Origin of the sequence: Streptococcus sp. AM28-20 (genome assembly GCF_003603595.1) — a bacterium.
Lineage (GTDB): Bacteria > Bacillota > Bacilli > Lactobacillales > Streptococcaceae > Streptococcus > Streptococcus ilei.
The window spans coordinates 57,672-171,876 of sequence record NZ_QTNK01000002.1 but is presented as its reverse complement, the minus strand read 5'-3'; the positions used below and the strand labels follow the sequence as shown (position 1 = coordinate 171,876).

Sequence of the window (114,205 nt, the reverse complement as noted above, 5' to 3'; positions counted from 1 at the left end):
GTACTGATAGAAGTAGTAATACATCAAATAGAGCACAACCCCACCAGCCAAGCTACCAAGAGTCAAGGTGAGAAGTCCATAAGTAGTTCCCTGAGGTGCAAATAAGTTCATGAAGGCTGAAATCGCAGCAAAGAGACCGAAGACGAGAAGGAAGGAATCCGTAATCATGAGAAGAGGAGTATCATTTTCTTTTGGATGCTCTTTTTCATAGCGTTCCTGATTGCTAAATGCATTGGCCCAAGCAGTTGGCGCACCAAAGAGAGTTCGCGCCGTTACTCCTTTTGGTTGGTTTTCAAAGATAGCTGGAAGAATCTCTTCAATCAGGCTGGTAGCCTCTTCTTCTGTTTTGCCATTTTCAATTAATTGGTGTTTAGCGATACGAACGAATTCTTGGTTTTTCTTACTTAATTGGGTCAAATCAAATTGAGACATACATACTCCTTAGTTATATTTGTAGGTGTTAGAACCATTTTTTATGGATGAGGTAGACGACGAGGGAGCCGGTCATGGCGAAGGCGATAAAGATAATGAGCCAAAAGGCATTAGGTTCCCCGTTGAGCGGAAGATCATTGTTCTTGAAGTTCATCCCGTAGGCTGAGAAAATCATGGTTGGGATGGACATGACGATGGTCACCATGGCCAAGGTCTTCATGATGTTATTCTGGTTGTTAGAGATGATCGATGCGAAGGTATCGGTCATGGAGTGGAGGATGTTTCCATAAATATCCGCCATCTCGATGGCCTGTTGGGTCTCGATCAAGGTATCTTCCAACAGATCCTCATCTTCCAGGTATTTCTTGATGTTACTAGTAGCGCTGGTCAATTTCTTGATCACGCGCTCATTGGTTTTCAGTGAGGCCTTGAAGTAGACAATGGTCTTTTCCAGCTCCATCAACTCAATCAGCTCTTCATTACGCGTTGATTTGTGCAGTTGACTTTCAATCTGCTCGCTTTTACGATCCAAAGTACGAAGCGCAGTCAAATAAAGTTCAGCATTGCGATAAAGGATCTGGAAGATGAAGCGGGACCGCATAAAGGTATAGAAATTTCGTAAGCGACGATTGATAAAGGTGTCTAGGAGAGGCAACTCTTCCAAGCAAGTGGTGATGATGGCCTCTTCTGTTAGGATAATTCCTAAAGGAATGGTGACGTAGTAGGTCTGATTGTTCCGCTCTTCCTTGATGGGAACGTCTACGATGATCAAGGTATACTCATCTTCGATGGTCATACGAGACATTTCTTCCGCATCGAGTGGTGCCCGTAAGTCAGCAATATCGATGTTAAAAGCAGAGGCGATTTCCATCGATTCACTTTGGGAAGGGTTGACAAGGTTGATCCAGCTACCGGGTTCCAGTGTCTCTATTTCTTTAAATTCAGTCGTTGTTGATAAAAAGACCTGTTTCATGGTGCCTCCCCTTGTTTTTTTACACCTTAACATTATAACAGAAAAAGCACGCTTTTGGATAAAAGAATGCTGAAAAATTTGATATAATGAAGGATAAATAAATTGATGAAAAGTGGAAGAAATGCTCGATAAAATTGTCATTCATGGAGCGCGTGCTCATAATTTAAAAAATATTGATGTTGAAATCCCTCGAGACAAGCTGGTTGTGGTCACTGGTTTATCGGGTTCTGGGAAATCGAGCTTAGCCTTTGACACTCTCTATGCAGAAGGACAAAGACGTTACGTAGAGAGTTTATCAGCCTATGCTCGCCAGTTTTTAGGAAATATGGAAAAACCTGATGTGGACTCGATTGATGGCTTAAGCCCCGCCATTTCCATTGACCAAAAAACAACCAGCAAAAATCCGCGGTCAACGGTTGGTACGACAACGGAAATCAACGATTACTTACGTCTTTTATATGCTCGTGTGGGGACTCCCTACTGTATCAATGGCCATGGGGCGATCACCGCTTCTTCGGTCGAGCAGATTGTAGACCAAGTTTTGGAACTGCCAGATCGCCAACGCCTGCAAATCTTAGCTCCCATTGTTCGCAAGAAAAAAGGCCAGCATAAGAATATCATCGAAAAGGTTCAAAAAGATGGCTATGTCCGGGTGCGTGTGGATGGTGAGATCTTTGATGTGACAGAGATCCCAGAGTTGTCAAAAAGCCAGCAGCACACCATCGAGGTTGTCGTAGACCGGATTGTCATCAAAGACGGCATTCGTTCTCGTCTCTTTGACTCTGTAGAAGCAGCTCTCCGGATCGCAGATGGCTACGTGGTCATTGATACTATGGACGACAATGAACTGCTCTTTTCAGAGCATTATGCTTGCCCGGTATGTGGCTTTACCGTCCCTGAATTGGAACCCCGCCTCTTTTCATTTAATGCCCCCTTTGGCTCTTGTCCAGATTGTGATGGACTAGGGATCAAGCTAGAAGTGGACTTGGATTTGGTTGTTCCAGATTCTAGCAAGACTCTCCGTGAAGGAGCGCTTGCACCATGGAACCCGATTTCCTCTAATTACTATCCTCAGATGTTGGAACAGGCTATGATCCAGTTTGGGATTGATATGGACAAGCCCTTTGAAGACTTATCTCCAGAAGACCGCCACTTAATTTTTTATGGGTCTGATGGCAAGGAGTTCCATTTCCATTATGAGAATGAATTTGGTGGGGTTCGCGATATTGACATTCCTTTTGAAGGAGTCGTCACCAACATCAATCGCCGCTACCACGAAACTTCTAGTGACTTCACCCGCAATCAGATGTTGTCCTACATGAATGAATTGACTTGTGCCACCTGCCATGGTTATCGCTTGAATGACCAGGCCTTGTCTGTCCGAGTAGGAGGAGAGAAGGGGCTACATATCGGGCAAATCTCTGACTTGTCCATTGAGGACCATCTGAAGGTGATAGCTGATCTCCAATTAACCAAGAATGAAGAGACCATTGCTCGTCCGATTCTCAAAGAAGTCAAGGATCGCTTGAGCTTCTTGAACAATGTTGGCTTGAGTTATCTGACCCTTTCTCGCTCGGCCGGGACTCTATCTGGGGGGGAGAGTCAGCGGATTCGCTTGGCAACTCAGATTGGTTCCAATCTCTCAGGAGTCCTCTATATCCTAGATGAGCCGTCAATCGGTCTCCATCAAAGGGACAATGACCGCTTGATTGCTAGTCTTAAGAAGATGCGTGATTTGGGAAATACCTTGATCGTCGTCGAACACGATGAGGATACCATGAGAGAAGCTGATTATCTGATCGACGTCGGTCCAGGAGCCGGAGTCTTTGGAGGCGAGATTGTTGCGGCTGGAACGCCTAAGCAGGTAGCCCGCAATAGCAAATCCATCACTGGTCAGTATCTTTCTGGTAAACGGGCCATTCCAGTACCAACTGAACGGCGGGTAGGCAACGGACGCTTTATCGAGCTGACAGGTGCCGCTGAAAATAACTTAAAAGAGGTGACAGCACGCTTCCCGCTTGGCAAGTTCATTGCTGTAACTGGCGTTTCTGGCTCAGGGAAGTCAACCTTAGTCAACAGTATTTTGAAAAAGGTTCTGGCTCAAAAATTGAATCGCAATTCGGAGAAACCAGGGAAATACAAAACCATTTCAGGTGTCGAGCACATTGATCGACTGATCGATATCGATCAAAGTCCGATTGGGCGCACTCCACGCTCAAATCCAGCTACCTATACAGGAGTATTTGACGATATTCGCGATCTCTTTGCCCAAACCAATGAAGCCAAGATTAGAGGCTACAAAAAAGGCCGCTTTAGTTTCAATGTCAAAGGGGGCCGGTGTGAGGCTTGCTCGGGAGATGGTATTATCAAGATTGAGATGCATTTCCTACCGGATGTCTATGTCCCGTGTGAAGTCTGCCATGGGCGCCGCTACAACAGTGAAACCCTGGAAGTTCACTATAAAGAAAAGAATATCTCCCAGGTTTTGGACATGACCGTCAATGATGCAGTCGATTTCTTTAAACACATTCCAAAGATCAATCGCAAATTACAAACCATCAAGGATGTCGGCTTGGGCTATGTGACCCTGGGACAGCCGGCAACGACACTTTCCGGAGGAGAAGCCCAGCGGATGAAGTTGGCTTCCGAGCTTCATAAGCGCTCAACTGGTAAGTCCTTCTATATTTTGGATGAGCCGACAACAGGTCTTCATACAGAGGATATCTCTCGTTTGCTCAAGGTCTTGGAACGCTTTGTAGATGATGGCAATACCGTTTTGGTCATTGAGCACAACTTGGATGTGATTAAGACAGCGGACCATATCATCGACTTAGGACCAGAAGGTGGTGTCGGTGGTGGTACCATTATTGCAACAGGGACACCAGAAGAAGTAGCCAGCAACCCAGCTAGCTTTACAGGACAGTATTTGAAAGGGAAATTACAATGAACCAACGAATTACAAATCTACGAACTAAAATGAAGGCACAGGATCTAAAAGCTGTCCTCATTAACAACTTGAAAAATGTTTACTATTTGACAGGTTTCTGGGGATCAAATGGGACTGTTTTGGTAACAGAAGAGCGCGTGGTCCTCTTTACGGATTCTCGCTATACCATTCATGCCCATGCGACTTGTTTCCCCTTTGTTGAGATTGTTGAGACCCGCAATGAATTGGAAGAAGCAGCAAAAATTGTCAAAGATGCAGCTATCCATGAACTTGGCTTTGAGGATGAGATCACAGTTGCCTATCAGACCCGTCTGGCAACGGCTTTCTCAGGAGTCTCTCTAAGGGCCTTGTCTGATTTTGTGATGGAATTTCGTTTGATTAAAGATGAGACAGAAGTGGCAACCATCCGCAAGGCCTGCAGTATTTCAGATCAAGCCTTCCTAGATGTGCTTGAATTTATCAAGGTTGGTCAAACAACAGAGTTAGAAGCTGCGACCTTCCTGGATTTCAGAATGCGAGAATTGGGAGCTTCAGGTGTATCCTTTGATATCATCTCTGCTGCGGGAGAACGCTCTGCTATGCCCCATGCGACTCCTAGTGATCGCATTATCTCTGCTGGGGATGCCTTGACCTTGGACTTTGGCTGTCTTTACAACCATTACGTGAGTGATATGACCCGGACCATTTATGTAGGTCATGTCAGCGATAAGGAAAGAGAAATTTACGAAACGGTCTTGAAAGCCAACCAAGCTCTCATTGCTGAAGCGAAGGATGGACTAGGTTTCCGTGATTTTGATAAAATTCCTCGAGACATTATTGAGGCTGCAGGATACGGTCAGTACTTTACTCATGGAATTGGACATGGAATTGGTTTGGATATCCATGAAGAACCCTACTTCAACCAAGCATCAAAAGAAGTTATCAAGGCGGGGATGGTTTTGACAGATGAGCCAGGAATCTACATTGAAGGTCTATCAGGTGTCCGGATTGAAGATGATCTTTTGATTACGGAAAGCGGCTGTGAAGTCTTGACCCTTGCACCAAAAGAGTTGATTGTGATCTAAGGAAATTTGCAGAGACAGATTTGAGAAATCTGAGCATTTGTGATAGAATAAAGAGTAATATATTTTTTAAAAAGAGGTATGAAAACATGATTGAAGCAAGTAAGTTGAAAGCTGGTATGACTTTTGAAACAGCTGATGGAAAATTGATCCGCGTTTTGGAAGCTAGCCACCACAAACCAGGTAAAGGAAATACTATCATGCGTATGAAATTGCGTGATGTTCGTACTGGTTCAACTTTTGATACAAGCTACCGTCCAGAAGAAAAATTTGAGCAAGCTATTATTGAAACAGTACCAGCTCAATATTTGTATAAAATGGATGACACAGCTTACTTCATGAATACTGAAACATACGACCAATATGAAATTCCTGTTGCCAATGTTGAGAACGAGTTGCTTTACATCCTTGAAAACTCAGAAGTGAAAATCCAATTCTATGGAAACGAAGTGATTGGGGTGACTGTTCCTACAACTGTTGAATTGACAGTTGCTGAAACTCAACCATCTATTAAAGGTGCTACAGTTACAGGTTCTGGTAAACCAGCTACAATGGAAACAGGTCTTGTGGTTAACGTTCCAGACTTCATCGAAGCAGGACAAAAATTGATTATCAATACAGCTGAAGGAACTTACGTTTCTCGTGCCTAATCAGCTCTAAAATAGGTCTGATAGAAAGGAACTTCTATGGCAACTGAACAATACGGCGAAATCGTCATTGCACCTCGTGTGCTAGAAAAAATTATTGCGATTGCGACTGCAAAAGTAGATGGTGTTCATTCTCTTGAAAACAAGAGTGTATCGGATAGCCTTTCAAAACGTGCTCTTGGTCGTGGGGTTTACCTTCGTACACAAGAAGATGGTCAAATCTCTGTTGATATTTACCTCTATCTAGAGTATGGTGTGGCAGTCCCTAAAGTAGCGGTTGCAATCCAAAGAGCAGTTAAAACAGCTGTCTACAATATGGCGGATGTCACATTGGATGATGTCAACATCCATGTAGTTGGAATCGTGACTGAAAAAGCAGCGAAACCTGATTTGAAAGATTTGTTTAATGAGGATTTCCTCAATGACTGATATTTTATTTGAATCACGTCGTGATCTACGGGAGCGTGCCTTTCAAGCTCTGATGAGTTTAGAGTATGAAGGGGATGTTGTAGAAGCGTGTCGATTTGCTTTTACTCATGACAAAGAGGAAACAGACCAGGAAGTGGAAATTCCAGCTTTTCTCCTCAATTTGGTATCGGGTGTTCGTCAATCAAAGGATGAATTGGATCAACAGATTGCCCAACACTTGAAAACTGGCTGGACCGTAGAACGCTTGACTCTAGTGGAGAAAAACATTCTTCGCTTGGGTGTGTTTGAAATGACTTCCTTTGATACACCTCAATTGGTTGCGGTGAATGAAGCAATTGAATTAGCAAAAACTTTTTCAGATGAGAAATCTGCTCGGTTTGTGAATGGTGTCTTAAGCCAATTTGTGACGGAAGCAGAATAAAAAAGAAGCTACCTAAAAGGTGGCTTCTTTTTTGTGATTAATTTCTTACTCATTTACACACTTTTGCCGGGTAAAACACTAACAGGGAGAAAATAGCCTGTAGTCTTTACCTCTTTCCCTTCGATTTTCTGTAGAAGAAGATCGACCGTCAGGTGAGCAATCTCTTGTAAAGGTTGCTTGATGGTGGTTAGACGGGGGAAAAATTTTTCAATAAAGTAGGTCCCGTCGTAGCCAATGACTTTGAGGTCTTCTGGAATTGAAATGCCGAGTTCATCAGCAATTTTCATCACCAAAATCGCCGTTAGATCGTCAGATGCAAAGATAGCATCAGGTTTTTGCTGGGTCAAGATAGACTTGATTTCCATTTCTTTGCGAATGGGGGAATAATCACTAGAAACATTAATGATTTGTGCTCCTGGCAGTACCGAAGCAAACCCTGCATGGCGAAGACCTGTTGGGGAATTGGAGTTATCATTCCCCGTAATCATGATAATCTTCTTTGCGCCTGTCTTGGCAAGGGTTTCCGCAGCAAGGACGCCACCGGCGTAGTTATCTGAGGAGACGACAGGGATCTCAGGTGATAGGTTTCGGTCAAAAGCGATGATAGGAGCTGTAACTCGGTTATAATCTTCAATTCCCAGATTATGACTACCAGAAATAATACCATCTACTTGATTGGCTTCTAGCATTTCAATGTATTCACGTTCTTTTTCAGAATCATGCTCGCTATTACAAATAATGGTTTTATACCCATGTTTGAACAGTTCTTCTTCCAATTTATCGATTAATTCTGCATAGAAGACATGACTGATTTTTGGGAAGATTAAGCCGATTAATTTGGCTGATTTTCCTTGTAGGCTCCGAGCGATTGTATTAGGCTTGTAGCCCAACTCCCTCATGGCCTCTTTGACTTTTGAGATAGTTTTTTCAGATAAATAGCCCTTTTTATTGATGACTCGTGAAACTGTCGTAGGGCTGACGCCAGCTAATTTGGCGACATCAGTGAGCTTTGCGACCATAGTCTAGTTCGTAGTATGTTCCAGTAGGTGTTCCAGATTTAATCAAAATACCAGTTTGATTAGCATGCGGGAAGACGCGACCAGAGAATACTTTTTCTCCTTTGTTGATAAAAATTTCAAAAATAGAATGATCGACGAAAATAGTAGCAGTTGTAGCTTGGTTTTCGATCGGGCAAGTACGAGTAGTCCCAAACTCTTGGGCATATTGTTCACCAGCTTGGCTACGATCGACAATGACTTGACCATTTGCAATATCGAAAGTAATAGAAAGACCTTTTCCTTCTTTATCTGCTAGGAGAACAATCTCACTTTTGCTATTCGCTTCAAAGGCTAATTCTAACTCGTAACAATTGTTGGTAACCTCTTTGTTACGAAACTCGGATGAAGAGGAGCGGAGCTCTTTTATAGCTTCAACTGGATATTGATAAAGTTTACCGTCCTTAATACTTAGCTCTTTGACCAAAGAGAAAGCTCCTTGGTGGTCATAACGATCAGATGGGTAAGCGACATCTGGTAGACCTAACCAGCTAACAGTTAAGGCTCTTCCATCAGGAGCATTGAAGCCTTGAGTTGCATAGGCTTCGAAGCCATAGTCTAAGTTTTGCAATTCAGATACATCAACTAAACGAGCCTGTTCAGGATCAAAAGAAGCCCCAATCTTATACATATTTGGGTAGATATTGTCGTAATCGAGGACCGCTTTGTCCAAACCTTGAGGGCAATAAAGAAGGATAGGTTGCTCGCCGACGAAGACCAAGTTAGGACATTCCATCATATAAGCTGTACGATCATTGTTGAAATCAAGATCTCCTACTTCAACCCAGTTGGTATAATCGTTATTCACTGCTTTGTAAAGACGAACGAATCCTTTTTTCTCAAGGTCTTGACCACCGACAATGGCGTAGTATTGGCCTTTGAAATTAAAAATCTGTGGGTCACGGAAGTGATCAGTAGAATCAGCAGGTTGATCAATCAAGATTTTGTTGATTTTTTCAATCTTTCCTTCTTTGTCCATCAAAGCCCCGATTTGGTAGGGATGGCGGATCCAGTTCTCATCTCGTACATTTCCTGTATAGAATAAGAAAAGTTTGTCATCGAATTGCATAGCTGATCCAGAATAGGCTCCATGGCTATCTAAAGGTGTGTCTGGAAAGACCTTCACTCCGGTTTCGTTAAAATGGACTAAATCGTCACTTTCGAGTTGTACCCAAGACTTCAATCCATGTGCGGCTCCAAACGGAAAGTTTTGGTAAAAGAGGATCCATTTGCCGTCAAAATAAGAGAAACCATTTGGATCATTTAAGAGACCAGATGTTGGTTCAACATGGTAGTGAGTATGCCAAGGGGATTTGGCCATATTTTCTTTAATTTGTTTCTTTTCTTCTTCGGTCCAGTCTTCATACCGTTTGTACCGAAGTTCGGTTGTCCATTCCATTTGACTCCTCCAAAATTTTTCTTACTTCCATAGTACCGATTTCTAAAAAAAAAAGCAAGAATTTGGCCAAATAATTGAGAAAAAATGTCAAACGTTTATCATAAAATATCGAAGTCAAGCCTAGTTTTGATTTATGAAAATAAATGAAAGTATGAAAGTTTTTGAAAATTCAAAAACAAGATAGAGGTTTTTATATAGAGCATACGGGCTTTTTAGTGAATGAAAATAAGAAATCCATCTTTCAAACAATCAAAAATCGCAAATAAACACCAAAAACATTCTGCAAAACGGTTGACATATTCTTAATACGTGGTACAATTAAGAGCGTAGAGATGGTTTAACCGTTTTCAAAACAATAAAAAATAAGGAGATTTTTGCAAATGTCAAATACAGAAATTGCAAAAAAAGTCATCGATGCAATCGGTGGAGTTGAGAACGTTAGCAGTGTTGCTCACTGTGCGACTCGTCTTCGCGTGATGGTTAAAGATGAATCAAAAATCAACAAAGATGTTGTTGAGAACATTGAAAAAGTACAGGGAGCTTTCTTTAACTCAGGTCAATACCAAATCATCTTTGGTACTGGTACTGTAAATAAGATCTACGATGAAGTAGTAGCTCTAGGCTTGCCAACTTCTTCAAAAGATGAAATGAAAGCTGAAGCAGCGAAACAAGGAAATTGGTTCCAACGCGCAATCCGTACCTTCGGAGATGTTTTTGTCCCAATTTTGCCAGCAATCGTTGCAACTGGTTTGTTTATGGGAATTCGTGGTGCTATTGCTCAAGATCAAGTGCTGGCTTTGTTTGGTACTACAGCAGACGCATTTAAATCTACAGATTTCTATACCTATTCAACAATTTTGACAGATACTGCGTTTGCTTTCTTCCCAGCCTTGATTTCATGGTCTGCGTTCCGAGTGTTTGGAGGAAATCCTGTTCTTGGAATTGTAATTGGTTTGATGATGGTTAGTCCGACACTTCCTAATGCGTGGGTTGTAGCGGAAGATCCTTCTAAAGCAGCAACATTCTTTGGTATCTTCCATCATGTAGTTGGATTCCAGAACTCAGTTCTTCCCGCTTTCTTCGTTGGTCTAATTGGTGCAAAACTTGAAAAATGGCTCCATAAGAAAATTCCAGATGTCTTAGATTTGTTATTGGTTCCATTATTTACATTAACAATCATGTCATTCCTCGCTTTGTTTATTATTGGACCATTCTTCCACAGCATCGAGGAACATGTACTGAATGCAACTAAGTTTATTTTAAATTTACCATTCGGCCTTGCAGGTCTTCTTATCGGTGGGGTTCATCAGTTGATTGTCGTTACTGGTGTCCATCATATTTTTAACCTTCTTGAATCGCAATTAATTACTTCGGATAAAAAAGATCCATTTAATGCAATTATTACAGCTGCTATGACTGCACAAGCTGGTGCGACTTTAGCGGTGGCAGTGAAATCAAAATCTCAAAAAGTGAAAGCTTTAGCATTTCCTGCAACTATTTCTGCCTTATTAGGTATTACTGAGCCTGCAATCTTTGGTGTGAACTTGCGTTATGTGAAACCATTCGTTATTGCTTTGGGAGCAGGTGCTGTAGGTGGTTGGATTGCATCTATGTTAAACCTTGCTGGTACAGGATTTGGTATTACAATTATTCCAGGAACACTTCTCTATCTAAACGGTCAATTATTGAAATATGTATTTATGGTTGTATTTACAACTGCACTAAGTTTTGGTTTGACATATATGTTCGGTTACGAAGATGAAGCTTCATCAGTTCCTGCAGAAGACGAAGAAGCTGGTGCAATTATTGAAGAAGAAACAACTGGAACTGTTCCAGCATCTCTTCAAGATGAAACCATCATCTCTCCAATCATTGGTCAAGCGGTTGCTTTAGAAAACGTAAATGACCCTGTATTCTCAAGTGGTGCTATGGGACAAGGGATTGCCATCAAACCAACTGAAGGTGTTGTATACGCTCCGGCGGATGCTGAAGTAACCATTGCTTTTGCAACTGGACATGCTTTTGGCTTGAAGACAGCCAATGGTGCTGAAGTTTTGATCCACGTTGGGATTGATACAGTTTCAATGAACGGTGAAGGATTTGATCAGAAAGTTGCTCAAGGTGACAAGGTCAAAGCTGGCGATGTTCTTGGAACATTTGATTCTGCTAAAATTGCAGCAGCTGGTCTTGATGATACAACAATGGTCATCGTCACAAACACAGCTGATTATGCTTCAGTAACTCCAGTAGCTAATGGTGCAGTTGCTAAAGGCGATGCGATTATTGAAGTAAAAGCATAATCTAAAATAGGATTACTCAAGGACTGGTTAGGGCTTCCTCCAGTCCTTGAATTTTGTTTGGAGGTGAGGCTTGGAATAAAAAAGCCGCTCACCTAATGTTTAAACATAAATAAGAGTAGTTTTTTCTATAAGGAATAGAAGTGAACCGTTTCCCTTTGTGATATAATAGAAAAAAAGAGAATTGAAAAAGAGGTTTGATATGACTAAATTATATGGAAGTCTTGAAGCTGGTGGAACAAAGTTTGTTTGTGCTGTAGGTGACGAAAATAATAACGTCATTGAAAAGACACAGTTTCCGACAACAACCCCAATTGAAACCCTTGATAAATGTATTGAGTTTTTCTCTAAATTTGAAAGTCTTGCTGGTTTAGCCATTGGTTCATTTGGACCGATTGATATTGATAAGAATTCAAAGACCTATGGTTTTATTACAACAACTCCCAAACCACATTGGGCAAATGTAGATGTGGTGGGAGCTTTCCGTCGATCCTTGAATGTACCGATTTACTTCACCACTGATGTGAATAGCTCAGCTTATGGTGAGGTCGTGGCTCGTAATAATGCGGGTGGTCGTATTGAGAACTTAGTTTACTACACAATTGGTACAGGGATTGGTGCAGGTGTCATCCAGCGTGGTGAATTCATTGGTGGAGTGGGACATCCTGAGATGGGCCATTATTATGTTGCCAAACACCCGATGGATGTTGAAAAAGAATTTAATGGTGTGTGTCCATTCCACAGAGGCTGTTTAGAAGGTCTTGCGGCTGGCCCAAGCTTGGAAGCTCGTACCGGTATTCGTGGGGAAAATATTGAACTGAATAGCTCTGTATGGGATATCCAAGCCTACTATATTGCCCAAGCTGCTGTCAATGCAACTGTAACCTTCCGCCCAGATGTGATTGTATTTGGTGGAGGAGTGATGGCACAACAACACATGTTGGATCGCGTTCGTGAAAAATTCACCGTCTTATTGAACGGCTATTTACCAGTGCCAGATGTTCGGGACTATATCGTAACACCAGCAGTAGCAGGAAATGGTTCAGCGACCTTGGGTAACTTTGTCTTAGCAAAACAAGTCAGCAAAAAAGACTAATAAGTTAAGGTTGAAATAACATAAAGCATCAAAATGCTAGGGGGAGGGAGTTCTTCGTCGGGAAGATGGATGAATGACCTTCTCTTTTTTAGCAAGAGAGGAGAAATGATGGAAAAAGCCATTATGAAGGATCCCTTCTTTTTGAGTCAAGTGTCTGAAGAAGCGACAAAAGAGGATTTGTATTTGGCGCAAGATTTACAAGATACCCTACGAGCTCACCAGGAAGCCTGTGTTGGCATGGCTGCTAATATGATTGGTGTACGTAAGCGGGTGATCATCATCCAACTAGGTTTGATGCCCTTGGTTCTCTTTAATCCTGTTCTAGTTAAGAAAGAAGGGATTTATGAGACAGAAGAAGGCTGTCTTTCTTTGCCAGGAAGTCGAAAGACAAGTCGCTTTGAAAAGATTCAAGTTTCCTACCGTGATACCAATTGGAAACCTCAGCTCATATGCTTAGAAGGTTTTGTGGCCCAGATTTGCCAGCATGAGCTCGATCACCTGGAAGGGATTTTGATCTAGATGAGCTGTTGCTTGTTAAATGACTGATTGAAGAGAAAATCCTTATGAAAAAAGAATGTTTGTTCTATGAACGGGTTAGACCATTTTTTGTGACCCATCCCTATTATCTTTCTTTATTAAAGTGGACCAATAGGCTCGTCACCTTGTTGATGCCTCTCCTTTATTTCTATGTTCTTTGGGCAGCCTATCTAAAGACTACCAAGACTTGGATTGTGCTTGCTTATCTTTTGGTACCAGCAACTGGTTTTATTGTATTAAGTGTCATTCGAAAACGAATGGATTGGCCGCGTCCCTATGAGCTTGGGACTTTCCCTCCGTTACTGAATCGAGAGGGGAAGGGAAGTTCCATGCCAAGTCGGCACGTCTTTTCTGCGGCGATCATTTCTACAGTAGCCTGGGGAGTGCATCCTCTTCTATCGGTCCTTGGTCTGTCCTTGGCTCTTCTATTGGCGGGGGTTCGTGTTCTGGCTGGAGTCCATTTTGTTCGTGATGTTGTGGTTGGTTTTTTATCTGCTATTCTTTGGGGGTTCTTTTGGTTTTATCCCTTGGGGCTTTTTTAAGAATAAGGTCAGGAAGAAGGATGAGGTGAACTATAAAAGAGGCTGGGACCAAAGTCCTAGCCTCTCAATTGTCTTTGGATAGTCGAGCAAGACGCAGTGGTTGAGTGGGCTCTACTTCGCTGATTGCATCAGCTTTTATAGCCCTACTCAACTGTGCGGAGGTGGGACGACGAAATCGAATTCTAACGAATGACCGATTTCTGTCCCACTCTCTATTTTTGTATCGTTATTTCATCTAGATGGAATTTTTGGAAAAACCGTTCGCGTTCTTCTATAATAGCAGGACTTGGGTTTTTGAGGGAAGTTAATAAATCAACCAAGTCAGGTGTGACTTCTCGAATCAGCTCCCCCAGAGACCAAATGGCTGTTGCAATATGAATCTGGTTTTGCGAAGTTTCGATAATTTCTAGAAGTTTAGGGATGGCAGACCGGTCGTTCGCATTGGCCAAGGCAATGATGGCATTTCGCTGAAGGATATTTTTCCCCCGCCAACTACCAGCGACCATTCCGAATTTTTCTTTGAATTGACCATTGGATAGCTCGATAAAGGGGATTAATTCTGGGTGAGCTAGTTCAGGGTCAATGTCAGTAGCTAGTGGGTTATCCAGACCACGATTGTAGGGACAACAGATTTGACAGATATCACAGCCGTAGATGACCGTTTTAATCTTTTTACGGAATTCCATATCCATCATCCCCTTGTCTTGGGTCTGAAAGGACAGACAACGTCGGGCATTCATGGTGCCATCTCCAATTAAGCAAGATGTCGGGCAGGCTTCTACACAGCGGTTACAATCTCCACAACCATAGTCGACTGCTTGGTCGGGTTCAATTTCTAGGTTGGTGATAAGCTCCCCTAAAAACATATAAGAACCATATTCTTTTGAGATGACGAGGCCATTCTTGCCGATAAATCCAATGCCAGCCCGTTGAGCAACGGCAGTATCCACCAAGGCTCCGGTATCCACCATGCCCTTGTATTCGAAGTTAGCCGTCAATTCTTCAATCCCTTTAGCCAGGCGGTCCAACTTATCCTGTAGGACATAGTGGTAATCTATGCCCCAACTGTTGGGAGTAAATTTTCCGCGTTTATAGGCTGTCTTCTGAGGTTGTTGTTTTAACTTGTGAGGATATGCAACGGCAATGGAAATAATTGTTTTAGCAGAAGCTAAACTTAAGCGTGGCTGGATTCGTTCTTCGATATTTTTGTGCTCAAACCCTGAATTTCGGCCTTCCTCTACAGCTAGGCGGAGGGATTTTTCTAAATAGGAAAAATCATCTGCGGTGGTAAAACCGATTTTTGAAATACCGATGGAGTGAGCCAATTCGATAATGGATTCTTTGAGATTCATATACCTATTATAGCGAAAAGCCGGTAAAAATGCGAAAAACGTGCAAAAAATTAAAAAGGGGATGAAGGGATTGGTAGAGCTTTCAAAAACGAATGAAATTTTGTATAATAAGGTATTGAATACAAGGATATATGGAGGCAGGTATGTCACAACCGTTATTTTTACAATCCGTCATGCAGGAAAAAATTTGGGGTGGAACTAGATTACGAGATGAGTTTGGCTATGAAATCCCGAGCGATCATGTTGGTGAATACTGGGCTATTTCGGCCCATCCCCATGGTGTTTCAGTTGTTAAAAATGGGCCTTATGCTGGAATAGGCTTGGATCAACTTTATGCAGAGCATCGTGAATTATTTGGAGATCGAACAGAACCGGTCTTTCCTTTATTGACAAAGATTCTGGATGCCAATGACTGGCTCAGTGTTCAGGTTCATCCAGATGATGCCTATGGAATGGAGCATGAAGGAGAACTTGGGAAAACCGAATGCTGGTATATTATTGCTGCGGATGAAGGGGCGGAGATTATCTATGGTCACCACGCCCAGTCCAAGGAAGAATTACGTCGAATGATCGAAGCCAAAGAATGGGATGATCTTTTAGCACGGGTTCCTGTGAAAGCGGGAGATTTCTTCTATGTTCCAAGTGGAACCATGCATGCCATTGGTTCGGGTATCTTGATTTTGGAAACCCAGCAATCAAGCGACACGACGTATCGAGTTTACGACTTTGATCGCAAAGATGATCAAGGGAATTTACGTGAATTGCACATTGAACAGTCTATTGATGTACTGAACTTAGGTGCTCCGGCAAATAGCCGACCAGTTGAGGAAAAAGTTGACCACTTGTCATCGACTTTGTTAGTGGCCAATGACTTCTTTGGTGTTCACAAATGGGTCATCAATGGGGAAGTTCGATTTGAAAAGACCCATGATTATAGTTTGGTGAGCGTTCTCTCAGGGCAAGGAAGTCTTCAGGTAGATAGGGTAGATTATCCGATTGGAAAAGGAGAACATTTTATCTTAACGAGTGATATCCAGAATTGGACCTTATCAGGAGAAGAGATGGAATTAATTGTCAGTCATCCATAAACGTAGATAGAAGGTTGAGTCGTCAAGTACTTAACCTTTTGTTGTTTTAAGGATTTTTCTAATAGATGAGCAAAAGGTGAAATGGATAAGGGAAAAAAGAGGGGGAAACCATCTTCTAATCAATGGAATTTCTTGATGGATAAGCTACAGTGTGCTATAATAAAAATAACGTTTAAAATTTAAGAAATTTGAAAAGTAAGGATACTAATGGCTAATTTATTAAAAACAATTATCGAAAATGATAAAGGTGAATTAAGACGATTGGAAAAGATGGCAGACAAGGTCTTCTCCTATGAAGATCAAATGGCTGCCTTGTCAGATGATGAACTGAAGGCGAAAACAGAAGAGTTCAAACAACGCTACCAAGATGGTGAATCATTGGATGATCTCCTCTATGAAGCTTTCGCAGTAGTTCGTGAAGGTGCTAAGCGTGTCTTGGGCTTGTTCCCTTATAAAGTACAGGTCATGGGGGGGATTGTTCTTCACCATGGTGACGTTCCAGAAATGCGTACAGGGGAAGGGAAAACCTTGACTGCGACCATGCCGGTGTATTTGAATGCCCTATCTGGTAAAGGGGTTCACGTTGTTACGGTCAATGAATACCTGACAGAACGTGATGCGACAGAGATGGGTGAATTGTACTCATGGCTTGGTTTGTCAGTTGGGATCAACCTGGCTGCAAAATCACCTTCTGAAAAACAAGAAGCTTATGCTTGTGATATCACCTATTCAACCAATGCGGAAATCGGTTTCGACTACTTGCGTGATAACATGGTTGTTCGTGCCGAAAATATGGTACAACGTCCTTTGAACTATGCCTTGGTCGATGAGGTAGACTCGATCTTGATTGATGAAGCCCGTACTCCATTGATTGTTTCAGGTCAGACTTCTACAGAAACTAGCCAACTCTATCACATGGCGGATGCCTTTGTGAAATCTTTGGAAGAAGAAGACTATATCATTGATGTTCCTTCAAAAACGATTGGTTTGTCAGATTCTGGGATTGATAAGGCTGAAAGCTACTTTAAGCTTGAAAACTTGTATGACATCGAAAATGTTGCTTTAACGCATTACATTGACAATGCCCTCCGTGCCAACTATATCATGATTTTGGACATCGACTATGTGGTCAGTGAGGATCAAGAAATCTTGATCGTCGACCAATTTACAGGTCGGACCATGGAAGGACGTCGTTATTCAGACGGCTTGCACCAAGCGATTGAGGCTAAAGAAGGTGTACCAGTCCAAGAAGAAACCAAAACATCAGCTTCTATTACTTACCAAAACCTCTTCCGGATGTACAAAAAACTTTCAGGGATGACAGGTACTGGTAAGACAGAAGAAGAAGAATTCCGTGAAATTTACAACATTCGCGTCATTCCAATTCCAACAAACCGTCCGATTGCTCGTATTGACCATCCAGATCTTCTTTACCCAAGCTTGAAATCGAAGTTTAAGGCTGTAGTAGAAGATGTAAAAGCACGTTACGAAAAAGGGCAACCAGTCTTGGTGGGTACCGTTGCCGTTGAAACCAGTGACTATTTATCTCGTCTCTTGGTCGAAGCAGGAGTTCCCCACGAAGTTTTGAATGCGAAAAACCACTACAAAGAAGCTCAAATCATCATGAATGCGGGTCAACGTGGTGCCGTTACCATCGCGACCAACATGGCCGGACGTGGTACCGATATCAAGCTCGGTGAAGGGGTTCGTGAATTGGGCGGACTATGTGTCATTGGTACAGAGCGTCATGAAAGCCGTCGTATTGATAACCAGTTGCGTGGACGTTCCGGACGTCAAGGGGACCCGGGTGAATCTCAATTCTACCTTTCTCTTGAAGATGAGTTGATGCGTCGTTTCGGTTCAGAGCGCATCAAAGCCTTGCTAGACCGCTTCAAACTAAGCGAAGAAGAATCTGTCATCCGATCCAACATGTTTACACGTCAAGTTGAAGCAGCCCAAAAACGAGTGGAAGGGAACAACTATGACACTCGTAAGCAAGTCCTTCAGTATGATGACGTCATGCGGGAGCAACGCGAGATTATCTACTCTCAACGCTATGATGTGATTACAGCGGATCGTGATTTGGCTCCAGAAATCAAGGCCATGATCAAACGAACCATTAAACGGATCGTTGAAGGGGCAAGCCACTCAAGCAAGGAAGAACGTACGGAAGCTATCTTGAACTTTGCCAAATACAATTTGGTCCCTGAAGATACCATTTCAGAGAGCGATATTGAAGGCAAATCGGATAAAGATGTGATTGATTACTTGTTCCAACGAGCTGAAGAGGTTTATGAAAACCAAGTAGCGAAATTACGCGATGAAGAAGCAGTTAGAGAATTCCAAAAAGTCTTGATCCTTCGTGTTGTGGATAGTAAATGGACAGATCACATCGATGCCTTAGACCAATTGCGTAATGCTGTCGGTCTCCGTGGCTATGCGCAAAATAATCCAGTGGTTGAATACCAATCTGAAGGATTCCGTATGTTCAACGATATGATTGGTTCTATTGAGTTTGATGTGACTCGTCTCATGATGAAAGCTCAAATTCACGAACAAGAGCGCCCACGTACAGAACATAGTATTTCAACGACAGCGACTCGTAATATTGCTGCTCAAAAAACTGATTTACCAGAAGATCTTGATTTGAGCCAAATCAAACGTAACGACATTTGTCCATGTGGATCTGGTAAGAAATTTAAAAACTGCCACGGTAAAAAACTCTAATCGTATGAAAGGATCTGCCTATGTCTTTTACAGCTACTAGCCCAATCATTGATGAAACAGCAGTAACTTCTCTTTATCGCTTAGAAGGTGAACAGTTGGCTCGCAAAGAAGCGCGTGACCGTGAACTAGCCTCTATTTTAAAGGGAGAAGACAAGCGCATCTTGCTTGTGATGGGACCATGTTCATCAGATAATGAGGAAGCAGTGATGGAGTATGCTCGTCGCCTTGCAACCCTTCAAGAAGAAGTCAAAGATCGGGTCTTCATTGTGATGCGGGTCTATACTGCCAAGCCTCGGACCAATGGAGATGGCTATAAAGGCTTGATGCATCAGCCGGATACTGCTTCAGAACCAAGTTTTGTAGCTGGTTTAAAGGCAGTTCGTCGCCTGCATCATCGAGTGATTACCGAAACCGGATTGACAACAGCAGACGAACTTTTGTATCCAGAGACATACCCATTTGTTGAAGATTTACTTTCCTATGTTGCTATTGGGGCCCGTTCTGTAGAAGATCAAGGTCATCGATTTGTAGCAAGTGGAATTTCAGTCCCAACTGGATTGAAAAATCCGACATCTGGAAATTTGTCTGTCATGTTTAATGCGATTTATGCCGCACAGCATGGGCATCATTTCTTCTATAATGGTCGTTCTGTGGAGACAAGTGGAAATCCATTCGGACACGCTATTCTGCGTGGAGCTTTAGACGCGAATGGGAAAAACATTCCAAACTACCACTATGAAGATTTGCTAGAAGCTGCTCATCGTTACCAAGCCTTGGGCTTGCAACATCCATTTATCTTGGTTGATACCAATCATGATAATTCTGGGAAAAAATTTGCTGAGCAGATTCGCATTGTCAGAGAGACCCTTAGTAATCGAAGCTGGAATCCAATTATCCATGATGTGGTTCGTGGATTTATGATTGAATCTTATCTAGAGGACGGTCGTCAAGATCAACCAGAAATATTTGGTCAATCAATCACGGACCCATGCTTGGGTTGGGAAAAGACAGAAAGCTTAGTACGAGAAATATATCAGTATGTAGCTGAATAAGAGGAGAGGGCTGGAGAAAACATTCTCAGCCCTTTCCTTCTTAAATGGAGTTGCGGATAGAGAATTATCAAAGAGGAATAGATATGATTGTTGGACATGGGATAGATATCGAATCGATCCAATCCATTGAAGAAGCCTACCAGAGACATCCCAGATTTGCTTCCAAGGTATTGACAGAGACAGAACGAGAACGATTCGATCAATTATCCGGGAAACGGAAAATGGAATACCTGGCCGGACGATGGTCTGCAAAAGAAGCCTTTTCCAAGGCTTGGGGAACAGGAATTGGACCAGTAGGATTTCAGGATCTGGAAATTCTAACCAATCAAAAAGGAGCTCCCTATTTTTCTAAAGCCCCTTTTAGTGGAAAGATATGGGTTTCGATTAGTCACTCAGGCGATTTAGTTTCGACCAGTGTCATTTTGGAGGAAAGAAATGAAAGCTAGTATACATAGACCAACGCGAGCATATGTGGATGTGGAGGCTATTGCCTATAATGTTCGACAAATACAGGACCATATTCCGAAAGAGACCTTGACCTTTGCGGTTGTCAAGGCCGATGCATACGGCCATGGGGTTCAGCCAGTGGTAGAACGCTTATTGCCAATGGTAGATGCTTTTTGTGTCTCCAACCTAGACGAAGCCATAGAAGTACGCCAAGTAGCTGGTGAAAAGCCGATTTTAATTTTGGGAGTTGCTCCAATAGATTTCATAGAGATTGCCATCAAAGAAGGAATTCGTTATACAGTGGCTAGTCTCGAGTGGTTGAAATCTTTATTAGCTAAAAAGTCTGATTTGACTGGTTTGAAGCTTCATATTAAAGTGGATTCAGGAATGGGACGAATTGGTTTCCGTTCAGCAGAAGACTTGAAAGAGGCTATGATCTTATTAAGAAACCATGGGGCAGAAGTGGAAGGGATCTTTACCCATTTTGCAACAGCTGACGAGAAAGATGACCGTCATTTCCAAGGACAATTGCAACGATTTAAGACCCTGTTGGAGCTTTTGCCCTATACTCCAGAAATCGTTCACGCCAGCAATTCAGCAACGACTTTATGGCATGCTGATACCATTTTTAATGCTGTCCGACTGGGCGATGTCATGTATGGCCTCAATCCAAGTGGAAGAGAGTTAGAACTACCTTACAATATTCGTCCTGCTTTAAGTTTGGAAACAGAATTGGTGCATGTCAAGCCACTAGAGGTGGGGCAGACAGTTGGCTATGGAGCGACCTATCAGACTACTGAGGAAGAGTGGATTGGGACGATTCCGATTGGGTATGCAGATGGCTGGACTAGAGATATGCAAGGTTTTCATGTCCTTATTGATGGTCAATTCTGTCCAGTTGTCGGTCGCGTATCCATGGACCAAATCACCATTCGCCTACCCAAGGCCTATCCGATTGGGACCAAGGTGGTATTGATTGGAACAGATGGTGATCTAGCTATCACGGCAACGGATGTAGCAGTCTATAGAGGCACGATCAACTATGAGGTGGTTTGTGTCTTGAGCGATCGCGTACCAAGAGTTTATCGTCCAACAAAGGAAGTCAGTGGGAAGTAAGCTGTTTAAGTTTTCCTAGCTTCCTTTCATAAAAAGTTCGAGATGAAAGAGGTTGATGACGGAGGTCCCAGCCTCCTTTCTTATCTAGGAGGAATGAATGAACTTACACCAACCACTCTCTGTCTTACCAGGAATTGGACCAAAATCAGCAGAGAAATACAAAAAATTGGGTATCGAAACGGTTGAAGATCTCTTGCTCTACTTTCCATTTCGATATGAAGATTTTAAATCAAAAAATGTTTTGGACTTGGAAGATGGAGAAAAAGCGGTCGTTTCTGGTCTTGTTGCTACTCCAGCCAATGTTCAATATTACGGCTACAAACGCAACCGTCTTCGCTTCACCATTAAACAAGGGGAGCTGGTGTTAGCAGTTAGTTTCTTTAACCAGCCCTATCTAGCGGACAAGATTGAACTGGGGCAAACGGTGACTGTCTTTGGTAAATGGGACAAGGCCAAGGGAGCCTTGACAGGGATGAAGCTACTCGCGCAAGTCGAAGATGACCTTCAACCGGTCTATCGCTTAGCTCAAGGGGTGAGTCAGTCTGCTCTAGTGAAGGTTATCAAAACAGCTTTTGAAGCAGGCTTGGACCAACTATTAGAAGAAAATTTACCCCAAGTCCTAATGGACAAGTACCAGTTGCTTTCTCGCAGGCAGGCGGTCAGGGCTATGCATTTTCCCAAGGACCTTGAGGAATACAAGCAGGCCCTGAGACGAGTGAAATTTGAAGAACTGCTCTTTTTCCAATTGCAACTGCAGGTCTTGAAGGAAGAAAATCGTTCCGTCGGACAGGGAATCGTGCTAGACTGGGATGAGACGAAGCTAAGAGCTCTTCAAGCCAGTCTTCCCTTTGCTTTGACAGAGGCCCAGGAGAGAAGTCTGAAGGAAATTCTTACAGATATGCGTTCTCCTTACCATATGAATCGTCTCTTGCAAGGGGATGTTGGAAGTGGAAAAACCGTCGTAGCTGGACTAGCCATGTATGCTGCTGTGACGGCTGGCAAGCAAGCGGCCTTGATGGTACCAACTGAAATTTTGGCCGAGCAACATTTACAAAGTTTGACTTCTCTTTTTCCTAATCTTAGAATCCTTCTTTTGACAGGAAGTTTAAAAGCTGCGGAGAGACGAGAGCGATTGGCTTCGATTGAAGCAGGGGAAGTGGACCTTATTGTGGGAACCCATGCCTTGATTCAGGAGGGAGTTCATTTCCATGATTTAGGCTTGGTCATTATTGATGAGCAGCACCGTTTTGGTGTAGCCCAAAGACGGATCCTGCGTGAAAAGGGCCAAAATCCTGATGTCTTGATGATGACAGCAACCCCAATCCCTCGGACCTTGGCGATCACTGCTTTTGGTGATATGGATGTTTCGATTATCGACCAAATGCCAGCTGGTCGAAAAGACATCATCACCCGATGGGTCAAGCACCAACAGTTAAACTTGGTTTTGGATTGGTTGGTTAAAGAAATTCAAAAAGGTTCCCAAGCCTATGTTATTTCTCCCTTGATTGAAGAATCTGAAGCACTGGACCTCAAAAATGCTATCGCCTTAGAGGAAGAATTGATTGCCTACTTCGGAGATCGTGCCCGTATTGCCCTCCTCCATGGCAAGATGAAGGGGGAAGAAAAAGAGGCCATTATGCAGGCCTTTAAGCAGGGAGAAATAGACTTGCTAGTTTCTACAACCGTTATCGAAGTCGGGGTCAATGTTCCCAATGCAACTGTCATGATTATCATGGATGCAGACCGCTTTGGCTTGAGCCAATTGCACCAGCTGAGAGGTCGGGTAGGACGTGGTGATAAGCAGTCTTACGCAGTCTTAGTTGCCAATCCCAAAACAGAATCAGGCAAGCGTCGGATGAAAATCATGACTGAAACAACCAATGGGTTTGTCTTGGCAGAAGAAGATCTCAAGCTACGGGGCTCTGGGGAAATCTTTGGAACGCGTCAATCAGGCATACCAGAATTTCAAGTGGCCAACCTCATTGAAGATTATCCGATCTTAGAGGAAGCGCGAAAGGTAGCTGTTCAGGTGGTGACAACTCCTAATTGGCGGGAACACCCAGACTGGCACTGTCTGTCTCTACATTTGGAACAGAAAGAACACCTGGATTAAGAAGTGATAAAAGAGAGTGGGACAGAAATCGGTCATCCGTTAGAATTCGATTTCGTCGTCCCGCCTCCGCACAGTTGAGTAGGGCTATAAAAGCTGATGAAATCAACGTAGTAGAGGCCACTCAACCACTGCGTCTTGCTCGACAATCCAAAGACAATTGAGAGGCTAGGACTTTTGTCCCAGCCTCTTTATCTTATTTTAAGTTTGTGGGCCTATAATCCTAAAAAACAGAAAAGAGGTCCTAGCTATGCGAACCATGTTAAAATTCATTTTGTCCGTCATTATCTCAGTTCATCAAAGCTATTTTTAAATTCAAAGGCGGATGGATTAACCATCACGCCTTCTATCCTTATTTTACCCTTCCATATAGTCTCTTAATTCTTCATCTTTTAAGCCAGCATTGATGGCAATCAGGAGTTTTAACCGAGCTTTAGCGGCATTGAGCTCTTTCACAAAGAAGATACCGTGATCGTGAAGTTGAACTCCGCCCCCGTCGTAAGCATAGACGGGTTCTGCAATCCCGTTAAAACAACGGGAAACCAAGGCAATGGGAAGACCGGCTTCCTGAAATTCAAATAGTTTCTCAGCTACTTCCTTAGGAAGATTTCCTGCTCCAAAGGCTTCAATAATCAAACCATCCATTTGATGGACATCTAGTAGATCAAGGAGTTCTGTTTTCATGCCAGCATAGGCGGAAATAATGGGGACGACTCCCTTGATTTCTTGCAAATCAAAACGCACACGGGGTTCAGCTGTTTTGAAGAAAAGAACTTCTTTTTTCATAACCAATCCTAGAGGACCATGTGTTGGGGTCTGGAAGGTGCTGACATTGGTTGTATGTGTTTTGGTCACGTACTTGGCTGCATGGACTTCATCATTCATCACGACCAAGACACCCTTGTCTTGTGATTTGGAATCTGCCGCAACTCGGATGGCCGTCAGATAGTTATAGACACCGTCACTTCCTAATTCGTTGGAGCTTCTCATGGCTCCTGTCAGGACTACAGAAATAGTTGGCAAGTCCATGGTATCTAAGAAGTAGGCTGTTTCTTCGAGAGTATCGGTACCATGGGTGATGACAATACCATCATACTGGTAAGCCTCTTTCTGAATCTTATGATAGAGTTGCAACATGTGCTGAGGAGTTACATGAGGGCTTGGTAAATTTAAAAAATCTTCTGAAGTGAGCTCAATCCCAGCTAGTGACAAATCAATATGGTTCATGGGGTTGGCTGAATTGGTCACGACAGCTCCTGTGGCATCAGCCTGCATGGAGATGGTCCCTCCTGTATGAAGGGCCAAAATTTTCTTAATCATGTGTGTCTCCTTGAAATGTGTGTTATAATTTATTGTATCATAAAACGGAAAGAAAGCAGTCATCATGGAAATAAAAGCGGTCTTTTTTGACATTGACGGAACCTTGGTCAATGATAGTCGAATGGTTTTAAAGTCAACTGAAAAAGCCATTCGCGCCTTAAAGGAACAAGGGATTTTTGTTGGTTTGGCGACAGGGCGAGGACCGTTCTTTGTCCGTCCTTTTATCGAGCGTTATGACTTTGATTTCGCAGTCACCTATAATGGTCAGTATATTTTTACCAAGGACAAGATTTTATCTGCCTCTCCGATTGATAAGAAGAATCTTCGTCTCTTAATTGAATATGCAAAGAAACATCGCATCGAAATCGCCTTAGGAACAGAAGATGGAGTCGAAGGCTCTCGCATTATGAGTTTTGGCCTGAGTCCGATTTCTCAATGGTCTGCACGTTTTGTACCGAAAGGTTTTTCGAAGGCAGTTAGTCAGGGCTTCAATAAGGTAGTCAGCAAGGCTGTTCCTCAGGATCAAAAGCAACTGCTACAAATTGCTCAAGGACCGGTTTATCAGGTTCTCTTATTAGCTAGTCCCAAGGACACCCAAAAAGTTGAGCAAGCTTTTCCTGAATTAAAATTCACTCGTTCTAGTCCCTTTGCGGCAGATGTCATCAACCCTGATAACTCAAAAATGGAGGGGATTCGGATTGTAGGAGAAGCATTTGGCTTCTCGATGGACCAAGTTATGGCCTTTGGAGATTCTGATAATGACATAGAGATGCTTTCGGGTGTCGGTCTGTCAATTGCGATGGGGAATGGGACCAGCAAGGTCAAAGAAGTGGCTCAGCACACAACGACTAGTAATACCAAGGACGGAATTCAAAAAGCGCTGGAACATTTTGGAATTATTACGGATCAGACTCTTTTTGTCAGTCGCGACGACCACTTTAATAAGGTCAAAGCCTTCCATCAACTCATGGATGGTCAAACTCAGGAAGAACCAAAGGCCTGGGACAATCAAGAGGCTCTTTACCGAACCATGTTTAAGCAGGAAGAATTGGTTGAATTTATTCGGGCAGCTAGTAAGGATGAAGCAATCTTCGATCGTTCAATTGAAAAATTGCATCAAGCTCTAGATGAGGCAGCGAATAAGGTTCGCAGCAAGCATCCCGCCGAGATCTCCATGGTAGGGCAGGTCGATGCCTTGATTGATACGCTGTATCTGACTTATGGTAGTTTCGTTCTAATGGGGGTCGATCCTGAAGAGGTCTTTGAGATTGTTCACCGCGCCAATATGGGGAAAATTTTCCCAGATGGTCAGGCTCACTTTGATGAAGTCACGCATAAAATTTTAAAACCAGACGACTGGGAAGAAAAGTATGCACCTGAACCAGCTATTCAAAAAGAGCTGGAACGGCAAATCAAAGCTTATCAAAAACATTGCTCTGAAAAGACAGTAGAATCTGAAGAAAATAAAAGAGAGTGGGACAGAAATCGGTAATTCGTTAGAATTCGATTTCGTCGTCCCACCTCCGCACAGTTGAGTAGGGCTGTAAAAGCTGATGAAATCAGCGTAGTAGAGCCCACTCAACCACTGCGTCTTGCTCGACAATCCAAAGACAATTGAGAGGCTAGGACTTTTGTCCCAGCCTCTTTGTTTTTTATAAAGTTTATAAGGTCTTTTCGGTCTCACGAACCACTAACAAATCAACTTTGGCATGGCGGAGGATGTATTCAGAAGAAGAGCCAACTAGTAAACGTTCAAAAGCATTTAGACCAGTCGCCCCAACCATGATGAGATCAACTTCCTCTGCTTCAGGGATATCAGTCGCTAAGAGGACTTTTGGATTTCCCATTTCGACCACTGAAGCAATATTTTGGACACCGGCTTCTTTTGCACGTTTGATATAACCTTCTAATAGTTCATTAGCCTCTGTTTGGAATCCTTCATACACTTCGGCATCAAAACTAGAGACACTTGGTAAGCCACGTGTATCAACGACATGAGCAAGGGTAAGTTTTGAACCGTTTCGCAAGGCTACATTCACACCTTTCTCAAAAGCGAGTTCAGCTTCGCGAGATCCATCAACTGCAACCATAATGTTTTCGTATTTTTGAGACATGTTCCGTCCTCCTTTAGTGCTTGAAAACGTGAAAATGAAATGGATGAGCCCATTTATGTTACCTATAATTATATTTTAAACTTTTTAGCATAGAAAGTAAAGGTCAAATAAGCTATCTATAGGATTTCATCGAGAATGAAAGAGGTTGCTCAGTTGTACTCAAGATTAACTAGTGGTATAATGGAAGCAGTTTGATAAAGTGAGGAAAAAATCATGAAAGAATACAATAAGTCCGTCAAGCTAGAGCACGTTGCTTACGATATTCGTGGTCCAGTATTAGAAGAAGCGATGCGCATGCGGGCAAACGGGGAGAAAATCCTTCGCTTAAATACAGGAAATCCGGCTGAATTTGGTTTCACGGCTCCCGATGAAGTCATTCATGATTTGATTATGAATGCTCGGGATAGTGAAGGCTACTCAGATTCAAAAGGAATTTTTTCTGCTCGCAAGGCAATTATGCAGTATAGCCAATTGAAAAAGATTCCGAATGTTGAGATTGATGACATCTATATTGGGAATGGTGTTAGTGAGCTAATCGTAATGTCCATGCAAGGTTTGTTGGATAATGGCGATGAAGTTCTCGTGCCAATGCCAGATTATCCTCTATGGACAGCGGCAGTCAGCCTAGCAGGTGGTAATGCTGTGCATTATATCTGTGATGAAGAAGCAGAGTGGTACCCAGATATTGATGATATCAAATCTAAGATCACCTCAAACACCAAGGCCATCGTCGTGATCAATCCCAATAACCCGACCGGGGCTCTCTATCCAGATGAGGTGTTGTTGGAAATCGTCGAGATTGCGCGTCAACATGGTTTGATTATCTTTGCAGATGAAATCTATGATCGCTTAGTTATGGATGGAGAAAAACATACTGCGATTGCCAGCCTGGCGCCAGATTTGTTCTGTGTTAGCATGAACGGTTTGTCCAAATCACACCGCATCGCGGGCTTCCGTGTGGGCTGGATGGTCTTGTCTGGACCCAAACACCATGTGAAAGGCTATATCGAAGGTTTGAACATGCTCTCTAATATGCGCCTGTGTTCAAACGTGTTGGCTCAACAAGTGGTTCAGACTTCTTTGGGAGGCTACCAGTCAGTGGACGAACTCTTGCTTCCAGGTGGTCGAATCTACGAACAACGGAACTTTATCTATAAGGCCATCAATGATATTCCAGGACTCTCAGCTGTCAAACCAAAAGCCGGTCTCTATATCTTCCCTAAGATTGATCGAGAAATGTACCGAGTAGATGATGATGAGCAGTTTGTCTTGGAATTCTTGAAACAAGAAAAGGTTCTCTTGGTTCACGGACGTGGATTCAACTGGAAAGAACCAGATCATTTCCGAATCGTTTACCTTCCTCGAGTAGAAGAATTGGCTCAAATTCAAGAGAAGATGACCCGTTTCTTAAAACAATACAAACGATAAGCAGATAGAGAGAGTGGGACAGAAATCGTTAATTCGTTAGAATTCGATTTCTTCGTCCCACCTCCGCACAGTTGAGTAGGGCTGTAAAAGCTGATGAAATCAGTGTAATAGAGCCCACTCAACTACTGCGTCTTGCTCGACAATCCAAAGACAATTGAGAGGCTGGGATTTTTGTCCCAGCCTCTTTTTTGACTGAGTGAAGCGAATATTTTGTTACATAAGGATAATTATTCTGAATTGAATAGAATTGTAGAAAAAATAAATAATTTTCAGATAATTTGATTGAAATTCCCTCGCTTATATGATATACTTTAGCTGACTATATGCGAGGTTTATTATGGCTAAATTATTAGAAAAAACGAGAAAAATTACATCTATCTTGAAGCGTTCTGAAGAACAGTTGCAAGACGAAATGCCTTACAATGCAATTGCCCGTCAACTGGCTGATATCATTCATTGTAATGCTTGTATTATTAATAGCAAGGGGACTCTCCTTGGTTATTTCATGCGTTACAAGACTAATAATGACCGGGTTGAGGCTTTTTTTGACAATAAAAAATTACCAGAAGATTATGCTAAAGCAGCTAGTTTAGTCTATGATACAGAGGCAAATTTAGATGTGGACCACGATTTAAGTATCTTTCCAGTAGAGACCAAGTCTGAATTTCCTGATGGCTTGACGACCATTGCTCCTATTCATGTATCTGGGATTCGCTTGGGATCTTTGATTATCTGGCGCAATGATAAAGAGTTTGATGACGATGATTTGATCTTGGTTGAGATTGCTAGTACAGTAGTTGGGATTCAAATGTTGAACTTCCAACGAGAGGAAGACGAGAAAAATATTCGTCGCCGTACTGCAGTCAATATGGCTGTGAACACCTTGTCCTATTCAGAATTGCGGGCAGTTTCTGCTATCCTTGGTGAATTGAAAGGAAATGAAGGACAGTTGACGGCTTCTGTCATTGCGGATCGGATTGGTATTACGCGCTCTGTGATTGTCAATGCGTTGCGGAAGCTGGAGTCAGCAGGAATTATTGAAAGTCGTTCGCTTGGGATGAAGGGAACCTACCTCAAGGTGTTGATCCCAGATATTTTTGAAGAAATTAAGAAAAGAGACTACTAATGACTAAAGCGTTAATTTCGATTGACTACACCTTTGATTTTGTAGCGGATGAAGGTAAGCTTACTGCAGGAGCTCCTGCACAAGCCATTTCTGAGAGCATTGCCCAGGTGACCCAGTGGGCCTTTGATCAAGGTGCCTATGTCTTTTTTGCTATTGATGCTCATGAAGGGAATGATCCCTTTCATCCAGAGAGCAAGCTCTTCCCACCTCATAATATCATTGGGACCAGTGGCCGAGACTTGTACGGCCCATTAGCTGATTTTTATCAGCAACATCAAGCTGATCCACGCGTCTTTTGGATGGACAAGCGTCATTATTCTGCTTTTTCAGGAACTGACTTGGATATCCGTCTTCGAGAACGTGGCGTCGATACTGTTGTTTTGACGGGAGTCTTAACAGATATTTGTGTCCTCCATACAGCGGTTGATGCCTATAATCTGGGCTATCAGATCGAAGTGGTCGCGCCTGCAGTGGCGTCGCTCACTCCTGAAAATCACCAGTTTGCTTTAAATCATTTCAAACATGTTTTGGGAGCAAAAGTTGTGAATGAACAATTAGAAGAATTGTAAGATTAGAGTTCGAGGAGAATGGCCTAATGCCTAGCCTTCCTCGGACTCTATTTTCTTGCCAAACTACCGCATAAATACTAAAAATATGGTAAAATAGAGGGTATTGAAAAATCATCATTTCACGAAAGGAAGCAAGATGAAAATTACGCAAGAAGAGGTAACCCACGTTGCCAATCTTTCAAAATTGAAATTCTCTCCAGAAGAGACAGCTGAGTTTGCGACAACCTTGTCTAAAATTGTCGACATGGTGGAATTGTTGGAAGAAGTGGACACAACCGGTGTGGCTCCAACAACAACCATGGCGGATCGTAAGACCGTATTGCGTCCGGATGTTGCTGAAAAAGGGACGGACCGTGACCGCTTGTTTAAAAATGTACCTGAAAAAGATAACTACTACATCAAGGTACCAGCTATCCTAGAAGATGGAGGAGATGCCTAATGTCATTCAACCATAAAACCATTGAAGAGTTACACGCTCTCCTTGTCTCTAAGGAAATTTCAGCAACAGAATTGACTCAAGCGACTCTTGACGATATCAAGTCGCGTGAAGAAGCAGTCAATGCCTTTGTGACGGTTGCAGAAGAAGCTGCCCTTGCACAAGCCAAGGCCATTGACGAAAAAGGAATCGATGCAGACAACCTCCTGTCAGGGATTCCACTCGCTGTCAAAGATAACATCTCTACTGACGGCATCTTGACCACTGCGGCTTCAAAAATGCTCTACAACTACGAGCCGATCTTTGATGCTACAGCAGTTGCCAATGCCAAAGCTAAAGATATGATTGTTGTCGGGAAAACTAACATGGATGAATTTGCCATGGGTGGATCTGGTGAGACTTCTTACTATGGACCAACCAAGAATGCTTGGGACCACAGCAAGGTTCCTGGGGGTTCATCCAGTGGTTCGGCAGCAGCTGTAGCTTCGGGTCAAGTCCGTTTGTCCCTTGGTTCGGATACAGGTGGTTCTATCCGCCAGCCAGCTGCTTTTAACGGGATTGTTGGACTCAAGCCTACCTATGGAACGGTTTCCCGTTTTGGTCTGATTGCTTTTGGTAGCTCATTGGATCAAATTGGTCCTTTTGCGCCAACAGTTAAGGAAAATGCCCTCTTGCTTAATGTCATTGCTAGCGAAGATGTTAAAGATTCAACTTCTGCACCAGTACGTGTAGCAGACTATACTTCTAAGATTGGTCAAGACATCAAAGGTATGAAGATTGCCCTTCCGAAAGAATATCTTGGGGAAGGAATTGACCCAGAAGTCAAAGAAACCATCCTCAATGCGGCTAAGCACTTTGAAAAATTGGGAGCAACAGTCGAAGAAGTCAGTCTGCCTCATTCTAAGTACGGGGTTGCTGTCTACTACATCATTGCTTCTTCAGAAGCATCTTCAAACTTGCAACGTTTCGATGGCATTCGTTATGGTTTCCGTGCGGAAGATGCTAAGAACTTGGACGATATCTATGTCAACACTCGTAGCCAAGGTTTTGGTGATGAGGTCAAACGCCGGATCATGCTTGGGACCTTTAGTTTGTCATCAGGTTACTACGATGCTTACTACAAGAAGGCTGGTCAAGTCCGGACCCTTATTATCCAAGACTTTGAAAAAGTCTTTGCGGATTACGATTTGATTTTAGGTCCTACAGCTCCAAGTGTAGCCTTTGATTTAGATTCACTCAGCCATGATCCGGTTGCCATGTACTTGGCGGACTTGTTGACCATCCCAGTTAACTTGGCAGGTCTACCAGGGATTTCGATTCCTGCAGGCTTTGCCCAAGGACTGCCAGTTGGTTTGCAGTTGATTGGTCCTAAGTATTCCGAAGAAACGATCTATCAAGTCGCAGCAGCATTTGAAGCAACGACGGATTACCACAAGCAACAACCCCTTATTTTCGGAGGTGACAATTAATGAACTTTGAAACAGTCATCGGACTTGAAGTCCACGTTGAATTGAATACAAATTCAAAAATTTTCTCACCAACCTCTGCTCACTTTGGGAACGAGCAAAATGCCAATACCAATGTGATCGACTGGTCTTTCCCAGGGGTACTTCCTGTCTTGAACAAGGGTGTTGTGGATGCTGGAATCAAGGCTGCCTTGGCGCTGAACATGGATATCCACCAGCACATGCACTTTGACCGTAAGAACTATTTCTATCCTGATAATCCAAAGGCCTACCAAATTTCGCAATTTGACGAGCCAATTGGTTACAACGGTTGGATTGAAGTGCAATTAGAAGACGGCTCAACCAAGAAAATCGGGATTGAACGGGCTCACTTGGAAGAAGATGCCGGTAAGAACACGCATGGAACAGACGGTTTCTCATATGTAGACCTTAACCGTCAAGGGGTGCCATTGATCGAAATCGTATCTGAAGCCGATATGCGTTCTCCTGAAGAAGCCTATGCCTATTTGACAGCTCTCAAAGAAGTGATCCAATACACAGGCATTTCTGACGTGAAGATGGAAGAAGGATCCATGCGGGTCGATGCCAACATTTCTCTACGTCCATACGGTCAAGAGGAATTTGGTACCAAGACAGAGTTGAAGAACTTGAACTCCTTCTCAAACGTCCGTAAGGGTCTTGAATATGAAGTGGAGCGTCAAGCGAAAATCTTGCGTTCAGGTGGTGTCATTCGTCAAGAAACACGTCGTTACGATGAAGCCAACAAGAGCACTATCCTTATGCGGGTTAAAGAAGGTGCAGCGGATTACCGTTACTTCCCAGAACCAGACCTTCCCTTGTTTGAAATCTCAGACGAGTGGATCGAGGAAATGCGTGCGGAGTTGCCAGAATTTCCAAAAGACCGTCGGGCTCGCTATGTGACAGAGCTGGGCTTGTCTGATTATGATGCCAACCAATTGACAGCGACTAAAGTGACTTCTGACTTCTTTGAAGCAGCGGTTGCCCTTGGTGGAGATGCTAAACAAGTGTCTAACTGGCTCCAAGGTGAAGTGGCACAATTCTTGAACGCGGAAGGCAAAACGCTGGAAGAAATCCAATTGACACCAGAAAACTTGGTAGAAATGATTGCCATCATCGAAGATGGAACGATTTCTTCTAAGATTGCTAAGAAAGTCTTCGTTCACTTGGCGAAAAACGGTGGCGGTGCGCGTGAATACGTCGAAAAAGCTGGATTGGTACAGATTTCAGATCCTGAAGTCTTGATTCCAATCATCCACCAAGTCTTTGCAGATAATGAAGCGGCCGTAGCTGACTTTAAGTCAGGGAAACGGAATGCGGATAAGGCCTTCACAGGCTTCCTCATGAAAGCAACCAAAGGCCAAGCCAACCCACAAGTAGCTCTCAAGTTACTTGCCCAAGAATTGGCAAAGTTGAAGGATAGTGAATAAAAGGAACAGGCACCTTTAGGTGTCTGTTTTTTTAGTACTTAATAAGTGGGTTAAAAATTTTTTCTATTTTCGAATGGAAAATAGTCATTTAAGATTTCAATCCATCTTGACAAAGTTTGTGAAAAGGCTTACAATATGATTGTCGGGTTTCCTGAAAGGGAATTGCAATTCATAGAAAAATAGGAGAATCATATGGAAACAATGAAAGCTGCCCGCTGGCATGGGAAAAAGGATGTTCGTATCGAGGAAGTGGAAGTCCCAGAAGTACAACCTCATCAAGTAAAGGTTGCGGTCAAATTCACGGGAATCTGTGGAACAGACTTGCATGAATACTTGGATGGGCCAATCTTCATTCCAACAGAAGAGCATGTTTATTCTGGTCAAAAAGCACCCGTGACCCTCGGTCATGAGTTTGCTGGAGAAATTGTTGAGGTTGGAAGCAATGTGACTCGTGTCAAAGTCGGGGATCGTGTAACAATCGAACCAATTTTGGCAAAACACAACTTAATTGGTGATTATAACCTCGATCCAAACTTGAATTTTGTTGGCCTTGCTGCAGATGGAGGTTTTGCTAAATATTGTGTCCTAGATGGAGATTTGGTCCATGTGATTCCAGATAGCTTGAGCTATGAACAAGCTGCTCTTACAGAACCTGCTGCTGTTGCCGTTTATGCAGTTCGTCAGTCTGCTTTGAAAACTGGGGATACAGCTGTTATCTTTGGTTTGGGCCCAATCGGTCTTTTGATCGTGGAAGCTCTCCGTGCAGCTGGAGCATCGAAAATTTATGCGGTTGAATTGTCTCCTGAACGCCAAGCTAAGGCTGAAGAATTGGGTGCCATTGTGGTTCGCCCAGAAGAAGGTGAATCAATCGTTGAAGCCATTCATCGTTTGACTGGTGGTGGAGCGGATGTTTCTTATGAAGTGACAGGGGTTCCTGTTGTTCTTGGACAAGCTTTGGCAGCTGTGCATAAGGCTGGTGAGTGTATGGTTGTTTCTATTTGGGAACGTGAAGCCAGCATCAATCCAAATGAATTCGCCATTCAAGAAAAGACCCTCAAAGGGATTATCGCTTATCGCCACATCTTCCCTAAAGTATTGGAATTGATGGAACAAGGCTACTTCTCTGCTGAAAAATTGGTGACCAAGAAAATTAAATTGGAAAATATCGTTGAAGAAGGATTTGTTGAATTAACACAAGACAAGGCCCAAATTAAGATTTTAGTTGAGCCATAATCTACCATACTTTTAGAATATAACCAGTCCATTTGGACTGGTTTTTTTAATGAGGGAGAACAATAGAAAAAGGTAGTATAAATTACGAAAACGCTTGCATAAATAATTTTAACATGCTATACTGGTTGAACACTAATCATTTTAAGGAGACATTTATGAAACAGAAACCTTCTGTGACAGGCGATAAACAAGTCGTCTATGCGATTCGTCGATTGAAAAATGGTGTTGGTTCGGTTGCGATTGCGACAAGTTTAGCCTTATTAACGGCCTTTGCTAGTCCGGTCAGTGCGGATGAAGCCATCAACACCCCTGCACAAGCCTCAGAAGTGGTGACAAGCCCTTCTAATGAAGAGGTGAGTTCTTCATCTGATGTGAAACAAGCTACGAAGACTGAGACAAGTGAAACCCCAAAAGTGGCGGATGAAAGTGTCACAGCGCCTAAAAATGTAAGCGCAGTCACTGAAGAGGTGGTAGCTCCTAAGTCTGAGAAGGCAGAGGAACCGATTGCTGATCAGACTATTCGGATTCACGTGAAAAAGCTACCGGAAGAAAACAAGGAAACGCAAGGCCTTTGGACCTGGGATGATGTTGAAAAACCATCGGAAAACTGGCCGACAGGTGCCCAATCCTTTAAGGATGCAAAGACAGATGACTACGGCTATTATCTAGATGTTAAGCTAAAAAATGAGCAGGCTAAGAAGATTAGCTTCCTCATCAACAATGTTAAAGGGGACAATATCACTGGGGACAAGTCAATTGAATTGCTCTCCCCAAAAATGAATGAAGCTTGGTTGGACGACAAATTTAAAGTCTATTCTTATCAACCTCAAGCAGAGGGAACTGTCCGAGTAAATTACTACCGGACAGATGGCAACTATGACAAAAAATCTCTCTGGTATTGGGGAGATGTAAAGAATCCGAGCAGTGCCGCCTGGCCAGATGGGACAGATTTTACAGCGACAGGGAAATACGGTCGTTACATCGATATCCCCCTAAAGGAAGCTGCAAAAGAATTTGGTTTCTTATTATTGGACGAGAGCAAGTCTGGAGACGATGTGAAGATTCGACAAGAAGATTATAAATTTACTGATTTAAAGAACCATAGCCAGATATTCTTACGGGATGATGATCCGACCGTTTACACCAACCCATACTATGTCAACGATATCCGTATGACGGGGGCTCAACATGTCGGTAAAGAAAAAATTGAAGCCAGCTTCTCGACCTTGGCTGGAGCACAGAAAGAGGAGTTGCTCAAGCGGACCAAGATCACGGATGCTCAGGGCAATCCTGTCACCATCTCGGACCTGCTTTTAGATGAGAAAGGCAAGAAAGTAACCTATACGGGGGATTTCTCACAAGTTGATCAGTCCTATACCGTTCAATACGATAATGACCGCTTTACGACCAAAATGAACTGGCGCCTCAAGGATGAAGCCTATAGCTATGATGGGACTCTTGGAGCTCATCTTCATGAAGCTGGGAAAAAAGTGGATCTCACCCTCTGGTCACCAAGTGCGGACAAAGTATCTGTTGTCGTCTATGATAAGAAGGATTCTGAAAAACTAGTTGGCCGTGTGGCTCTGGAAAAAGGGGAGCGAGGCACTTGGAAGCAGACTCTTTCAGGTGATTCAGGACTGGGAATCCAAGATTATACCGGCTATTTCTACCAGTATGAAATTGAACGCCAAGGGAAAACCTTCACAGTCCTTGATCCTTATGCCAAATCGTTGGCAGCTTGGAACAGTGAATTGGCCAAGACAGATGATGTCCATAAGGTAGCAAAAGCAGCCTTTGTTGATCCAAGTAGATTAGGTCCGAGTGACTTAACCTATGCGTCCATTCCAAACTTTAAGAAACGGGAAGATGCTATCATCTATGAAGCCCATGTCCGAGATTTCACTTCTGATCCGGCTTTGGCATCAGAGCTTAAGAGTCAATTTGGGACCTTTGCCTCCTTTGTTGAAAAATTGGATTACCTCAAAGACCTTGGTGTAACGCACATTCAACTCTTACCAGTTCTATCTTATTACCACGTCAATGAATTAAAAAACAACGAGCGCTTGTTAGAGTATGCCTCAAGCAATAGCAACTACAACTGGGGATATGATCCACAGAACTACTTTGCCTTGACAGGTATGTACTCAACCGATCCAAGCAATCCTCAAAAACGAATTGAAGAATTCAAGAATTTGGTCAATGAAATTCATAAGCGAGGAATGGGAGTGGTCCTAGACGTTGTCTATAACCATACAGCGAATGTCGACATCTTTGAAGATATCGAGCCAAATTACTACCATTTCATGGATGCGGATGGGACGCCTCGGACGAGCTTTGGTGGTGGACGCTTGGGTACAACCCACTACATGTCCAAACGGGTCTTGGTCGATTCGATCAAGTATTTAGTGGATACTTACAAGGTAGACGGTTTCCGATTTGATATGATGGGGGACCATGATGCGGCCTCTATCGAAGAAGCCTACAAGGCAGCCCGGGCTCTAAACCCTAATCTGATCATGTTGGGAGAAGGCTGGGTGACCTATGCAGGTGATGAAAACAGTCCTGTACAACCAGCAGACCAATCCTGGATGAAGAAAACAGACACGGTTGCAGTATTCTCAGATGATGTTCGAAACAATCTAAAATCGGGCTATCCAAATGAGGGACAACCAGCCTTTATCACCAATGGAAAACGGAAGATTGCGACTATCTTTAAGAATCTCATCGCACAACCAACCAACTTTGAGGCAGATAGTCCCGGTGATGTTATCCAATACATTGCAGCCCACGATAATTTGACCCTCTTTGATATTATCGCTCAGTCTATCAAGAAAGATCCTAGCATTCCAGCTAATAATGCAGAGATCCATCGTCGCTTGCGTCTCGGAAATCTGCTTGTCTTGACAGCTCAAGGCACACCTTTCCTTCATTCTGGTCAAGAATATGGTCGGACTAAGCAGTTCAAGGATCCAGCTTACCGCACGCCAGTTTCTGATGACAAGGTTCCAAACAAATCTCATTTGTTGGTAGATGAAAATGGAAAACCATTTGACTACCCTTACTTTATCCATGATTCCTATGACTCAAGTGATGCCGTCAACCACTTTGATTGGGAAAAAGCAACCAATGAAGCCCTCTATCCAGAGAATACGCGTTCTCGCGCCTTCACCAAAGGATTGATTGCCCTTCGTAAGTCGACAGACGCCTTCCGGATGGATAACATGGAAGAAGTGAAGAGCCGCGTCAAGCTCTTGACAATTCCAGGTGAGAATGGTGTGGAAGAAGAGGATCAGGTGATTGGTTACCAAATCACTGCAAGCAATGGAGAAGTATACTTAGTATTGGTCAATGCAGATACCAAGGCGCGTGATTTTGCTCTAGGAACTGACCTAGAACGCTTTAGAAATGCGGATGTTCTAGTGGATGGGGAACGTGCAGGTGTTATCAATTTGACTGATCCAAAAGGAATTTCTTGGACAGAAAGAGGCCTTCGACTAGATGCATTAACAGCAACTATCTTGCGCTTGTCTACTAAGGAAGAAGTTGAAAATCCTGTTCTCCCGGATCGTCCTGAATACCATACGCCGGTATCTCCATCTCCAAAGAAAGTCCTTCCTTCGCAAACTGCTCAACCGACGCCACAGCTTCTTGCTCAAAAGAAAGAAAATACAGAGGTTCAAGCTTTAGCTCCTCATCATGACTCCGTGTCAGTTGAAAATGGAGAAGAAGCAAGTCCAGCCCGCGCGCTTCCTCAAACAGGAGAAGCGAGCTCCAACCTCACCAGCTTGGCCGGGCTTCTACTTTTAGGTAGTCTCGGATTAGGGATGGCTAAGAAAGGGAGAAAAGAAGACTAATCTCTTCTAGATAGGCCCTTAAAAATACTTTTTAAATCCTACAGTAAATCAGCCCATTTGGGCTGATTTTTGTGTTACAATTAGGATGTAAAAAAAATCTGTGGAGGCAGCATGTCTACAACTCTAAAAGGGACTCTGATTACTTTAATAGCGGGGATTGCTTGGGGACTATCCGGAGTCAGCGGGCAATATTTAATGGTTCACGGATTTTCGGCTATTGGCTTAACAAATCTTCGTTTACTTTTTTCTGGCATTGTCCTTATTATTCTTTCCTGCCTTGCAGATAAGGAGAAGTTTTTGGCCTTTGTCAAAGATAAATCTTCCTACCTTCCGCTCCTTAATTTTGCCTTTTTAGGATTGTTATTGACTCAGCTAACCTATTTAGAGGCGATTGCAGAATCCAATGCTGGGACAGCCACTGTGTTACAGTATCTCTGTCCAGTGGGTATTTTGGCTTATACCTGTGTCAAGGATAGAGTGGCCCCTACACTAGCAGAAGTGGTTTCGATGCTTCTAGCGATTGGTGGCACATTCTTAATAGCAACACACGGTCAAGTCAACCATCTGGCCATTAATCCCAAAGGTTTGGCTTGGGGAGTGGTGTCAGCCTTTGCCTATGCCCTCTATATCATTTTACCTCTTAAATTGATTCAAAAATGGGGAAGTATGCTGGTAATTGGAGTTGGGATGGCCATTCCAGGAATCTTGATGCTCCCTTTTAGCGGTCTTCTTTCTTCTTCTGGAAACTACAGACTGGATACCTGGATGGCTCTTTTTGGTTTGGTGGTCATTGGGACGATTTTTGCCTATACAGCCTTTCTGAAAGGGACCTCTCTGGTAGGGGCTGTTAAAGGAAGCTTGCTGGCATCCTTTGAGCCGATTTCGGCGGTTTTCTTTGCCTTTGTCATTATGAAGGAACATTTCTTTATCATTGATTTTTTGGGGATGGGCATGATTCTGTTAGCAGTCCTCCTCATCACCCTAAAAGACTTCATTATTCAAAAGGAAAAAGGGATTCTATAAATAAAAGAGGCTGGGACAAAAGTCCTAGCCTCTCAATTGTCTTTGGATTGTCGAGCAAGACGCAGTGGTTGAGTGGGCTCTACTACGCTGATTTCATCAGCTTTTACAGCCCTACTCAACTGTGCGGAGGTGGGACGACGAAATCGAATTCTTACGAATTACCGATTTCTGTCCCACTCTCTTTTTACATCATTTGCCAGAAATAGTCGATGATATAGGTAAGACCGTAGGTGTAGATGACCAAAGTAATCGGCTTGCACAAAATAATAATCGTCATGTAGCGTTTGAAGGTCATATTGGTCAAACCAGCTAACATGCAGAGGAAGTCTGCAGGGCTGATGGGCCAGATCATCATGAAGATAAAGAAGCGATCGAACCGTTTGCCTTCATTGAGCCAGTTAATATACTTGTCGTAAGTCTTCTGACTGACCATAGACTGGACAAACTTAGGCCCGTACATTCTTGCGAGCTGGAAGATAATGGCACAGCCAATGACAATTCCAATGTAGTTATAAACGGTCCCAACGATGTGGCCATAGATAAAGACACCAGCGACAGATGTTAGAGCGCCGGGGATAATAGGGACCACTGTTTGAAGGATCTGAAGAAGGATAAAGAGAGGAGGTCCAAAGATTCCTGCTTGGAGAATAAAGGCCGACAAGGTTTCCTTGGATTGGAGGATACCAGCAAAGTAGGCCCAGATACAGAAAGCAAGGGTTGCAAGGGCTCCAATGATGGAGGACCAATTGATGATTTTTTGGAGGAGAGGAGAAACCTCCCTCAATTTTTTTTCTTTTGCTATCATAACTCTTCCGTGTAGTTTTTCTACTACTATATCATGTTTTTGAAAGTTTGTAACGATTTTGTCTATTTTAGATAACAAACCAAACTATGCTTTTTCCAATAGGGGCGATGAAGCAAGTGCAAAATACGTCCAATTATGCTACAATGAAGAGAATATAAAAAATGGAGAACAACGTGTCAATCGAAAATTACAAACCAGATTTTGCGGTGGAAGCGGCCTACGATCTCACCGTTGCAGACTTGAAAAAAGAGGGCATCAAGGCGGTCCTTGTGGATTTGGATAATACCTTGATTGCTTGGAATAATCCGGATGGAACTCCTGAAATGCGCCAGTGGTTGCATGACCTTCGTGATGGCGGGATTCGGGTCATCGTGGTGTCCAATAATAGTCCTAAACGGGTCAAACGTGCGGTTGAGAAATTTGATATTGACTATGAAGCTTGGTCACTCAAGCCCTTTACCTTTGGGATTGATCGGGCTCTCAAACGTTTCCACTATGAAAAAAATGAAGTGGTTATGGTGGGGGATCAACTGATGACCGATATTCGGGCTGCTCATCGGGCGGGCATTCGTTCGATTTTGGTTAAGCCTTTGGTCAAGCATGATTCCATCAAGACCCAGATCAACCGAGCGCGTGAACGCCGTGTTATGAAGCAAATGGCCGAAAAATATGGTCCGATTGTATACAAAAAAGGAATTTAAGAATGGAAGAATTATTCTGTATTGGCTGTGGAGCGCCCATTCAGACAGAAAACAAAGAGGGACTAGGCTATACTCCCCAATCAGCTCTTGAAAAGGGATTGGAAACAGGCGAAGTTTATTGCCAACGCTGTTTCCGTCTCCGTCACTACAATGAAATTACAGATGTGCATCTGACAGATGATGATTTCCTAAAATTGCTTCACGAAGTAGGAGATAGTGATGCCCTCGTGGTCAATGTAGTGGATATTTTTGACTTTAATGGCTCCGTCATTCCTGGATTGCCTCGTTTTGTAGCAGGAAATGATGTTCTCTTGGTCGGAAATAAAAAGGATATCCTGCCCAAGTCTGTCAAGGACAACAAGGTGACGCATTGGTTGATGGAGCGAGCCCACGAAGAAGGGATGCGTCCTGTTGATGTGGTCCTCACCTCTGCCCAAAACAAGAGTGCCATTAAGGACTTGATGGAAAAGATTGAAGAGTATCGCAAAGGCCGTGATGTCTATGTAGTGGGTGTGACCAACGTTGGAAAATCGACCCTCATCAATGCGATTATCCATGAAATCACTGGGGATAAGGATATTATTACAACTTCTCGCTTCCCAGGAACGACACTGGACAAGATCGAAATCCCACTGGATGATGGATCCTACATCTACGATACACCAGGGATTATCCATCGCCACCAGATGGCTCACTACTTGACAGCTAAAAACCTCAAGTATGTCAGCCCTAAAAAGGAAATCAAGCCCAAGACTTACCAGCTCAACCCCGAGCAAACCCTCTTCTTAGGTGGTTTGGGACGCTTTGACTTTATCAAGGGAGAAAAGCAAGGTTTCACAGCTTTCTTTGATAACGAACTCAAGCTTCACCGAACCAAACTCGAAGGAGCGACGGCCTTTTACGACAAGCATGTCGGAGGCTTACTAACCCCTCCGAATAGCAAGGAAAAAGAAGACTTCCCACCATTGGTTTCTCATGAGTTTACCATCAAGGACAAGACGGATCTCGTCATCTCTGGACTTGGCTGGATCCGCGTCAATGGAGAAGCCAAAGTAGCGGTCTGGGCACCAGAAGGCGTCGCCGTCGTATCACGCAAAGCTATTATTTAAAAACTTGGAACAAATTGGAATTGAAGAGCGAACCAAGTGAGCTCATAAATAGATCGTTATTGCCGTGGTGTAGTTGCCAATCGATCGATTGGCAAGGGCAAAATTGAGACCAAGGCTCAATTTTGAGGTGAGGAAATCCATTTTTCAAAGATGATATCTTTGAAAAATTAGTTCCGGCCGTCCCCACCACTTAAAATAACGATCAAGAAAAAGGAAGTAAAAAACATGACATTAACATCCAAACAACGGGCTTTTCTCAACAGCCAAGCCCACAGCCTCAAACCCATTATCCAAATAGGGAAAAATGGGCTCAATGACCAAATCAAAACCAGTGTTCGCCAAGCACTAGACGCTCGCGAACTGATCAAGGTGACCCTTCTTCAAAATACAGATGAGAACATTCATGAAGTAGCGGAAATCTTGGAAGAAGAAATCGGTGTGGATACGGTTCAAAAAATTGGACGCATCCTGATTTTGTACAAACAATCAAGCAAAAAAGAAAACCGGAAGATTTCAGTCAAAGTAAAAGAGATCTAAGAGACACAGGAGAGCAGGTATATGGCCATTGAACTATTAACCCCCTTTACCAAGGTGGAGTTAGAGCCAGAGATTAAAGACAAGAAACGCAAACAAGTGGGAATCCTCGGAGGGAATTTTAATCCTGTCCATAATGCCCATCTCGTAGTTGCAGACCAGGTCCGCCAACAATTGGGATTGGACAAGGTTCTTCTCATGCCAGAATATGAGCCTCCGCATGTGGATAAAAAAGAAACCATTGATGAGCGTCATCGCCTAAAAATGTTAGAACTAGCCATCGAAGGGATTGAAGGACTAGAAATCGAGACGATTGAGCTCGAGCGTAAAGGAATCTCTTATACCTTCGATACGATGAAGTTGCTCAATGAGCGAGACCCGGATACAGACTATTACTTTATCATTGGAGCTGATATGGTGGACTACCTGCCAAAATGGTATCGGATTGACGAGTTAGTGGAGATAGTCCAGTTTGTCGGTGTTCAACGCCCCCGTTACAAGGCGGGAACCTCTTACCCAGTGATTTGGGTCGATGTTCCTTTGATGGATATCTCTTCTAGCATGGTGCGAGAGTTTATCGCTCAAGGTCGGACGCCCAACTTTATGTTGCCAAAACCAGTCTTGGACTACATCAAGAAAGAAGGATTGTATCAATGACCTATGAAAACTATCTCGGCTTTTCTCGTGAGGTCTTGCTTGAAAAGATGGGTCAAATCCTGCCAGAAAAGCGGCTAACCCACTGTTTGGGAGTTGAGAAGGCCGCTCGTGACTTGGCCAAACGCTATGGGGCAGATGAAGAGCAGGCTGGCCTAGCAGGTTTGTTGCATGACTATGCCAAGAAATTATCGGATCAGGAATTTTTAGACTTGATCGATCGTTATGAGCTGGATCCAGCATTAAAAAACTGGGGCAACAATGTCTGGCATGGGATGGTCGGGATTTACAAGATCCAGGAAGATTTAGGACTGACAGATCCAGCCATTCTTCGCAGTATTGAGATTCATACGGTTGGGAGTGGGAAGATGTCAACCTTAGACAAGATTGTCTATGTGGCAGATTATATTGAGCACAACCGGGCCTTTCCAGGGGTGGAGCAAGCACGTGACATCGCCCAAGTCTCCTTGGATCGTGCGGTGGCCTATGAAACAGCTCGTACAGTCGAACACCTAGCCCACCAAGGATTGCCCATTTATCCCCAAACCCTTGAAACCTACAACGCCTTTGTGAAATATTTGAAAGAGGAGCAGTGAGTGAAGACAGCTTTTATCATTATTGATGTGCAAAATATCTTAGTGGAAACAGGTTTTGAGACAAAAAAGCTCTTAGAGAAGATTACTTATTTACAAGATCAGGCTAGAAGCAAGAATATCGAAATTATCTATGTTCAACATATTGAAACGCCAGAGGCTATCACCTCGGAAGATTGGCAGTTATCTCCACTGTTGAAGAGACAGGCAAATGAAAAGGTATTTCAGAAGCGATACAATAGCATGTTTAAAGAGACAGGATTAAAAGAATACTTGGATCAACAAGGGATTGAACAACTGGTCCTGTGTGGCATGCAGACAGAATATTGTGTCGATACATCCGTCAAAGTGGGGTTTGAATACGGCTATAAGCTGGTCATCCCAGAAGGAGCTGTTACAACCTTTGATGGAGAGGATATCCCAGCAGAAACGCTCAATGAATTTTATGAAAATATTTGGGAAGAACGTTTTGCGGATGTCTTAGACTACAAAACAATTTTTTAAAGAAAGAGGACTAAATGAAAGAAAAAGAATTACTTGAACTTGTTGTTAAAGCTGCCGATGAAAAACGTGCAGAAGATATTGTAGCTTTGGATGTTCAAAGCTTGACCAGTGTGACAGACTACTTTGTTATCGCGAGCTCTATGAATAGCCGTCAGTTGGAAGCTATCGCAGAAAATATTCGTGAGAAAGTTGTTGAAGCTGGGGGAAATGCCAGCCACGTCGAAGGTGATTCAGCTGGAGGTTGGGTCCTTCTTGACTTAGGTGGCGTGGTGGTCCATGTCTTCTCAGAAGAAATGCGTGCTCACTATAACCTAGAAAAGCTCTGGCATGAAGCAAGTGCTGTCGATCTTTCAGCAGCCCTAGCATAAGCAGGTAAACTCAGTTGGTGACAACTGGGTTTTGTTGGTTAAATTGAAATTCTATGGAAAGAAAGGATGGGGCCTCGTGTTTGGTTAGGTTGGTAACGGAACACGAGCTAAAAGCTGTGAGAAACAGAGTAACTTTCTTGGTGTCTGATGATACGTCGGAAAGCTTTCTATTTTCTCTATGTCTTTAACGCTCTTTGTATCATGATTATGGCGACTTATGAAACCTTTGCGGCTGTCTATGATGCGGTCATGGATGACAGTCTGTATGATTTGTGGACGGAATTTTCCCTCCGCCATCTCCCAAAGACAAAAGATAAGAAAAAATTACTGGAATTAGCTTGTGGAACAGGTATTCAGTCTGTCCGTTTTTCCCAAGCTGGTTTTGATGTGACAGGGTTAGACCTGAGTGCTGATATGCTGAAAATCGCTGAGAAAAGAGCGGCTTCAGCCCAGCAAAAGATTGATTTTATCGAGGGCAACATGTTGGACTTGTCGCAAACAGGGAGCTACGACTTTGTGACCTGCTATTCCGATTCTATCTGCTACATGCAGGATGAAGTGGAAGTGGGAGATGTCTTCAAAGAAGTCTACAATGCTCTTAATGAAGATGGGGTCTTTATCTTTGATGTCCATTCGACCTACCAGACTGATGAGGTTTTTCCAGGCTATTCTTACCATGAAAATGCCGAAGATTTTGCCATGCTCTGGGATACCTACGAGGATGAAGCCCCTCACTCGATTGTCCATGAGCTGACCTTCTTTATTCAAGAAGAGGATGGCTCCTTTAGTCGCCACGATGAAGTCCATGAAGAACGCACCTATGAAGTCTTAACCTATGACATCTTATTGGAGCAGGCTGGCTTTAAATCCTTTAAACTCTTCGCGGACTTTGAAGATAAGGAGCCAACAAAGACCAGCAAACGATGGTTTTTCGTAGCACAGAAGTAGGACAGCATGACAGTTACAGGAATTATTGCAGAATTTAACCCTTTTCACAATGGCCATAAGTACCTGTTGGAACAAGCAGAGGGACTGAAGATTGTTGCCATGTCCGGGAATTTTGTTCAACGTGGTGAGCCTGCCATTGTAGACAAGTGGATACGGGCCCAGATGGCTTTGGAAAATGGAGCGGACCTGGTGGTCGAGCTCCCCTTTCTCGTGGCTGTTCAGTCAGCTGACCATTTTGCCAAAGGAGCGGTAGAGATCTTGTCCCGTCTGGGAATTGATCAATTGACCTTTGGGACAGAAGAAGTCTTGGATTACCAAGCGATTGCGACAGTTTACTCTGAGAAAGAAAGAGAAATGGAAGCTTTCCTGCGAAGCCTTCCAGAAGAGTTATCCTATCCACAAAAGACCCAAAAAACCTGGGAAACCTTTGCTGGAGTGGAGTTTACAGGGGCTACTCCCAACCATATCCTAGGGCTAGCCTATGCCAAGGCTTGTGCTGGGAAGGCGATTGCGCTTAAGCCCATCCAACGACAGGGAGCGGGTTACCATTCGGAAGAAAAAGAAGTGGCCTATGCTTCTGCTACAAGTCTACGCCTACACAAGGAAGATCAGGACTTTGTCGACAAATTTATGCCCAATAGCCAACTCTATCAGTCGGCTCCGCAGGTGACTTGGGAGGATTACTATCAACTGCTCAATTATCAAATTTTAACCCATCCGGATCTGACACAGATATTTCAGGTCAATGAAGAACTGGCCAATCGGATAAAGGATACCATTCGAAGCGCGAGCTCTGTGGAAGACTTGGTTAACCAGGTGGCAACCAAGCGCTATACCAAGGCGCGTGTGCGCCGAATCTTGACTTATATCTTAGTAGGTGCGAGAGAAGAAATCTTGCCGACCGCTATCCATGTCTTAGGATTTACTGAGAAAGGACAAGCCCACCTCAAGTCATTAAAAGGTCAAGTGAACGTTGTGACACGAATTGGCAGAGAACCTTGGGATTCCTTGAGCCAGCAAGCGGACCAAGTCTATCAATTGGGGCATCCCCAACTACCGGAACAAACCTGGGGCCGGGTGCCGGTGAGAGTGGAAGAATAAATAGTTTACTTGAGGGTGGGGATTTTTTGATAGCTGATATAGAATTATCAAGTTCTCTGCTGGAAGAAAATTCCAATAAAATCCACCGTTAAAAATAGAAAATTCTAGTCTAAGTTAGGCGATTTGTGATATAATGTTAAAGATTGAAAATAATATGAACCAAACACAAGGAGAATCCTCATGGGACGTAAATGGGCCAATATTGTAGCCAAGAAAACTGCCAAAGATGGTGCCAACTCAAAAGTATATGCCAAATTTGGTGTTGAGATCTATGTAGCCGCTAAAAAGGGTGAGCCAGATCCAGAATTGAATACTGCTTTGAAATTCGTTATCGACCGTGCGAAACAAGCGCAAGTGCCAAAACACGTGATTGATAAAGCGATCGATAAGGCAAAAGGGAACACGGACGAAACCTTTACAGAAGGACGTTACGAAGGGTTCGGACCAAATGGTTCTATGTTGATCGTTGATACCTTGACGTCAAATGTTAACCGTACAGCTGCCAATGTCCGTGCGGCTTTTGGTAAAAATGGCGGGAACATGGGAGCTTCTGGTTCTGTATCTTACCTCTTTGACAACAAGGGTGTCATCGTCTTTGCTGGTGACGATGCGGATGCTATCTTTGAGCTTTTGCTCGAAGCAGATGTGGATGTAGACGATGTCGAAGCAGAAGAAGGAACCATCACTGTTTACACAGCTCCAACTGACCTTCACAAGGCTATCGTTGCTTTGCGTGAATCAGGTATTGAAGAATTCCAAGTGACTGAATTGGAGATGATTCCTCAGTCTGAAGTGGAATTGTCAGGTGAAGACTTGGAGACCTTTGAAAAACTCTACAGTGTTCTTGAAGACGACGAAGATGTTCAAAAAATCTACACCAACGTGGATGGATTCTAATAGAAATAGACCTTTGAAGATGATTTCTTCAAAGGTTTTTTTCTTGTGCTTCGGCTTTTTAGGAAAGGTGGGAGAGGTCATGAAAACAATGATATAGTCCCTAGCTATAACTGAGAGAAAAAAATAGGAATTAGACGAATAGAGATCACAGTGATAGAATAGAACTATGCTAGAAAGGGGACGAGAAATGGTTTCATTTTCCTATGAAAATCTAGTGCCCATTCGGCATTATGTGCATCAGCATCCAGAATTGTCTGGACAAGAATACCAAACCACAGCTTATCTCAAAGCCTATTTGGAAAAGCTTGGTGTACGCATTTTAAACAGTGGATTAAAAACAGGCTTGATTGCTGAAATTGGGCAGGGTAAACCTATCATTGCCCTTCGCGCAGATATTGATGCCCTTCCAATTCAGGAGAACACGGGTCTCGACTATCAAAGTCAAAACCCTGGTGTCATGCATGCCTGTGGTCATGACTTCCATCAGGTGAGCCTCTTAGGGGCTGCAGAAGTCCTAAAAGGTATGGAAGCGGACTTAAAGGGAACGATTCGCTTCATCTTTCAGCCGGCTGAGGAGACTTCTGAAGGAGCATCTGCTGTATTAGCGACCGGACTCCTAGAAGATGTAGAGGCTATCCTCGGATTTCACAATATGCCGTCTTTGCCTGCGGGTCAGTTGGCCTTGCGTCCAGGAGCTATGATGGCAGGGGTTGAAAAATTTAAGGTGACTGTCACTGGGGTGAGCAGTCATGCTGCCAGGCCGGATCTCGGTTTGGACACTGTTGTAGCAATCACTAGTATGGTCCAGCAGTTGCAGACTTTGGTCTCTCGCACGGTTTCGCCATTTGAGACAGCCGTTCTATCTGTGACCCATATCGAAGCTGGTTCAACCTGGAATGTTCTACCAAAGTCTGGTTATTTTGAAGGAACTATTCGAACCTTTAATCCAGATCTCCAGAAACGCCTAAAAGCGGATTTCATTCGCGTGATTGAGCAAATCTCCAATAGTACAGGAGTCATGGTCCAGTTTGAATGGGGCAAGACGCCCCCGGTCACCTATAATGATAAGGCCTTGGCTAAAAAAGTCTTTCGCTGGTCTAAGTCTTTTGCAGAAGTTGTAGAGGCTCAGCCATCGACAGCGGGTGAAGATTTCGCCTTTTATCAGGAGAAAATCCCAGGGGTTTTTGCTTTTATTGGATCGAATGGTGCACCGGATGCACCGGATCTCCACCATGATAGCATGGTCATAGATGATGCTGCTTTTGCAGTATCGGTTCCCTATTACGTAGAAAATGCCCTCGCTTTGCTGGAAAAATTTTCAACCAAATGAGACGTGATAGATAAAACCTATCACCTCTATAAAGAAAATATAATACCCAAGAGTTAGGAATTTTGATATGATGGAAAAAGCTGTTTTTTTACAGAGGAATAAACAATTTTAGTGAAAAGGAGAACAAATGAAATTGAATAAATTCATCAAATATGTTGGTTTGAGTCTTGTGGGCTTGGCGGCAGTTGGGACTTTGGTAGCCTGCTCATCAAAGTCATCAAGTCAATCAAGTGGAAAACGGACCATTGAAGTCGCTACGGTTGGAACAACCAAACCCTTCACTTATGATAAGGATGGTGAATTGACGGGTTATGAAATCGAAGTCATGCGTGAAATCTTCAAAGGATCAGATAAATATGAAGTCAACTTTAATAAGACGGAGTGGTCTTCAATCTTTGCAGGCTTAGACGGTGATCGTTACCAAATCGGTGTCAGCAACCTTAGCTACGATGAAAAACGTGCGGAAAAATACTTGTATCCAAATCCTTACGCAAAGAACCCAGTGGTCTTAGTGGTTAAAAAAGGATCAGGCATCAAGTCATTAGATGATATCGGTGGCAAGTCTACAGAGGTCATCCAAGGTACATCTACAGCGAAACAGTTGGAAGCCTACAATGAAGAGCACAAGGATAATCCAACAGAGCTCAAATATACAGAGGGTACCATCCAATCCATTCTGGCTAATTTGAGCGATGGCCGTTCAGATTATAAGATTTTTGAACGTTTGACAGTTGAGGCCATCATCAAGGACCAAGGCTTGGATAACTTGGAGGTCATCGAACTACCAAGCGATAAACAACCATACGTATACCCAATCCTTGCTAAAGGTGAGAAAGAATTGGAAACCTTCGTCAACAAACGGATCAAAGAATTGTACGAAGATGGGACACTGGAAAAATTGTCTAAGAAGTACTTCGGTGGAACTTTCCTTCCAGAAGCTTCTGATATTAAATAAGGTTATTTAAAAACATCATAAGGAGAAAAGAATATGAAATTAACAAAACTTTTTGGAGTAGCAGCTCTTGCTACCGTTGCAACATTTGCTTTAGCAGCATGTGGTTCTTCAAAATCATCTAAATCATCTGATAAAGATGGTGTGACAACTGTTAAAGTTGGGGTGATGAACTTAAGTGATACAGAAGAAGCTCGTTGGAAAGAAGTGCAAAAGAACTTAGATGATGCAAAAGCAAACATCAAATTGGAATTCACTCAGTTTACAGACTACTCACAACCAAACCAAGCTGTTCGTGATGGCGATGTGGATATCAATGCTTTCCAACATTACAACTATCTTGAAAACTGGAACAAAGAAAACAACGCAGACCTAGTTTCTGTTGCAGATACTTACATTGCGCCAATCCGTATTTACTCTGGTACAAAAGATGGAAAGAACAAATACACAGATGTGAAAGACATTCCTGAAAAAGGAACGATTGCAGTACCAAACGACCCAACAAACGAAAGCCGTGCTTTGTATGTATTAGAATCAGCTGGTTTGATCAAGTTGGATACAAAAGATGGGGAATTGGCTACCATCAGCAACATCAAAGACAATCCAAAGAATTTGACAATTTCTGAGTTGGACGCTTCTCAAACAGCTTCTTCACTTCCATCAGTTGATGCAGCGATCATCAATAACACTTTTGTTCGTGAAGCAGGTATTGATTACAAGAAAGCTCTCTTTGTAGAAAAAGCAAACAGCAACTCTAAACAATGGTATAACTTGATTGCAGCTAAGAAAGATTGGAAATCATCTGATAAAGCGAAAGCAATCGAAGCTATTATCAAAGCCTACCATACTGACAATGTGAAGAAAGTGATTGAAGAATCTTCAGACGGTATGGACCAACCAGTTTGGTAATCAAGAGGATGAATAGAGAGGTGGAGAAGATTTTCTCTACCTCTTATCGTGTATAGTAGGAGGAAATGATGTCGAATCCAAGAGAGACAGAACAAATACGCAAATTTGAAAACGATGAGGTCGCTCAGCATTATTTTGAAGTCCTAAGAACTCTCATCTCCAAGCGCTCCATCTTTGCCCAGCAGATTGGTCTAAGAGAAGTGGCAACCTACTTGGGAGAAATCTTCACAGCTGCAGGGGCTAAGGTAACTGTTGATGACAGTTATACAGCGCCATTTGTTATTGCTAAATTTGTTTCACCCAATCCGGATGCTAAGACCATCATTTTCTACAACCATTACGATACAGTTCCAGCAGATGGCGACCAGCCTTGGACAAGTGATCCCTTCACGCTTTCGGTCCATTATGGGACCATGTATGGTCGAGGGGTAGATGACGACAAGGGGCATATTACCGCACGCTTAACGGCTATTCGGAAATATATCCGTGAGAATGGCGACCTTCCGGTCAACATTACCTTCATTATCGAAGGAGCAGAAGAATCTGCCTCAACGGATCTGGACAAGTATCTAGCCAAGCATAAAAAACACTTGCGTGGGGCAGACCTCTTAGTCTGGGAACAAGGGACCCGTAACCAACAAGGGGAACTGGAAATCTCAGGTGGAAACAAGGGGATTGTTACCTTTGACATGGTGGTCAAAAGTGCAGATGTGGATATCCATTCCAGCTATGGTGGGGTGGTGGAGTCAGCATCCTGGTATCTGCTCAATGCTTTGTCCAGCCTTCGAGATAAAGACGGTCGCATCTTGGTGGATGGTCTCTATGATTTGATTGAGGAGCCTAACGAGCGGGAACTGGCCTTGATTGACCGTTATGCCAATAAAACGGCAGACGATGTGACAGAGATTTACAATCTCCAATTGCCTATCTTGAAAGAGGAACGCAGTGAGTTCTTGAAACGATTTTATTTTGAACCTGCCATGAACATTGAAGGCTTGGGGACAGGCTATCAGGGTCAAGGAGTCAAAACCATTCTACCTGCAGAAGCTCGAGCCAAGATGGAAGTTCGGTTGGTGCCTGGCTTGGAACCCAAACAAGTCTTAGAATTGATTCGTGCTCAGTTGGATAAAAATGGCTTTGAGAAGATTGATCTCGTCTATACACTAGGGGAAATGAGTTATCGGAGCGATATGAGTGCGCCTTCCATTCTCAATGTCATTGATCTGGCCAAACGCTTTTATCCAGAAGGGGTCTGTGTCCTTCCAACAACTGCAGGCACTGGTCCCATGCATACGGTCTTTGAGGCCTTGCAAGTGCCAATGGCTGCCTTTGGAATCGGAAATGCCAATAGTCGAGATCATGGTGGGGATGAGAATGTGAAAATTGCTGACTACTATACCCATATTGAATTAATTAAGGAGTTAATCACAAGTTATGAGTAAAGAAATTATCAAATTGGACCATATCGATGTTACCTTTCATCAGAAAAAACGTGAAATTTCAGCTGTAAAGGATGTGACCATTCATATCAATGAAGGGGATATTTACGGGATTGTTGGTTATTCTGGAGCAGGGAAATCAACTCTTGTACGGGTCATTAATCTCTTGCAAGTACCAACAGCGGGAACGATCACCGTAGATGGGGATGTCATCTATCAAAATCAGGTGACCCTAAATGCGGCTGCTTTACGCCAAAAACGTCGGGACATTGGTATGATTTTCCAACATTTCAATCTAATGGCCCAAATGACCGCTGCTGAAAACGTGGCTTTTGCCCTCAAACATTCAAACTTATCTAAAGAACAAAAGGCTGAAAAAGTAGCTAAGTTGTTGGAACTAGTTGGACTGTCAGATCGGGCGGACAACTATCCGGCTCAATTGTCTGGTGGACAAAAGCAACGGGTGGCGATTGCGCGTGCACTTGCTAACGATCCAAAGATTTTGATTTCTGACGAATCAACATCGGCCCTAGATCCAAAAACAACCAAACAAATCCTTGCTCTTCTACAAGAGCTGAACCAGAAGTTGGGCTTGACAGTGGTCTTGATTACCCATGAAATGCAAATTGTCAAAGACATTGCCAATCGAGTGGCTGTCATGCAAAATGGTGAATTGATTGAAGAGGGGTCTGTTTTAGATATCTTCTCTAATCCTAAGAATGAATTGACACAAGACTTCATCACAACTGCAACAGGAATCGATGAAGCCATGGTGAAAATCAACCAGCAACAAATTGTTAAGCAATTGCCAGCTGATTCTGTTTTAGCTCATTTGAAATATTCTGGTTCGGTGACAGACACAGCGATTATCAACGATATTTATAAACAGTACCAAGTGTCTGCAAATATTCTACACGGAAATATTGAAATTTTGGATCATACCCCTGTTGGTGAATTGGTTGTTATCCTAACTGGGGAAGCAGCGAATCTATCTGCAGCACAGCGGGATCTACAAGCAGCAGGTGTTTCTGTGCGTGTCTTAAAAGAAGGGAGTAATGCATGATTGACTTTATTCAAACCTATCTACCAAATGTTTATCGGATGGGTTGGAGTGGCCAAGCTGGATGGGGAACAGCGATTTATCTGACCCTTTACATGACCTTTATCTCTTTTGTGATTGGTGGTTTATTAGGACTAATTGCAGGCTTATTGCTGGTCTTGACAGCACCTGGTGGGATTATCGAGAATAAATTGGTTTTCCATATCTTGGATAAAATCACTTCCATCTTCCGTGCGATTCCTTTTATCATCTTGCTAGCCTTGATCAATCCCTTTACTCGCATGATTGTCGGAACAGGGATTGGTCCTACGGCAGCCTTAGTTCCCCTATCTTTAGCTGTCTTTCCTTTCTTTGCCCGCCAAGTTCAAGTTGTTTTATCTGAGCTTGACCGAGGTGTGATTGAAGCAGCTCAAGCAAGTGGGGCAACCTTCTGGGATATTGTTGGTGTCTATCTTCGTGAAGGACTTCCTGATTTGATTCGCGTCACAACCGTGACCCTCATTTCCTTGGTTGGTGAAACAGCTATGGCGGGAGCGATTGGAGCGGGAGGTCTAGGAAATGTAGCTATTTCTTATGGTTACCAACGCTTTAATAATGACGTTACCTTACTAGCGACCTTCTTGATTCTGCTGTTGATTTTCTTTATTCAATTTATTGGTGATTTCTTAACCAAAAAAATTAGTCACCGGTGAGGATGGGTAAGGTAAATAAAAATGATACAGAAACATCAGTTTAAGCAGGTTGCAGCCTTTGCAGGCTTGTATTTTCTTGCCATTGGCTTAGGCGTCCTACTGGGAAGTCTGGTTGACAATCGAGGAAATATGTTTTATGCTCCAGCTTTCTCCGCCCTAGTGGGTGGAGGGATCTATCGAGTCTATGTTGAAAAAATTCAACGAACAGGAGCCATTCTAATAGTCGCTCTTGTGATTGGTGCCTTTTTCCTTTTCACCCGTCATGGGGCTGGAGCCTTTCTTCCTGCTGTTATTGGAGGTCTTTTGGCCGAATTGGTCGCAGCCCGTGGACACTACCAGTCGAAGGTAGGCAATGCGCTGTCTTTCCTCCTCTTTTCCTTTACGACGACAGGGCCCATTCTGATGATGTGGATCCAACCGGCTAGTTACCGTGCTTCTTTACTAGCCCGTGGGAAAGCGATGGATTATATCGAACGTGTTATGGTACCGTCGAATATGGAGACAGTAAGCTGGTTTTTATTGACCCTTCTTCTTGGAGCTCTACTAGGTTATCTTCTTGGACAATTGGTCTATCAAAAGCTAGATAGAAAATAAGATGATGGAGAAGAAATATGCACAATAATTTACTAGTCCTTCAGTCAGACTTTGGTCTGGTAGATGGGGCTGTCTCTGCTATGATCGGGGTTGCTTTAGAAGAGTCGCCGACCCTCAAGATTCACCACTTGACCCATGACATTACCCCTTATAACATCTTTGAAGGAAGTTACCGCCTCTTTCAGACGGTGGATTACTGGCCAGAAGGAACAACCTTTGTTTCGGTCGTTGATCCGGGTGTCGGCTCTAAACGAAAGAGCGTCGTAGCCAAAACAGCGAAGAATCAATACATTGTTACTCCGGATAATGGGACTTTGTCTTTTATCAAGAAACATGTAGGAATCGTTGCCATTCGTGAGATTTCAGAGGTCAAAAACCGCCGGGCCAATACAGAGTTTTCTTATACCTTTCACGGGCGTGATGTCTATGCCTATACAGGAGCTAAGTTAGCCAGTGGGCATATCAGCTTTGAGGAAGTAGGGCCAGAACTTAGTGTCGAACACATTGTGGAAATTCCGGTGGTGGAGACTGTTATAGAGGACAATCTTGTCAAAGGAGCCGTTGACATCTTGGATGTGCGCTTTGGTTCTCTTTGGACCTCGATTACTCGTGAAGAGTTTAATCATTTGGAACCTGCATTTGGAGAGCGCTTTGAAGTAACCATTTATAACAATGACATGTTGGTTTACCAAAACCAAGTGACCTATGGTAAGTCCTTCGCCGATGTGCGGATTGGACAGCCAATCCTTTATATCAATTCCCTCTACCGTGTTGGTCTTGCCATCAACCAGGGATCCTTTGCCAAGGCCTATAATGTAGGAGTTGGGGCTTCTTGGCATATCGAAATTAGAAAAATGGAAAATTTATAGGAGATAAAATATGAAACAAAAACAAGCTTTTTCAATTAAGGATGTTGTAGCTATTGGGGTTGGAGCAGCCCTCTTTGTCGTGATTGCGATGATTCCAATTCCGGCACCTGCTCCAAATACAAATATTCAGTTGCAATATGCTCTTCAAGCCCTCTTTAGTGTGATTTTTGGTCCGATTGTTGGTTTCTTGATGGGCTTAATCGGCCATGCTATTAAAGATGCCATGACCTATGGCCTCTGGTGGACTTGGATTATTTCTAGTGGCTTGTTTGGTCTCTTTGTTGGTTTGTTCCGCAAACAAATCGGTGACCTCAAAGGAGAAGTGACCAAGAAAGAATTGATCGTCTTTAACGTTGTGCAAGTAATTGCCAACTTGCTTATTTGGGGATTGATTGCACCGATTGGAGATGTGATGATCTACAAAGAAAGTGCCAACAAGGTCTTCCTTCAGGGAGTTGTAGCAGGTTCTGTTAATGCTTTGACAGTTGCTATTGCAGGTTCTCTTCTCTTGATTGCCTATGCCCGTACTCAAACAAAAGATGGAAGTTTATCTAAAGATTAATCGTAAATAAGAAGAGAAGAGAGTGGGACAGAAATCGGTCATTCGTTAGAATTCGATTTCGTCGTCCCACCTCCGCACAGTTGAGTAGGGCTGTAAAAGCTGATGAAATCAGCGTAGTAGAGCCCACTCAACCACTGCGTCTTGCTCGACAATCCAAAGACAATTGAGAGGCTAGGACTTTTGTCCCAGCCTCTTTTTTTGTTTATCGAAAATATTTTTTACAAAATGTAAGATATATATTGCAAAATAGAAAATATAGTGTATAATATAGCTATAAAAACAAGAAAGGAAAAGCATGTGGCGAAAAATCTCAAATTAAAAATGGCCCGGGTCGAGCATGATATGACCCAGGGGGATCTTGCAGATGCCATCGGGGTGACGCGCCAGACCATTGGCTTGATCGAGGCGGGGAAATACAATCCGACCCTCAGCCTCTGCCTGGCTATTTGTAAGGCCTTGGATAAGACACTGGATCAACTGTTCTGGGAGTAACAGTTTTTAACAATAGAAAGAGGAATCATATGAAACAAAAGAAAGAACCAATTGTAAAAGATGAACGGACCATGCTGATTGATGGAAAAATTGCGGGGGAACTTGTTCTTGGAATGACCTGCTTTATTGCAGTATCCGCCTTTGTGAAAGCTAGTATCCTGGACTTGGACCTACTAGCCTATATACCAGAGCTCATTCTCTTGATTGCCATGGGAGCTTATGCCCTTGTCAGAAGGATTAGTTCTGGGATTGATGTTCGAGATATGTTAGAAACAGACAGCTGGTTCAGTCGCATTGGCTCAGGTATCTTATTTGCCTTATTTGTGATCGTAATGGATGTGATTGGAAAGCGGGAAACGATGAGCTTTATGCTTAGTCCCAAGTATCTGCTCAAAATCGTTCTTGCCATTTTAGTCTTTGCCTTTCTGACTTATCTGTTAGAAAAGCCACTCGCCTTTATCAATCGGAAAAAACAGAAGAAGATCGAGGCAGAGTTAGAGGACTAAGGGGGTAGCTTAAAAAGTTTTTAAAGAATTTGAATAAAAGTCTGGAGTCCCAGGCTTTTATTTTTCGGTCAAATAAATTGCATTCGTTTTCTTGGGAGAGTATACTGGTATAGTTGAATGAAAAATTCTGATAATTTAATCTTAGAAAAGAGAATCTTATGGCAAAACCTATTCGTGTCTTACTTTACTATAAATATGTTCCCATCGAAAACGCAGAACAATTTGCGGCAGACCACTTGGCTTTCTGTAAGTCGATTGGCCTCAAAGGGCGTATCCTAGTCGCTGACGAAGGGATCAACGGAACTGTTTCTGGTGACTACGAAACGACGCAAAAGTACATGGACTACGTTCACAGTCTTCCAGGTATGGAAGACCTCTGGTTCAAGATGGATGAGGAAGAAGAGCAAGCTTTCAAGAAGATGTTTGTTCGCTACAAAAAGGAAATCGTTCATCTTGGGTTAGAGGATGAAAACTTCGATGAAGATATTAATCCACTTGAAACAACAGGTGCTTATTTGTCTCCAAAAGAGTTCAAAGAAGCTCTTCTAGACGAAGATACCGTTGTCCTTGATACTCGTAACGACTACGAGTACGACCTTGGACACTTCCGTGGAGCTATCCGTCCAGACATTCGCAACTTCCGCGAGTTGCCACAATGGGTTCGTGATAACAAAGAAAAATTCATGGACAAACGGGTTGTAGTATACTGTACGGGTGGTGTTCGCTGTGAGAAATTCTCAGGCTGGATGGTCCGTGAAGGCTACAAAGATGTCGGCCAATTGCATGGTGGTATCGCAACTTACGGAAAAGATCCAGAAGTTCAAGGAGAACTGTGGGATGGGAAGATGTACGTCTTTGACGAGCGCATTGCGGTTGATGTTAACCATGTCGATCCAAGCGTTGTCGGAAAAGACTGGTTCGATGGTACGCCTTGCGAACGCTATGTCAACTGTGGAAATCCTTTCTGTAACCGTCGAATTTTGACTTCAGAAGAGAACGAAGACAAGTACCTCCGTGGTTGCTCACACGAGTGTCGTGTTCACCCACGCAATCGTTATGTTGAAGAACACAAGATGTCACAAGCAGAAGTTAGCGAGCGTTTGGCAGTTATCGGTGAGACGCTTGATGGAGAACCTGCATAAGGTAAAAACAGCCCTTTGGCTGTTTTTTTATATGGAAAATCATGAAAATTTGTGCTATAATTTGGTAAGCGATTACATAAAGGAGAAAACAAATGTCAGTTGTGTTTTCAATTCGAAATAAAAAGAGTATGTTTGGTTATCAAAAAGTGATGCCGGCTAAAGATGTATTAAATTTGGTGGAGGGAGTACTTACCTACAGTTTTGAGGAAGCCATGCTTAGTCGCTCTCTCAAAGATTTTCCAGCTATGCTGTGTATCCGCTATGGAAAGAGCTGTTTGCCAATCATTCTTCGCTATCTGGATCAAGAGCATGCTTATCAGTTCATCCTTGCAGATTTTGCAACCCTTGAAGATTGGCGACTCATTTTAGAATGGCTCAGCGCCCTTGCTCGCCAGTTGGGAAATGAGATTCACGATAATTTGGGGACCAGCTATGATGCAGATTCTATTTTCTCTTTTGACTATGAGAACTATTTGTTGAAGAATTTACAGAATCTAGAAAAAGATCCAGACCTTCATCAATACCAGCTTCAGGGCTTTGCTCATTCTGTTATTTTGGATCGTGAGCTCCTCCGTAAAATCTTAGATTCTCCTCAACCTTTAGAGGAGTTCAGTCAAGTGGTTAAAAAGGTACAATACAGCTCCGCTTTCTTTAGTCAAGTCCGTTTCTACCGACAGAACGAAACTGGAGGTATCATTGGCAGTTACAGTCTAACAGAAGATACGGATACCGTTTTACCACGTGTACCTTTTGTGCCTGCAGAGTTTGTAGAGAAGGTCAATATGGATGAGGTCATCGACTGGAAAGTGAACTTAGTAGAAATCACTGGGAATCCCGATATGCCAGAGAGTTATAAGCCGGTGGCAGCTGTGAATATAGAAGCTCTACTGGATGCTTTGGACTCAAGTGAATTTGAATTATTGGATGCCAATCAAATTGAAATCAAAAAATTGTCCAAGGAACGCTTGTTGCAATTGGCCCAACTCGAATAAAAAAAGTTCTCAATTCTGAGAACTTTTTTTGTTAGTTTGATTCGTGTGGCAAGATCAAGTTGAGGATGATTCCTGTCATAGCTGAGAGAGCTGTTCCTGCGAGGGTCACTGGACCGAGTTTCAGTGTTGCTCCACCAAGTCCAAGAACCAACATGGCACTTGCAATAATTAGGTTGCGCATCAAGCTGAAGTCAACGCGTTCTTTAATTAAGACTTTCAAACCGTTACTTGCGATCACCCCGTAGAGAAGGATGGACATCCCACCGAGAACAGAGTTTGGAATGGTAGAGATGAGAGCAGTAAATTTACCAAAGAAGCTCAAAGAAATAGCGATCAAAGCAGCATTTCGGATAACGGAAACAGAAGCAATACGAGTCATCCCAATCACTCCTGTATTTTCTCCATAAGTGGTATTAGCTGGACCACCAAGAAAGGCCGATACAGAAGTTGCAATTCCGTCACCAAGAAGGGTACGGTGAAGTCCCGGTTGTTTCAAGAATTGACGGCCACAGATTTGGCTAAGTACTGTATGGTCACCGATATGTTCTGAAATCGTTACGATAGCGATTGGCAAGATGGCGATGGTTTCAGGACCAAAATACAAGTTGTATTGTTTGAAGGCACCACCTGTATTGAAAGGAAGATAGAAGCCAGGAATCTCAAACCAGTTAGCTTTGAGAACTGGTTTGAAGTCAACCAAGCCCAAGCAGACTGCGAAGACATAGCCACCGATAATGGCAAAGAGGAAAGGAATAATTTTGAAGAAGCCTTTTCCTTTGGTGTTGATGAAGGCAGCGATCAGGAAGGTCACGACAGCGACAAGGGCGTTTTTCCAGTCTCCTCCTTCAACAAAACCGGCGTTCTTAACAGCTGATCCTGCAAGCCCTAAACCAATGACGATGATCATAGGCCCAATAACAACGGCTGGAAGCAATTTGTCAATCCAGCGAGTGCCAGCAACTTTAACACCTGCTGCGACAAGCACGTAGATCAGACCAGTCAGGATAACCCCAGTTTGGGCCGCATCGACTTTTCCGCCCATTTCCTTCATCGCCAGAGCCATGGCTGTGATGAAGGCGAAGGAAGAGCCGAGGTAGACAGGGACTTTAAATCCGGTACAAGTCATATAGATCAGCGTCCCAACACCTGAAGCAAAGAGGGCAACAGATACGGGCATGCCTAAGATGAGTGGTACCAGAATGGTTGCCCCAAACATAGCAAAAACGTGTTGGAAACTTAATAAGATTCCTTTTAGGGGTGCCGGACTTTGATCGACATCCAGGAGCAAATCAACAGTTGATTCTTCTTTCATAATAACCTCACTTTTGGGCACCAAAAAAGAGCCCATGAATTTTTTTGCATAGCAAGGGCCCTCAGATTGTTCATATTCTGTGTCTTTGTCACCTCACGGGATGACATTAAAAACCTTTGCTTCTAAGAAGTATAGCAGAAAAAATTCGTTTTGTAAACGAATTTTTCCCGAGCCTAGAAATGAGAGAGCGAGGCCGTTTTGTAAACGAATTTTTCCCGAGCCTAGAAATGAGAGAGCGAGGCCGTTTTGTAAACGAATTTTTCCCGATCCTAGAAATGAGAGAGCGAGGGAGGGTTAGTAAGAGTGACATGATTGTATCAGGCAAGAGGTGGCTGATAGACGCAGTGGTTGAGTGGCCCATGCCACGCTCTAATTTCGCTTGGATGGACCTACTCAACTTTGCGGGGGAGGGACGACGAAAGCATTATTTTAATTGATTATTGCTTTCTGTCCCTCTCCCTTTTCCCGAGCCGAGAAATGAGAGAGCGAGGTAGGAGTTAGTAGTAGTGACCTATTTGCATCAGAGGAGAGGTCAACGATTGACGCAGTGGTTGAGTGATTCCTCTTCATTTTCTTTTGGAAGAAAGTTGTGTTGTTTCCTAGTGTAAAAGGCGAACAAGTGGGGCTTCTCGCTCCTTTGTTAGAAGGAAAGAAGCCGGTTTTGTGGTATAATAGAGGACTAGAAGTAGAATAAATGAAAGAGGAGCAAGAGATGCTGTTAGAAGAATTTGATGCCAACCGACAGGCGATTATCAATCCACAAGATCTACACGACCCAATTGAGGGATTTCCAAAAGTTGCTATCTCTTGCTTTTCCAGAGTAACTTTTGCGCGCCTCCTTGAAAATTATGAACATGAGGTGATTGCGAGAACTTCCATGGCTAACTTTGAAGTCATTGTCTATGGGATTACGATTGGAGACCAACAGATTGCGGTCTTCAATGCACCAGTTGGGGCTGCTTCCTGTGTGGGGATTATAGAGGATTTGATTCAATTTGGGATGGAAAAACTAGTGCTCTTTGGGACCTGTGGGGTTTTGGACCAAGATATTGAGGCGACCTCCATCATCATTCCAACAGCAGCTCTTAGAGACGAAGGGACCAGCTATCACTATCTTACGGCTAGTGATGAAGTGGAAGTAAATAAGGCAAGCCTTCCTCTCTTCCAAGCTTTTCTGGACAGTCACAAGGTTTCTTATCAGTCAGGAAAAGTGTGGACAACCGATGCTCCCTATCGGGAAACCATCGACAAGATGAAGCGTCGAAAGGAAGCAGGGGCCATCTGTGTCGATATGGAGTGCTCTGCAGTGGCAGCTTTAGCAGCTTTTAGGGGCTTTGAACTCTGCCATTTCTTCTACGCGGCGGACCACCTCTCGGAAGAAAAATGGGATATCCGAACCTTATCTAGTCATGAGGACTTAGATGGTAAGGACCGAATCGCGGAGTTGGCAATGCAATTTGCGCTCTTATGGGAAAAGGCAAACTAAATGAAAAAAGCAATCATCGAATTGAAGGATTTTTCCTTCCAGTATAAGGCCCAGTCTGAGCCAACCTTAAAAGGGATTAACCTGACCATTTATGAGGGAGAAAAGGTCCTGATAGTGGGACCATCTGGCTCTGGCAAGTCAACGATAGGCCAGTGCTTAAATGGGATTATTCCCAATATCTATAAAGGAACTAGTAGTGGGCAATTCCTTATTCGGGGGAAAGAAGCCTTTGATCTCAGTATTTATGAGAAGTCTCACTTGGTCAGTACGGTCTTGCAGGATACGGATGGTCAGTTTATCGGTCTTAGTGTTGCAGAAGACTTAGCTTTTGCCCTTGAAAACGATATGGTCGAGCTGGAAAGCATGAAATCTCGGGTTCATACCTGGGCGGAGCGCTTAGACTTGAGTAAGCTCTTGGACCATCGGCCTCAAGATTTATCCGGTGGGCAAAAACAGCGTGTCAGCTTGGCAGGTGTCCTGATCGATGAAAGTCCGATCCTGCTCTTTGATGAGCCACTGGCTAATTTAGATCCCAAGTCGGGTCAGGATATCATTGATCTGATCGATCAGATTCATGAAGAGCAGGGAACGACAACCATTATCATTGAGCACCGTTTGGAGGATGTGCTCTACCGTCCTATCGATCGGGTCATCTTGATTAATCAAGGGCAAGTCCTCTTTAATGGGCGACCAGATGAGTTGTTGAGAACCACTTTACTAGCTGAAAATGGGATTCGGGAACCCCTCTATTTAACAACCCTTCGCCAGTTAGGGCAGGATATCAGCAAGCTGCCTTATTTGGACAATGTAGGAAAACTACCACTTGAGGACTTGTCTGTAGATATTCCAGTTCCAAATTTTGAAAAAGGAGCAGAGGTAGAAGCAATTTTAGAGCTTGGTCATTTGAACTTTGCCTATCGAGAAGGCCAGCCTATTCTAAAAGATCTTTCCTTGACCATTCCAAAAGGCCAACGGCTAGCGATTGTAGGTAAAAATGGAGCTGGAAAATCTACTCTTGCTAAGGCGATTTGTGGCTTTATCCAGACGGAAGGAACCTATTTCTCAAAGGGAGAGGATATCAAGGGTGATAGTGTCAAGGAGCGGGCAGAGCGAGTAGGTTATGTCTTGCAAAATCCCAATCAGATGATTTCATCGACCATGGTTTTTGATGAGGTGGCCCTCGGTCTTCACTTGAGAAATGTCCCAGAGGACCAGATTGAAAGTCGTGTCCATCAAGCCTTGAAAACTTGTGGTCTCTATGAGTTTCGTAAGTGGCCGATTTCTGCCTTGTCTTATGGTCAGAAAAAGCGGGTAACCATTGCTTCGATTTTAGTACTGGGGCCTGAGGTTTTGGTTTTGGATGAGCCAACGGCTGGTCAGGATCAACGAAACTATACAGAAATTATGGATTTCCTTGATGAACTCCACCAAAAGGGGCATACCATTATCATGATTACCCATGATATGCAACTGATGCTGGATTATTCCGATCGAGCGATCGTGGTGACGGATGGGCAAATTTTGGCAGATTTGACGCCGGCAGAGCTCTTGACCCAACCAGAAATTTTAAGACGGGCTAATTTGAAAGAAACGTCTATTTTCGCCTTGGCAAATCGACTTGGTGTCGATCCGCTTGCCTTGACCCAGTTTTATATGAATCAGAAGGGGGTAGGTCATGAATAATCGCTTAGTCGGCTACCATGCCGGAACCAGCTTTCTGCATCGCCTCTCAGGCGCTAGCAAACTCATATTTTTATTGTTGGTATCATTAGCGGCCATGTTGAGTTACGATACCCGCCTGTTATTGGTCATTGGTCTAGGTGCCCTCGCCTTATTTGCGACCTCAGGCATTCGTTTGAAAGACATCTCTTTTATTCTTAGTTTTGCCCTGGTCTTTGCTCTTCTCAATGTCTTGATGGTCTATCTTTTTGCCCCTCAATATGGGGTAGAAATCTATGGAGCAAAAACAGTTCTTCTAGATGGTTTAGGGGCATATAGCATCACAGCTCAAGAGTTGTTTTATCTTTTCAACCTAGCTTTGAAGTATGTGTGTACCATTCCTCTGGCTCTTATTTTCCTAATGACCACCCATCCTAGTCAATTTGCTTCTAGTCTTAATCAGATTGGGGTGTCCTACAAGATTGCTTATTCAGTGAGCTTGACCCTGCGCTATATTCCAGATGTGCAGGAGGAATACCAGATTATCAAGCTCTCCCAAGAAGCAAGAGGGTTGGAATTGTCCAAAAAGGCCAACTTTGTCCAGCGGGTGAAGGGAAATCTTCAGATGATTTCTCCCTTGATTTTTAGTTCTTTGGAGCGGATTGAAACGATTTCTACAGCCATGGAACTGCGTCGCTTTGGGAAAAATAAAAAACGGACCTGGTACACCTATCAGGAGATGACGACTCGTGATCGTCTGATTATTCTAGGGTCCGCTCTGATGGTAGTCCTGAGTTTGGTCTTGATTTGGGTAAACCAAGGTCGCTTTTATAATCCTTGGAGGTAAGAAAATGGCAGAAACAATTTTAGTAACAGGAGCTTCAGCTGGCTTTGGTCAAGCTATTTGTCAGCGCTTAGTTGCCGATGGTCATCGAGTGATTGGTGCGGCTAGACGCATTGAAAAATTACAGGCCCTTCACGAAGAGCTGGGAGAAGCCTTTTATCCTCTTCAAATGGATGTAACAGATCTCACTCAGGTAGATCATGCACTTGCTAGTTTACCAGCAAATTGGGAGCAGATTGATGTCCTGGTCAACAATGCTGGCTTGGCCCTAGGCCTGGCTCCAGCTCATGAAGCAGAGATCGCAGATTGGTTGACCATGATCCAAACCAATATCATCGGTCTGGCCTATTTGACCCGGCAAATCCTCCCCCAGATGGTGGAAAGAAATGATGGCTATGTTATCAATATGGGGTCAACTGCCGGGACGGTACCTTATCCAGGGGCCAATGTTTATGGAGCCTCCAAGGCCTTCGTTAAACAGTTCTCTTTAAATCTGCGTGCCGACCTAGCAGGAAAACAAATTCGGGTGACCAATATTGAACCAGGTCTCTGTGAAGGCACCGAGTTCTCATCGGTTCGCTTTAAAGGAGATGAAAAACGGGTAGAAGCTCTCTATCGAGACGCTCATGCTATTCAACCTGAAGATATAGCCAACACGGTGTCTTGGCTCATTCAACAACCCAAGCATGTCAATGTCAATCGGATTGAAATCATGCCAGTTTCCCAAACCTTTGGCCCTCAACCGGTCTATCGGGGTGACTAGTTTTACTAACCAGCTCTATCTAGTGCTGGTTATTTTTCCATGTTGAGGATAGAAAATAGGAGGAGAATATCCATGTCAAAAGCCTTAGTGATTGGATCCACTGTTTGTGATATTATGGTCTATCTGGATCGTCTACCAAGTCGGGAAGGGGACGCCCATATCCATGAGCAGACTTGGTCTCTTGGAGGGTGTGCCTTTAATGTCGTCTCTGTACTTCATGCTTTAGGTCAAAAGGTAGACTTCATCTCGCCAGTTGGGACGGGTGTCTACGGGAATTTTGTTAAGGCAGAACTAGAAAAGTTGGGCATCCAAACCCCTATTTTAGTAACAGGAGCGAATGGTTGTTGCTATTGTTTCATTGAGTCGGATGGAGAACGAACCTTTTTATCAGATCATGGAGTGGAATATGGTTTTCAGAAGGAATGGCTGCAGTCTCTGGAGCAGGAAAGCTATGATTCTATTTATCTCTGTGGCCTTGAAGTAGAAGAGCCGACCGGGATGGAACTCATTCAAGCTGTGTCAAAACTCGAAGGCCAAGTTATCTTTGCGCCAGGGCCTCGCGGTCTCTTGATTCCCAAGGACCGACTGGAAGCAATCTATGATCTCCAACCCATCCTCCACCTCAATGAGCTAGAAGCCAAGGCTTTTTCAGCATGTGAAGAGATTGCTGAAGCGGCTAAGACACTTTATCAGAGAACGGGGCAGTTAGTCGTTGTGACCTTGGGAGAGCAAGGAGCGATTGCTTACGATGGCAGCTGGTATGAGGCTGCCGGATTTCCGACAGAAGTTCTTGATACCGTAGGAGCAGGAGACAGTCATCTGGGAGCCTTTTTAGCAGCATCCTTGCAAGGGGTAGATGTAGAGGATGCCTTAATCTTTGCTAACCGTTTAGCAAGCAAGGTTGTGGCGACTAGGGGAGTTCATCTTACTCAGGAACAGTACCAAGTACTAAGAGCAGAACTCGCACAAAACTAAAAAGGAGTAGGGAACATGTCCTACTCCTTATTTGACTTTATCCGCTTGTCCCTTTGTATCTTATTGAAATGAACACGGGCTGCGGATTGTGTCAAAAAGATGAATCCTCCTAGAATCATTTGGATTCTGCGTCGAATTCCCTATTTTGACTTTATCCGCTTAGCCCTTTGTATCTTACTACAATGGCCGCTTATTGGGCATGCCAGCTTTTCTTGGATATTTATTAGGAGTTTCTTTTTTCTTCTCCACAACAGTGATGTAACGAGGATCTCCATTTGGCAATTCATACTGTAGATTGTCTTCGACCTTGCTAAAAAGGATGTTGAGGGCATTTTTTGCTTCTTCCAACTCTTCTGGAGCATTGCTGGCCTTGAGAGCGAGGAGACGTCCCCCTACTTTCAGGTAAGGGATGGTCAGTTCAGAGAGAACCTGCATGCGGGCAACCGCGCGGGCAGTTACGATATCAAATTGGGCACGAAAGGCCTTGTCTTGTGCAAAGTCCTCAGCTCGTCCATGGTAGAAATGTACTCCGCTCAAACCCAACTCTTCAGCTAGTAAATGAAGGAAATTGATTCGCTTATTGAGGGAATCAATAATGGTCACATCTAGCTCAGGGAATAGGATCTTCATTGGTAGACTCGGAAAGCCAGCACCAGCGCCGATATCCAAGAGACGGATGGGTTGGTTTTCAATCAAACCTTGTAAAATGGGTGCGATAGAATCATAAAAATGCTTGAGATAGACTTCATCTTTATCGGTGATAGCGGTGAGATTAATTTTCTCATTCCATTCCACGAGGAGCTCGAAATAGCGTTCGTATTGCTCTTTTTGTCGATCAGTTAGTGGGAAGCCGAGGTCGGCTAAACGGTCATAAAATTCTTCTGGTTTCATAAGATAATTTTACCACAAAATAAGGGAAATTTGATATACTGGTACTAAAGAAATGAAAGGAATTCAATAAAATGATTTGGATTATTCTTGGGGTCTTAGTGGTCCTTGTGTTGATGGTAGTAGGAGTTTACAACGGTTTAGTGAAAAGTCGGATGCAAACTCGTGAAGCTTGGAGTCAAATTGACGTGCAATTGAAACGTCGGAATGACTTGATTCCAAATTTGATCGAAACCGTTAAAGGGTATGCTAAGTACGAAGGAGATACACTAGCAAAAGTAACTCAACTTCGCCAACAAGTAGCGCAAGCATCTTCACCTGCAGAAGCAATGGCAGCCAGTGATGCTCTTTCACGTCAAGTGGCAGGTATCTTTGCGGTGGCTGAAAACTACCCAGACTTGAAAGCTAACACCAACTTCATGCAATTGCAAGAAGAATTGACTAACACAGAAAACAAAATTTCTTATGCTCGTCAATTGTACAACAGTGTCACAAGCAACTACAATGTCAAGTTGGAAACTTTCCCAACAAACGTGATTGCTGGAATGTTTGGCTTCAAACAAGCCGAATTCCTTCAAGTGCCTGAAGAAGAAAAAGCTGTACCAAAGGTGGATTTTAGCGGATTAGGAGACTAATATGCTGTTTGACCAAATTGCAAGCAATAAAAGGAGAACCTGGATTCTCCTTATTGCTTTTTTCATACTCTTGGCCCTCATCGGAGCAGCCGTCGGCTACCTCTGGTTAGGCTCCTCTCTTGGTGGTGTCATCCTAGCTTTGATTATTGGTGGAATCTATGCGATTAGTATGATTTTTCAATCGACAGAGGTAGTGATGCGGATGAACGGGGCGCGTGAGGTGACGGAAGAGCAAGCCCCTCAACTCTACCATATTGTCCAAGATATGGCCATGGTAGCTCAAATCCCTATGCCTCGGGTCTATATTGTAGATGATCCATCCATGAATGCATTTGCGACGGGGTCTAATCCTCAAAATGCTGCTGTTGCAGCAACGACAGGTCTTCTAGCTGTGATGAACCGTGAGGAATTGGAGGGAGTCATCGGACACGAAGTCAGCCATATTCGCAATTACGATATCCGCATCTCTACGATTGCAGTTGCCCTTGCTAGTGCCATCACCATGCTCTCTAGTATTGGAGGACGGATGATGTGGTGGGGCGGTGGTCGTAGACGGGATGATGATCGAGAAGGGGGCAGTGGTTTAGAAATTATTATTCTGATCCTTTCCTTGATTGCCATCGTCTTAGCGCCATTAGCGGCGACCTTGGTCCAGTTAGCCATTTCCCGTCAACGGGAGTTCCTAGCGGATGCCTCAAGTGTCGAATTGACACGGAATCCTCAAGGAATGATCAATGCTCTTTTGAAACTGGATAATAGTGTGCCTATGCAACGAGAAGTCGATAGTGCAAGTAGTGCTCTCTTTATCAACGATCCAAAAAAAGAATCAGGTTTTCAAAAGCTCTTTTATACCCACCCACCGATTGCAGAGCGGGTGGAAAGACTAAGAAGAATGTAAAGCAAATCTACAATTAGTAAGATTGAGAGTGTGAGAAAACTGTTTTTCTTTACAAATCTAATAAATTCTATAAAAATGAAAGAAATTTATTCGTTAGAATGATTCAGTCATCTATTGAAACTTTCCGCCGTGAGAAAAAGTGCTTGAAATACTACGTTTCAAGCACTCGGGAGTTTTGGAACCTTAGGTCCAAAACTAAGTCATGGAACTTCGATGAAGTTCGCTGACGTCCGTACTCACCTAAGGAAAGTTTTAAGGATGACTTTGTCTTCAATTTGAATCCACCGGATGGTGGATTTTTTATTTACTTGATAAGAGGACAGTACCGAAACCAAGGAAGGCAAATATTCCCCAAGCAAGAGAGAGGTTCCAGATAGCTAAGCTAGAGAAAAGGGCTGTTCCAAGTGGCATGGCAAAGCTTACCATCAGTCCCAAAAAGCTAGAGGTAGAAGCTAATTTTTCAGCTGGCAGTTTGCTCATTAAAAGACTGGAAACTTTTGGATTTATTTTTGCAACAAGATAACCGAGGAAAGTGATGAGTAAAAGGGAAAGGATATCCCAGCGCACCAAAATATTTGTGAGGCCAAGGATGCTCAGGCCACTTGCAATCCACAGTAGGATATGATGGAGCGATTGCTTGGAAAAATAGTCATGGGGTGTCAGGCTAGCCCAGACCATACTTAAGATCGTTACAGCTTCTAAAATCAAGAGAGATTGGCTGAAGCTCAAATGAAAGAAGGGAGAGTGAAGCAGTTGCAAATTGTAGATCCCAGAGATGGATCCTCCTAAGGCATTGATAAAAATTAAGGATAGGAGAAGTTTTCCAAAATTGTGAACCTCTTCGTCTGCAAAGATAGTGGTGACATTGCGATACATGTCTCGACATTCTTGAAGGAAAGAAACGTTCTTACTAGATTCCACTTGAATAGGTTCGTGGGTCAGTTGACTTCGTCGGATGAAAAGACAAGTGGAAGAAAGGAGAAATGTCAGAGCATTGATCGAAGCGACTAGTGCAAAATTTTGGTGGCTGATAGCTAAAAGCCAGACTCCCAGCGCTTGACCTGAAATAGAACAAACCATACTCAGAAGTTGATTGAAGGAATAGGCCTCCATCAGATCCTCGCTAGGGATGTTCTTCTGCATAATGGGAAGTTGCAAGCCTCCGCGATAATCACTTAAACAATCTGACACAATATTCAAGAAGCAAACGATCGAAAAGGCCAGGTAACCCGGAATCTTCGTCATTAGCGCAATGATGACGAAAAGAATAGCTTGCAGAAAGCCCATTCGGATTAGCCAGTCAGCTTTTTTAGCGGTGTGATCGGCCTTCATTCCGATGAAAATGGTGAAAAGGCTTGGGATAAAAACAATGAGATTGGCGATGCCAACTGCGAGACTTGGGTGAGGCATGCTAGCCGCAAAAACTACAAAGACTAGGTTGTAAATTGCAGCACCAAGGGTATTCAAAAAACGTGAAAGACTCAGTAAAGCAAAGATGTGATTGCGAAATAAGAGTTTCATAAGCTTTCCTCCTTCTGTTTAGCAGAAACAATAACTTCTCTTAAACGGTGCACCACCTGCTTGAGAAGAAACAGTTTCTCTTCTTCCGTCAGTTCTAATTTTTCCTCTTTAACATAAAAACTAGTCTGTTTAAGGAAATAATGAAGGAGACAATTTTTTAGTCTGGTCATCATGCTGGGACCTCTTTCTTAACTTGATGATCCTATTGTAACCCTTAAAAGCAAGAAAAATTACATGTTGCATATTTTCAACAAAAAGAGGCTGGGACAAAAGTCCTAGCCTCTCAATTGTTTTTGGATTGTCGAGTAAGACGCAGTGGTTGAGTGGGCTCTATTACGCTGATTTCATCAGCTTTTACAGCCCTACTCAACTGTGCGGAGGTGGGACGACGAAATCGAATTCTAACGAATGACCGATTTCTGTCCCACTCTCTTTTCAGGATTCCTTGATAAGTTCTTGCATGCCCTGTTTGTAGTAGTTGGCACTAACCTTGCAATCAAGGATGGATAGAACCTGAATGGCCTGCTCCATCTTTTTAAGACCAGTTTCTTTTTCTCCCTTTCGATAAAGAAATTCCCCTTTGGCATAGAGATAAACCGTCCGAAGGTAGGCTTCGTTTTCAGCGTAAAAGTGGTCCTTGATCAACTGATCAAAATAGGTCGCATCTTCAAATTCATTTGAACTAATGGCCAGAAAAAAGCCATTGAGAAAAATAGAGTTGAGGGCAGGGCGAGAAGAGTCTAGGAGAAGCTTGAAGTCCTCCCGTTGGACCAATTCCTCTGTGTACTGTCGATAGAGCTGACTGGAAAAAAGTGGAGAGGTCAGTGAAAATAGGCTTAACTCAAAATTTCCCCAGATCATAACAGAGAAGAGGTAGTCATAGAGGAAATCTAGTTCCTCTTGGTTAGCAGTCAACTCTACCTCAGTAAAGTTGCCAAGCATTTGGGCCTTGAGAATAATGCTGGCTAAGAAGTCTTCTTTTTTGTGCTCTTTCTGATAAGCTAGCTGGTAGCTTTGGTACAAGGCTTGATCATGTTCCAAGCTCATGTTTTCATAGTGCTCTTTCAACAATTTGGGGATAAAGGAGTGCTGATCGATCCCTGCAAGATGGGAAAACTCGCTGAGACTGGTTTTAACCTGTTGTAAGGCCAGGAAAAAACGTTGGGTCGTCAGGTCATTTTCTCCTCTTTCAAATCGAGATAGCATAGAGCGCGAAAATTCGCCACCTGTAGCCTCCTCTAAAGAGATGTGGCGACTTTCCCGTATTTGTCTAAAAACAGCTCCGATGTCTTTCATGTTTTCTCCTCTATCTATACAAGGACCAATGCCTTAGCAAATGAACCTCTTTTATCCAAGAGATTGTGGGACCTTGGTGTACAACACCAATAGGTCTAGTACACTGTATCTTTTTCATGATTATAACAAATTTTTTAGGAGACTTCTTGGTTGAAGGGACAGCTTCATGATATACTAGTAGTATCTAGAAGATGTGAGGGCAAAAGAATGAACTTATATACACAAGAAATCCGTAAAAATCCTGAAGGACTGGCTTTTGATCAAGACTTGGATTTGCTAAAGGATCTGCAAAAGCGCAATCCAGAAATTCTTGATTTAAAGGATGTGACAGCGACAGGGCGAGTAGCCTATGATACAGGTCTCTATGTCTTGGATTACCAATTGACCTATACCATCGTCCTTGCCTCTAGCCGAAGCATGGAACCCGTTGAGATCAAAGAGAGCTACCCTGTGACAGAGGTGTTTGCGGAGGATGTGCAGTCAGAGGCCGATATCGAAGCTCTTGAGGAAGATTTAATCCTTCCCATTGAAGGGGGCAAGATCGACCTGAGTGAGAGTGTGGCAGATAATATCCTGCTTAATATTCCTCTCAAGGTACTCACTCCGGAAGAAGAGGACGGACAAGGCTTTATCGAGGGCAATGATTGGAAAATCATGACAGAGGAAGAGTATCAAGAAGCTCAAGCGATTAAGAAAGAAGAAAACAATCCCTTTGCCGGTCTTCAAGGTTTATTTGACGGAGAGGAGTAATGTTTGACAAGAAGCTCGCTGAAGGAAGGCCAAAGTAAGGTTCAGGAATAGGAATGGGTGTCCTTTTCTGGCTATACGTTGAAGCTAGAAACTGTGCAGCTCAACAAGTAGCGAAAATTCTTGAAGCCAATGCCGGAACTTCTAAAGCAGAAGAGTAGAATAGATTAGAAAGTGTCTGAGAACTCAACCTCAGGCACTTTTTGTTCTTTGCTTCAAACGAGATAGGAGGTGTCTTTCTACAGGAAGGGGCAAGAGGGTGATTTTCTACTTTCATTTGATGTCAAAAAATGGTAGAATATAGGCAAACTATAAAGAGGAGTGTCACATGACTAAAGCAAACTTTGGTGTTGTTGGTATGGCCGTAATGGGTCGTAACCTTGCCCTTAATATTGAATCTCGTGGATACACAGTTGCTATCTATAACCGTAGTAAAGAAAAAACAGAAGATGTTGTTGCTTGCCATCCTGAAAAGAACTTTGTGCCAAGCTATGATATCGAAAGCTTTGTAAACTCAATCGAAAAACCACGTCGTATCATGCTCATGGTTCAAGCTGGACCTGGTACAGATGCGACCATCCAAGCTCTTCTTCCACACTTGGATAAAGGCGATATCTTGATCGATGGAGGAAATACTTTCTACAAAGATACCATCCGTCGTAATGAAGAGTTGGCCAACTCTGGTATCAACTTTATCGGTACTGGTGTCTCTGGTGGTGAAAAAGGTGCCCTTGAAGGTCCTTCTATCATGCCTGGTGGACAAAAAGAAGCGTATGAATTGGTAGCAGACGTTCTTGAAGAAATCTCTGCCAAAGCACCAGAAGATGGCAAACCATGTGTGACTTACATTGGTCCTGATGGAGCTGGTCACTATGTGAAAATGGTCCACAATGGTATCGAGTATGGGGACATGCAATTGATCGCAGAAAGCTATGATTTGATGCAACACTTGCTTGGACTTTCAGCTCAAGATATGGCTGAAATCTTCACTGAGTGGAACAAGGGCGAATTGGACAGCTACTTGATCGAAATCACGGCTGACATCCTTGGACGTAAAGATGATGAAGGTCAAGATGGACCAATCGTAGACTATATTTTGGATGCTGCAGGAAACAAGGGAACTGGTAAATGGACTAGCCAATCAGCGCTTGACCTTGGTGTGCCATTGTCACTCATTACGGAGTCAGTATTTGCACGTTACATTTCTACATACAAAGAAGAACGTGTACACGCTAGCAAGGTGCTTCCAAAACCAGCTGCTTTTAAATTTGAAGGTGATAAGGCTGAGTTGATCGAAAAGATCCGTCAAGCCCTTTACTTCTCAAAAATCATTTCATACGCACAAGGTTTTGCACAATTGCGTGTTGCATCTAAAGAAAACAACTGGAACTTGCCATTTGCAGACATCGCTTCTATCTGGCGTGATGGCTGTATCATCCGTTCTCGTTTCTTGCAAAAGATCACGGATGCCTACAACCGTGATGCAGACCTTGCTAACCTTCTTTTGGATGAGTACTTCTTGGATGTCACTGCTAAGTATCAACAATCTGTTCGTGATATCGTAGCTCTTGCGGTTCAAGCTGGTGTGCCAGTCCCAACCTTCTCAGCAGCCATCACTTACTTTGATAGCTACCGTTCAGCAGATCTTCCAGCCAACTTGATCCAAGCACAACGTGACTACTTCGGTGCTCACACATACCAACGTAAGGATAAAGAAGGTACCTTCCACTATTCTTGGTACGACGAAAAATAATTGTAGGTTATGACAAAGCGGATATTACTAGTAGAAAATGAAAAGAATTTAGCGCGCTTTATTGATTTAGAACTTCAGAAAGCAGGCTATGTAGTTGATTTGGTAGAACAAGGGGAAATGGCCTTGAAACTCCTGCAGGCTACAGAATATGATTTAATTCTTCTCAATTACGAACTAGAAGATATGAGTGGGGAAGAGTTTGCCCAGCGTCTGAGCAAGATTCGTCCTGCAGCAGTCTTGATTGTCTTAGATAGTCGTGAGAAAATTTCAGAGCATATGGAGAGTATCCAACGATTTGCGGTATCTTATGTCATCAAACCATTCGTGATCAGTGATTTGGTTGAGAAAATCGTCGCTATTTTTAGAGGCCGTGATTTTATTGACCAACATTGTAATCAGATGAAAGTTCCCACTTCCTATCGGAATTTGCGAATTGATGTCGAGAATCATATGGTGTATCGGGGAGAAGAAGTAATTGATCTGACACGTCGTGAATATGATTTATTAGCAACTTTGATGGGAAGCAAACATGTCCTTAGTCGGGAGCAACTCTTAGAGCGGGTGTGGAAATATGAGAGTACAGCAGAAACCAATATCGTTGATGTCTATATTCGCTATCTTCGTGGGAAAATAGATCTTCCAGGACAAAAGAGCTATATCAAAACTGTCCGAGGTGTCGGCTACCAAATGCAAGAATAACAACAATCCCTTTGATGAGAAATCTCAAAGGGATTTTTTTGTTTGTCAAAAAGGAAGAAAGAAAAATTTTTTAAAAAAATTTTTTTAAAATCTTGTGAAAGAAGCAAACGTTTGCCTGGATTACAGTATTCCCAAGGCCTTTGTATATAATGTTTGTGAATTAAAAATTTACATGTAAGGGCTTTACAAAAGAAAAAAAAGTGGTATAATAGTAAGTGAAATATGCAAACGTTTTCTCGTATTGCGGGCATTTCAATTTTATAAGGAGGTCGAATGATGAATAAACAATCATTCAAAAGTCTATTAAGCTTTGAATTTTGGCAAAAATTCGGTAAAGCGTTGATGGTGGTCATTGCAGTTATGCCGGCGGCAGGTCTGATGATCAGTCTTGGTAAAACCATTGCAATGATTAATCCAGAACTTGGTTTCTTGGTAACTACCGGTGGTGTTCTTGAACAGATCGGTTGGGGGGTTATCGGAAACCTCCACATCCTCTTTGCTCTCGCTATCGGTGGTAGCTGGGCGAAAGAACGTGCGGGTGGGGCCTTTGCAGCAGGTCTATCCTTTATCCTGATTAACCGGATCACTGGTGTGATGTTCGGTGTAACAGGAGATATGCTGAAAGATCCAGAAGCGAAGGTGAAAACACTTCTTGGTGGATCTATCAAGGTTGCTGATTACTTCACGAGTGTGTTAGAATCACCTGCCTTGAATATGGGAGTTTTCGTTGGGATTATTGCCGGTTTTGTAGGGGCAACAGCCTTTAACAAATACTACAACTACCGCAAGTTACCAGATGCCCTATCATTCTTTAACGGGAAACGCTTTGTTCCATTTGTCGTTATCCTTCGTTCTGCAATTGTGGCTCTTATCTTGTCATTCTTATGGCCAGTAGTCCAAACAGGAATTAACAACTTTGGTATTTGGATTGCTAACTCAAAAGAGACTGCTCCAATCTTAGCACCATTTGCTTTCGGTACCTTGGAACGTCTCTTGCTTCCATTTGGTCTTCACCACATGTTGACTATCCCAATCAACTATACTCAATTGGGTGGTACTTATGAAGTGTTAACTGGTGCAGCAAAAGGCACTCAAGTATTTGGTCAAGATCCACTTTGGTTGGCTTGGATTACAGACTTAGGAAATACAAAAGTTTCTGACCCTGCTACTTACCAACACTTGTTGGATACTGTCACACCTGCTCGTTTCAAAGTGGGACAAATGATCGGTTCATTCGGTATCTTGATGGGGGTTGCCCTTGCCATTTACCGTAATGTAGACCCTGATAAGAAACACAAATACAAAGGGATGATGATTGCGACTGCTCTTGCAACCTTCCTCACAGGGGTTACAGAACCAATCGAGTACATGTTTATGTTCGTAGCAATGCCTCTTTACCTCGTTTATGCAGTGGTACAAGGTGCAGCCTTCGCGATGGCAGATATCGTCAATCTCCGTGTCCATTCATTTGGATCAATTGAGTTCTTGACTCGTACACCAATGACCATTAAAGCTGGCCTTGGTATGGACATCTTTAACTTCATTTGGGTAACGATTCTCTTTGCTGTGATCATGTACTTCATTGCAAACTTCATGATCCAGAAATTTAACTACGCAACTCCTGGACGTAATGGAAACTACGAACAAGCTGAAGGAGATGTAGATGCATCTGAAACTTCAGGTTCAGGTAAAGTGGCCGCTGCTTCTCAAGCAGTTAACGTGATCAACCTTCTTGGTGGTCGTGCCAATATCGTCGATGTAGATGCATGTATGACTCGTCTTCGTGTGACTGTTAAAGACGAAACAAAAGTCGGAACAGAAGAACAATGGAAGGCTGAAGGAGCAATGGGACTTGTCATGAAAGGACAAGGTGTCCAAGCGATTTACGGTCCAAAAGCGGACGTCTTGAAATCAGATATCCAAGATTTGTTAGACTCAGGTGAAGTGATTCCTGAAACTCTTCCAAGTCAAAAGACAGCGGCTCAACAAGCAGAAGTTGCCTTTAAAGGGGTGACGGAAGAAGTTCACTCAGTTGCTGAAGGACAAGTCATTGAATTAGAAAAAGTTCAAGATCCAGTCTTCTCACAAAAAATGATGGGTGACGGATTTGCAGTTGAACCAGCAAATGGTCAGATTGTTTCACCAGTAGCTGGTAAGGTGACAAGCGTCTTCCCTACCAAACATGCGCTTGGTTTGGTAACAGAATCTGGTCTTGAAGTCCTCGTTCACATCGGTCTTGATACTGTAAGTCTGGAAGGTAAACCTTTCACAGTGAAGGTAGAAGAAGGCCAAACAGTGGCGGCGGGAGACCTATTGGTAGAAGCAGATTTGGATGCTATTCGTGAAGCTGGACGTGCAACTTCAACAGTTGTAGTCTTCACAAATGGTGCAGCTATTCAATCTGTCACTCTTACACAAACTGGTCAACTTCCAGCAGATGCTGTGGTTGCTAAGGTTGAATTATAATCTATGAGAGTTATTCCTTGTATCTATTGGATACAGGGAATTCTCTATTAGGAGAGTAGGATCATGAAATTTTTAACTTTAAACACTCATAGTTGGATGGAAGAAAATCCCCAACAAAAATTTGAGGACTTATTAAAAGACATTCTTGCAAAGCAATACGATGTGATTTGTTTCCAAGAAATAAATCAGACCATCGAAAGTCCAGTTGTTCCTGTTAATGACTTGTACCATCCAACTCCTTCTGCGGAGCCGATCCATCAGGATCACTATGTTCGTTGTTTAGTTGAAAAATTAGAAGAAGAAGGATTGAGCTACCACTGGACCTGGGCTTATAACCATATCGGCTATGACCGTTATCATGAAGGCGTGGCGATTCTATCGCGTACCCCAATCCAGGCAAGCGAACTCTTGGTTTCAGATGTGAATGATCCAACAGATTATCATACACGACGGATTGCCATTGCAGAAACCCAAGTTGATGGGAAAGACATTGCTGTTGCCAGTGTTCACCTCTCTTGGTGGGACAAAGGCTTCCAGCAAGAGTGGGCGCGTTTAGAAGAACGCTTTAGCCAATTGCAAAAGCCTTTGATTTTAGCTGGGGACTTTAATAATCCAGCTGGGCAAGAAGGTTATGAAGCCATTTTAGCGAGCCCGCTAGCTCTTCAAGATAGCTTTATTGAAGCTCGCCAGACCAAGGGGACTTACACTGTAGGTCCTGGAATTGATGGATGGGATGATAATCAAGTACCCTTGCGGATTGATTATATTTTCACCTCAAAAGAATGGGTTATCGAACGGCTAGAAGTTGTGTTTGATGGTTCTAGTCAGCCTCTCGTTAGCGACCATTATGGTTTGTCAGCTGACTTGTATTTACCATAATATTCAAATCCCTATCCCTCCAGGAGGCTAGGGATTTTCTTTATTTCCCTTGCTTTCACTTTAGCCCTAAATATGATAGAATAAAGTATTAAGAAACGATAAGGAGGGTGTCCATGCGGTGTCCAAAATGTGGCGGAAATAAGTCTAGTGTTGTAGATAGTCGCCAGGCAGAAGACGGGAAAACGATTCGTAGAAGAAGAGAATGTGATGAATGTCATCATCGCTTCACCACTTATGAACGAGTAGAAGAGCGGACTCTTGTTGTGGTGAAAAAAGATGGCACCCGGGAACAGTTTTCTAGAGATAAAATATTTAATGGGATTATTCGATCTGCTCAGAAACGTCCCGTGTCGAGTGACGAAATTGAGGAAATTGTGGGGCGAATCGAACAAAAGATTCGTAGTCAGAGTGAAAATGAGATCCAGAGTGACTATATCGGATCACTTGTCATGGACGAGTTAGCAGAATTGGACGAAATTACCTATGTTCGATTTGCGAGTGTCTATCGTAGTTTCAAGGATGTTGGTGAATTGGAAAGTCTCTTAAAGCAGATTACCAAAGGAACGAAGAAGAAAAAGGAAAAATAGATGAAGCCCAATACTTCATTTTCTTTCTTGAAGAATAATTATTTAGCGCCTACAGGAGCCTCTTTCACGCATCTGTATGGACCAATATTAGGTGTTCAAGCAAGTCAATTATATACTTTTCTGCTGAGTCTCTATGATCAGGGGAAAGAAAAACGGCTGATTGCTGTTGTTTTAAATCATTTGGATCTAGGGTTCGCTCATTTTCTCGAAAGTCTAGACCGTTTGATTGCCATGAATTTACTAGAGGTTTTTGAGACAGATGAAGGACTTCAGTTCCGATTTTTGGCTCCGCTAGAAGCAGATCAATTTTTCGCGAATGTCGCTTATCAGAAGTTGCTGGAGAAAAAAATAGGAGAAGCAGCAGTTCGTGACTTGCTTCCTGAAAAACCAGAGGGAGAGAAACGGAAGGTGAACTTTGCCTCTGTTTTTGGGATTGATGGTGTTTCGACCCCTCAGAGGAAAGTATCTTCCTTCAGTTTAGAGCACTTTAAACAATTAATGGTGCGGGATGGCCTTCGTTTTGAGAACGAACAAGAGGACCTCTTAGTTCTTTATGCCATCACCGAAGAGAAGAATTGGACTTGGTACGAGACCTATCTGTTGGCCAAAGAGACAGCGGTTAATTTGGTCATTTCGACCAAACGGATGAGACAAAAACTGACCCAAGAGCCACAAGAAAAAGGTAAGGATGAGTTCACTCCGCAGGAAAGAGCTATTATCCGGGAAGCTAAAAATAAGACTAGTCGTCAATTTTTAGCAGGAATTAAAAAAGCGCGTAAGGCTGTTGTGACCCAATCAGAACGCCAAGTAATTTCTGACTTGGCCCGTTTAGGCCTGTTAGATGAAGTTATTAATGTGATCTTGTTGTTGACCTTTAACAAGGTTGCTTCCGCCAATCTCAATGAAAAGTATGCCTTAAAAGTTGGAAATGACTTTGCTTATGAGGGGATAAAGATGGCTGAGGAGGCCGTTCTGAAGATCCGCCAGCGCCAAGACTCCCATTTACAAAAAGCAAAAGAGAAAGTAGCTAAGAGTGGATCAACGACAGGAAAGACCAATGTTCCGAAGTGGAGTCAGCCTAACTATACCAATCAGACTAGCCAAGAAGAACAGGCTAATCTGGAACAACAAAAACGAGCCTTGCTCGAGAAATTAAATCAAGGAGGGGAGTAAATGGAGAGCGTAGGGAAAACCATGTCCCAGATGAATCGATCACAGCAGTTCAATTATGAAGAATTGGTAGCTCAAATTCTCGCCGAACCTGAGATTGCAACCTTTATTCAAAAGGAAGGTTTATCGGATGTAGAAATCCGTCGTAGCATTTCCAAATTTAACCAATACATCAGTGAGCGCAATCGCTTTGTCCTTGGGGATGCAGATTATATTGCAAGAGGGTATAAGCCTGTTTTAGTCATGAATGAAGGTTATGCGGATGTTTCCTATGAGGAGACACCTGAATTAATCGAGGCACAAAAACAAGCCGCTATCAATAGACGCTTGCAGCTGATCAACTTACCAAGCACCTTGAAGGAAGCTTCCTTAGCGAAAGTCGACTTGGATGATCGTGGGCGTTTTGGAGCCTTTGAAGAGTTGGCCAATTTTGTTGCTTCCTATCCTCAAGCTCGTAAAGGGATTTTTCTATATGGAGATTTTGGAGTTGGGAAAAGCTATATGATGGCAGCCCTTGCTCACGACTTGTCTGAAAAACGGCAGGCTTCTTCAACGATTCTGCATTTTCCAAGCTTTGTCATCGATGTCAAAAATGCGATTAACACAGGACAAGTTAAAGAGATGCTAGATCAAGTCAAGAAGGCTGAAATCTTGATTCTTGATGACATTGGGGCAGAGCAAATGTCGCCTTGGGTGCGGGATGAAGTCTTGCAAGTGATTTTGCAACACCGGATGCAGGAGATTCTTCCAACCTTCTTTACCTCCAATTTCAATTTTGAAGACTTGGAACGTCATTTTGCTACGTCTCGGAATGGAGATGAGACTTGGCAAGCCAAACGTGTCATGGAGCGAATTAAGTTCCTGGCTAAAGAAGTGCGCCTAGAAGGAGAAAATCGCCGATGAATACTGTTATTGATTTGATGAAATCTCATTCCTCTGTCCGTCGCTTTAAAGAGGAGGATATCAAGGAGGAAGATCTTCGAGCGATCCTAACAGCTGGGCAAATGGCTTCCTCTTGGAAAAATTTTCAGTCCTATTCCATCATCTTAGTGAGAAGCCAAGAAAAGAAAGAGGCACTGTATCAATTTGTCCCTCAGGAGGCCATCCGTCAATCCTCTGTCTTCCTATTGTTTGTAGGAGATCTCAATCGAGCTGAAAAAGGGGTTCGGATGCATACGGATCAATTCCATCCAGAAGGACCGGATAATTTGTTGATTACTTCTGTAGATGCGGCCTTGGCAGGTCAAAATACTTTGTTGGCTGCAGAGAGTTTAGGCTATGGAGGGGTCATTATCGGCTTGGTGCGTTATCAAGCTTCTGAAGTGGCTAAATTATTTAATTTACCAGACTATACCTATCCTGTCTTTGGGATGGCTTTAGGAGTGCCAAATCAGAATCATCCTGTGAAGCCCCGCCTTCCTTTGGAAGCTGTTGTATTTGAGGAAAGCTATCAAGTGCAGACTCCTGAAGTGATTGAAGCCTTTGACCAAGTACAGACTGCCTATGCTGGAGCACGGGCAACAGATACTTGGAGTCAACGCTTGGCTGCCCAATTTGGACAGGAGGAACCAGTTGCTACGGCAGAGTTATTAAAGAAACACCAACTAGAAAAATAAGAGAAAAGAGGATACCATGGCTTTACCTACTGTTGCCATTGTAGGACGTCCAAATGTCGGGAAGTCAACGCTCTTTAACCGGATTGCCGGTGAGCGGATTTCCATTGTCGAGGATGTCGAAGGAGTTACTCGGGACCGTATTTATGCAACGGCGGAGTGGCTCAACCACCAATTTAGTATTATCGATACTGGCGGGATTGATGACGTGGACGCACCTTTCATGGAGCAAATCAAGCACCAAGCTGAGATTGCCATGGATGAAGCCGACGTCATTGTCTTTGTAGTATCTGGAAAAGAAGGGATTACCGATGCGGATGAATATGTCGCTCGGATGCTCTACAAGACTCACAAACCAGTCATTTTAGCAGTCAATAAAGTGGATAATCCAGAGATGCGAAATGACATCTATGATTTCTACGCTCTAGGCCTGGGAGAACCCTTGCCAGTGTCATCTGTACACGGGATTGGTACAGGGGATGTCTTGGATGCCATCGTTGAAAATCTTCCAACGGATCGCGAAGCAGAAAATCCAGACGTCATTAAGTTTAGTTTGATTGGTCGTCCAAATGTTGGAAAATCAAGCTTGATCAATGCCATCCTTGGAGAAGACCGCGTCATTGCTAGTCCTGTGGCTGGGACTACGCGAGATGCTATTGACACCCATTTCACGGATGCTGAAGGCCAAGAATATACCATGATTGATACTGCAGGAATGCGGAAATCTGGTAAGGTCTATGAAAATACAGAGAAGTATTCTGTGATGCGAGCTATGCGGGCTATCGATCGTTCGGATGTAGTCTTGATGGTCTTGAATGCGGAAGAAGGTATTCGAGAGTACGATAAGCGGATTGCTGGATTTGCCCATGAAGCAGGAAAAGGGATGATTATCGTGGTCAATAAGTGGGATACCCTTGAAAAGGATAACCACACCATGAAGCAATGGGAAGATGATATTCGCGATCAATTCCAATATCTTTCTTATGCTCCCATTATCTTTGTCTCTGCTTTGACCAAACAACGCTTGCACAAGCTACCAGACATGATCAAGCAAATTAGTGAGAGCCAAAATACTCGCATTCCTTCAGCTGTCTTGAACGATGTCATTATGGATGCTATTGCCATTAATCCGACACCGACAGATAAAGGAAAACGCCTGAAAATCTTCTATGCGACTCAGGTTGCTACCAAGCCACCAACTTTTGTGGTCTTTGTCAATGAAGAAGAACTCATGCATTTCTCTTATCTTCGTTTCTTGGAAAATCAAATTCGGAAAGCCTTTGTCTTTGAAGGAACCCCGATTCATTTGATCGCTCGGAAACGGAAGTAGGGCTTTATGAAAATTTTGAAACAAGGACTCCTGCTTGTTATCACATTTTTTGTATTTCTGGGACTGACAGCTTGTAGCCTTGAAAGAGAAGAAACCTATGAGAAAAAATTTAAAGACAGTCTTGTTCGAGTGACTATTCGACATAGATCCAATCAAATGATCTCTGAAGAGTTTTGGGCTGATAATTTTAATGTACATATTGAAGATGACTCTCAACTCGAATATATTAAAAAAGAAATTGTTGACCCTAAAAGAGGAATCTCGGGCTATACAACAGATGTGAGTCGGACGAAAGAGGATGGACTGATGATTCATACCAAAATCGTCTACCAAGACTTAGATGTTGAAGCCTTCAATAAAGCCAACGATGAGAAAAAAACGATTGGAGAACTGGCCGACTATTCAGACCATATCAAGAACCTCAAAAAAGAAGGTTTTAAGAGAATAAAATAAAGAGAGTGGGACAGAAATCGGTAATTCGTAAGAATTCGATTTCGTCGTCCCACCTCCGCACAGTTGAGTAGGGCTGTAAAAACTGATGAAATCAGCGTAGTAGAGCCCACTCAACCACTGCGTCTTGCTCGACAATCCAAAGACAATTGAGAGGCTAGGACTTTTGTCCCAGCCTCTTTTTGAATGAAAAAAGAAAAGTGGACTTAGATGATTGTAAAATGAGGTATTGAATTCTTTGCAATTCTTTGTCTTCTTTTTCTATTTTAGAGGGGATATGATATAATAAGGAGATAAACATAAGGTGGTAAATATGGCAAAATTAATTCCTGGGAAAATCCGTTCAGAAGGAATCCTTCTCTATGAAAACGGCAAAGTAACCCTACAGGAAATGAAAAATCAGTACCTCTATTTCAGAATTGACAATGACTCCCTCCGATATAGCCTGGATGATCAAGCAATTTTTTGTAGTTGTGATTTTTTCCAGAAGAAAAAATTCTGTGTGCATTTAGCTGCGGGTGAAGCCTTTTTAAAAAATGATGAAAAAGGGAAGGAACTCTTGCTTGGTTTGGAGCAAGATGCAACAGAAAGCCAAGAAACAAAGGAAAAAGTATCCTTTGGAAGTTTGTTTTTAGATCAGGTCCTACCAAAAATTGAAAGTAAAGAGATCCGTTTTGGTCTCTCAGCAACCGGTCATGTGGACGACTATTCTGGTCAGTTTTTGTGGACCCTTCGTATCTATCGCAGACCGGATGAGAGAACGTATGTAGTGCGGGATGTTGTGGCTTTTTTGCAAGCTATCAGAAAACAGTCCCATTTTGCGATTGGGAAAAGTTATTATGAGCCGATTTCCTATGCGGCCTTTGACCCTGAAAGTCGCGCCTTGATACGATTCTTAGAAGGGTTATTATCGGGGGACACGGTACATGATGCTCTATTCTTTCCAAATGGAGGTCGTCACCTTTACTTTCCAATGAGCTTCTTTGAAGAGGCTGTGCAATTATTGATGGATTTACCGTCCTTTACCCTTGAAGTCGGGATGGATACCTATCAGGAAGTTTTCTTTCAAGAACTCCAGGAAGATTCAGGCTTGTTTTCTTTCCAAGTCGTGGAAATGAAGGAGTTTATCGAACTACAGGTCCAAGTGTCTTCCTATAAAATGGTGGAAGGTCGCTTTCTTTTGGCAAATGGCCATTTCTACCAAATCTCGCCCCTTCAAAAGATTTTGATTGAGGCGGTTCAGAGTTTACCCCTATCCAGTGATCAGAAGAGACATGTTCAGTTTGATTTGTCGGATCAGACCAAATTGACCTATAGCTTAGAGCAATTCAGGAAAATTGGTGAGGTGAAAGCACCAAGTAACTTCTATATCCATGATTTTCAACCTCACTTCACCTTCGATTTATCTGAACAGGGAGAAGTGTTGTTAGAAGTAGCCTTTGTCTACGAGGACCGTATCGTTCGTTCTGAGCAAGATCTCAAGGATCTGCCTTATTCCAGTAACTTTGATAAGGAACGTATGGTTTTTGAAACCATTTTGGCAGCTGGTTTTACCAATCACTTTCAGACCAAACGGTCTCCTCTACTTCCTAAACAAATCTATCCTTTCTTTCAGCAGACCCTTCCATTATTTGAACAACTAGGAGAGGTAGAAGTTTCGGAGAAATTGTTGGATTTGTATCAGGTGGAGAAGCCCAAGATTGACATTCAAACCAGTGGACGACTGCTTGAAATTGGTTTTGAATTTGACTCCATTGATCCCTCTGAAGTTGACCAAGTCATGAGTGCCTTAATCGAGAAGAATGACTATTATATCAGTCAAACAGGAAAGGTCCTTATCTTTGATGAAGAAACCAAGCAGATCAGTCAGACCTTATTGAATCTTCGTGCAAAGAAGACAAAGACAGGGCAGTTGCAAACCAATCGCATTGCAGCTTTCCAGCTCTCCCAGTTATTTGAGACGGCTGACAATGTCCAATTTTCTGAAGAGTTTCGTCATTTGGCTCATGATTTGATTCATCCAGAGCAATTTCCATTAGGTAAGCTGCAAGTAACAGCTAAACTACGAGATTATCAGGAACTAGGAGTCCGCTGGCTATCCATGCTTAATCACTACGGTTTTGGGGGGATTTTGGCAGATGATATGGGACTTGGAAAGACACTCCAGACTATTGCCTTTCTCTCGAGTGTTGTGACATCAGATTCTAAGATTTTGATCTTAGCTCCATCTAGTTTAATCTATAATTGGAAAGAGGAGTTCGAAAAGTTCGCCCCACAAATGAAAGTAGAGGTCATTTATGGCCTTAAAGCAAGTCGCGACGAGATTATTGCAAGCAATCCTCAGGTAGCGATTACCAGTTATGCTTCCTTCCGTCAGGACGTAGAGCAATACGAAAAAAATCAGTACCAATACTTAATCTTGGATGAAGCGCAGGTCATGAAAAATTCCCAAACCAAGATTGCTCAATACTTACGGAAATTCGATGTTCCTCATACTTTTGCTTTGTCGGGAACACCAATAGAAAACCATGTGGAGGAACTCTGGTCGATTTTCCAAATTGTTCTTCCTGGTTTATTTCCCGGTAAAAAAGAATTTAAACAATTGAGTCCAGAGACCATTTCTCACTACGTCAAGCCTTTTATCATGAGACGGAAAAAAAGTGAAGTCTTGCAGGAACTTCCGGATCTGATAGAGATGACCTATAAGAATGAATTGGCTGACGATCAAAAAACAATCTATTTGGCTCAGTTGAAGCAAATGCAAGATCGCATTCTAAGCTCTTCTGAAGAGGAACTCAATCGCAGTAAGATGGAAATCTTATCTGGCTTGATGCGTCTTCGTCAGATTTGTGATACGCCATCTCTCTTTTTAGAGGACTACGATGGAGAAAGTGGGAAGCTAGATAGCCTTCGAGAACTGCTAGAGCAGATCAAAGATGGCAACCAACGGGTTTTGATTTTCTCACAATTTAGAGGGATGTTAGATATCATTGAAAAAGAGTTGGACGCTCTGAAGATGACTTCTTTTAAAATCACGGGATCTACGCCAGCTAATGAACGCCAAGACATGACCAATGCCTTTAATTCCGGTCAAGGAGATGCCTTTCTCATTTCCTTGAAAGCAGGTGGAGTTGGTTTGAATTTGACAGGTGCGGACACGGTTATTCTAGTTGACCTATGGTGGAACCCTGCGGTAGAAGATCAAGCCATTGGCCGTGCCCATCGAATGGGACAAGATAAGAATGTTGAGGTCTACCGGATGATCACTCGAGGGACCATTGAAGAAAAAATACAAGAGCTCCAGACCAGCAAACGTCATTTAGTTTCTACCATATTAGATGGTACCGAAACGCGCTCTAGTCTTTCTATTGAAGAAATTCGGGAAATTTTGGGTATTTCGGTGGAATAACTTGAAAAATAAAATGAATAGTTTATAATTAATGAAGTGTCGAAAGGAAGAAGAAGGATGACGGATAAGCATTTCCCACAAGTAGCAGATGATGAAATCATGCTAACTCAAATGCCCCATATGAATTTATATGATGACGGGGACTTCATTAGTAATATTCTTGGAGAGTATACAGATAAAAATTATTTAGAATGGGAGCCGATTGCTACTGGAAAAACTGCAGAGCAGCCCTATCAGAAATCCCTTCAAAAGTCTCTTCAAAAACCATTTGAAGTGCCCAAGTCAAGAAGGCAACCAATGGCTCCGGATTTCAAGGAACCTGTTGATAAAAAAAGCCCGGCAAATCGCTACGCAGAAGAGGCGCGTGAAGCAGCGCGAGCTGATTTGAAAAAGAAGCGAACGGCTCCTTATTTAACAGCAGATATCGCCTCTAAACCCAATCGGAAAAAATTCACCCCTTCTTTCATGCCAAAAGTGAAGCCAACAGCTCCTTTTCAAAAAGAAAATCCAGGTGAATTAATCAAATATGGCGAGCGACTGAAACAAGAGCAATTGATTCTTTTAGAGGAGACAGAGGAACTTCCGGTTCAAGAGTCCCACCAAGAAGAAAAGCCAAAGAAGAATAATTATGATTTCTTGAAAAAGAGTCAAATCTATAACAAGGATCATCAAAACATCCAAACGAGACCCATTAAACAAGAACTCGATGTGACCAATCTGGACTAGCAGGAGGAGAAACTATGTCAAAAACATTTCATTTTATCGGAATAAAAGGAGCAGGTATGAGCGCCTTAGCTCTGATGCTCCATCAGATGGGACACACTGTACAAGGATCTGATGTGGAGAAATACTACTTTACACAAAGAGGTTTAGAGCAGGCAGGGATTACCATTTTACCATTCAGTGAAGAAAATCTTACCGGTGATCAAATCTTGATCGCCGGGAATGCCTTTAAACCTGAAAATAATGTAGAGATTGCTTATGCAGATGCTCAAGGCTACACCTATCAACGCTACCATGAATTCTTGGGTGAATTTATGCGTGATTTTGTCAGCATGGGAGTAGCAGGAGCTCACGGGAAAACTTCTACTACAGGGATTTTGTCCCATGTCTTGTCTAATATCACAGATACCAGCTATTTGATTGGTGATGGAACTGGCCGTGGTTCCAAAGGTGCTAAGTACTTTGTCTTTGAATCAGACGAGTACGAACGTCACTTTATGCCTTACCACCCAGAGTATTCGATTATCACCAATATTGATTTTGACCATCCTGACTACTTTACTGGCCTAGAAGATGTCTTTAATGCCTTCAATGATTATGCCAAACAAATCTCCAAAGCCTTGTTCATCTATGGGGAAGATCCTGAGCTTCGTCGGATTACAGCTAATGCCCCAATCTATTACTATGGCTTTGAAGAAGAGGGCAATGATTTTGTAGCCAGTGATCTCTTGCGTTCTACTACTGGATCAACCTTTACTGTTCACTTCCGTGGAGAAGATTTGGGACAGTTCCAAATCCCATCCTTCGGACGTCACAATATCATGAATGCTACAGCGGTCGTTGGTTTGCTTTATATCGCTGGATTCGATCTTGATTTAGTTCGGGAACACTTAAAAACATTTGGCGGGGTCAAACGTCGCTTTACAGAAAAGATTGTCAACGATACCGTCATCATTGATGACTTTGCCCACCATCCAACTGAAATCATTGCTACTTTGGATGCGGCACGTCAAAAGTATCCAAGTAAGGAAATCGTAGCGGTCTTCCAACCTCATACCTTTACTCGGACGATTGCTCTCTTGGATGAATTTGCGGATGCCTTGAACCAGGCCGATGCAGTTTACTTGGCACAGATTTATGGATCAGCCCGTGAAGTGGATCATGGGGATGTAAAAGTGGAAGATCTAGAAGCGAAAATCATCAAGAAATCAGGTGTGATTACAGCTGAAAACGTTTCTCCACTCTTGGATCATGACAATGCTGTCTATGTCTTCATGGGAGCAGGAGATATCCAGACCTATGAATATTCATTTGAACGTTTACTTGGGAACTTGACCAATAACGTTCAATAAGGAGATACCATGCAACCAAACCTTAGGATTCGGTTTGCTAAAGAAATTGATTGGGATGAGATCGAACAGATCACGTCCCAAAATTTTTCTTTTCAAAGTGCTAAACGACAAGAACTGAACGGATTCAGGACCCTGGTCTTGGAATTTGAAGAGCAAGTGATTGGGAGTTGCCTGATTCAAACAGAGGATCAGCTCGAAAATCCCTCTTTAAAATTATTGTGGTTGGAAATTCTTCCAGACTTTAGAAAACAAGGTTTTGGTACCTTGTTACTGGCCTCACTCAAGTCTCTTGTAGCTCAAGAATCCTTGTTAGGGATTCATGTGCTCTGCCAGGAAGAACTGATTCCGTATTTTGAAATGAATGATTTCCAACTAGAGATAGGGGGTAACGAAGAAGGAGTTGAGGGCTATCAACTAAGTTGGTGCCTGTCCCTATAGAAAGGAAGAAAAATGAACATTCGTCGTGCAACTATTGATGATTTAGAAGCCATTCTTGCCATAGAACTGGAAAATTTTAGTCCAGAAGAAGCAATAGATGAGACAGTGCTTGCCAAACATATCGAATCGTTTCATAATAGCTTTTTATTGGCTGAAAAGGATGGCCAGCTCCTAGGCTATCTAGAAGGACCAGTTACTCAAAAGAGATATGTGGATGACCGTTCTTTTACAGTGGATGTAAGGGATGAGTCGCATCTACCAGGAGGTTTTATTACCATTACAAGTCTTTCGATAGCTCAGTCTGCACAAGGCTTAGGGGTTGGGAAAGCCCTGCTTGAGACCATGAAGAGGGTTGCTTTAGAAGAAGGACGGGAAGGGATCAGCCTGACCTGTCATGATTACTTGATTGAGTATTATGAAAGGAACGGCTTTGTAAACGAAGGTCGCTCGGCCTCTAACTATGCTGGGGAAGTCTGGTACGATTTAGTATGGGAGGTCCCATCAAGTAAGTAATCAATAGGATTTGAGGCCCTCAAGCCTCGTTCCTATTGATTTTCTATCCCTTTTAAGATATAATATTAAGGATTATGACAAGGGGGGTCAAGTATTTGACTGATAACCAACAAGAGAATGAAAAATTATTAAGCTTTAAAGAGCGGATTCTCCGTGATCTTGAAGAAGCAAATAAGCAGATTGTACAGGTTGAAAAAGAATATGATTTACCTGTTCAAGAAATCTCTAGTCCAGAAAACAAAGAAGAAGAGACGGAAGGATCACTTCCTGAACTTGTGTCAGAAGAGTCCAAGGTTCAGGACAAAGTAGAAATTCCAGAGGAAGCAGAAGTTTCAGAAGTGCCAGAAGTTACGGAAATTCCCGACCTTCAAGGTATAGAAGAAGAAACACTTCTACCAGTGCAAGAACCAACTCGAGAACCAGAAATCTCAAGTCAGCCACTTGCTGCTTCGAGAAAAGAAAAACCGGTTTCTAGTGTTTCGCGCAAGGATCGTGACCAACGTGTTCAGAAAAAGAAAAAACAGAATACTATTGCTAAACGGATCGTCTTGACGGTTCTTGGAATTCTTTTTGTCTTAATGGTTGCAACTGGAATTTTCGCGGTGACCTATGTTCGATCTAACTTAAATGCAATGGATGCCAAGTCTACAGAGTTTGTAACCGTTGAAATTCCTGCTGGATCTAGCAATCGTGAAATTGGGACCATCTTGGAGAAAAAAGGCTTGATTAAGAATGGTCAGTTCTTCAACTATTACACCAAGTTTAAGAATTATGGAAACTTCCAATCCGGTTATTTCAATCTACAAAAGAGTATGGATCTAGAGACCATTATTCAAAAATTGCAAGAGCAAGGGACCAAAACTCCGGAACCACCGGTCTTAGGAAAAATTACGATTCCTGAGGGCTACACGATTGATCAAATCGCTCAAGTGGTTTCTGTGGATGCTAGTTCCAAATCTGGTGCCAAGACTCCATATACGCAAGAAGAATTCTTAAAAGTAATCCAAGATGATGCTTTTATTGAAAAGATGGTAGCCAAATATCCTAAGTTACTAGCAACCTTACCGTCCAAAGAAAGTGGCGTACGTTATCGCTTAGAGGGCTATCTCTTCCCAGCTACTTACGGTTATGGAAAAGATAGTAAAATGGAAGATCTTGTGGACCAAATGTTAGCTGCAATGGACCAAAATCTTTCAGCCTACTATGACACTATGGAAGCTAAAAACATTGATGTCAATGAGGCATTGACTCTGGCTTCTTTGATTGAAAAAGAAGGCGCTACAGATAAAGACCGCAAGGATATTGCCAGTGTCTTTTATAACCGTTTGAATCAAGATATGCCTCTTCAAAGTAATATTGCCATCTTGTACGCACAAGGTCAATTAGGCAAGAAGACGACTCTGAAAGAAGACGCAACGATTGACACCAATATTGATTCACCTTATAATATCTACAAGAATACTGGTTTGATGCCTGGTCCAGTAGATAGTCCAGGGCTATCTGCAATTGAAGCAGCCGTCAACCCAAGCAAGACAGACTACCTCTACTTTGTCGCAAATGTAGAGACAGGGGAAGTCTATTTTGCGAAAACTTATGAGGAACACACTAAAAACGTGGAAGAACACGTGAATAGCAAATTAACAGAAAGCAGCTCAAACTAAGGAGGATGTGGCATGCCACACCTTTTTAGTTCGAAAAAAATAATAGAAAAGAGAAATAAATATGGCAGAAAAAACCTATCCAATGACCCTTGCTGAAAAGCAAAAGTTAGAACTTGAATTAGAAGAATTGAAATTAGTTCGTCGTCCAGAAGTTGTAGAGCGGATTAAAATTGCTCGTTCATACGGAGACCTTTCAGAAAACAGTGAATACGAAGCGGCTAAAGACGAACAAGCTTTTGTTGAAGGGCAGATCTCCAGCCTAGAAACAAAGATTCGCTATGCTGAAATTGTAGATAGTGATGCTGTCGCTGTTGATGAAGTAGCGATCGGAAAAACTGTCACTGTGCAAGAAATTGGTGAAGACGAAGAAGAAGTTTACATTATTGTTGGTTCAGCGGGAGCGGATGCTTTTGCTGGTAAGATCTCAAATGAAAGCCCAATCGGCCATGCCTTGATTGGAAAGAAAACAGGAGATACTGTGACGATTGAAACTCCAGCAGGAAGCTACCAAGTGAAAATCTTGAACGTTGAAAAAACAGAATAAAAAGAGAGTGGGACAGAAATCGGTCATTCGTTAGAATTCGATTTTGTCGTCCCACCTCCGCACAGTTGAGTAGGGCTGTAAAAGCTGATGAAAGCAGCGTAGTAGAGCCCACTCAACCACTGCGTCTTGCTCGACAATCCAAAGACAATTGAGAGGCTAGGACTTTTGTCCCAGCCTCTTTTTTTATAGTAATGTAAAAGGCCGAGATATTATCTCGGCCTATTTGTATGTATTAGTTACGCTTGCGTTGTTTTCCAGCATTTCGTTTTTTGTTTCCGTTAGTTGGAAGGGAACGATGAGCGTTGGCTGGATTGGTAGGTGTGATATCCTTTTTAACGCGACGTCCATTGGATGCTGGAGCTTTTGGAGGATTGTTTTTATATTCCTCAGCTACTTGTTTCCGCAATCTTGGACGGATGAGGTAGTTGATGACAAATTGTTGAATAATTTGTACAAAACCACCGACTACCCAGTAGAGGGTTACACCAGCTGGTGCCATCAAAGAGAAGACTGCAATCATAATTGGACTCATGAGAGCCGTTTTCTTCATAGTTTCTCTTTGGGTTTCATCTTCGATACCATGGAGAGAGAGCATGCTTTGAATGTAGTAAAGAACAGCAACAACTAAGGTTAAAGCCAGACTTTTTGAACCGAGATCAATGCCAAGGAAACTGCTCTTGTTGACTCCTGGAGTATATTGAGCTGCAAAATAAAGAGCTGAGAAGAATGGCATTTGAATCAACAAGGGCAAGCATCCAATACCGCCGAATGGGCTGACGCCGTTTTCTTTTTGGGCATTCATCAATTCAGAGTTGGCAAGAAGTTTTTCTTCTTGAGTCTCTGCATTTTTGATACGTTCTTGAATCGGTGCAAAGATCGGTTTGAGGTAGTTCATCTTTTCTGATTGGTAGGTTGCCTTCCAAGATTGATAAATACCTAGAGGGAAGATGATGATTCGAACGATTACGGTTACTAGGATAATCCCTAAACCAAAGCCAAGTCCAAGATCCGTCGCAAAGAAATTGATGGCTTCTCCCATTGGTTTTCCAATGAGATTCCAGACGAAACCGGTCGGTTGTTTGGTCGTCTTGTCAATGCTGACACATCCCGTTAAGAGGAGGAGGGCAGACAAGCTGAGGGCTGCAAGTAGATAACGTTTATATTTTTTCACGAGTTTTTATCCTTTAATTTTAAATAATACCTTTCTATTCTACTGTTTTTTTATCAAATTAACAATAGTTCTCTGGACTTAATTTGAAATTTTAAAATCTTTGTAGGGTTCGAAGTTTGCCAGATGGACGTCCAGATAAGAAACCTTGGAAAAAGGAGTAGGACCTTTTCGTATTTCTTGGATAAATTTGGCCATGAGGGCATTGTCTTCACAGGCGGCAAGGATAGTGACTGTGCCGTCATCATTGTTCCAGACCCGACCTGTAATGCCTCCGATTTCTAATGCTAAGCTATAAACTCCCCAGCGGAAGCCAACACCTTGGACCCGACCTTGGGCTGTCATTTCAACTTTTTGCATGCTTGTTCTCCTTGTGATTGAATTCCTACTCAGGACGGAGAAGCTCCTCCTGTGAATGTGGTATAATAGTCTTATGAATATTATAACCTCTAAGTCCAATAATGGGATTAAAAAAGTTAAAAAACTTCATCAAAAAAAATACAGAACAGACTCCTACCTCATCGAAGGATGGCATCTTTATGAAGAAGCTGTCAATCATCAGGCACCGATTGAACAAGTCTTTGTTTTGGAAGAGTTTGTAGATAAGATCAAGATAGATGCGAAGGTGTCCATCGTATCTCCTGAGGTTTTAGCAGAAATTTCTGATTCAAAAAGTCCTCAAGGAATTGTGGCTGAAGTCAAGATAAATCCGATCCACCATCTTCAGCTGACCCAAGGAAGGTATTTGTTGTTAGAGGATGTCCAAGATCCAGGCAATGTTGGAACCATGATTCGGACTGCTGATGCAGCGGGCTTTGATGGGGTGCTTTTAACCGATCAATCTGCGGATTTGTATAATATGAAAACCTTGCGCTCCATGCAGGGAAGTCATTTTCATCTTCCTGTTATCCGTTTAAACAAAGAGCAACTCTTGACAGGTATTAAAGAGAGCCAGCTCCCCATCTATGCGACCACCTTATCCAAGGACTCCGTTGACTATAAGAAAGTGGAAAAAGTCCCTGCTTTTGTATTAGTTATGGGCAATGAGGGTCAAGGTATCAGTTCTGAGATGGCTGAGAAAGCAGATCAGCTAATTCATATCTCGATGCCGGGTCAAGCAGAAAGTCTGAATGTCGCAGTTGCAGCAGGGATTTTAATGTTTTCTATGATTTAAGAAGAGTGAGCTAGTTAGATTTAAGGAGGTGAGACTCGTGTATCAGAAAGATAAAGAATATATGGCTGAAGTGGGACATTTGATTCAACACCCAAAACTTCAAAAATTAAAGGAAATTCCGCATCATATTCACTCCAATCGTTTGGAGCATTCTATTCATGTTAGCTACACTAGTTACCGCATTTCTAAGAAGATGGGCTGGGATACCAAAAGTACAGCGAGAGGAGCTCTTCTGCACGATCTTTTTTACTATGATTGGCGCCAAGTCAAATTCAATAAGAGCCATGCTTGGGTCCATCCACGAATAGCTGTACGAAATGCAAAAAAGATAACAAGCCTCAATAAAAAAGAAGAGGATATCATCCTCAAACACATGTGGGGATTGACGCTTGCTCCACCACGTTACAAAGAATCTTTCCTCGTGACCATGGTCGATAAGTACTGGGCTATCAAAGAAGCCTCAGAACCAATGAGAAAAAAGTGGTCAAAGAGGAGACTTTTCCATCGAAAAATGTTAAAATCATAATAATTTAAGTTTGAAAGGAATGATTGATTATGAATCAACAAACCGTTATCCACGAACAAAGTGGCCTTAATAGCTTTTATAGCAAAATTTATTCTCTAGTCGGAGTTGGAGTTGGAATCTCAGCTGTTGTATCAGCTTTGATGATGACCCTTTTCCAAGAAACCTTCATGTATATTCTAATTCAGGCTCCATGGGTCTACTATATTGCCATTGCCGTTGAATTGATTTTAGTCCTTGTCGCTTCTAGACAATCGGTGAAAAACAATCCCATGGCCTTGCCTCTCTTTTTAACCTATTCCGCTTTGAATGGTTTTACCTTGAGTTTTATCATTGCTCGCTATGCTCAAGCGACAGTTTATAAAGCTTTTGTAGTCAGTGCCTTGATGTTCTTCATCATGTCAGCGATTAGTCGTGTGACCAAAAAAGACTTGTCTGGAATGGGACGAGCCTTTATGGGAGCCTTGATTGGTATCATCATTGCTTCAATTGCGAATATTTTCTTACAAAGCTCTGGTATGGATTATGTCCTTAGCATCCTTTGTGTGATTATCTTTGCAGGTTTGACTGCTTGGGATAATCAAAAGATTCGTTATGTCTATGAACAATCCAATGGTCAACCAACCAATGGTTGGGTAGTTGCCTTGGCTTTGGAACTTTATCTTGATTTTATCAACTTGTTCATCAATATCTTACGTATTTTTGGACGCAATGATAAATAGAAAGAGCCGGGGAACCGGCTTTTTTTGTTGGAAAACTTGTGATATACTAAAGAAAATTGATAGAAATGAGAATCTTCAAATGAAACGTCCATTTATTAGCAGGGAGAAATTAAAACAAATTACTGAAACCTATCCAACTCCCTTTCACCTATATGATGAAGCTGGTATCCGGCAGACAGCTCGTGCCCTCCATCAAGCTTTTTCTTGGAATCCAGGTTTTAAAGAGTATTTCGCTATCAAAGCAACCCCTAATCCAGCCATCCTAAAAATCCTAAAAGAAGAAGGATGTGGCGTGGATTGTGCTAGCTATGTGGAATTGTTGATGGCTCAAAAATTAGGATTTACGGGCCAAGAGATTATGTTTTCTTCGAATAATACGCCGGCTGAAGAGATGGTCTTTGCCCGTCAACTAGGAGCGACTATCAACTTGGATGCCTACGAAGATGTAGCTTTTTTACAGTCAGTTGCGACTCTACCGGAGGTTATCTCTTGCCGCTATAATCCAGGAGGGGTGTTTGAACTGGGAACGGATATCATGGATCACCCTGAGGAGGCTAAGTTCGGCATGACCAAGGAGCAATTGATCCGAGCCTTCCGTGAGTTAAAAGACTTGGGGGTTAAGCGCTTTGGAATCCATGCCCTCTTGGCTTCGAATACCATCTCTAATGATTACTATCCAGAATTGGCTAAGCAATTATTCCAGTTGGCTGTAGAAGTTGTTGAAAAGACAGGGGTGACTTTGGATTTTGTCAACCTTTCTGGAGGGGTTGGAGTGAACTACAAACCAGAAGACCAGCCGAATGACATCGCTGTGATTGGGGAGGGGGTTCGTCGTGCTTACGAGGCTATTTTAATCCCTGCTGGCTTAGATCAAGTAAAAATTTATACGGAATTAGGCCGCTTCATGTTGGCACCACATGGCTTGTTAGTCACCCATGTCACCCATAAGAAGCAGACTTATCGGACCTATCTAGGAGTAGATGCTTCGGCTGTCAACCTCCTCCGTCCTGCTATGTACGGGGCCTACCACCATATCACCAATCTCGATCGTCCAGAAGGTGAGACAGAAGTAGTCGACATTGTTGGTAGTTTGTGTGAAAACAATGACAAATTTGCCAAGAATCGGGAGTTTCCTATCTCTGAGATTGGGGATCTCTTGGTCATCCATGATACAGGAGCGCATGGTTATTCCATGGGCTATCAGTACAATGCCAAGCTTCGCTCTGCCGAGATTTTATTAGAAGAATCGGGCCAAGCTCGTCTCATCCGACGGGCCGAAAAACCAGAGGATTACTTTGCAACATTGTATGGCTTTGACTTTGAAAAATAGGGCCTTTTTGGTATAATAGAAAATGTGTAAATATTGAATTTAGGAGAAAAACACTTATGTCTACATTTTTGACAATTTTATTGATTATCCTTGCTTTCTTTGGTGGGATGTTGGCAGGTATGTACCTACTTCGCAAGCAGTTTGAAAAAGAATTTGCATCAAACCCACGTTTGAATGTTGAAGCGGTTCGTACCTTATTGGGAGCTAGCGGTCAACGTCCAAGTGAAGCGAAGGTACAACAAGTTTACCGTCAAATTTTGAACCAACAAAAAGCATCTTTGAATACGAAGAAGAAATAAAAGCAAGACTGATGACACAATAAAATAAGTAGGGGGACTTTAAGATTTTTCTTAGTCCCTTGTTTTGAAAGGAAGGCAGATGGACAATCGACCAATTGGTTTTTTGGATTCGGGTGTCGGAGGGTTAACCGTTGTACGCGAATTGATGCGACAACTACCCCATGAAGAGGTCGTCTATATTGGTGATTCCGCCAGAGCACCCTACGGCCCGAGACCAGCAGATCAAATTCGTGATTATACTTGGGAGATGGTTCGTTTTCTCCTAACGAAAAATGTGAAGATGATTGTTTTGGCCTGTAATACAGCGACAGCTGTTGTATGGGAAGAGGTAAAAGAAGCCTTGGATATCCCTGTTTTAGGAGTGATTTTACCAGGTGCTTCCGCAGCGATCAAGGCGACGAGAAGCAAACGAATTGGCGTAATTGGGACACCGATGACAGTCGCCTCAGATATTTATCGTAAGAAGATTCAAAGCCTGTCACCAGAAATGGCAGTAGAGAGTTTAGCTTGTCCGAAATTTGTCCCTTTGGTTGAATCCAATGAGTTGCAGTCCAGTGTTACAAAAAAAGTCGTCTATGAAACCTTGAAACCCCTTGCCGGGAAGGTAGATACGTTGGTTTTGGGTTGCACTCATTATCCTCTTCTTCGCCCTATTATCCAAAATGTCATGGGGCCAGAGGTTCAATTAATTGATAGCGGGGCAGAGTGTGTCCGGGATATCTCGGTCTTACTCAACTACTTTGAGATTAATCGCAGTCGTCAATTGGACGATTGCCACCATCAATTTTATACAACGGCCAATGCAGCCAGTTTTGCAGCGATTGCCAAGACCTGGTTGCAGCAAGTCGTTCATGTGGAGCATGTAGAATTATGAACCAAAAGATATATGAATACAAAGATGCCTTAAATTGGTTTCTAGCTGAATGGGGAGAGCGGAGTGACTATAACGAATATAGTGAAGTCTCTTCAGAAGCTTCTGAGCTTGTTGACTTAGTAGAATCACTAGTTGGAGACACAGACTTGGGCTTCCCGCTGAATGTTACAGTTGTCCGTTACGCCTCTAGTTTGCAGTTTTTAACCTTCCTCTTTCAAATTGTGGAGGAAACAATAGGCCGGAAAATTGAAATCGTGCAACGCCAAGGAGCCCTTCTCATTGTAGAAGGAGAACAATTGCTCTCCGTTAATCTGCCAAAGAATGGTCTTCCACTTGCAGATTTTTTGGGGCAGAAAGGCCTCAAGGATCGCTTGTTAATCGCTACTCGGAATGAAGGAAAAACCAAAGAGTTTCGTCAGATTTTTGAGCAAATGGGCTTTGAAGTGGAGAATCTCAATGATTATCCTGATCTTCCAGAAGTAGCTGAAACAGGAATGACTTTTGAAGAAAATGCCCGCCTAAAAGCTGAGACGATTTCACAGCTAACAGGGAAAATGGTCTTGGCGGATGATTCAGGCCTTATGGTTGACATCCTTGGAGGCTTACCAGGTGTCTGGTCTGCTCGCTTTGCAGGTGAGGGAGCGACTGATTTAGAGAACAATGCCAAGCTCTTACATGAGTTGGCGATGGTCTTTGAATTGAAGGATCGGTCAGCAAAATTTCATACAACCTTAGTGGTTGCCAGTCCTGGTAAGGAAAGCCTTGTTGTGGAGGCGGATTGGCCAGGATACATCAATTTTGAGCCAAAAGGCGAGAACGGGTTTGGCTATGATCCCCTCTTTCTAGTTGGAGAAACAGGTAAGACATCTGCCCAACTAACTCTAGAGGAAAAGAATCAACAATCGCATCGAGCTTTAGCCGTGAAGAAATTAGTGGAGGTATTCCCAGCATGGCAGAACAAGTAATCATCGTCATGAGCGATTCTCATGGTGATCGTCAGATCGTAGAAGAGATCAAAAACCACTATAAAGGAAAGGTCGATGCCATTTTTCACAACGGGGATTCTGAGTTAGAAAGTACCGATCCTGTATGGGAAGGCATTCATGTTGTCAAAGGGAACATGGACTTCTATGGGGAGTACCCTGAACGTTTGGTGACGCAATTGGGTCCTACTCGGATCATTCAAACCCATGGCCATCTTTTCCAAATTAATTTTAGTTTTCAAAAGTTAGATTTTTGGGCCCAGGAAGAAGATGCAGATATCTGCCTCTATGGCCATCTGCATATTCCGGATGCTTGGAAGGAAGGGCGTACCCTTTTTCTGAATCCTGGGTCAGTCAGTTTACCGAGGGGGCCTATTCAAGAGTGCCTCTATGCTAAAGTGGAAATTGATGCAGATTCCTATCGAGTTGAGTTTTTAAATCGGAAACATGAGGTGTATGAACCTCTTACAAAGGAGTTTGATCGATGATCGCTAAGGAATTTGAGGAATTTATTCTTCGAGAAGAAAAAAATTTTTTGACTCCAGCGCGCAATTTAGCTGTTTTGATTGATACGCACAATGTGGATCATGCTATCTTGGTGCTCAGTCAAATTAGCTATACTCGTGTTCCTGTTGTGACCGATCAGATGAAGTACGTAGGGACGATTTCTTTAACAGACATTCTTTCTTACCAAATGAAACATGATTATTCTGATGAAGTCTTTTCATCCATGGACATCGTTCATATGACAAAAACGGATGGAGAGCGCTTAGGGAAAGATTATACTGTGACAGAAGTCTTGCATAAGTTGGTAGAGGAATCCTTTCTACCGGTTGTTTCAGAGGATGGAGTCTTTGAAGGAATCATTACTCGAAAATCCATTTTAAAAGCCATCAACTCCCTCATGCACAATTTCTCAAATGAATACGAGATGAGGAAAATATGAAAGAATACATAGCTAGTTTTATCAAAGAAAAAGACTTAAGTGAAAATTCGCAGGCGGCTTATTCTTATGATTTGGATCAGTTCGTGGATACGATTCATAACCATGTCTCAGATACCAATCTTCGAATATATCAAGCTTCGATTAAGGATTTTAAACCAGCTGTTCAAAAACGGAAGCTTTCTGCCGTCAATCAATTTCTATTTTATCTTTATCAACATCAGGTTATTGAGGATTACCATCGCTTGGTCCTTCCAAAAGTCTCTGTGTCCAAGAGCCACGATCAAGAGTTATTGGATTTATCCCTTTTGTGGGAAGGCTCAGACCAATCCCAAGGACGCTTGATTGCCCTCTTGATTGTCGAGATGGGCTTGTTACCTAGTGAAATTCTTCAGTTGAAAATCGTTGATATTGAACTCGATTTTCAGGTTTTACGTGTAGGGAAAGAAGGACAGAAACGGGTCTTGCGCATTCCGGATGCTCTTCTAGGAGAGTTGACAGATTTGATGACTGGGACGTATTTATTTGATAACAAGGGCAAGCCCTATTCGCGTCAGTGGGGCTTCCGTCAATTAGAGTCCTTCCTAATGGAAAAAGGTTTTGAAAATCTTTCAGCGCAATCCTTACGGGAACAATATATTTTAAAACAAAGAGAACAGGGGATGGATCTGTTTAGCATCGCCCGAGAGCTAGGTTTAAAAACCCTAGTAACTCTAGAAAAGTATAAGTAATGGATATTAAAATAAAGGATTTTGAAGGTCCCCTGGATCTTCTCTTACACCTCGTTTCAAAATATCAGATGGATATTTATGAGGTCCCTCTGATTGAGGTGATCGAGCAGTACTTGGCTTATCTGACGACCCTTCAAGCCATGCGCTTAGAGGTCGCTGGTGAATACATGCTGATGGCCAGTCAGTTGACCTTGATTAAGAGTCGGCGTCTCCTTCCAAAAATTGCGGAGCAAGCAACGGATGAAGAAGATTTAGAGCAGGACCTCCTGTCTCAAATCGAAGAGTACCGGAAGTTTAAACTATTGGGTGAAAAGATGGCCCTTCAACACGAGGAGAGAGCCCAGTACTTTTCAAAACCCAAAACGGAATTAGTCTATGATGATGCTGAATTGGTCCATGACAAGACCACGATCGATCTTTTCTTCGCCTTTTCAAAATTGTTAACGAAAAAGAAGGAAGAATTTCGACAAAATCATACGACCATTGTTCGAGACGAGTATAAAATTGAAGACCTGATGAATGTTGTTCGTCACTTGTGTCAACCTGGTAAGAGAATCTTACTACAAGATATTTTTGAGGAAGCCAAGGATGTCAACGAACTGATTACAGTCTTTTTGGCGACTTTGGAATTAATTAAAGTACAAGAAGTTGAGGCTCTTCAGGAAGAACCATTTGGAGATATTATTTTAGTAGGATTAAAGAATGAGTAAAATTGCAGAGATGGAGGCCCTCTTGTTTGTTGCAGGAGAAGATGGTTTGACGGTGAGGCAGATTGCCGACCTCTTATCCCTTCCTCCCACAGGGGTGATTCAAAGTTTAGAAAAATTGGCCCAGAAGTATGAGCAGGATCAAGATTCTAGTATGGCCTTATTAGAGACAGCGTCAACCTATAAATTAGTGACTAAGTCCCAATATGCAGAGCTGTTACGTGAGTATTCAAAGTCACCAATGAATCAAAGTCTCTCTCGTGCCGCCTTGGAAACTCTCTCTATCATTGCCTATAAACAGCCGATTACTCGGATTGAAGTCGATGATATTCGAGGGGTTAACTCAAGTGGAGCTATTTCAAAATTACTTTCTTTTGAGTTGATTCGAGAAGATGGGAAGAAGGAAGTCATTGGGAGACCCAATCTCTATGTGACGACAGATTACTTTTTGGATTACATGGGGATTAACCATTTAGACGAGCTACCAATTGTTGAAGAGACTGAGTTAATCGGTCAAGAAAGCCAATTATTTACAGAAAGAACTGAGGAAATTGATGAGAATTAACAAATATATTGCTCATGCTGGTGTCGCAAGTCGCCGCAAAGCAGAGGAATTGATTAAGCAAGGCCTTGTCACTGTAAATGGTCAAGTGGTGCGCGAATTGGCGACGACGATCAAGTCGGGGGACAAGGTAGAAGTAGAAGGACAACCAATCTACAACGAAGAGAAGGTTTACTACCTCTTAAATAAACCAAGAGGGGTCATTTCCAGTGTATCCGACGATAAAGGGAGACCAACTGTTATTGATTTGCTACCTCAAGTCAAGGAACGGATTTATCCTGTCGGTCGTTTGGACTGGGATACTTCTGGTGTCCTGATTTTGACCAATGACGGTGATTTTACGGATGAAATGATCCATCCGCGTAATGAGATTGATAAGGTTTATGTTGCGCGTGTGAAGGGCTTGGCGAATAAAGAAAACTTGCGTCCCTTGACACGTGGTGTGACCATTGATGGGAAAAAAACCAAGCCAGCAACTTATGAAATTCTAAAAGTTGACCCAGAAAAGAATCGATCTGTTGTCCAATTGACTATCCATGAAGGGCGCAATCACCAGGTCAAGAAGATGTTTGAAGCTGTTGGCCTTTTGGTGGATAAATTGTCTCGGACCCAATTTGGAAATCTAGACGTTTCTGGACTTCGCCCTGGTGAATACCGCCGACTCAATAAGAAAGAAATCAGCCAATTGCATACTCTTGCGGTGACAAAGACGAAAAAATAATGAAGAAATGTGCAATTGGACTTGTTCGTCTCTATCAACGCCTTCTTTCGCCCCTCTTTCCGCCTTCCTGTCGCTATAATCCTACCTGTTCCAACTATATGATTCAGGCTATTGAACGGCATGGTTTAAAAGGGATTCTGATGGGGCTTGCTCGGATTCTTCGTTGCCATCCCTGGAGCAAGACGGGAGTGGATCCAGTTCCAGATCATTTCAGTCTGAGGAGCCACCTAGAAGAGGAAGAGAAAGGCAAAAATTAAGATAGAACATACTTTAATAAAAAGTCTCACTCAGAGCAAAGAAAAAGAGAGTGGGACAGAAATCGGTAGTTCGCTAGAATTCGATTTCGTCGTCCCACCTCCGCACAGTTGAGTAGGGCTGTAAAAGCTGATGAAATCAGCGTAGTAGAGCCCACTCAACCACTGCGTCTTGCTCGACAATCCAAAGACAATAAAGAGGCTAGGACTTTTGTCCCAGCCTCTTTTGTTTTTTTAGCGGTCTGACCAAGTGCGTGGCATAAAGAGCAGTAACATAGGGTAGATTTCCAACCGTCCTGCAATCATGGCGATCGATAGTAGGAGCTTAGAGATTGGGCTAAAGATCGCGAAGGTATCCGTTGTTCCAATCATCGGTCCGATGTTGTTAAAGCAACTAAAGACAGCGCTGACGACCGTCATAAAATTATTGCTATCAAAGCTGACAATCGCAATGAGAGAGATCATAATCAAGGTATAGACTACGAAGTATTTTAAGATTTTGTGCTGGGTATCCTTATCCAAGGCTGTGCCATTCACATGCAGGGTCATCACCCGATTGGGTGAGAGGGTCGAACGAATTTGATTCTTCCCGATTCGAGCTAGAATTAAGAAACGAATGACTTTCAGCCCCCCGGCAGTTGACCCAGCCGATCCACCAATCACCATGAGCATGAGGAGGAGGAACTGAGAAAAGAGCGGCCAATCAACAGTATTGCCAAAACCAAATCCAGTCGTGGTAATGACGTTGGACACTTGGAAAAAGGACATTTCAAAACTATCTGCAAAATTGTGATAGAGATGCAAAATGTTGCAGGCAATCAGTAGGGAAGAAACACCAACAATCATCAAATAGGTACGAAGTTCTTCATCGCCGAAAAAGGCTTTGAACTTGCGAAGCATGATGTAGTAGTAAAGGTTGAAGTTAACCCCAAAGACCAAGACTCCGAAACTGACCAGATAGGTGATGAGAGTTGAATGGTAGTGGGCAATCCCGTCGTTAAAGACAGTGAATCCACCAGTTCCTGCTGTTCCCATGGCAATGATAAAACTATCATACAGGGGCATGCCAGCACGGAAGTAGATAATGACAAAGAGGAAGAAGAGGGCCAGATAGAGGTAATAAAGGATTTGAGCTGTATTCTTGAGTTTGGATACAATTTTACCAAATACCGGGCCAGGAACTTCTGCCTTCATCACTTCGAGGTGGCTGTTCTTATTGTTGTCCATAATTGCTAGGGCAAAAACCAACACCCCCATCCCTCCGATTAAGTGGGTAAAACTACGCCAGAAGAGAAGAGAAGGGCTGAGAACAGATACGTCATTTAAAATAGTCGCCCCTGTGGTCGTAAAACCAGAGCTAATCTCGAAAAAGGCATCAATAATGTTTGGGATTTGTCCTGAGAAGACAAAGGGAAGGGCTCCGAAGAAGGACCAGAGGATCCAACACAAAGCCACAATGAGAACGCCTTCTTTGGCGTAGATGTGAAAATCTTTGGGCTTGAATAAGGTACCAATTCCTCCAAGAATGAGGAGGATGGCAATGGTAGCAAATAGGGAGATAAAGACAGTTGGACTATCTTTCACAACAAAATCATTCTTTAGATTGAGGAGTGCAACAACAATCGGAACACAGAGCAGCATGGCTTCAATCAGAAGGAGTTTTGCTAAAAGATAGCGAATCATACTTTTATTCATAGCTTACCCCTCTAACAAATCATAGATTTTCGTGATATTGCTGATTAAGGTGGTAACGATAATTCGGTCCCCAATCAAGAGGTGATCATCCCCAGTTGGGAAAATGGCTTTCCCGTTTCGGATAATGGCCGCGATCAGAACACCTTTTTTCAATTTCAGTTGAGCCAAAGGCTTGCCTGTCATCTTATTTTCTTCCCGAATCTGGAATTGAAGAGTTTCAATTTGGCCATTGGCGACGTGGTGCAAGGCTTCAAGATTTGAATAACGGGCATTGTAGCGTCCGCGGATGAAATGCATGATCGTATCAACTGCGATTCCTTTCGGTGTCACAATACTTGAAAAATCTTGGCGATCAATGATTTCAAGTAAGCTGGTCCGGTTGACCTTGGTAATATTCTTTTGCACACCAATACTATTCAGGAACATGGAAGAGATAATGTTTTCTTCGTCGACGCCCGTTAAGGTTGCCACGGCATCAAAGTTACCTGCGCGTTCTTCCATTAGGATATCTTTTGATGTCCCGTCGCCTTGGATGACATAGAGGTCAGGGAATTCTTGACTAAACCATTCTGCCCGTTTTTGATCGATTTCAATCACTTTTAAGTCGATTTTTCGTTTATTATTACTAAGAATATTCAGAAGATAGTAGGAAATCTTACCAGCACCAATAAGGAGGAGACTTTTAACAACCTGAGGACGAATGCTATTGTGGAAATTCACAATTTCCACTCGATTTCCCGTCATAAAAATCTTATCAAAGGCTTGTAAAGTGAAGTCCCCATCTGGAATCGTTAACTGACCTTGTCGTTCGATAGCACAGATAATAATGTTTCCATATTTCTTCCTGAATTGAGAAAGGGTCATCTGACAGAGAGGGCTTTCCTCTTTGATTATAAATTCCATAAAAGCGACCCGTCCACTAGCAAAATGCTCAACAGACAAGGCGTTTGGAAAGTCAATGCTGTTAGCAATGTAGCGAGCTGCTAGAAGCTCAGGATTGACGACTAGAGAGAAGCCAAGAATATTTTTTTCTTTGAAATAAGAATTTGAGTATTCTGGATTCCGGACGCGGACAACGGTCTCTTTGGCTCCCATTTTCTTAGCCAAAACGGCAGATACCATATTGACTTCGTCCTGCTCTGTCAGGGCGACAAAAATGTCGCAGTCAGCCACATCTGCTTGTTCTAGAATTTTAAAGTTGGCACCATTTCCAACAATACCAATGATATCGTAGCGTTTGGTAATATGATTAACAACGGCTTCATCTTGTTCAATCAAGATGACATCGTGATTTTCTGCGACGAGGGAACGACAGAGGGCTGTTCCGACTTTACCGCCTCCAACTACAATAATTTTCATGAATATTTCCTCCAAAGTATGATTCTATCTTACTCTATTTTCAAAAAAAAATCACCTCTTAATGGTGGAAATAGGGCGTAAAGAGCCAGATTCTCTTCAATACATGAAAGAGAATGTAAAAAAGTGAAATTTTTTTGTCGAAATAGTTGACAGGAGGTAGGAAAGTGGTATACTGATACAGTAACCTCATTGATTTACCTCAAACCTGTTGTGAGTTAAGTTAATGAAGTCGTAACCACGCTGTTTGCTGAGCTAGACTCCGGGCAGTGTGGCTATTTTTTTGTCGGAAAAGAGATTGTGATGAATATTGAAGAATTAGCTTATACAGAAACCAAATCAAAAAACCATGTAGTTCTCTATCAACCTCAAATTCCTCAAAATACAGGGAATATCGCTCGCACTTGTGCAGCCACCAATGCCCCTCTCCACATCATCCGTCCTATGGCCTTTCCCATTGATGATCGAAAGATGAAACGGGCTGGACTAGATTATTGGGATAAGTTGGATGTTCGCTTCTATGACAGCCTAGATGAATTTATGGAAGCTGCGGCTGGAGGAAAGGTTCACCTAGTCTCAAAATTTGCTGATCGAACCTATTCTGAAGTAGCCTACAATGATAATGCAGAACATTATTTCATCTTTGGTCGTGAGGACAAGGGTCTACCAGAGGATTTTATGCGGCTCCATGCTGAAAAGGCGATTCGGATTCCGATGAATGATGAGCATGTCAGAAGCTTGAATGTCTCCAATACCGTTTGCATGATTGTCTACGAAGCCCTCAGACAACAAGAATTTTCTGGATTAGAGCTGGTCCATCAGTATGAGGGAGACAAGTTGAAGTAGAGGCTCTTTGCAAAAGGGATTGAGTTGTAACTTTCGATATTACAAAACACTTGCAATAGCAGGTGTTTTTTGTTATGATAAAGGGGTCTTCAGGGCAGGGTGTAATTCCCGACCGGCGGTGACTTTAAAGTGGAAATGTTCTTTTCCTTTTATACTTTGTTGCCAAGCTTTGCCTAACTATAAGTTATGTCTACAGCTTGGCGCCTCGTCTAAAAGAAAAATATCTATTTCCTCTTCCTTAAAGAAGTCCGCGAGCGTAAGCTGATGTGGTGCGATTCCACAACCGACAGTATAGTCTGGATGGGAGAAGACGAGAGAGGAACAAACCTGTTCTTATTGACGATTGACTTGATGGAAATGTTCTTGATTTTATAAGAAATCAGTCTTCGAGCTTTTTTCTTATAACATCCTGACTTCTTTAGTCAAGTACCAAGGAACTTTTTAAGTTTTCTTTAAAACGATTCGATTAGAATATGGGGAAGGGAATCTTTCCAACTTCTTCTAATTTTAGTAAAAATTGGAGGAACCTATGATGACAAATACTCGTAAACTGACCCTAGTGGCTGTTTTATCTGCACTTTCTTTTCTATTGATGTTTTATCAACTATCAATAGGGATTGATTTTTTAAAGGTTGACTTTAGTACGATTCCAATCTTACTCGCCTTAGTTTTGTTAGATGTGAAGAGCTCATTCGTGGTGATTTTGATTCGATCTGTTCTCAAGTTAGTTCTGAATGGTCGAGGAGCTGAGACCTTGGTGGGCTTACCGATTAATATCATTGGTGTTTTAGTCTTTGTCTTAGCATTTGCAGTCATTTGGAATAAGAAAAAAAACACAAGGCGATTTGTGATAGCTAGTCTAGTTGGGACAGTTGGTTTAACCATTTCCATGCTCCTAGTTAATTATTATTATGCCATCCCCCTCTATGCTAAATTTGTTGGTTTTGACATAGCGAAGATGGTCGGAGTTGAAAAGTATCTTCTCAGTATGGTTGTTCCCTTTAATCTAATAGAAGGACTGATTTGGGCTGTTACCTTCTGGATGGTTTACACCGTCGTACAGCCCCTACTTAAAATCTATGAAAAATAAACAATCTCATTTCTTAAAGGGCTCTTTTGCCCTTTTGTTATTTATGATTCTGGGCTATGTAGTCAAATTTTATCCGGAAAATTTAGTCGGAATTGATCAACCGATCCAATCGGCTATTCGCGGGGATTTACCAGACTATCTGACGGCCTTCTTTACCCGTGTAACAGTGCTGATGAACACACCAGTTGTCACATTTTGGGTTGGCGTCATCGTCCTCTTCTTTGTCTGGAAGAAATGGTATACGGAGGCCCTCCTCCTCACAGGAAGTTTAGTTACAACTGGATTAGTGGTTGTGATTCTGAAGCATATTTATCTGCGTCCACGGCCAGCTCTTCAACACTTGGTCCAAGAAGGGGGCTATTCTTTTCCAAGTGGTCACTCTTTAGCTGCCACCCTCGTCTTCGGTAGTTTGATGATTGTGGTGGGGCAACGGATGACCTCTCAAGTCGGAAAAGTTCTCGTTCAGTTTGCCCTCTTCCTTTGTATGGTGACCATCGTCCTTTCGCGTGTCTATGTTGGGGTTCATTACCCGACTGACGTGACAGGAAGTATGCTTTTAGGATTCGGTCTTTTGCAAATGGTCTTCCCTTATTACGATCGTTTGCGTTTTGAATGGCGCTTTAAGAGTAAGCAGAAGTAAAGTATGAAAGATCTATTTGAAGAAAAGGTTTTAAAGGTCCTGGCTCATATTCCAATAGGATGTGTAGCGACCTATGGACAAATCGCCCAACTCATTGGCTATCCTCGCCATGCCCGGCAGGTCGGCAAGGTTTTGGCCACTTCTACAAAGGCTGTGGCCTATCCCTGTCATCGGGTCGTAACATCTACTGGTCGCCTGGCTCCTGATTGGGAAGAGCAAGGCACGCTTCTCTGGGCAGAAGGAGTGGAATGCAAATCAAACGGTTGTGTCGATCTTAAGAAATACAAGTGGAAAGCAGAGGAGACTCAACTTTGAGTTCACTTTGCTTTTTTGCTATAATGAGGGGTATGAAATCCTATACGACTTTAAATGATTATTATCGAACCCTATTTGGAGAAAAGACCTTCAAAGTCCCGATTGATGCGGGATTTGACTGTCCCAATCGTGATGGAACTGTTGCTCGTGGTGGCTGTACCTTTTGTACGGTTTCTGGTTCTGGGGATGCCATTGTGGCACCAGATGCCCCCATTCGGGATCAGTTTTACAAAGAGATTGATTTTATGCGCCACAAATGGCCAGATGTGAAAAAGTATTTGGTGTATTTTCAAAATTTTACCAATACCCATGAATCTGTCGATGTCATTCGTGAACGCTATGAGCAAGCTATCAATGAACCGGGTGTTGTAGGGATTAACATCGGGACACGGCCAGACTGCTTGCCAGATGAAACGTTAGCCTATCTAGCAGAATTGACAAAGCGAATGCATGTGACCATTGAGCTAGGCTTGCAGACGACCTATGAAGCGACTTCTGAACTGATCAACCGGGCTCATAGTTATGAGCTCTATGTAGAAACGGTGAAGCGGATTCGTCATCAGGTTCCCAAGGCTGAGATTGTTTCGCATTTGATCAACGGTCTTCCAGGGGAGACGCATGAGATGATGGTAGAAAATGTCCGTCGTTGTGTGACGGACAATGATATTCATGGTATTAAGTTACACCTGCTCCACCTGATGACCAACACTCGGATGCAACGGGACTATCATGAAGGGCGGTTGCAATTGATGAGCCAGGAGGAATACGTGTCGGTCATCTGTGACCAACTGGAAATTATTCCCAAGGAAATTGTCATCCACCGGATTACAGGAGATGCTCCGCGAGAGATGCTGATAGGCCCAATGTGGAGTCTCAATAAGTGGGAAGTTCTGAATGCTATTGAAACAGAAATGCGTCGTCGAGGAAGTGTTCAAGGCTGTAAACTAGGAAAATTGGAGGAGTAGGATGTTGCGACCATTAGAAATGGCCCATGATTTTCTTAGGGAAGTCATTACGGATCAAGATACCGTCGTTGATGCGACTATGGGTAATGGGCATGATACGCTTTTCTTGGCGAAACTAGCCAAAGAAGTTTATGCATTTGATATTCAAGAGCAGGCCTTGGTCCATACGCAGAAGCGTTTGGAAGAAGCAGGCCTTGCCAATGCCCACCTTCTTTTGAAGGGGCATGAAGAGGTTGATTTCTATGTAAACCAGGTCAAGGCTGCTATCTTCAATTTAGGCTATCTTCCTTCAGCAGACAAGTCGATCATTACCCAGCCTAGAACAACCATTCAAGCCATCGATAAACTATGTCACCTCTTGGTCAAAGGGGGCCGGATAGCTATCATGATCTATTATGGTCATGAAGGTGGAGACCTAGAAAAAGATGCTGTCTTGGATTTTGTCTCTCACCTACCTCAACAAGAATTTACGGTCACTAGTTATCGGACCCTCAATCAAATTAATCATCCACCATTTTTGGTCATGATTGAAAAATTAGAAAGTTACCGCCATGGATAAAGAATTTTTAAAAAATAAAATTGAAGCCCTTCGTCACGATTTTGTGGAGTCAACGTCTCATGAACGTGCTGTCGGTTTTTTGGATGAAGCGCGGATGAGCAAAAAGATGATCAAAATCAAGAAGAAGTTAGTCTCTCTTGAAATGGAACGTAGCCAGAAGAAAATTGAGCACAAGGATCTGACAAAGATTGATCAAAAGATCCAAGAACAAAAACAACTCTTTGAGGACTGTTGTAACCAACGATCAGGAGGATAAGAGATGGAGATTCTTGTATACGCCATTGTCTTTTCCCTGGTTCTGATTGTTTCCAATGCGACCAATAAGTTGATTCCGACCTTGCCCTTGCCCTTGATCCAGATCTTCCTTGGGATTGGGTTTGGCTTTCTCTTACCCAATTCGGAGTATCACTTAGATACAGAACTCTTTTTGGCCTTGGTTATTGGTCCCCTCCTCTTTCGAGAGGCAGAAGAAGCGGATATTACTTCTATTCTCAAGCACTGGCGCATTATCGCCTTTTTAATCTTCCCAGTTATTTTTATTTCGACCCTTAGCTTGGGCTGGTTGGCTCATCTCTTGTGGTTAGGAATTCCACTAGCTGCCTGTATGGCAGTTGGGGCAGCGCTCGGTCCGACAGATTTAGTGGCTTTTGCCTCCCTTTCGGAACGCTTTACCTTTCCTAAACGGGTCTCCAACATTTTAAAAGGAGAAGGCTTGCTCAACGATGCTTCAGGTTTGGTGGCCTTTCGAGTAGCTCTGGCTGCTTGGACTACTGGTGCCTTCTCATTGGGACAGGCTAGTTGGGATTTGGTGGTTTCCATTTTAGGAGGTTTTGCGGTAGGGATTGTGACAGCGGCTGTCAACCGTGGGCTTCAGAAACTGTTGTTGAGTGTTCGGGCAACAGATATTGCCAGTGAACTCATTTTAGAATTGAGTCTTCCCTTGTTAACCTTCTTTATTGCAGAAGAGATCCATGTATCAGGGATTATTGCGGTGGTCGTGGCTGGGATCCTAAAGGCTAGTCGGATTAAGAAAATTACCCTACTAGAAGCCAAAGTCGATACGGTTACCCATACGGTTTGGAATACAGTCAATTTTGTCCTCAACGGATCCGTCTTTGTCCTTTTAGGGATGGAGCTTGAGATGATTTCTGAGCCAATTCTTAGGACTCCCTTTTACAACAATCTGCTCTTGATTGTGACCGTTCTCTTATTGACGGGACTCCTATTCTTGATTCGCTTTTTGATGGTGTATGGATTTTACTGGTACCGTGGTTTCCGATTGAAAAAATCCATTGATAAGTATCTGAAAGATGCCCTCTTGTTGACCTTTTCGGGGGTCAAAGGAACGGTGTCCATCGCGACCATTCTCTTGATACCGACGCAGCTAGAAGCAGAATACCCAGTTCTCTTGTTTTTAGTAGCAGGGGTGACCTTGTGTAGTTTCCTGATTGGACTTCTCATCCTACCAAAGCTCTCTGAAGACAAAGAGGAATCCAATGATCATTTGATGCACATTGCTATCTTAAACGATGTCGTCATGCTATTGGAGAAGGAGTTGACAGTGACCAAGCAGAAGGGGCCTCTGTATGCGGCTATTGATAATTATCATGGCCGGATAGAAAATATGATTCTCAATCAGGAGGATAAGGCCACTCAAAGAGACTGGGAGCAATTGAAACTCCTTATTCTCAGTATCGAGAACGATGGTTTGGAACAAGCCTATGAAGAAGGAAAGATTCGAGATAGAAGCTACCATGTCTATCAACGTTATCTCCGATCCATGGAGCAAAATATCAATCGCAATCTGTCATCGCGCCTGACCTATTATTTCTTGGTGCTCTTCCGCCTAATCCGACTCCTTTTCCACGAAGTGTTGACCTTTGGATCCGGTATTCAGGCATGGAAAAACGGAGAAAATTACAAGCTCGAAGCTATCGATTATGACCAGATTGCCGCCTTGTATTTGGCGAATACGGAAATTATTATCGAGAGTTTGGAAAACCTAAAAGGAGTCTATCGCAGTAGTTTGGTATCTTTCCTTCAAGAATCACGTCTGCGTGAAACGTCATTGATTACCAGTGGAGCCTTTGTAGAGCGGGTTATCAATCGGATCAAGCCCAATAATATTGATGAGATGCTAAGAGGCTATTACCTGGAGAGAAAACTCATTTTCAAATATGAGGAGCAACATTTGATTTCGGCCAAGTATGCACGTCGCATGCGGCAAAATGTCAACGAATTGGAAAACTATTCCTTGAGGGAAAGTGCCAATACTCTACCATATGATATGATCAATTACGCTCGAAATCGATAAAAAATGACAGTTCTATCTAAGATAGAAGAAGAAAAGAGATTGGTGACGTTTGTCCCAATCTCTTTCTTTTGTGTATTAGTAGGCTAATGATTACTGGTCTGGCTGAATGTAATAGCGATCTTCCCCGATAGGAATCAGCTGGACCTTCCCCCCATAAAAGGCTGATAGAGTTTCTTGGGTGAGAATATCCTCCTTAGGGCCTTGGGCAAAACTTTGTCCCTCCTTGAGGAGAAGGACATGGCTAAAAGATTTGGTGATTTCCTCCGCATGGTGGGTGACAAAGAGAATGGTCGGTGCCTTTTCCATCTGTTTGATCTGGTGAATCAACTGAAAGATGGCTTCCCGAGCAAATAAGTCGAGCCCACTTGAGGCTTCGTCGAAGATGAGAAGGTCGGGTTCTTCCATGAGACCACGGGCGATAAGAATCGTCTGTTTTTCCCCTTGAGAGAGGGTCCTGTATTTTCGCCCAATCAAAGAAGTAGCACCGATGCGACGCAACATGGACCGTGCTTCTTGGAGTTCTTTCTCTCCGTAAGTTGTATAGAGGATGCTACTCTTGTATTTACCAGTGAGGACGATTTCTTCTGGGGATAGAGATTCAGGGATGCGCTCAGAAATAAAGGAGCTAACCACTCCAATTCGCTTGCGGAGTTCAGGAATGTCGCCTTGTCCAAATTGTGTTCCAAGGACAGAAACCTCTCCTTCTGTTTTCCAGTATTCCGCCATTAAGAGACGAAGGAGGGTCGATTTTCCAGCACCATTCAGGCCAAGGATGGCCCAGGTTTCCCCTTTTTTAACGGTCCAATTTAAATGGGAGAGGAGGTTTTTTCCTTCTTTTCTTAGAGTGACGTCTTTCAGTTCAATTAAGCTTTCTTTCATCTTTTTAACCTTCATAAAAATATTTTCTATTTTACCATAAATATGATAAAATAGCAGATAGGAGGAAAGGGATGTTTCATAAAAGTAAATTATTTTTCTGGACCTGTGAAGTCCTATTATTAACGATTATATTCTATATTTGGGGAAGTATGGGAAGCCTCATCTCTCCATTTGTATCTGTTCTGAATACCATTATTCTTCCATTTTTGATTGCTGGTTTCTTGTATTATATCACCAATCCTATCGTAGAATTTTTGGAAAAGAAATTTCATCTGAATCGAATTTTGGGCATTCTATTAACCTTGGTAACCCTTTTTGGATTGATTATTTATGGGATTGTTTATATCTTGCCTATTTTGATCAACCAGTTGACAAGCTTGATTAATTCAACCCAAGGCTTGTATTGGGAAGTGCAAAGTTTTGTGACGAAGTTATCTAAAAATCCA

114 protein-coding genes and 1 riboswitch (2 of these 115 only partly in view) are annotated in these 114,205 nt (G+C 42.8%); of the genes, 96 read left to right on the top strand and 18 right to left on the bottom strand.

Annotated elements, in window-relative coordinates:
- Both DW738_RS05930 and DW738_RS05925 read right to left on the bottom strand, forming a co-directional pair.
- On the bottom strand, positions 1 to 432 hold the 5' portion of the coding sequence (locus tag DW738_RS05930; RefSeq protein WP_123160581.1) for a DUF1129 family protein. Its footprint begins 243 nt before the window's first position; the window shows 432 of its 675 coding nt (coding positions 1–432); the start codon lies at positions 430 to 432; the stop codon falls past the left edge of the window.
- 28 nt (positions 433 to 460) lie between these two features.
- On the bottom strand, positions 461 to 1,405 hold the full coding sequence (locus DW738_RS05925; protein ID WP_006597173.1) for a magnesium transporter CorA family protein: 945 nt from the start codon (positions 1,403 to 1,405) through the stop codon (positions 461 to 463).
- Between the two features lie 121 nt (positions 1,406 to 1,526).
- On the opposite strand from DW738_RS05925, the gene uvrA reads away from it, so the two are divergent.
- The 5 genes from uvrA to nusB all read left to right on the top strand — a co-directional run bounded on the left by uvrA (position 1,527) and on the right by nusB (position 6,910).
- Complete coding sequence (gene uvrA / locus DW738_RS05920; RefSeq protein ID WP_117744638.1) at positions 1,527 to 4,352, top strand: excinuclease ABC subunit UvrA; 2,826 nt, start codon at positions 1,527 to 1,529, stop codon at positions 4,350 to 4,352.
- A complete protein-coding gene (locus tag DW738_RS05915) occupies positions 4,349 to 5,416 on the top strand; it encodes a Xaa-Pro peptidase family protein (RefSeq protein WP_117744637.1) in 1,068 nt (355 codons plus the stop codon). Before uvrA ends, DW738_RS05915 begins: the two co-directional genes overlap by 4 nt.
- A gap of 86 nt (positions 5,417 to 5,502) precedes the next feature.
- Positions 5,503 to 6,063 carry an elongation factor P gene (gene efp / locus DW738_RS05910; RefSeq protein WP_023024254.1) on the top strand — a complete coding sequence of 187 codons (561 nt, stop codon included), beginning with the start codon at positions 5,503 to 5,505 and terminating at the stop codon, positions 6,061 to 6,063.
- 36 nt (positions 6,064 to 6,099) lie between these two features.
- Entirely contained in the window at positions 6,100 to 6,489 is a 390-nt protein-coding gene (locus tag DW738_RS05905) for an Asp23/Gls24 family envelope stress response protein (RefSeq protein WP_123160580.1), read from the top strand.
- A complete protein-coding gene (gene nusB / locus DW738_RS05900) occupies positions 6,482 to 6,910 on the top strand; it encodes a transcription antitermination factor NusB (protein ID WP_023024252.1) in 429 nt (142 codons plus the stop codon). Before DW738_RS05905 ends, nusB begins: the two co-directional genes overlap by 8 nt.
- Positions 6,911 to 6,963: 53 nt before the next feature.
- Here nusB and DW738_RS05895 read toward each other — a convergent pair whose 3' ends face one another.
- Both DW738_RS05895 and DW738_RS05890 read right to left on the bottom strand, forming a co-directional pair.
- Positions 6,964 to 7,929: a LacI family DNA-binding transcriptional regulator gene (locus DW738_RS05895; protein WP_023024250.1), complete on the bottom strand. Its 966-nt coding sequence runs from the start codon at positions 7,927 to 7,929 to the stop codon at positions 6,964 to 6,966.
- A complete protein-coding gene (locus DW738_RS05890) occupies positions 7,910 to 9,364 on the bottom strand; it encodes a sucrose-6-phosphate hydrolase (RefSeq protein ID WP_023024248.1) in 1,455 nt (484 codons plus the stop codon). Before DW738_RS05890 ends, DW738_RS05895 begins: the two co-directional genes overlap by 20 nt.
- 380 nt (positions 9,365 to 9,744) lie before the next feature.
- Here DW738_RS05890 and DW738_RS05885 point away from each other — a divergent pair, with 380 nt between their 5' ends.
- From DW738_RS05885 to DW738_RS05870, 4 genes are all read left to right on the top strand, one after another.
- Positions 9,745 to 11,664 (top strand): sucrose-specific PTS transporter subunit IIBC, encoded by a 1,920-nt coding sequence (locus DW738_RS05885; protein ID WP_123159523.1) that lies wholly within the window; start codon positions 9,745 to 9,747, stop codon positions 11,662 to 11,664.
- A 199-nt stretch (positions 11,665 to 11,863) separates the two neighbouring features.
- Positions 11,864 to 12,757, top strand: coding sequence for a fructokinase ScrK (gene scrK, locus DW738_RS05880; RefSeq protein WP_117744633.1), 894 nt, complete (start codon positions 11,864 to 11,866; stop codon positions 12,755 to 12,757).
- Between the two features lie 108 nt (positions 12,758 to 12,865).
- Positions 12,866 to 13,276 carry a peptide deformylase gene (locus tag DW738_RS05875; RefSeq protein ID WP_123160579.1) on the top strand — a complete coding sequence of 137 codons (411 nt, stop codon included), beginning with the start codon at positions 12,866 to 12,868 and terminating at the stop codon, positions 13,274 to 13,276.
- Between the two features lie 44 nt (positions 13,277 to 13,320).
- A complete protein-coding gene (locus DW738_RS05870) occupies positions 13,321 to 13,836 on the top strand; it encodes a phosphatase PAP2 family protein (protein WP_117744631.1) in 516 nt (171 codons plus the stop codon).
- A 212-nt stretch (positions 13,837 to 14,048) separates the two neighbouring features.
- Here DW738_RS05870 and queG read toward each other — a convergent pair whose 3' ends face one another.
- Positions 14,049 to 15,188 (bottom strand): tRNA epoxyqueuosine(34) reductase QueG, encoded by a 1,140-nt coding sequence (gene queG, locus DW738_RS05860; protein ID WP_120701664.1) that lies wholly within the window; start codon positions 15,186 to 15,188, stop codon positions 14,049 to 14,051.
- A gap of 143 nt (positions 15,189 to 15,331) precedes the next feature.
- On the opposite strand from queG, the gene manA reads away from it, so the two are divergent.
- The 6 genes from manA (at position 15,332) to recG (ending at position 23,731) form a co-directional block, all read left to right on the top strand.
- Positions 15,332 to 16,276: a mannose-6-phosphate isomerase, class I gene (gene manA, locus DW738_RS05855; RefSeq protein ID WP_123159519.1), complete on the top strand. Its 945-nt coding sequence runs from the start codon at positions 15,332 to 15,334 to the stop codon at positions 16,274 to 16,276.
- A 207-nt stretch (positions 16,277 to 16,483) separates the two neighbouring features.
- Positions 16,484 to 19,003: a preprotein translocase subunit SecA gene (gene secA / locus DW738_RS05850; protein WP_023024235.1), complete on the top strand. Its 2,520-nt coding sequence runs from the start codon at positions 16,484 to 16,486 to the stop codon at positions 19,001 to 19,003.
- Between the two features lie 20 nt (positions 19,004 to 19,023).
- The gene (locus tag DW738_RS05845; RefSeq protein WP_123160578.1) at positions 19,024 to 20,055 is read left to right on the top strand and encodes a 3-deoxy-7-phosphoheptulonate synthase; all 1,032 of its coding nucleotides are present in this window, start codon (positions 19,024 to 19,026) and stop codon (positions 20,053 to 20,055) included.
- Positions 20,056 to 20,138: 83 nt separating this feature from the next.
- Positions 20,139 to 20,501: a holo-ACP synthase gene (gene acpS / locus DW738_RS05840; protein ID WP_023024231.1), complete on the top strand. Its 363-nt coding sequence runs from the start codon at positions 20,139 to 20,141 to the stop codon at positions 20,499 to 20,501.
- Entirely contained in the window at positions 20,491 to 21,618 is a 1,128-nt protein-coding gene (gene alr / locus DW738_RS05835; RefSeq protein WP_120701667.1) for an alanine racemase, read from the top strand. The genes acpS and alr overlap by 11 nt, the downstream gene beginning before the upstream one ends.
- A 97-nt stretch (positions 21,619 to 21,715) precedes the next feature.
- Positions 21,716 to 23,731, top strand: a complete 2,016-nt coding sequence (gene recG, locus DW738_RS05830) for an ATP-dependent DNA helicase RecG (RefSeq protein WP_123160577.1) — start codon at positions 21,716 to 21,718, stop codon at positions 23,729 to 23,731.
- A gap of 354 nt (positions 23,732 to 24,085) precedes the next feature.
- Here the strand turns inward: recG and DW738_RS05820 are convergent, their stop codons facing one another.
- Complete coding sequence (locus tag DW738_RS05820; protein ID WP_023024226.1) at positions 24,086 to 25,048, bottom strand: asparaginase; 963 nt, start codon at positions 25,046 to 25,048, stop codon at positions 24,086 to 24,088.
- 64 nt (positions 25,049 to 25,112) lie between these two features.
- Between DW738_RS05820 and DW738_RS05815 the strand changes: the two genes are divergently transcribed.
- A complete protein-coding gene (locus DW738_RS05815) occupies positions 25,113 to 26,540 on the top strand; it encodes a Cof-type HAD-IIB family hydrolase (RefSeq protein ID WP_123159515.1) in 1,428 nt (475 codons plus the stop codon).
- A gap of 169 nt (positions 26,541 to 26,709) precedes the next feature.
- Here DW738_RS05815 and DW738_RS05810 read toward each other — a convergent pair whose 3' ends face one another.
- Positions 26,710 to 27,162, bottom strand: coding sequence for a universal stress protein (locus tag DW738_RS05810; protein ID WP_123160576.1), 453 nt, complete (start codon positions 27,160 to 27,162; stop codon positions 26,710 to 26,712).
- Between the two features lie 213 nt (positions 27,163 to 27,375).
- Here DW738_RS05810 and DW738_RS05805 point away from each other — a divergent pair, with 213 nt between their 5' ends.
- The 9 genes from DW738_RS05805 to DW738_RS05765 all read left to right on the top strand — a co-directional run bounded on the left by DW738_RS05805 (position 27,376) and on the right by DW738_RS05765 (position 39,745).
- Entirely contained in the window at positions 27,376 to 28,590 is a 1,215-nt protein-coding gene (locus tag DW738_RS05805; protein WP_120701670.1) for a pyridoxal phosphate-dependent aminotransferase, read from the top strand.
- 337 nt (positions 28,591 to 28,927) lie between these two features.
- Positions 28,928 to 29,716 (top strand): GTP-sensing pleiotropic transcriptional regulator CodY, encoded by a 789-nt coding sequence (gene codY, locus DW738_RS05800; protein WP_023024217.1) that lies wholly within the window; start codon positions 28,928 to 28,930, stop codon positions 29,714 to 29,716.
- Positions 29,716 to 30,285: an isochorismatase family cysteine hydrolase gene (locus tag DW738_RS05795; protein WP_123160575.1), complete on the top strand. Its 570-nt coding sequence runs from the start codon at positions 29,716 to 29,718 to the stop codon at positions 30,283 to 30,285. Before codY ends, DW738_RS05795 begins: the two co-directional genes overlap by 1 nt.
- 136 nt (positions 30,286 to 30,421) lie before the next feature.
- Entirely contained in the window at positions 30,422 to 30,724 is a 303-nt protein-coding gene (gatC, locus tag DW738_RS05790; protein ID WP_002884769.1) for an Asp-tRNA(Asn)/Glu-tRNA(Gln) amidotransferase subunit GatC, read from the top strand.
- On the top strand, positions 30,724 to 32,190 hold the full coding sequence (gatA, locus tag DW738_RS05785; RefSeq protein ID WP_123160574.1) for an Asp-tRNA(Asn)/Glu-tRNA(Gln) amidotransferase subunit GatA: 1,467 nt from the start codon (positions 30,724 to 30,726) through the stop codon (positions 32,188 to 32,190). The genes gatC and gatA overlap by 1 nt, the downstream gene beginning before the upstream one ends.
- On the top strand, positions 32,190 to 33,635 hold the full coding sequence (gatB, locus tag DW738_RS05780) for an Asp-tRNA(Asn)/Glu-tRNA(Gln) amidotransferase subunit GatB (RefSeq protein WP_123160573.1): 1,446 nt from the start codon (positions 32,190 to 32,192) through the stop codon (positions 33,633 to 33,635). Before gatA ends, gatB begins: the two co-directional genes overlap by 1 nt.
- 192 nt (positions 33,636 to 33,827) lie before the next feature.
- Positions 33,828 to 34,868 carry a 2,3-butanediol dehydrogenase gene (locus DW738_RS05775; protein ID WP_123160572.1) on the top strand — a complete coding sequence of 347 codons (1,041 nt, stop codon included), beginning with the start codon at positions 33,828 to 33,830 and terminating at the stop codon, positions 34,866 to 34,868.
- 155 nt (positions 34,869 to 35,023) lie between these two features.
- Positions 35,024 to 38,722, top strand: a complete 3,699-nt coding sequence (locus DW738_RS05770; RefSeq protein ID WP_123160571.1) for a pullulanase — start codon at positions 35,024 to 35,026, stop codon at positions 38,720 to 38,722.
- Positions 38,723 to 38,833: 111 nt separating this feature from the next.
- Positions 38,834 to 39,745, top strand: a complete 912-nt coding sequence (locus DW738_RS05765) for a DMT family transporter (protein WP_120701676.1) — start codon at positions 38,834 to 38,836, stop codon at positions 39,743 to 39,745.
- A 184-nt stretch (positions 39,746 to 39,929) separates the two neighbouring features.
- On the opposite strand, the gene DW738_RS05760 is transcribed toward DW738_RS05765, so the two are convergent.
- On the bottom strand, positions 39,930 to 40,550 hold the full coding sequence (locus tag DW738_RS05760; RefSeq protein WP_023024202.1) for a TVP38/TMEM64 family protein: 621 nt from the start codon (positions 40,548 to 40,550) through the stop codon (positions 39,930 to 39,932).
- Positions 40,551 to 40,723: 173 nt separating this feature from the next.
- Here DW738_RS05760 and DW738_RS05755 point away from each other — a divergent pair, with 173 nt between their 5' ends.
- From DW738_RS05755 to DW738_RS05640, 23 genes are all read left to right on the top strand, one after another.
- Complete coding sequence (locus DW738_RS05755) at positions 40,724 to 41,251, top strand: YqeG family HAD IIIA-type phosphatase (RefSeq protein ID WP_123159640.1); 528 nt, start codon at positions 40,724 to 40,726, stop codon at positions 41,249 to 41,251.
- Positions 41,252 to 41,253: 2 nt separating this feature from the next.
- Positions 41,254 to 42,360, top strand: coding sequence for a ribosome biogenesis GTPase YqeH (gene yqeH, locus DW738_RS05750; RefSeq protein WP_123160570.1), 1,107 nt, complete (start codon positions 41,254 to 41,256; stop codon positions 42,358 to 42,360).
- Between the two features lie 225 nt (positions 42,361 to 42,585).
- Positions 42,586 to 42,897 (top strand): ribosome assembly RNA-binding protein YhbY, encoded by a 312-nt coding sequence (yhbY, locus tag DW738_RS05745; protein ID WP_006595720.1) that lies wholly within the window; start codon positions 42,586 to 42,588, stop codon positions 42,895 to 42,897.
- A 21-nt stretch (positions 42,898 to 42,918) separates the two neighbouring features.
- Positions 42,919 to 43,551: a nicotinate-nucleotide adenylyltransferase gene (locus tag DW738_RS05740; RefSeq protein WP_023024199.1), complete on the top strand. Its 633-nt coding sequence runs from the start codon at positions 42,919 to 42,921 to the stop codon at positions 43,549 to 43,551.
- Positions 43,548 to 44,144: a bis(5'-nucleosyl)-tetraphosphatase (symmetrical) YqeK gene (gene yqeK, locus DW738_RS05735; RefSeq protein WP_123160569.1), complete on the top strand. Its 597-nt coding sequence runs from the start codon at positions 43,548 to 43,550 to the stop codon at positions 44,142 to 44,144. The genes DW738_RS05740 and yqeK overlap by 4 nt, the downstream gene beginning before the upstream one ends.
- Positions 44,145 to 44,645: a cysteine hydrolase family protein gene (locus DW738_RS05730; protein WP_120701679.1), complete on the top strand. Its 501-nt coding sequence runs from the start codon at positions 44,145 to 44,147 to the stop codon at positions 44,643 to 44,645. It begins immediately after the preceding gene.
- A gap of 14 nt (positions 44,646 to 44,659) precedes the next feature.
- A complete protein-coding gene (gene rsfS, locus DW738_RS05725; protein WP_003014310.1) occupies positions 44,660 to 45,013 on the top strand; it encodes a ribosome silencing factor in 354 nt (117 codons plus the stop codon).
- Positions 45,014 to 45,220: 207 nt separating this feature from the next.
- Positions 45,221 to 45,961, top strand: coding sequence for a class I SAM-dependent methyltransferase (locus DW738_RS05720; RefSeq protein WP_279387288.1), 741 nt, complete (start codon positions 45,221 to 45,223; stop codon positions 45,959 to 45,961).
- Between the two features lie 6 nt (positions 45,962 to 45,967).
- Positions 45,968 to 47,062: a nucleotidyltransferase gene (locus DW738_RS05715; protein WP_123160567.1), complete on the top strand. Its 1,095-nt coding sequence runs from the start codon at positions 45,968 to 45,970 to the stop codon at positions 47,060 to 47,062.
- A gap of 180 nt (positions 47,063 to 47,242) precedes the next feature.
- A complete protein-coding gene (locus DW738_RS05710; RefSeq protein WP_006146163.1) occupies positions 47,243 to 47,959 on the top strand; it encodes a YebC/PmpR family DNA-binding transcriptional regulator in 717 nt (238 codons plus the stop codon).
- 187 nt (positions 47,960 to 48,146) lie between these two features.
- Entirely contained in the window at positions 48,147 to 49,289 is a 1,143-nt protein-coding gene (locus DW738_RS05705) for an amidohydrolase (protein WP_123160566.1), read from the top strand.
- A gap of 127 nt (positions 49,290 to 49,416) precedes the next feature.
- Positions 49,417 to 50,244 carry an amino acid ABC transporter substrate-binding protein gene (locus tag DW738_RS05700; protein ID WP_117744610.1) on the top strand — a complete coding sequence of 276 codons (828 nt, stop codon included), beginning with the start codon at positions 49,417 to 49,419 and terminating at the stop codon, positions 50,242 to 50,244.
- A gap of 33 nt (positions 50,245 to 50,277) precedes the next feature.
- Positions 50,278 to 51,150 carry a MetQ/NlpA family ABC transporter substrate-binding protein gene (locus DW738_RS05695; RefSeq protein ID WP_123160565.1) on the top strand — a complete coding sequence of 291 codons (873 nt, stop codon included), beginning with the start codon at positions 50,278 to 50,280 and terminating at the stop codon, positions 51,148 to 51,150.
- A gap of 68 nt (positions 51,151 to 51,218) precedes the next feature.
- On the top strand, positions 51,219 to 52,592 hold the full coding sequence (locus tag DW738_RS05690; RefSeq protein ID WP_123160564.1) for a M20/M25/M40 family metallo-hydrolase: 1,374 nt from the start codon (positions 51,219 to 51,221) through the stop codon (positions 52,590 to 52,592).
- Positions 52,585 to 53,652 carry a methionine ABC transporter ATP-binding protein gene (locus DW738_RS05685; protein WP_123160563.1) on the top strand — a complete coding sequence of 356 codons (1,068 nt, stop codon included), beginning with the start codon at positions 52,585 to 52,587 and terminating at the stop codon, positions 53,650 to 53,652. The genes DW738_RS05690 and DW738_RS05685 overlap by 8 nt, the downstream gene beginning before the upstream one ends.
- Positions 53,649 to 54,341 carry a methionine ABC transporter permease gene (locus DW738_RS05680; RefSeq protein WP_006595735.1) on the top strand — a complete coding sequence of 231 codons (693 nt, stop codon included), beginning with the start codon at positions 53,649 to 53,651 and terminating at the stop codon, positions 54,339 to 54,341. Before DW738_RS05685 ends, DW738_RS05680 begins: the two co-directional genes overlap by 4 nt.
- Before the next feature lie 21 nt (positions 54,342 to 54,362).
- Complete coding sequence (locus tag DW738_RS05675; RefSeq protein ID WP_207802002.1) at positions 54,363 to 54,935, top strand: MptD family putative ECF transporter S component; 573 nt, start codon at positions 54,363 to 54,365, stop codon at positions 54,933 to 54,935.
- Positions 54,936 to 54,952: 17 nt separating this feature from the next.
- A complete protein-coding gene (locus DW738_RS05670; protein WP_123160561.1) occupies positions 54,953 to 55,804 on the top strand; it encodes an S-adenosyl-l-methionine hydroxide adenosyltransferase family protein in 852 nt (283 codons plus the stop codon).
- 10 nt (positions 55,805 to 55,814) lie between these two features.
- Positions 55,815 to 56,366 (top strand): ECF-type riboflavin transporter substrate-binding protein, encoded by a 552-nt coding sequence (locus DW738_RS05665; protein WP_123160560.1) that lies wholly within the window; start codon positions 55,815 to 55,817, stop codon positions 56,364 to 56,366.
- 297 nt (positions 56,367 to 56,663) lie between these two features.
- Complete coding sequence (locus tag DW738_RS05655) at positions 56,664 to 56,858, top strand: helix-turn-helix transcriptional regulator (RefSeq protein ID WP_023027179.1); 195 nt, start codon at positions 56,664 to 56,666, stop codon at positions 56,856 to 56,858.
- Positions 56,859 to 56,887: 29 nt separating this feature from the next.
- Complete coding sequence (locus DW738_RS05650) at positions 56,888 to 57,364, top strand: DUF6773 family protein (RefSeq protein WP_023027178.1); 477 nt, start codon at positions 56,888 to 56,890, stop codon at positions 57,362 to 57,364.
- Positions 57,365 to 57,522: 158 nt separating this feature from the next.
- Complete coding sequence (locus DW738_RS05645; protein ID WP_023027177.1) at positions 57,523 to 58,506, top strand: rhodanese-related sulfurtransferase; 984 nt, start codon at positions 57,523 to 57,525, stop codon at positions 58,504 to 58,506.
- 92 nt (positions 58,507 to 58,598) lie between these two features.
- Positions 58,599 to 59,498: a DUF4299 family protein gene (locus DW738_RS05640; RefSeq protein ID WP_123160559.1), complete on the top strand. Its 900-nt coding sequence runs from the start codon at positions 58,599 to 58,601 to the stop codon at positions 59,496 to 59,498.
- Positions 59,499 to 59,529: 31 nt separating this feature from the next.
- On the opposite strand, the gene DW738_RS05635 is transcribed toward DW738_RS05640, so the two are convergent.
- Positions 59,530 to 60,810, bottom strand: coding sequence for a solute carrier family 23 protein (locus tag DW738_RS05635; RefSeq protein WP_165852128.1), 1,281 nt, complete (start codon positions 60,808 to 60,810; stop codon positions 59,530 to 59,532).
- Between the two features lie 712 nt (positions 60,811 to 61,522).
- Between DW738_RS05635 and DW738_RS05630 the strand changes: the two genes are divergently transcribed.
- From DW738_RS05630 to DW738_RS05610, 5 genes are all read left to right on the top strand, one after another.
- Positions 61,523 to 62,296 carry a nucleoside phosphorylase gene (locus DW738_RS05630; protein WP_123160557.1) on the top strand — a complete coding sequence of 258 codons (774 nt, stop codon included), beginning with the start codon at positions 61,523 to 61,525 and terminating at the stop codon, positions 62,294 to 62,296.
- Complete coding sequence (locus tag DW738_RS05625) at positions 62,297 to 63,979, top strand: ABC transporter ATP-binding protein (protein WP_123160556.1); 1,683 nt, start codon at positions 62,297 to 62,299, stop codon at positions 63,977 to 63,979.
- On the top strand, positions 63,972 to 64,802 hold the full coding sequence (locus tag DW738_RS05620; protein WP_123160555.1) for an energy-coupling factor transporter transmembrane component T: 831 nt from the start codon (positions 63,972 to 63,974) through the stop codon (positions 64,800 to 64,802). The genes DW738_RS05625 and DW738_RS05620 overlap by 8 nt, the downstream gene beginning before the upstream one ends.
- Before the next feature lie 4 nt (positions 64,803 to 64,806).
- Positions 64,807 to 65,562, top strand: a complete 756-nt coding sequence (locus DW738_RS05615) for an SDR family oxidoreductase (RefSeq protein ID WP_123160554.1) — start codon at positions 64,807 to 64,809, stop codon at positions 65,560 to 65,562.
- A 72-nt stretch (positions 65,563 to 65,634) separates the two neighbouring features.
- A complete protein-coding gene (locus DW738_RS05610; protein ID WP_123160553.1) occupies positions 65,635 to 66,537 on the top strand; it encodes a PfkB family carbohydrate kinase in 903 nt (300 codons plus the stop codon).
- Between the two features lie 177 nt (positions 66,538 to 66,714).
- Here the strand turns inward: DW738_RS05610 and rsmG are convergent, their stop codons facing one another.
- The gene (gene rsmG / locus DW738_RS05605; protein ID WP_023024156.1) at positions 66,715 to 67,428 is read right to left on the bottom strand and encodes a 16S rRNA (guanine(527)-N(7))-methyltransferase RsmG; all 714 of its coding nucleotides are present in this window, start codon (positions 67,426 to 67,428) and stop codon (positions 66,715 to 66,717) included.
- 71 nt (positions 67,429 to 67,499) lie between these two features.
- Here rsmG and DW738_RS05600 point away from each other — a divergent pair, with 71 nt between their 5' ends.
- Together DW738_RS05600 and htpX are read left to right on the top strand one after the other, a co-directional pair.
- Complete coding sequence (locus DW738_RS05600) at positions 67,500 to 68,060, top strand: LemA family protein (protein WP_003013312.1); 561 nt, start codon at positions 67,500 to 67,502, stop codon at positions 68,058 to 68,060.
- A gap of 1 nt (position 68,061) precedes the next feature.
- Positions 68,062 to 68,958 carry a zinc metalloprotease HtpX gene (gene htpX / locus DW738_RS05595; protein WP_023024155.1) on the top strand — a complete coding sequence of 299 codons (897 nt, stop codon included), beginning with the start codon at positions 68,062 to 68,064 and terminating at the stop codon, positions 68,956 to 68,958.
- Between the two features lie 300 nt (positions 68,959 to 69,258).
- On the opposite strand, the gene DW738_RS05590 is transcribed toward htpX, so the two are convergent.
- The 3 genes from DW738_RS05590 to DW738_RS05580 form a co-directional block, all read right to left on the bottom strand.
- The gene (locus DW738_RS05590; RefSeq protein WP_123160552.1) at positions 69,259 to 70,479 is read right to left on the bottom strand and encodes a transporter; all 1,221 of its coding nucleotides are present in this window, start codon (positions 70,477 to 70,479) and stop codon (positions 69,259 to 69,261) included.
- The gene (locus DW738_RS10310; RefSeq protein WP_165852127.1) at positions 70,476 to 70,652 is read right to left on the bottom strand and encodes a hypothetical protein; all 177 of its coding nucleotides are present in this window, start codon (positions 70,650 to 70,652) and stop codon (positions 70,476 to 70,478) included. The genes DW738_RS05590 and DW738_RS10310 overlap by 4 nt, the downstream gene beginning before the upstream one ends.
- Before the next feature lie 262 nt (positions 70,653 to 70,914).
- Complete coding sequence (locus DW738_RS05580) at positions 70,915 to 71,775, bottom strand: Rgg/GadR/MutR family transcriptional regulator (RefSeq protein ID WP_123160551.1); 861 nt, start codon at positions 71,773 to 71,775, stop codon at positions 70,915 to 70,917.
- 207 nt (positions 71,776 to 71,982) lie between these two features.
- On the opposite strand from DW738_RS05580, the gene DW738_RS05575 reads away from it, so the two are divergent.
- The 18 genes from DW738_RS05575 (at position 71,983) to greA (ending at position 92,109) form a co-directional block, all read left to right on the top strand.
- The gene (locus DW738_RS05575; protein WP_123160550.1) at positions 71,983 to 72,525 is read left to right on the top strand and encodes a DUF177 domain-containing protein; all 543 of its coding nucleotides are present in this window, start codon (positions 71,983 to 71,985) and stop codon (positions 72,523 to 72,525) included.
- Positions 72,526 to 72,850: 325 nt separating this feature from the next.
- Positions 72,851 to 74,275 carry an NADP-dependent phosphogluconate dehydrogenase gene (gene gndA / locus DW738_RS05570; RefSeq protein WP_006151777.1) on the top strand — a complete coding sequence of 475 codons (1,425 nt, stop codon included), beginning with the start codon at positions 72,851 to 72,853 and terminating at the stop codon, positions 74,273 to 74,275.
- Between the two features lie 9 nt (positions 74,276 to 74,284).
- A complete protein-coding gene (locus tag DW738_RS05565) occupies positions 74,285 to 74,974 on the top strand; it encodes a response regulator transcription factor (RefSeq protein ID WP_117744587.1) in 690 nt (229 codons plus the stop codon).
- Positions 74,975 to 75,250: 276 nt separating this feature from the next.
- Entirely contained in the window at positions 75,251 to 77,440 is a 2,190-nt protein-coding gene (locus tag DW738_RS05560) for a PTS transporter subunit IIBC (protein WP_123160759.1), read from the top strand.
- A 63-nt stretch (positions 77,441 to 77,503) separates the two neighbouring features.
- Positions 77,504 to 78,319: an endonuclease/exonuclease/phosphatase family protein gene (locus DW738_RS05555; RefSeq protein ID WP_023024137.1), complete on the top strand. Its 816-nt coding sequence runs from the start codon at positions 77,504 to 77,506 to the stop codon at positions 78,317 to 78,319.
- A 113-nt stretch (positions 78,320 to 78,432) separates the two neighbouring features.
- Positions 78,433 to 78,906 (top strand): transcriptional regulator NrdR, encoded by a 474-nt coding sequence (gene nrdR, locus DW738_RS05550; RefSeq protein WP_006595763.1) that lies wholly within the window; start codon positions 78,433 to 78,435, stop codon positions 78,904 to 78,906.
- Positions 78,907 to 80,079 (top strand): DNA helicase, encoded by a 1,173-nt coding sequence (locus DW738_RS05545; RefSeq protein ID WP_117744586.1) that lies wholly within the window; start codon positions 78,907 to 78,909, stop codon positions 80,077 to 80,079.
- Positions 80,080 to 80,979 (top strand): primosomal protein DnaI, encoded by a 900-nt coding sequence (gene dnaI / locus DW738_RS05540; protein ID WP_023024133.1) that lies wholly within the window; start codon positions 80,080 to 80,082, stop codon positions 80,977 to 80,979. It begins immediately after the preceding gene.
- Complete coding sequence (locus DW738_RS05535; RefSeq protein WP_117744584.1) at positions 80,976 to 81,692, top strand: NADPH-dependent oxidoreductase; 717 nt, start codon at positions 80,976 to 80,978, stop codon at positions 81,690 to 81,692. The genes dnaI and DW738_RS05535 overlap by 4 nt, the downstream gene beginning before the upstream one ends.
- Before the next feature lie 16 nt (positions 81,693 to 81,708).
- Positions 81,709 to 83,019 (top strand): ribosome biogenesis GTPase Der, encoded by a 1,311-nt coding sequence (gene der / locus DW738_RS05530; protein WP_117744583.1) that lies wholly within the window; start codon positions 81,709 to 81,711, stop codon positions 83,017 to 83,019.
- 6 nt (positions 83,020 to 83,025) lie between these two features.
- Positions 83,026 to 83,472 carry a hypothetical protein gene (locus DW738_RS05525; protein WP_123159488.1) on the top strand — a complete coding sequence of 149 codons (447 nt, stop codon included), beginning with the start codon at positions 83,026 to 83,028 and terminating at the stop codon, positions 83,470 to 83,472.
- Positions 83,473 to 83,782: 310 nt separating this feature from the next.
- Positions 83,783 to 86,878, top strand: coding sequence for a DEAD/DEAH box helicase (locus DW738_RS05520; protein WP_123160549.1), 3,096 nt, complete (start codon positions 83,783 to 83,785; stop codon positions 86,876 to 86,878).
- Positions 86,879 to 86,935: 57 nt separating this feature from the next.
- Positions 86,936 to 87,604 carry a cystathionine gamma-synthase gene (locus DW738_RS05515; protein ID WP_123160548.1) on the top strand — a complete coding sequence of 223 codons (669 nt, stop codon included), beginning with the start codon at positions 86,936 to 86,938 and terminating at the stop codon, positions 87,602 to 87,604.
- A 14-nt stretch (positions 87,605 to 87,618) separates the two neighbouring features.
- On the top strand, positions 87,619 to 88,953 hold the full coding sequence (gene murC, locus DW738_RS05510; RefSeq protein WP_006595771.1) for a UDP-N-acetylmuramate--L-alanine ligase: 1,335 nt from the start codon (positions 87,619 to 87,621) through the stop codon (positions 88,951 to 88,953).
- A 9-nt stretch (positions 88,954 to 88,962) separates the two neighbouring features.
- Positions 88,963 to 89,391 carry a GNAT family N-acetyltransferase gene (locus DW738_RS05505; RefSeq protein ID WP_117744579.1) on the top strand — a complete coding sequence of 143 codons (429 nt, stop codon included), beginning with the start codon at positions 88,963 to 88,965 and terminating at the stop codon, positions 89,389 to 89,391.
- Positions 89,392 to 89,403: 12 nt separating this feature from the next.
- Positions 89,404 to 89,904 carry a GNAT family N-acetyltransferase gene (locus DW738_RS05500; RefSeq protein ID WP_123160547.1) on the top strand — a complete coding sequence of 167 codons (501 nt, stop codon included), beginning with the start codon at positions 89,404 to 89,406 and terminating at the stop codon, positions 89,902 to 89,904.
- Between the two features lie 74 nt (positions 89,905 to 89,978).
- A complete protein-coding gene (gene mltG, locus DW738_RS05495; protein ID WP_123160546.1) occupies positions 89,979 to 91,565 on the top strand; it encodes an endolytic transglycosylase MltG in 1,587 nt (528 codons plus the stop codon).
- A 61-nt stretch (positions 91,566 to 91,626) separates the two neighbouring features.
- Positions 91,627 to 92,109: a transcription elongation factor GreA gene (gene greA, locus DW738_RS05490; RefSeq protein ID WP_123160545.1), complete on the top strand. Its 483-nt coding sequence runs from the start codon at positions 91,627 to 91,629 to the stop codon at positions 92,107 to 92,109.
- Positions 92,110 to 92,341: 232 nt separating this feature from the next.
- Here greA and yidC read toward each other — a convergent pair whose 3' ends face one another.
- Positions 92,342 to 93,280, bottom strand: a complete 939-nt coding sequence (gene yidC, locus DW738_RS05480; protein WP_023027157.1) for a membrane protein insertase YidC — start codon at positions 93,278 to 93,280, stop codon at positions 92,342 to 92,344.
- 78 nt (positions 93,281 to 93,358) lie between these two features.
- On the bottom strand, positions 93,359 to 93,637 hold the full coding sequence (locus DW738_RS05475; RefSeq protein ID WP_023024118.1) for an acylphosphatase: 279 nt from the start codon (positions 93,635 to 93,637) through the stop codon (positions 93,359 to 93,361).
- 73 nt (positions 93,638 to 93,710) lie between these two features.
- On the opposite strand from DW738_RS05475, the gene DW738_RS05470 reads away from it, so the two are divergent.
- From DW738_RS05470 to yidD, 14 genes are all read left to right on the top strand, one after another.
- Entirely contained in the window at positions 93,711 to 94,451 is a 741-nt protein-coding gene (locus DW738_RS05470; protein ID WP_123160544.1) for an RNA methyltransferase, read from the top strand.
- A gap of 61 nt (positions 94,452 to 94,512) precedes the next feature.
- Positions 94,513 to 94,977 (top strand): HD domain-containing protein, encoded by a 465-nt coding sequence (locus tag DW738_RS05465; protein WP_117744891.1) that lies wholly within the window; start codon positions 94,513 to 94,515, stop codon positions 94,975 to 94,977.
- 29 nt (positions 94,978 to 95,006) lie between these two features.
- Positions 95,007 to 95,696 carry a Bax inhibitor-1/YccA family protein gene (locus tag DW738_RS05460; protein ID WP_123159486.1) on the top strand — a complete coding sequence of 230 codons (690 nt, stop codon included), beginning with the start codon at positions 95,007 to 95,009 and terminating at the stop codon, positions 95,694 to 95,696.
- 79 nt (positions 95,697 to 95,775) lie between these two features.
- On the top strand, positions 95,776 to 97,026 hold the full coding sequence (locus DW738_RS05455) for a diaminopimelate decarboxylase (protein WP_123159485.1): 1,251 nt from the start codon (positions 95,776 to 95,778) through the stop codon (positions 97,024 to 97,026).
- A 56-nt stretch (positions 97,027 to 97,082) separates the two neighbouring features.
- The gene (locus tag DW738_RS05450; protein ID WP_006595782.1) at positions 97,083 to 97,325 is read left to right on the top strand and encodes a YneF family protein; all 243 of its coding nucleotides are present in this window, start codon (positions 97,083 to 97,085) and stop codon (positions 97,323 to 97,325) included.
- A gap of 79 nt (positions 97,326 to 97,404) precedes the next feature.
- On the top strand, positions 97,405 to 98,199 hold the full coding sequence (racE, locus tag DW738_RS05445; protein WP_117744572.1) for a glutamate racemase: 795 nt from the start codon (positions 97,405 to 97,407) through the stop codon (positions 98,197 to 98,199).
- Entirely contained in the window at positions 98,196 to 99,164 is a 969-nt protein-coding gene (locus DW738_RS05440) for a nucleoside-triphosphate diphosphatase (protein WP_023024106.1), read from the top strand. The genes racE and DW738_RS05440 overlap by 4 nt, the downstream gene beginning before the upstream one ends.
- Positions 99,149 to 99,670 carry a metallophosphoesterase gene (locus DW738_RS05435; protein WP_023024104.1) on the top strand — a complete coding sequence of 174 codons (522 nt, stop codon included), beginning with the start codon at positions 99,149 to 99,151 and terminating at the stop codon, positions 99,668 to 99,670. The genes DW738_RS05440 and DW738_RS05435 overlap by 16 nt, the downstream gene beginning before the upstream one ends.
- Positions 99,667 to 100,128: a cyclic-di-AMP-binding protein CbpB gene (gene cbpB / locus DW738_RS05430; protein WP_023024102.1), complete on the top strand. Its 462-nt coding sequence runs from the start codon at positions 99,667 to 99,669 to the stop codon at positions 100,126 to 100,128. Before DW738_RS05435 ends, cbpB begins: the two co-directional genes overlap by 4 nt.
- Positions 100,125 to 100,856, top strand: coding sequence for a site-specific tyrosine recombinase XerD (gene xerD, locus DW738_RS05425; RefSeq protein WP_023024100.1), 732 nt, complete (start codon positions 100,125 to 100,127; stop codon positions 100,854 to 100,856). Before cbpB ends, xerD begins: the two co-directional genes overlap by 4 nt.
- Entirely contained in the window at positions 100,856 to 101,566 is a 711-nt protein-coding gene (locus tag DW738_RS05420) for a segregation/condensation protein A (RefSeq protein WP_123160543.1), read from the top strand. Before xerD ends, DW738_RS05420 begins: the two co-directional genes overlap by 1 nt.
- Entirely contained in the window at positions 101,559 to 102,128 is a 570-nt protein-coding gene (gene scpB, locus DW738_RS05415) for an SMC-Scp complex subunit ScpB (RefSeq protein ID WP_023024095.1), read from the top strand. The genes DW738_RS05420 and scpB overlap by 8 nt, the downstream gene beginning before the upstream one ends.
- Positions 102,118 to 102,846 carry a pseudouridine synthase gene (locus DW738_RS05410; protein ID WP_023024093.1) on the top strand — a complete coding sequence of 243 codons (729 nt, stop codon included), beginning with the start codon at positions 102,118 to 102,120 and terminating at the stop codon, positions 102,844 to 102,846. Before scpB ends, DW738_RS05410 begins: the two co-directional genes overlap by 11 nt.
- Positions 102,846 to 103,103 (top strand): membrane protein insertion efficiency factor YidD, encoded by a 258-nt coding sequence (gene yidD / locus DW738_RS05405; RefSeq protein ID WP_023024092.1) that lies wholly within the window; start codon positions 102,846 to 102,848, stop codon positions 103,101 to 103,103. Before DW738_RS05410 ends, yidD begins: the two co-directional genes overlap by 1 nt.
- Positions 103,104 to 103,334: 231 nt before the next feature.
- Here the strand turns inward: yidD and DW738_RS05395 are convergent, their stop codons facing one another.
- The gene (locus DW738_RS05395) at positions 103,335 to 104,795 is read right to left on the bottom strand and encodes a TrkH family potassium uptake protein (protein ID WP_120701707.1); all 1,461 of its coding nucleotides are present in this window, start codon (positions 104,793 to 104,795) and stop codon (positions 103,335 to 103,337) included.
- Between the two features lie 3 nt (positions 104,796 to 104,798).
- Complete coding sequence (gene trkA / locus DW738_RS05390) at positions 104,799 to 106,154, bottom strand: Trk system potassium transporter TrkA (RefSeq protein ID WP_023024088.1); 1,356 nt, start codon at positions 106,152 to 106,154, stop codon at positions 104,799 to 104,801.
- Positions 106,155 to 106,454: 300 nt separating this feature from the next.
- Here trkA and DW738_RS05385 point away from each other — a divergent pair, with 300 nt between their 5' ends.
- The 8 genes from DW738_RS05385 to DW738_RS05350 all read left to right on the top strand — a co-directional run bounded on the left by DW738_RS05385 (position 106,455) and on the right by DW738_RS05350 (position 112,880).
- The gene (locus DW738_RS05385) at positions 106,455 to 106,997 is read left to right on the top strand and encodes a tRNA (cytidine(34)-2'-O)-methyltransferase (RefSeq protein WP_023027147.1); all 543 of its coding nucleotides are present in this window, start codon (positions 106,455 to 106,457) and stop codon (positions 106,995 to 106,997) included.
- An 81-nt stretch (positions 106,998 to 107,078) separates the two neighbouring features.
- A riboswitch (FMN riboswitch) is annotated at positions 107,079 to 107,313 on the top strand.
- Positions 107,314 to 107,529: 216 nt separating this feature from the next.
- Complete coding sequence (locus DW738_RS05380) at positions 107,530 to 108,087, top strand: ECF transporter S component (RefSeq protein ID WP_123160758.1); 558 nt, start codon at positions 107,530 to 107,532, stop codon at positions 108,085 to 108,087.
- Complete coding sequence (locus DW738_RS05375) at positions 108,077 to 108,727, top strand: phosphatase PAP2 family protein (RefSeq protein WP_123160542.1); 651 nt, start codon at positions 108,077 to 108,079, stop codon at positions 108,725 to 108,727. The genes DW738_RS05380 and DW738_RS05375 overlap by 11 nt, the downstream gene beginning before the upstream one ends.
- A gap of 3 nt (positions 108,728 to 108,730) precedes the next feature.
- Positions 108,731 to 109,042, top strand: coding sequence for a methylated-DNA--[protein]-cysteine S-methyltransferase (locus tag DW738_RS05370; protein WP_123160541.1), 312 nt, complete (start codon positions 108,731 to 108,733; stop codon positions 109,040 to 109,042).
- A gap of 23 nt (positions 109,043 to 109,065) precedes the next feature.
- Positions 109,066 to 110,007: a TIGR01212 family radical SAM protein gene (locus tag DW738_RS05365; protein ID WP_123160757.1), complete on the top strand. Its 942-nt coding sequence runs from the start codon at positions 109,066 to 109,068 to the stop codon at positions 110,005 to 110,007.
- Between the two features lies 1 nt (position 110,008).
- Complete coding sequence (locus DW738_RS05360; protein ID WP_023024075.1) at positions 110,009 to 110,566, top strand: class I SAM-dependent methyltransferase; 558 nt, start codon at positions 110,009 to 110,011, stop codon at positions 110,564 to 110,566.
- Positions 110,559 to 110,822, top strand: a complete 264-nt coding sequence (locus DW738_RS05355; RefSeq protein WP_023024073.1) for a hypothetical protein — start codon at positions 110,559 to 110,561, stop codon at positions 110,820 to 110,822. The genes DW738_RS05360 and DW738_RS05355 overlap by 8 nt, the downstream gene beginning before the upstream one ends.
- 3 nt (positions 110,823 to 110,825) lie before the next feature.
- A complete protein-coding gene (locus tag DW738_RS05350; RefSeq protein ID WP_123160540.1) occupies positions 110,826 to 112,880 on the top strand; it encodes a sodium:proton antiporter in 2,055 nt (684 codons plus the stop codon).
- A 90-nt stretch (positions 112,881 to 112,970) separates the two neighbouring features.
- On the opposite strand, the gene DW738_RS05345 is transcribed toward DW738_RS05350, so the two are convergent.
- Complete coding sequence (locus DW738_RS05345) at positions 112,971 to 113,774, bottom strand: ABC transporter ATP-binding protein (protein ID WP_117744567.1); 804 nt, start codon at positions 113,772 to 113,774, stop codon at positions 112,971 to 112,973.
- A gap of 56 nt (positions 113,775 to 113,830) precedes the next feature.
- Between DW738_RS05345 and DW738_RS05340 the strand changes: the two genes are divergently transcribed.
- Positions 113,831 to 114,205: the 5' end (the start) of an AI-2E family transporter gene (locus DW738_RS05340; RefSeq protein ID WP_123160539.1), read on the top strand. 753 nt of this gene lie beyond the right edge of the window; only the first 375 of its 1,128 coding nucleotides appear in the window; its start codon is at positions 113,831 to 113,833; its stop codon lies beyond the right edge, outside the window.

What these genes read in the sequence shown, in the direction of transcription:
- DW738_RS05925 (WP_006597173.1), bottom strand. Translation starts at nt 1,405, where the DNA reads ATGAAACAGGTCTTTTTATCAACAACGACTGAATTTAAAGAAATAGAG.
- uvrA (WP_117744638.1), top strand. Translation starts at nt 1,527, where the DNA reads ATGCTCGATAAAATTGTCATTCATGGAGCGCGTGCTCATAATTTAAAA.
- DW738_RS05915 (WP_117744637.1), top strand. Translation starts at nt 4,349, where the DNA reads ATGAACCAACGAATTACAAATCTACGAACTAAAATGAAGGCACAGGAT.
- efp (WP_023024254.1), top strand. Translation starts at nt 5,503, where the DNA reads ATGATTGAAGCAAGTAAGTTGAAAGCTGGTATGACTTTTGAAACAGCT.
- DW738_RS05905 (WP_123160580.1), top strand. Translation starts at nt 6,100, where the DNA reads ATGGCAACTGAACAATACGGCGAAATCGTCATTGCACCTCGTGTGCTA.
- nusB (WP_023024252.1), top strand. Translation starts at nt 6,482, where the DNA reads ATGACTGATATTTTATTTGAATCACGTCGTGATCTACGGGAGCGTGCC.
- DW738_RS05895 (WP_023024250.1), bottom strand. Translation starts at nt 7,929, where the DNA reads ATGGTCGCAAAGCTCACTGATGTCGCCAAATTAGCTGGCGTCAGCCCT.
- DW738_RS05890 (WP_023024248.1), bottom strand. Translation starts at nt 9,364, where the DNA reads ATGGAATGGACAACCGAACTTCGGTACAAACGGTATGAAGACTGGACC.
- DW738_RS05885 (WP_123159523.1), top strand. Translation starts at nt 9,745, where the DNA reads ATGTCAAATACAGAAATTGCAAAAAAAGTCATCGATGCAATCGGTGGA.
- scrK (WP_117744633.1), top strand. Translation starts at nt 11,864, where the DNA reads ATGACTAAATTATATGGAAGTCTTGAAGCTGGTGGAACAAAGTTTGTT.
- DW738_RS05875 (WP_123160579.1), top strand. Translation starts at nt 12,866, where the DNA reads ATGGAAAAAGCCATTATGAAGGATCCCTTCTTTTTGAGTCAAGTGTCT.
- DW738_RS05870 (WP_117744631.1), top strand. Translation starts at nt 13,321, where the DNA reads ATGAAAAAAGAATGTTTGTTCTATGAACGGGTTAGACCATTTTTTGTG.
- queG (WP_120701664.1), bottom strand. Translation starts at nt 15,188, where the DNA reads ATGAATCTCAAAGAATCCATTATCGAATTGGCTCACTCCATCGGTATT.
- manA (WP_123159519.1), top strand. Translation starts at nt 15,332, where the DNA reads ATGTCACAACCGTTATTTTTACAATCCGTCATGCAGGAAAAAATTTGG.
- secA (WP_023024235.1), top strand. Translation starts at nt 16,484, where the DNA reads ATGGCTAATTTATTAAAAACAATTATCGAAAATGATAAAGGTGAATTA.
- DW738_RS05845 (WP_123160578.1), top strand. Translation starts at nt 19,024, where the DNA reads ATGTCTTTTACAGCTACTAGCCCAATCATTGATGAAACAGCAGTAACT.
- acpS (WP_023024231.1), top strand. Translation starts at nt 20,139, where the DNA reads ATGATTGTTGGACATGGGATAGATATCGAATCGATCCAATCCATTGAA.
- alr (WP_120701667.1), top strand. Translation starts at nt 20,491, where the DNA reads ATGAAAGCTAGTATACATAGACCAACGCGAGCATATGTGGATGTGGAG.
- recG (WP_123160577.1), top strand. Translation starts at nt 21,716, where the DNA reads ATGAACTTACACCAACCACTCTCTGTCTTACCAGGAATTGGACCAAAA.
- DW738_RS05820 (WP_023024226.1), bottom strand. Translation starts at nt 25,048, where the DNA reads ATGATTAAGAAAATTTTGGCCCTTCATACAGGAGGGACCATCTCCATG.
- DW738_RS05815 (WP_123159515.1), top strand. Translation starts at nt 25,113, where the DNA reads ATGGAAATAAAAGCGGTCTTTTTTGACATTGACGGAACCTTGGTCAAT.
- DW738_RS05810 (WP_123160576.1), bottom strand. Translation starts at nt 27,162, where the DNA reads ATGTCTCAAAAATACGAAAACATTATGGTTGCAGTTGATGGATCTCGC.
- DW738_RS05805 (WP_120701670.1), top strand. Translation starts at nt 27,376, where the DNA reads ATGAAAGAATACAATAAGTCCGTCAAGCTAGAGCACGTTGCTTACGAT.
- codY (WP_023024217.1), top strand. Translation starts at nt 28,928, where the DNA reads ATGGCTAAATTATTAGAAAAAACGAGAAAAATTACATCTATCTTGAAG.
- DW738_RS05795 (WP_123160575.1), top strand. Translation starts at nt 29,716, where the DNA reads ATGACTAAAGCGTTAATTTCGATTGACTACACCTTTGATTTTGTAGCG.
- gatC (WP_002884769.1), top strand. Translation starts at nt 30,422, where the DNA reads ATGAAAATTACGCAAGAAGAGGTAACCCACGTTGCCAATCTTTCAAAA.
- gatA (WP_123160574.1), top strand. Translation starts at nt 30,724, where the DNA reads ATGTCATTCAACCATAAAACCATTGAAGAGTTACACGCTCTCCTTGTC.
- gatB (WP_123160573.1), top strand. Translation starts at nt 32,190, where the DNA reads ATGAACTTTGAAACAGTCATCGGACTTGAAGTCCACGTTGAATTGAAT.
- DW738_RS05775 (WP_123160572.1), top strand. Translation starts at nt 33,828, where the DNA reads ATGGAAACAATGAAAGCTGCCCGCTGGCATGGGAAAAAGGATGTTCGT.
- DW738_RS05770 (WP_123160571.1), top strand. Translation starts at nt 35,024, where the DNA reads ATGAAACAGAAACCTTCTGTGACAGGCGATAAACAAGTCGTCTATGCG.
- DW738_RS05765 (WP_120701676.1), top strand. Translation starts at nt 38,834, where the DNA reads ATGTCTACAACTCTAAAAGGGACTCTGATTACTTTAATAGCGGGGATT.
- DW738_RS05760 (WP_023024202.1), bottom strand. Translation starts at nt 40,550, where the DNA reads ATGATAGCAAAAGAAAAAAAATTGAGGGAGGTTTCTCCTCTCCTCCAA.
- yqeH (WP_123160570.1), top strand. Translation starts at nt 41,254, where the DNA reads ATGGAAGAATTATTCTGTATTGGCTGTGGAGCGCCCATTCAGACAGAA.
- yhbY (WP_006595720.1), top strand. Translation starts at nt 42,586, where the DNA reads ATGACATTAACATCCAAACAACGGGCTTTTCTCAACAGCCAAGCCCAC.
- DW738_RS05740 (WP_023024199.1), top strand. Translation starts at nt 42,919, where the DNA reads ATGGCCATTGAACTATTAACCCCCTTTACCAAGGTGGAGTTAGAGCCA.
- yqeK (WP_123160569.1), top strand. Translation starts at nt 43,548, where the DNA reads ATGACCTATGAAAACTATCTCGGCTTTTCTCGTGAGGTCTTGCTTGAA.
- rsfS (WP_003014310.1), top strand. Translation starts at nt 44,660, where the DNA reads ATGAAAGAAAAAGAATTACTTGAACTTGTTGTTAAAGCTGCCGATGAA.
- DW738_RS05720 (WP_279387288.1), top strand. Translation starts at nt 45,221, where the DNA reads ATGGCGACTTATGAAACCTTTGCGGCTGTCTATGATGCGGTCATGGAT.
- DW738_RS05715 (WP_123160567.1), top strand. Translation starts at nt 45,968, where the DNA reads ATGACAGTTACAGGAATTATTGCAGAATTTAACCCTTTTCACAATGGC.
- DW738_RS05710 (WP_006146163.1), top strand. Translation starts at nt 47,243, where the DNA reads ATGGGACGTAAATGGGCCAATATTGTAGCCAAGAAAACTGCCAAAGAT.
- DW738_RS05705 (WP_123160566.1), top strand. Translation starts at nt 48,147, where the DNA reads ATGGTTTCATTTTCCTATGAAAATCTAGTGCCCATTCGGCATTATGTG.
- DW738_RS05700 (WP_117744610.1), top strand. Translation starts at nt 49,417, where the DNA reads ATGAAATTGAATAAATTCATCAAATATGTTGGTTTGAGTCTTGTGGGC.
- DW738_RS05695 (WP_123160565.1), top strand. Translation starts at nt 50,278, where the DNA reads ATGAAATTAACAAAACTTTTTGGAGTAGCAGCTCTTGCTACCGTTGCA.
- DW738_RS05690 (WP_123160564.1), top strand. Translation starts at nt 51,219, where the DNA reads ATGTCGAATCCAAGAGAGACAGAACAAATACGCAAATTTGAAAACGAT.
- DW738_RS05685 (WP_123160563.1), top strand. Translation starts at nt 52,585, where the DNA reads ATGAGTAAAGAAATTATCAAATTGGACCATATCGATGTTACCTTTCAT.
- DW738_RS05680 (WP_006595735.1), top strand. Translation starts at nt 53,649, where the DNA reads ATGATTGACTTTATTCAAACCTATCTACCAAATGTTTATCGGATGGGT.
- DW738_RS05675 (WP_207802002.1), top strand. Translation starts at nt 54,363, where the DNA reads ATGATACAGAAACATCAGTTTAAGCAGGTTGCAGCCTTTGCAGGCTTG.
- DW738_RS05670 (WP_123160561.1), top strand. Translation starts at nt 54,953, where the DNA reads ATGCACAATAATTTACTAGTCCTTCAGTCAGACTTTGGTCTGGTAGAT.
- DW738_RS05665 (WP_123160560.1), top strand. Translation starts at nt 55,815, where the DNA reads ATGAAACAAAAACAAGCTTTTTCAATTAAGGATGTTGTAGCTATTGGG.
- DW738_RS05650 (WP_023027178.1), top strand. Translation starts at nt 56,888, where the DNA reads ATGAAACAAAAGAAAGAACCAATTGTAAAAGATGAACGGACCATGCTG.
- DW738_RS05645 (WP_023027177.1), top strand. Translation starts at nt 57,523, where the DNA reads ATGGCAAAACCTATTCGTGTCTTACTTTACTATAAATATGTTCCCATC.
- DW738_RS05640 (WP_123160559.1), top strand. Translation starts at nt 58,599, where the DNA reads ATGTCAGTTGTGTTTTCAATTCGAAATAAAAAGAGTATGTTTGGTTAT.
- DW738_RS05635 (WP_165852128.1), bottom strand. Translation starts at nt 60,810, where the DNA reads ATGAAAGAAGAATCAACTGTTGATTTGCTCCTGGATGTCGATCAAAGT.
- DW738_RS05630 (WP_123160557.1), top strand. Translation starts at nt 61,523, where the DNA reads ATGCTGTTAGAAGAATTTGATGCCAACCGACAGGCGATTATCAATCCA.
- DW738_RS05625 (WP_123160556.1), top strand. Translation starts at nt 62,297, where the DNA reads ATGAAAAAAGCAATCATCGAATTGAAGGATTTTTCCTTCCAGTATAAG.
- DW738_RS05620 (WP_123160555.1), top strand. Translation starts at nt 63,972, where the DNA reads ATGAATAATCGCTTAGTCGGCTACCATGCCGGAACCAGCTTTCTGCAT.
- DW738_RS05615 (WP_123160554.1), top strand. Translation starts at nt 64,807, where the DNA reads ATGGCAGAAACAATTTTAGTAACAGGAGCTTCAGCTGGCTTTGGTCAA.
- DW738_RS05610 (WP_123160553.1), top strand. Translation starts at nt 65,635, where the DNA reads ATGTCAAAAGCCTTAGTGATTGGATCCACTGTTTGTGATATTATGGTC.
- rsmG (WP_023024156.1), bottom strand. Translation starts at nt 67,428, where the DNA reads ATGAAACCAGAAGAATTTTATGACCGTTTAGCCGACCTCGGCTTCCCA.
- DW738_RS05600 (WP_003013312.1), top strand. Translation starts at nt 67,500, where the DNA reads ATGATTTGGATTATTCTTGGGGTCTTAGTGGTCCTTGTGTTGATGGTA.
- htpX (WP_023024155.1), top strand. Translation starts at nt 68,062, where the DNA reads ATGCTGTTTGACCAAATTGCAAGCAATAAAAGGAGAACCTGGATTCTC.
- DW738_RS05590 (WP_123160552.1), bottom strand. Translation starts at nt 70,479, where the DNA reads ATGAAACTCTTATTTCGCAATCACATCTTTGCTTTACTGAGTCTTTCA.
- DW738_RS10310 (WP_165852127.1), bottom strand. Translation starts at nt 70,652, where the DNA reads ATGATGACCAGACTAAAAAATTGTCTCCTTCATTATTTCCTTAAACAG.
- DW738_RS05580 (WP_123160551.1), bottom strand. Translation starts at nt 71,775, where the DNA reads ATGAAAGACATCGGAGCTGTTTTTAGACAAATACGGGAAAGTCGCCAC.
- DW738_RS05575 (WP_123160550.1), top strand. Translation starts at nt 71,983, where the DNA reads ATGAACTTATATACACAAGAAATCCGTAAAAATCCTGAAGGACTGGCT.
- gndA (WP_006151777.1), top strand. Translation starts at nt 72,851, where the DNA reads ATGACTAAAGCAAACTTTGGTGTTGTTGGTATGGCCGTAATGGGTCGT.
- DW738_RS05565 (WP_117744587.1), top strand. Translation starts at nt 74,285, where the DNA reads ATGACAAAGCGGATATTACTAGTAGAAAATGAAAAGAATTTAGCGCGC.
- DW738_RS05560 (WP_123160759.1), top strand. Translation starts at nt 75,251, where the DNA reads ATGAATAAACAATCATTCAAAAGTCTATTAAGCTTTGAATTTTGGCAA.
- DW738_RS05555 (WP_023024137.1), top strand. Translation starts at nt 77,504, where the DNA reads ATGAAATTTTTAACTTTAAACACTCATAGTTGGATGGAAGAAAATCCC.
- nrdR (WP_006595763.1), top strand. Translation starts at nt 78,433, where the DNA reads ATGCGGTGTCCAAAATGTGGCGGAAATAAGTCTAGTGTTGTAGATAGT.
- DW738_RS05545 (WP_117744586.1), top strand. Translation starts at nt 78,907, where the DNA reads ATGAAGCCCAATACTTCATTTTCTTTCTTGAAGAATAATTATTTAGCG.
- dnaI (WP_023024133.1), top strand. Translation starts at nt 80,080, where the DNA reads ATGGAGAGCGTAGGGAAAACCATGTCCCAGATGAATCGATCACAGCAG.
- DW738_RS05535 (WP_117744584.1), top strand. Translation starts at nt 80,976, where the DNA reads ATGAATACTGTTATTGATTTGATGAAATCTCATTCCTCTGTCCGTCGC.
- der (WP_117744583.1), top strand. Translation starts at nt 81,709, where the DNA reads ATGGCTTTACCTACTGTTGCCATTGTAGGACGTCCAAATGTCGGGAAG.
- DW738_RS05525 (WP_123159488.1), top strand. Translation starts at nt 83,026, where the DNA reads ATGAAAATTTTGAAACAAGGACTCCTGCTTGTTATCACATTTTTTGTA.
- DW738_RS05520 (WP_123160549.1), top strand. Translation starts at nt 83,783, where the DNA reads ATGGCAAAATTAATTCCTGGGAAAATCCGTTCAGAAGGAATCCTTCTC.
- DW738_RS05515 (WP_123160548.1), top strand. Translation starts at nt 86,936, where the DNA reads ATGACGGATAAGCATTTCCCACAAGTAGCAGATGATGAAATCATGCTA.
- murC (WP_006595771.1), top strand. Translation starts at nt 87,619, where the DNA reads ATGTCAAAAACATTTCATTTTATCGGAATAAAAGGAGCAGGTATGAGC.
- DW738_RS05505 (WP_117744579.1), top strand. Translation starts at nt 88,963, where the DNA reads ATGCAACCAAACCTTAGGATTCGGTTTGCTAAAGAAATTGATTGGGAT.
- DW738_RS05500 (WP_123160547.1), top strand. Translation starts at nt 89,404, where the DNA reads ATGAACATTCGTCGTGCAACTATTGATGATTTAGAAGCCATTCTTGCC.
- mltG (WP_123160546.1), top strand. Translation starts at nt 89,979, where the DNA reads ATGACAAGGGGGGTCAAGTATTTGACTGATAACCAACAAGAGAATGAA.
- greA (WP_123160545.1), top strand. Translation starts at nt 91,627, where the DNA reads ATGGCAGAAAAAACCTATCCAATGACCCTTGCTGAAAAGCAAAAGTTA.
- DW738_RS05475 (WP_023024118.1), bottom strand. Translation starts at nt 93,637, where the DNA reads ATGCAAAAAGTTGAAATGACAGCCCAAGGTCGGGTCCAAGGTGTTGGC.
- DW738_RS05470 (WP_123160544.1), top strand. Translation starts at nt 93,711, where the DNA reads ATGAATATTATAACCTCTAAGTCCAATAATGGGATTAAAAAAGTTAAA.
- DW738_RS05465 (WP_117744891.1), top strand. Translation starts at nt 94,513, where the DNA reads ATGGCTGAAGTGGGACATTTGATTCAACACCCAAAACTTCAAAAATTA.
- DW738_RS05460 (WP_123159486.1), top strand. Translation starts at nt 95,007, where the DNA reads ATGAATCAACAAACCGTTATCCACGAACAAAGTGGCCTTAATAGCTTT.
- DW738_RS05455 (WP_123159485.1), top strand. Translation starts at nt 95,776, where the DNA reads ATGAAACGTCCATTTATTAGCAGGGAGAAATTAAAACAAATTACTGAA.
- DW738_RS05450 (WP_006595782.1), top strand. Translation starts at nt 97,083, where the DNA reads ATGTCTACATTTTTGACAATTTTATTGATTATCCTTGCTTTCTTTGGT.
- racE (WP_117744572.1), top strand. Translation starts at nt 97,405, where the DNA reads ATGGACAATCGACCAATTGGTTTTTTGGATTCGGGTGTCGGAGGGTTA.
- DW738_RS05440 (WP_023024106.1), top strand. Translation starts at nt 98,196, where the DNA reads ATGAACCAAAAGATATATGAATACAAAGATGCCTTAAATTGGTTTCTA.
- DW738_RS05435 (WP_023024104.1), top strand. Translation starts at nt 99,149, where the DNA reads ATGGCAGAACAAGTAATCATCGTCATGAGCGATTCTCATGGTGATCGT.
- cbpB (WP_023024102.1), top strand. Translation starts at nt 99,667, where the DNA reads ATGATCGCTAAGGAATTTGAGGAATTTATTCTTCGAGAAGAAAAAAAT.
- xerD (WP_023024100.1), top strand. Translation starts at nt 100,125, where the DNA reads ATGAAAGAATACATAGCTAGTTTTATCAAAGAAAAAGACTTAAGTGAA.
- DW738_RS05420 (WP_123160543.1), top strand. Translation starts at nt 100,856, where the DNA reads ATGGATATTAAAATAAAGGATTTTGAAGGTCCCCTGGATCTTCTCTTA.
- scpB (WP_023024095.1), top strand. Translation starts at nt 101,559, where the DNA reads ATGAGTAAAATTGCAGAGATGGAGGCCCTCTTGTTTGTTGCAGGAGAA.
- DW738_RS05410 (WP_023024093.1), top strand. Translation starts at nt 102,118, where the DNA reads ATGAGAATTAACAAATATATTGCTCATGCTGGTGTCGCAAGTCGCCGC.
- yidD (WP_023024092.1), top strand. Translation starts at nt 102,846, where the DNA reads ATGAAGAAATGTGCAATTGGACTTGTTCGTCTCTATCAACGCCTTCTT.
- DW738_RS05395 (WP_120701707.1), bottom strand. Translation starts at nt 104,795, where the DNA reads ATGAATAAAAGTATGATTCGCTATCTTTTAGCAAAACTCCTTCTGATT.
- trkA (WP_023024088.1), bottom strand. Translation starts at nt 106,154, where the DNA reads ATGAAAATTATTGTAGTTGGAGGCGGTAAAGTCGGAACAGCCCTCTGT.
- DW738_RS05385 (WP_023027147.1), top strand. Translation starts at nt 106,455, where the DNA reads ATGAATATTGAAGAATTAGCTTATACAGAAACCAAATCAAAAAACCAT.
- DW738_RS05380 (WP_123160758.1), top strand. Translation starts at nt 107,530, where the DNA reads ATGACAAATACTCGTAAACTGACCCTAGTGGCTGTTTTATCTGCACTT.
- DW738_RS05375 (WP_123160542.1), top strand. Translation starts at nt 108,077, where the DNA reads ATGAAAAATAAACAATCTCATTTCTTAAAGGGCTCTTTTGCCCTTTTG.
- DW738_RS05370 (WP_123160541.1), top strand. Translation starts at nt 108,731, where the DNA reads ATGAAAGATCTATTTGAAGAAAAGGTTTTAAAGGTCCTGGCTCATATT.
- DW738_RS05365 (WP_123160757.1), top strand. Translation starts at nt 109,066, where the DNA reads ATGAGGGGTATGAAATCCTATACGACTTTAAATGATTATTATCGAACC.
- DW738_RS05360 (WP_023024075.1), top strand. Translation starts at nt 110,009, where the DNA reads ATGTTGCGACCATTAGAAATGGCCCATGATTTTCTTAGGGAAGTCATT.
- DW738_RS05355 (WP_023024073.1), top strand. Translation starts at nt 110,559, where the DNA reads ATGGATAAAGAATTTTTAAAAAATAAAATTGAAGCCCTTCGTCACGAT.
- DW738_RS05350 (WP_123160540.1), top strand. Translation starts at nt 110,826, where the DNA reads ATGGAGATTCTTGTATACGCCATTGTCTTTTCCCTGGTTCTGATTGTT.
- DW738_RS05345 (WP_117744567.1), bottom strand. Translation starts at nt 113,774, where the DNA reads ATGAAGGTTAAAAAGATGAAAGAAAGCTTAATTGAACTGAAAGACGTC.